This window comes from Plantactinospora sp. B24E8 (genome assembly GCF_039871735.1).
GTDB lineage: Bacteria > Actinomycetota > Actinomycetes > Mycobacteriales > Micromonosporaceae > Plantactinospora.
In genome coordinates this window covers 1-103,574 of sequence record NZ_JBDPMH010000024.1, presented here as the reverse complement: position 1 = coordinate 103,574, position 103,574 = coordinate 1, and the positions used below count along the sequence as shown (strand labels likewise).

General features: G+C 71.2%; 60 protein-coding genes and 1 pseudogene. 17 read left to right on the top strand and 44 right to left on the bottom strand.

Features of this window, described 5'->3' with window-relative positions; all coding sequences use genetic code 11:
• The 10 genes from ABGB21_RS26795 to ABGB21_RS26750 form a co-directional block, all read right to left on the bottom strand.
• A partial coding sequence (locus tag ABGB21_RS26795; RefSeq protein ID WP_347680112.1) for an inositol monophosphatase family protein occupies nt 1-727 on the bottom strand: 727 nt, incomplete at its 3' end.
• Between the two features lie 42 nt (nt 728-769).
• Nucleotides 770-1,612 (bottom strand): ABC transporter permease, encoded by an 843-nt coding sequence (locus ABGB21_RS26790; protein ID WP_347680110.1) that lies wholly within the window; start codon nt 1,610-1,612, stop codon nt 770-772.
• Entirely contained in the window at nt 1,609-2,703 is a 1,095-nt protein-coding gene (locus ABGB21_RS26785; RefSeq protein ID WP_347680108.1) for an ABC transporter ATP-binding protein, read from the bottom strand. The genes ABGB21_RS26790 and ABGB21_RS26785 overlap by 4 nt, the downstream gene beginning before the upstream one ends.
• 118 nt (nt 2,704-2,821) lie before the next feature.
• Entirely contained in the window at nt 2,822-3,841 is a 1,020-nt protein-coding gene (locus tag ABGB21_RS26780; protein ID WP_347657269.1) for a PHB depolymerase family esterase, read from the bottom strand.
• Nucleotides 3,842-3,954: 113 nt separating this feature from the next.
• On the bottom strand, nt 3,955-5,757 hold the full coding sequence (locus tag ABGB21_RS26775) for a hypothetical protein (RefSeq protein WP_347657268.1): 1,803 nt from the start codon (nt 5,755-5,757) through the stop codon (nt 3,955-3,957).
• A 37-nt stretch (nt 5,758-5,794) separates the two neighbouring features.
• Complete coding sequence (locus tag ABGB21_RS26770) at nt 5,795-6,778, bottom strand: sulfotransferase domain-containing protein (RefSeq protein ID WP_347657267.1); 984 nt, start codon at nt 6,776-6,778, stop codon at nt 5,795-5,797.
• Nucleotides 6,703-7,743, bottom strand: coding sequence for an alpha/beta hydrolase (locus ABGB21_RS26765; protein WP_347680106.1), 1,041 nt, complete (start codon nt 7,741-7,743; stop codon nt 6,703-6,705). Before ABGB21_RS26765 ends, ABGB21_RS26770 begins: the two co-directional genes overlap by 76 nt.
• Nucleotides 7,743-8,042: an acyl carrier protein gene (locus ABGB21_RS26760; protein ID WP_347657265.1), complete on the bottom strand. Its 300-nt coding sequence runs from the start codon at nt 8,040-8,042 to the stop codon at nt 7,743-7,745. The genes ABGB21_RS26765 and ABGB21_RS26760 overlap by 1 nt, the downstream gene beginning before the upstream one ends.
• Before the next feature lie 79 nt (nt 8,043-8,121).
• Nucleotides 8,122-12,864 carry a beta-ketoacyl synthase N-terminal-like domain-containing protein gene (locus tag ABGB21_RS26755; RefSeq protein ID WP_347680104.1) on the bottom strand — a complete coding sequence of 1,581 codons (4,743 nt, stop codon included), beginning with the start codon at nt 12,862-12,864 and terminating at the stop codon, nt 8,122-8,124.
• Nucleotides 12,865-12,938: 74 nt separating this feature from the next.
• Nucleotides 12,939-20,405 carry an SDR family oxidoreductase gene (locus ABGB21_RS26750; RefSeq protein WP_347680102.1) on the bottom strand — a complete coding sequence of 2,489 codons (7,467 nt, stop codon included), beginning with the start codon at nt 20,403-20,405 and terminating at the stop codon, nt 12,939-12,941.
• A gap of 539 nt (nt 20,406-20,944) precedes the next feature.
• On the opposite strand from ABGB21_RS26750, the gene ABGB21_RS26745 reads away from it, so the two are divergent.
• Entirely contained in the window at nt 20,945-21,862 is a 918-nt protein-coding gene (locus ABGB21_RS26745; protein WP_347680100.1) for a sulfite exporter TauE/SafE family protein, read from the top strand.
• 107 nt (nt 21,863-21,969) lie between these two features.
• On the opposite strand, the gene ABGB21_RS26740 is transcribed toward ABGB21_RS26745, so the two are convergent.
• The 3 genes from ABGB21_RS26740 to ABGB21_RS26730 form a co-directional block, all read right to left on the bottom strand.
• The gene (locus tag ABGB21_RS26740; protein WP_347657261.1) at nt 21,970-22,404 is read right to left on the bottom strand and encodes a hypothetical protein; all 435 of its coding nucleotides are present in this window, start codon (nt 22,402-22,404) and stop codon (nt 21,970-21,972) included.
• Nucleotides 22,405-22,508: 104 nt separating this feature from the next.
• Complete coding sequence (locus tag ABGB21_RS26735; RefSeq protein ID WP_347657260.1) at nt 22,509-24,797, bottom strand: hypothetical protein; 2,289 nt, start codon at nt 24,795-24,797, stop codon at nt 22,509-22,511.
• A gap of 70 nt (nt 24,798-24,867) precedes the next feature.
• Complete coding sequence (locus ABGB21_RS26730) at nt 24,868-34,707, bottom strand: LamG-like jellyroll fold domain-containing protein (RefSeq protein ID WP_347680098.1); 9,840 nt, start codon at nt 34,705-34,707, stop codon at nt 24,868-24,870.
• A gap of 169 nt (nt 34,708-34,876) precedes the next feature.
• Here ABGB21_RS26730 and ABGB21_RS26725 point away from each other — a divergent pair, with 169 nt between their 5' ends.
• Nucleotides 34,877-37,720 (top strand): BTAD domain-containing putative transcriptional regulator, encoded by a 2,844-nt coding sequence (locus ABGB21_RS26725; RefSeq protein WP_347680096.1) that lies wholly within the window; start codon nt 34,877-34,879, stop codon nt 37,718-37,720.
• A gap of 132 nt (nt 37,721-37,852) precedes the next feature.
• Here the strand turns inward: ABGB21_RS26725 and ABGB21_RS26720 are convergent, their stop codons facing one another.
• On the bottom strand, nt 37,853-39,880 hold the full coding sequence (locus ABGB21_RS26720; RefSeq protein WP_347680094.1) for a beta-galactosidase: 2,028 nt from the start codon (nt 39,878-39,880) through the stop codon (nt 37,853-37,855).
• Nucleotides 39,881-40,079: 199 nt separating this feature from the next.
• Between ABGB21_RS26720 and ABGB21_RS26715 the strand changes: the two genes are divergently transcribed.
• Nucleotides 40,080-40,796, top strand: a complete 717-nt coding sequence (locus ABGB21_RS26715) for a FadR/GntR family transcriptional regulator (protein WP_347657256.1) — start codon at nt 40,080-40,082, stop codon at nt 40,794-40,796.
• A gap of 115 nt (nt 40,797-40,911) precedes the next feature.
• Here ABGB21_RS26715 and ABGB21_RS26710 read toward each other — a convergent pair whose 3' ends face one another.
• Nucleotides 40,912-42,903: a sialidase family protein gene (locus ABGB21_RS26710; protein WP_347680092.1), complete on the bottom strand. Its 1,992-nt coding sequence runs from the start codon at nt 42,901-42,903 to the stop codon at nt 40,912-40,914.
• Between the two features lie 166 nt (nt 42,904-43,069).
• On the opposite strand from ABGB21_RS26710, the gene ABGB21_RS26705 reads away from it, so the two are divergent.
• Complete coding sequence (locus tag ABGB21_RS26705) at nt 43,070-44,269, top strand: sialidase family protein (RefSeq protein ID WP_347657254.1); 1,200 nt, start codon at nt 43,070-43,072, stop codon at nt 44,267-44,269.
• Nucleotides 44,270-44,328: 59 nt separating this feature from the next.
• Here ABGB21_RS26705 and ABGB21_RS26700 read toward each other — a convergent pair whose 3' ends face one another.
• Nucleotides 44,329-45,117 carry a FadR/GntR family transcriptional regulator gene (locus ABGB21_RS26700; RefSeq protein ID WP_347657253.1) on the bottom strand — a complete coding sequence of 263 codons (789 nt, stop codon included), beginning with the start codon at nt 45,115-45,117 and terminating at the stop codon, nt 44,329-44,331.
• A 132-nt stretch (nt 45,118-45,249) separates the two neighbouring features.
• On the opposite strand from ABGB21_RS26700, the gene ABGB21_RS26695 reads away from it, so the two are divergent.
• The 5 genes from ABGB21_RS26695 (at nt 45,250) to ABGB21_RS26675 (ending at nt 51,924) form a co-directional block, all read left to right on the top strand.
• Complete coding sequence (locus ABGB21_RS26695) at nt 45,250-46,869, top strand: ABC transporter substrate-binding protein (protein WP_347680090.1); 1,620 nt, start codon at nt 45,250-45,252, stop codon at nt 46,867-46,869.
• Between the two features lie 69 nt (nt 46,870-46,938).
• Nucleotides 46,939-47,898, top strand: coding sequence for an ABC transporter permease (locus ABGB21_RS26690; RefSeq protein ID WP_347680088.1), 960 nt, complete (start codon nt 46,939-46,941; stop codon nt 47,896-47,898).
• Complete coding sequence (locus tag ABGB21_RS26685) at nt 47,895-49,976, top strand: dipeptide/oligopeptide/nickel ABC transporter permease/ATP-binding protein (protein WP_347680086.1); 2,082 nt, start codon at nt 47,895-47,897, stop codon at nt 49,974-49,976. Before ABGB21_RS26690 ends, ABGB21_RS26685 begins: the two co-directional genes overlap by 4 nt.
• Nucleotides 49,973-51,001, top strand: coding sequence for an ABC transporter ATP-binding protein (locus ABGB21_RS26680; RefSeq protein ID WP_347680084.1), 1,029 nt, complete (start codon nt 49,973-49,975; stop codon nt 50,999-51,001). The genes ABGB21_RS26685 and ABGB21_RS26680 overlap by 4 nt, the downstream gene beginning before the upstream one ends.
• A complete protein-coding gene (locus tag ABGB21_RS26675) occupies nt 50,998-51,924 on the top strand; it encodes a dihydrodipicolinate synthase family protein (protein WP_347657248.1) in 927 nt (308 codons plus the stop codon). The genes ABGB21_RS26680 and ABGB21_RS26675 overlap by 4 nt, the downstream gene beginning before the upstream one ends.
• Nucleotides 51,925-51,984: 60 nt before the next feature.
• On the opposite strand, the gene ABGB21_RS26670 is transcribed toward ABGB21_RS26675, so the two are convergent.
• From ABGB21_RS26670 to ABGB21_RS26660, 3 genes are all read right to left on the bottom strand, one after another.
• Complete coding sequence (locus ABGB21_RS26670; RefSeq protein ID WP_347680082.1) at nt 51,985-52,770, bottom strand: fused MFS/spermidine synthase; 786 nt, start codon at nt 52,768-52,770, stop codon at nt 51,985-51,987.
• Between the two features lie 120 nt (nt 52,771-52,890).
• Complete coding sequence (locus ABGB21_RS26665; RefSeq protein ID WP_347680080.1) at nt 52,891-53,790, bottom strand: hypothetical protein; 900 nt, start codon at nt 53,788-53,790, stop codon at nt 52,891-52,893.
• A 134-nt stretch (nt 53,791-53,924) separates the two neighbouring features.
• The gene (locus tag ABGB21_RS26660; protein ID WP_347680078.1) at nt 53,925-55,421 is read right to left on the bottom strand and encodes an endo-1,4-beta-xylanase; all 1,497 of its coding nucleotides are present in this window, start codon (nt 55,419-55,421) and stop codon (nt 53,925-53,927) included.
• 476 nt (nt 55,422-55,897) lie between these two features.
• Here ABGB21_RS26660 and ABGB21_RS26655 point away from each other — a divergent pair, with 476 nt between their 5' ends.
• A complete protein-coding gene (locus ABGB21_RS26655; RefSeq protein WP_347657243.1) occupies nt 55,898-57,028 on the top strand; it encodes a HupE/UreJ family protein in 1,131 nt (376 codons plus the stop codon).
• Nucleotides 57,029-57,061: 33 nt separating this feature from the next.
• Nucleotides 57,062-61,780: a PQQ-binding-like beta-propeller repeat protein gene (locus ABGB21_RS26650; RefSeq protein ID WP_347680076.1), complete on the top strand. Its 4,719-nt coding sequence runs from the start codon at nt 57,062-57,064 to the stop codon at nt 61,778-61,780.
• 168 nt (nt 61,781-61,948) lie between these two features.
• Here the strand turns inward: ABGB21_RS26650 and ABGB21_RS26645 are convergent, their stop codons facing one another.
• The 12 genes from ABGB21_RS26645 to ABGB21_RS26590 form a co-directional block, all read right to left on the bottom strand.
• Nucleotides 61,949-62,830 (bottom strand): carbohydrate ABC transporter permease, encoded by an 882-nt coding sequence (locus tag ABGB21_RS26645; protein WP_347680074.1) that lies wholly within the window; start codon nt 62,828-62,830, stop codon nt 61,949-61,951.
• Nucleotides 62,830-63,771, bottom strand: coding sequence for a sugar ABC transporter permease (locus ABGB21_RS26640; protein ID WP_347657240.1), 942 nt, complete (start codon nt 63,769-63,771; stop codon nt 62,830-62,832). Before ABGB21_RS26640 ends, ABGB21_RS26645 begins: the two co-directional genes overlap by 1 nt.
• A 68-nt stretch (nt 63,772-63,839) precedes the next feature.
• The gene (locus tag ABGB21_RS26635; protein WP_347680072.1) at nt 63,840-65,180 is read right to left on the bottom strand and encodes an extracellular solute-binding protein; all 1,341 of its coding nucleotides are present in this window, start codon (nt 65,178-65,180) and stop codon (nt 63,840-63,842) included.
• A gap of 122 nt (nt 65,181-65,302) precedes the next feature.
• On the bottom strand, nt 65,303-67,468 hold the full coding sequence (locus ABGB21_RS26630; protein WP_347680070.1) for an alpha/beta hydrolase-fold protein: 2,166 nt from the start codon (nt 67,466-67,468) through the stop codon (nt 65,303-65,305).
• A 175-nt stretch (nt 67,469-67,643) separates the two neighbouring features.
• Nucleotides 67,644-68,639: a LacI family DNA-binding transcriptional regulator gene (locus ABGB21_RS26625; RefSeq protein ID WP_347655660.1), complete on the bottom strand. Its 996-nt coding sequence runs from the start codon at nt 68,637-68,639 to the stop codon at nt 67,644-67,646.
• A 478-nt stretch (nt 68,640-69,117) separates the two neighbouring features.
• Entirely contained in the window at nt 69,118-70,503 is a 1,386-nt protein-coding gene (locus ABGB21_RS26620; RefSeq protein WP_347680068.1) for a glycoside hydrolase family 43 protein, read from the bottom strand.
• Between the two features lie 479 nt (nt 70,504-70,982).
• On the bottom strand, nt 70,983-73,373 hold the full coding sequence (locus ABGB21_RS26615) for an RICIN domain-containing protein (RefSeq protein WP_347680066.1): 2,391 nt from the start codon (nt 73,371-73,373) through the stop codon (nt 70,983-70,985).
• Nucleotides 73,374-73,439: 66 nt separating this feature from the next.
• On the bottom strand, nt 73,440-74,291 hold the full coding sequence (locus ABGB21_RS26610) for a sugar phosphate isomerase/epimerase family protein (protein ID WP_347680064.1): 852 nt from the start codon (nt 74,289-74,291) through the stop codon (nt 73,440-73,442).
• Nucleotides 74,292-74,299: 8 nt separating this feature from the next.
• Nucleotides 74,300-75,484, bottom strand: a complete 1,185-nt coding sequence (locus ABGB21_RS26605; RefSeq protein WP_347655656.1) for a substrate-binding domain-containing protein — start codon at nt 75,482-75,484, stop codon at nt 74,300-74,302.
• Between the two features lie 11 nt (nt 75,485-75,495).
• A complete protein-coding gene (locus ABGB21_RS26600; protein WP_347655655.1) occupies nt 75,496-76,479 on the bottom strand; it encodes an ABC transporter permease in 984 nt (327 codons plus the stop codon).
• A 2-nt stretch (nt 76,480-76,481) separates the two neighbouring features.
• Nucleotides 76,482-77,456, bottom strand: a complete 975-nt coding sequence (locus ABGB21_RS26595; protein WP_347655654.1) for an ABC transporter permease — start codon at nt 77,454-77,456, stop codon at nt 76,482-76,484.
• Nucleotides 77,457-77,570: 114 nt separating this feature from the next.
• Complete coding sequence (locus ABGB21_RS26590) at nt 77,571-79,082, bottom strand: sugar ABC transporter ATP-binding protein (RefSeq protein ID WP_347655653.1); 1,512 nt, start codon at nt 79,080-79,082, stop codon at nt 77,571-77,573.
• Nucleotides 79,083-79,602: 520 nt separating this feature from the next.
• Here ABGB21_RS26590 and ABGB21_RS26585 point away from each other — a divergent pair.
• Nucleotides 79,603-83,151, top strand: coding sequence for a ThuA domain-containing protein (locus ABGB21_RS26585; protein WP_347655652.1), 3,549 nt, complete (start codon nt 79,603-79,605; stop codon nt 83,149-83,151).
• Between the two features lie 83 nt (nt 83,152-83,234).
• Here ABGB21_RS26585 and ABGB21_RS26580 read toward each other — a convergent pair whose 3' ends face one another.
• From ABGB21_RS26580 to ABGB21_RS26545, 8 genes are all read right to left on the bottom strand, one after another.
• Nucleotides 83,235-84,224 (bottom strand): aldo/keto reductase, encoded by a 990-nt coding sequence (locus ABGB21_RS26580; protein ID WP_347655651.1) that lies wholly within the window; start codon nt 84,222-84,224, stop codon nt 83,235-83,237.
• Nucleotides 84,218-85,096 carry an amidohydrolase family protein gene (locus ABGB21_RS26575; RefSeq protein WP_347680062.1) on the bottom strand — a complete coding sequence of 293 codons (879 nt, stop codon included), beginning with the start codon at nt 85,094-85,096 and terminating at the stop codon, nt 84,218-84,220. The genes ABGB21_RS26580 and ABGB21_RS26575 overlap by 7 nt, the downstream gene beginning before the upstream one ends.
• The gene (locus ABGB21_RS26570) at nt 85,093-85,800 is read right to left on the bottom strand and encodes an SDR family oxidoreductase (protein ID WP_347680060.1); all 708 of its coding nucleotides are present in this window, start codon (nt 85,798-85,800) and stop codon (nt 85,093-85,095) included. The genes ABGB21_RS26575 and ABGB21_RS26570 overlap by 4 nt, the downstream gene beginning before the upstream one ends.
• Before the next feature lie 51 nt (nt 85,801-85,851).
• Complete coding sequence (locus ABGB21_RS26565) at nt 85,852-86,877, bottom strand: alcohol dehydrogenase catalytic domain-containing protein (protein WP_347680058.1); 1,026 nt, start codon at nt 86,875-86,877, stop codon at nt 85,852-85,854.
• Between the two features lie 115 nt (nt 86,878-86,992).
• On the bottom strand, nt 86,993-88,216 hold the full coding sequence (locus ABGB21_RS26560) for a mandelate racemase/muconate lactonizing enzyme family protein (protein WP_347680057.1): 1,224 nt from the start codon (nt 88,214-88,216) through the stop codon (nt 86,993-86,995).
• A 1-nt stretch (nt 88,217) separates the two neighbouring features.
• The gene (locus ABGB21_RS26555; RefSeq protein WP_347655646.1) at nt 88,218-89,045 is read right to left on the bottom strand and encodes a carbohydrate ABC transporter permease; all 828 of its coding nucleotides are present in this window, start codon (nt 89,043-89,045) and stop codon (nt 88,218-88,220) included.
• A complete protein-coding gene (locus tag ABGB21_RS26550; RefSeq protein WP_347680056.1) occupies nt 89,045-90,019 on the bottom strand; it encodes a sugar ABC transporter permease in 975 nt (324 codons plus the stop codon). Before ABGB21_RS26550 ends, ABGB21_RS26555 begins: the two co-directional genes overlap by 1 nt.
• A 4-nt stretch (nt 90,020-90,023) precedes the next feature.
• Nucleotides 90,024-91,289 carry an extracellular solute-binding protein gene (locus tag ABGB21_RS26545; protein WP_347655644.1) on the bottom strand — a complete coding sequence of 422 codons (1,266 nt, stop codon included), beginning with the start codon at nt 91,287-91,289 and terminating at the stop codon, nt 90,024-90,026.
• Between the two features lie 157 nt (nt 91,290-91,446).
• Here ABGB21_RS26545 and ABGB21_RS26540 point away from each other — a divergent pair, with 157 nt between their 5' ends.
• Nucleotides 91,447-92,217 (top strand): FadR/GntR family transcriptional regulator, encoded by a 771-nt coding sequence (locus ABGB21_RS26540; protein ID WP_347655643.1) that lies wholly within the window; start codon nt 91,447-91,449, stop codon nt 92,215-92,217.
• Between the two features lie 81 nt (nt 92,218-92,298).
• Here the strand turns inward: ABGB21_RS26540 and ABGB21_RS26535 are convergent, their stop codons facing one another.
• The 5 genes and pseudogenes from ABGB21_RS26535 to ABGB21_RS26515 all read right to left on the bottom strand — a co-directional run.
• Nucleotides 92,299-93,687 carry an RICIN domain-containing protein gene (locus ABGB21_RS26535; protein ID WP_347655642.1) on the bottom strand — a complete coding sequence of 463 codons (1,389 nt, stop codon included), beginning with the start codon at nt 93,685-93,687 and terminating at the stop codon, nt 92,299-92,301.
• A 436-nt stretch (nt 93,688-94,123) separates the two neighbouring features.
• A complete protein-coding gene (locus ABGB21_RS26530) occupies nt 94,124-95,110 on the bottom strand; it encodes a nitroreductase (protein WP_347655641.1) in 987 nt (328 codons plus the stop codon).
• 139 nt (nt 95,111-95,249) lie between these two features.
• Nucleotides 95,250-96,227 (bottom strand): nitroreductase family protein, encoded by a 978-nt coding sequence (locus ABGB21_RS26525; protein WP_347655640.1) that lies wholly within the window; start codon nt 96,225-96,227, stop codon nt 95,250-95,252.
• A 206-nt stretch (nt 96,228-96,433) separates the two neighbouring features.
• The gene (locus tag ABGB21_RS26520) at nt 96,434-97,003 is read right to left on the bottom strand and encodes a hypothetical protein (protein ID WP_347655664.1); all 570 of its coding nucleotides are present in this window, start codon (nt 97,001-97,003) and stop codon (nt 96,434-96,436) included.
• 267 nt (nt 97,004-97,270) lie between these two features.
• A pseudogene (locus ABGB21_RS26515) lies at nt 97,271-97,738 on the bottom strand (GNAT family N-acetyltransferase); the annotation flags it as partial.
• A gap of 181 nt (nt 97,739-97,919) precedes the next feature.
• On the opposite strand from ABGB21_RS26515, the gene ABGB21_RS26510 reads away from it, so the two are divergent.
• From ABGB21_RS26510 to ABGB21_RS26495, 4 genes are all read left to right on the top strand, one after another.
• Nucleotides 97,920-98,624, top strand: a complete 705-nt coding sequence (locus ABGB21_RS26510; RefSeq protein ID WP_347655639.1) for a CBS domain-containing protein — start codon at nt 97,920-97,922, stop codon at nt 98,622-98,624.
• 201 nt (nt 98,625-98,825) lie between these two features.
• Entirely contained in the window at nt 98,826-101,210 is a 2,385-nt protein-coding gene (locus ABGB21_RS26505; RefSeq protein WP_347680114.1) for a phosphoketolase family protein, read from the top strand.
• Between the two features lie 432 nt (nt 101,211-101,642).
• Complete coding sequence (locus ABGB21_RS26500) at nt 101,643-103,031, top strand: AbfB domain-containing protein (RefSeq protein ID WP_347655638.1); 1,389 nt, start codon at nt 101,643-101,645, stop codon at nt 103,029-103,031.
• Between the two features lie 44 nt (nt 103,032-103,075).
• On the top strand, nt 103,076-103,456 hold the full coding sequence (locus ABGB21_RS26495; protein WP_347680055.1) for a hypothetical protein: 381 nt from the start codon (nt 103,076-103,078) through the stop codon (nt 103,454-103,456).
• The last annotated feature ends 118 nt before the right edge of the window (nt 103,457-103,574 follow it).

Sequence of the window (103,574 nt, the reverse complement as noted above, 5' to 3'; positions counted from 1 at the left end):
CGGATCCGTCGATACGGGAAGCGAACAGTCCGGTGGCCGTCGCCACCGCGACCGGTGCCGCCGAATCCCACTCGTACTGGCCGCCGGCGTGCACGTACGCGTCGACCTCACCGCCGATCACCGCGGCCACCTTCACCCCGGCCGAACCCATCGGCACCAGCTCGGCACCAAGCTCCTCGGCCAGGTCGGCAAGGAACGCCGGCGGCCGGCTCCGGCTCGCCGCCAGCCGCAGCGGCCGGTTGACGGGAACCGTCGGGGTGGGCGGTGGCCGGTGCGTACCGATGGTGCGGCCCCGGGCCGGCAGGGCGACCGCCCCGGCGACCAGCCGGTGCGCGGTGCCGGCGTGGCGCGCCCAGAGGGCCACGTGCACCGCCCAGTCCGACCGGCCCTGCTCGGCGAACTCCCGGGTGCCGTCCAGCGGATCGACGATCCAGACCCGCTCGGCGGTCAACCGGGGTGGCGCGGTACGTCCGTTCGCCGGCCAGGCGTGCCGGGCCTGCTCGTCCTCCTCGGACAGCACCACGTCCGCCGGCCGCCACCGGGCCAACTCGACGTGGAGCAGGTCGTGCGAGGCGCGGTCACCGGCCGCCTTCAACGCGGTCGGGTCGGCGTGTCGCGACTCGGTCCGGAGCCGGGTGAGCAGCCGGCCGGCGCGGTCGGCCAGCCAGACGGCGAAGGCGCCGTCCGGGGTGGGCGGTGGTGGGGAGGCGGATTCGGGTCGACCCATGAGCGACACCTCCGGGAAGCGGGTCGGGGGGGGGAGTACGGGTCAGCCGATCGCGCGCCGACAGAGACTCCGCACGCTGCCGACGGTGGTGGCGCCGGCCACCCCGGTCAGCACAAGCAGACAGACCCAGCCGGGCAGGTGCGGAACCGTCGGCAGCATCGCGCCCCGAACCCCCTCCGCGACGTAGGTCATCGGGTTGACCGCGGTGACCGCCTGGAACCACGGCATCGGGGAGAGCAGCCGCCACGGATAGTGGACGCAGCCGGTCCAGATGATCGGGGTGACGAAGAGCGAGAAGGTGATGTTGATGCGCTGTACCGGCAGCAGCGTCGCCAGGGTCATCCCGATCCCGCCACCGATCCATCCGCCGAGCAGCACCGTGACGAGGACCATCGGCAGCCGGTCCGGCTGCCAGGGCGCCGACCCGACCACCAGGGCCCCGAGCGGATAGAGCAGCACCGCGGCGATCAGACCGCGCAGTGTCGCGGTGACCAGCTTGCCCACCGCGACCAGTTCGGTCGGCAGTGGCGCGAGCAGGCGGTCCTCGATCTCCCGGGTGAACCCGAGTTCCTTGACCAGGGGCAGCGCCACGCTCTGCAACGCCGTGGTGAGGGCGGCCAACGCGACGATGCCGGGCAGGAAGAAGTTCGCGAAGTTCGCCGCCACCATCCCCTGTCCGCCGAGTACCCGGACAAAAACGAAGAGCAGGAACAGCGGGGTGAGCCCGACCTGGACGAGGATCACCCAGAGCTCCTTGCCGGTGACCATGAGATCGCGCCGAAGGATGGCCAGAAAGACCCGGTGGGCCTGCGGGCGCGGCCGCGACACGGACGGGGTGTCGGGCTCGGTCAGCGGCGGCGGCGCATCGGCGTCGAGGGTGGTCACCGGGGATCCCTTCCGGTCAGTTCGATGAAGACGTCCTCGAGGCTGGGCGCCACGATGCGTACGTCGTTGAGCGTGGCCGACCGAGTGGTGAGCAGGGTCAGCACCGGGGCGAGCAACGCAGCGGGGTCGCCGGCGACGTACAGCCGGAACCGGGTCCGGCCGTTCGGCGATGGCACACCCTGCTGGCGGCGTGCCGACGCGGTAGCCGCCCCGACCGCCCCCGACGCGCCGAGGCGGGCGGCGAGCGCCGCACCGGCTCCGGGTCGGGCAGCGGGCGGCGCGGCCGGGGCGAGACTCTCCGCCTTCCGTACGCCGGTGATCTGCCGCAGCGCGTCGAGCAGGCGGGAGGTGACTTCCGCCGCCGACGGGGTGACGGTGAGGTCGAGGATCGCCGCCCCGGCCAGTCCCCGGACCAGGTTGCCGGGCGTGTCCAGGGCGATGAGCCGACCGTGGTCGACGATGCCGACCCGGTCGACGATCGTGGCCGCGGCGTTCATCTGGTGTGTGGTCAGCACGATCGTCACCCCACGCTCGCGCAGCTGCCGGATCCGGGCCCAGATCAGCATCCGGGTCTGCGGATCGAGCGCGTTGGTGGGTTCGTCGAGGAAGAGGACGGCCGGTTCGTGGATCAGCGCCCGGGCGATCATCAGGCGCTGCGCCATGCCACCCGAGTACGCCTCGATCCGCTGATCCGCCCGTTCGGCGAGGCCGAACCGGTCCAGCAGTTCGTCGGCGCGAGCCCGCCGGGTCGCCCGGTCCACCCCGTGGTAGGCGGCGTGGTAGAGCAGGTTCTGTCGTGGGGTGAGGGAGCGGTCGAGGTTGTTGTGCTGCGGTACGACGGCGAGTTGCGCCCGGGCGGCGACCGGGTCGCGCCGCACGTCCACGCCGCCGACCAGCGCCCGCCCCGACGTCGCCCGCAGCCGGGTCGTCAGGATGCCGACCGTGGTGGACTTGCCGGCCCCGTTCGGGCCGAGCAGGCCGAAGATCTCGCCCCGGGGCACCGCGAACGACACCCCGTCGACGGCGGGGCTCTCGGCCCGCGGATAGCGCTTCACCAGGTCGACGACGTCGATCGCGGTGGCGGCGCTCACCTGCCACCTCCCCGGCGGACGGTGCTCCCGGGCGGCGTCCGCGCGACTCGTGCCTCGGCCGCGCGGCGGGATCCGTCGGCCCCGGCCGGCCGGGTCACCCCCGGACGGGGTGGGAGGGTCATCCCCGGGCGGGGTGGGCGGCGAAGAAGCGCCAGATCGTCGCGGTGGCGTCCGGGGCGGCGGCGGGCGGGTCCAGGTCGAACAGCCGTTGCGCACCCGGCCCCGGCCCCGGCGCGCCCGGCCACTGGTGACCTGCTCCGGCCACCGTGACCAGTTCGACGCCGCGTCCCTGTGGGCAGGTCGCGCTCGACGTGGTGACCGCACCGGTGGTGGAGTCGGTCGGCGCGGCGCAGCTGTCGAGGGTCCGCCACCGGGCGATCAGCTCGGGGGTCGGCGGGCCGTCCAGCTTGACCGGGTTGCGCCCGGTGCCGCCGTTGTCCCGCCGGCCCGGGCCGCCGCCGTACGGCACCGTCCGGTCGGCCGTGCCGTGGATGTGGATCACCGAGATCGGTGCCGGATCCGGGCACGGGCCGAGCTGGGTGGCCGCCACCGGTCCGATCGCGGCGAAGAGCGTCGTGTCGCAGGCGAGCCGGTAGGCCAGCATGCCGCCATTGGAGACCCCGGTGGCGTACACCCGGCTCCGGTCCAGCGGGACCAGGCCGGCGACCGAGCCGACCAGCTGCCGGATGAATCCGACGTCGTCCACACCGTCCCGGGCCGGCGGCCCGCAACAGTCCGGACTCACCGTCCAGGAACGGTGCAACCCGTCCGGGTACGCGACAACAAACCCGGACCGGTCCGCCTCGGCGTTCCAGCCGTACGACGACTCGGCCTGCTCGCCGGTGCCGAGCGCGCCGTGCAGCATGACAACCAACGGAACCGGGCCGGTCGGGGCGAGGCTCGCCGGCCGGTACAGCCGGTACGTCCGCTGCCGGCCGTCCACCGTCAGGGTGTGGGTGGAGGTTCCGGGGCTCACGCTGACCACCGGGGTCGGCGGGTCCCGCCGATCCCGGTCGCCGACGAGCCCGCAGCCGCCGGTCGACAGGACCAGCACGCCGGTCACCAGGGCCGGAGCGAACCGCCCCGGCCGGGCACGACTCCGCAGCCGCTTCATCCATGATCCATCCTGCTTCGTCATCCTCGTACCATGGCAGGTCGAGGTTCGGGTTGTGTCGGCAACGCCGCAGACACCGGTACGTCCGCACGCCGGCACCGGTCAGACCGGGGCGGGCCCCGCCCCGTCGAGCGGGGCTAGCAGCGCCGGTCACGCAGCCGGATCAGCTCCCAGCCCCCCTGCGGCACCGCGTCGTCCAGGTCGGTCCGCAGGTTCATCGGGTTCGCCATGCCCAGATACAGGGTGCTGCCGTCGGTGACCATGTTGCGGATCCCGTAGTTCAGATAGTTGCCGAGCCCGCTGTCGTCGACCACGCTGGCCGGTCGCCCGGTCGAGTCGAAGACGAACAGGTCACCGCCGTACACCGGGGTCGGCGGCGGTGGGTCGTCGGCGAGCAGCGGGACCGAGGCGAGTTCGGGCGCCAGGCTGTCGACGCCGAGCGACCGCGCGGTGCTCTGGCCCAGATCCTTGGAGATGTAGCTCCAGTCCATCGTCCCGACGTAGAGCCTCCCGCCGGCCACCACCATCTTCCAGGTGTAGTTGTTGTACGGGTTGCCCATGCCGGAGCTGCCGTAGCGCGGGATGTATCCGGTCGGGATCGGCGCCCAGGCGCCGGCGCCGTTGTCGGCCTGCGGGTCGTAGGCGGGCAACTGCTCGGCGCCGTAGAGCAGTTCCACCCGCTGACGGTGGCCGAAGCTCTTACCCCGGAAGATGCTGATCGCCCGCTGGGTGCCCCGGACCGAGGCCCGCAGCGCGGTGTCGTCCGCCGGCGGATACGCCACCAGGTGCACCGTGGTCGCCTTCAGCGGCACGTGCATGGTGCCCCAGTAGAGGTAGCCGCCGTACGAGGCCAGCCCGCCGAGGCCGTAGGTGCGGGCCACCACCGGGTCCGGCTCGTAGTCACTGACGCTCCAGACCCGGGTCCAGGAATCCGCGTCCGCCGGGGTCAGTCCGCGCTCCCCGGCGGAGAGTCCCGGACTCATCCACACGCCCGCGACGCCGTCGGAGGTGTCGTCGGTGCCGGTCGCCGGAACGGCCATCGTGTCGTCGCCCGACCCGGTCCAGCTGGTCACGAAGATCCGACCGTCGTGGACGGTCAGGTCCGCCGCCTGGGCGGGCAGGTTCGCCACCACCTGGAAGCTGAACGGGTCGCTCCGGCTCCCGGTCCAGCGCAGCACGTGCCCCCGGTTTCCGCCGTTCGCGCCAACCCCGACGCCGGCGTACAGCACGCCGTCGGCGACGACGAAGTGCCGGATGTTGCCGTACGCGGGCAGGTTGACCGAGCCGAGGTAGCCGCCGGTGTTGGTGTCGAACGCGAACAGGTTGACGCTCTCTCCCAGGGCGGGACCGCCGAGCAGGGCAACGCCCTGGTGGGCGCCGGCCGCCCGGATGCCGGCGGTGGTGGTGAGCCGGTTCGCGTCCGCCTCCGACGCGTTCCGCACCAGGTCCGTCTTCTCGGTCAGGGTGCCGCGACGCGTGTCGTAGACGTAGAGCCGGGGCGGCCGGTGGTCGCCGAGAGTCGGCGGCAGGGTCGGGTTGCGTTTGGCGATCTGGCTCTCGCCGTACTCGCAGACCCAGTCCTCGTTGAGGTTCGGGCGGCTGTTGTTCAGGTTCCGCCCGCTGGTCATGCAGTTGATGTTCGCCCCGGTCCCGAACCAGAGACTCTGCCCGGCGCGGGTGATCCCCCACAGGTACGACTGGTTCACCTTCGCCTGCCCGCTGGCGCAGGGGGGACCGGGCGGGTAGGCGAGGCCCACACCGGCGAAGCACTCGTCGGGCGTGGCCTTGGCGAGCAGCGTCCGCTCGTACGCCGGGGGATGCCCGGCCGGGCCCGCCCCGGCCGGTGCGGCGGCGGCCGGCATGGCGATCACCAGTGTGTGGATTAGTCCCAGCGTGACGGTGGCGGCCAGCAGCCGTCGCGCTCCTCGGCGTCGGATCACCAGTTGTTCCTCCCGCTTCCGATGGAACCCGCGTTTGTCATGGTTGCGTTGCCTTCCCGCCCGACCCGGCGGCGACCGGCTGACCGGCCGGGGCCACCACCCGCGGGGCGACCCGGGACGCCCACTCCGCCCAGTCCTCGAACTCGAGGAACCGGCCGAGTCGGCCGAGCTGCTCCACCGGATCGGCGACCAGGTCCTCGTAACGGATCCGGTGCAGGTGCCGGGGCGGGTCGTCGGCCAGCGCCTGTTCCGCCTGGCTGCTCATGAACGCACAGAGTCCCAGGTAGCGGCGCAGCTCGCGGCCGCGTTCGTGCAGCAGTTCGGCGGTGAGCCGGTCCGGCAGGTACCGGACCAGTTCCTCGGGCACCGGCTGCCCCGGCTCGACCCGGAACGGATCGAGCCCGCACCGGCCGAGGAACTCGACCCGGAGCTGGATGAGCTGGAACGACGGGTGTCGGCTCATCGAGCGCGCGACGTCCTCCGGGTTCCGGGTCAGATAGACGATCCGGGCCGTCGGATAGGCGCGCAGCAGGTACGGCGCCACGTGACTGGAGCCGCCGGAGCGTTCCACCCAGCGCCGTTTGCCGATCATCACAGCGAGCAGGTCAAGAAACATCTGGTGGTGCGCGCCGACCGGCTGGGTGGGAAACTCCGGCACCCGTTCGGCGAGTTGGTCGAAAAGCCGGTCCGGGTCGGCGGAGATCTTGGAAAGGGTGATGGCGAGGATCCGTGGCAGCTCGGTCATCCGCCCTGCCCACCGTCCGGTCCGTGGATAGCGGACCTCCTTCGGCGGCAGCCCGATCCGGAAGAGGGTGGCGAGTTCGGCCTTGGGGCTGCTCAGCAGCGTCCAGTACGCCGCTCCGGTGAGCACCTCGGCGCTGCGGGCCCACGGCGCCACGGACATGAAGAACTCCTGGGCCGAGAGGGTGTCCGGCTGCTCCGCGATCAGGTCGGAAAGGAGGGTGGAGCCGCACCGGCCGTTGCTGATGATGATCGACCGGCCGGAGACGGGGGTGTCCATCCGGGTACCTCCTGCGGGATGTGGTCTCGATGGGGGTGGGCGGGTCCGGTCGGCGCGACGCCGCACTCCTCGCGGAGCCAGCTCAGGACGAGCCGGCGCAGCTTCTCCGGCTGGTCGACCAGGATGGTGTGCCTACCGCCGGGGAGGACGACGGTGCGGACCCGCGGCAGCAGCCGGGTCACCTCGCCGGCCAGCTCGACGACGGCCGAGTCCGCGCCGTACACGCAGAGCACCGGTACGCCGATCGTGTTGAGCTGCGCGGCGCTCGGCAGCGGGCTCGACGGCAGTTCCCGGGCCAGGGTGGTGGCGGCCAGCATCTCCCCGGTGGCCCGGGCGCGACGGACGAACGCGGCTCCCCGGCCGGCCGCGAGCGCGGCGACCGCGGCCGGCCGGGGCAGCAGGTCCGCCGCCCGCTCCAGCCGGCGGGCCACCCGGCCCATCCAGGCCGGCGTCGGCGGCGCGGACTCGACCGCCACGATGCCGGCGACCCGGTCCGGGTGGCGGGCCGCGTACGCGTACGCGATCGTGCCGCCGAACGAGTTGCCGAACAGGTGGACCGGCCCGGCGATGTCGAGCGCCGCCAACAGTGCCGCCAGGTCGTCGACCAGGTCGCCGAGGGTGTACCCGGTGGGCGGGCGCTCGCTGTGGCCGTGGCCCCGCAGGTCGTACATGACCACCCGGCGTCCGCTGTCCGCCAATGGCTTGGCCAGGGTGAAGTACCAGCTGGCCAGGCTGTCCGAGGCCAGACCGTGGATCAGGACCACGGTCGGCGCTGCCGTCGCACCGGCTCCGCGGCCCGGGTCCGCTCCGGTCCCGACCGTCGGAAGGTGCTCCGGCACCGCGACGGCCGCCGGCAGGACATCGGGGTTCGGCTCCGCCGCCGATCCCGGCAGCGGACCGGGGTTCGGCTCCGCCGGCGGGTCGAGCAGTTCGACGTGCAGGTCGACGCCGTTGGCCTGGACCATCACGGCCGGATCGCCCCGACCCCGTCGAGTGAGCCGGCGATGTGGTCGACGAGTTGCCCCACCCGCAGGTCCCGCACGGTCTGCAGGTCCAGCGTGGCGACGAAGTGGGCGAAGTTCACCCGGTCGCCGTACCGGGTCTGCAGCCGGCCGGCGAGCGAGACGACGTCGAGGCTCTCCATCCCGAGGTCCTCCCGGAACGTGGTCTCCATGGTGATCTCGTCGTCCGGGGCGAAGTCCGCCAGCACGGCGCGGATCATCTCCGAGAGTTCGGCGAGGATGTCCTCCTGTGAAGCGGTCACCACGTGTGCTCCTTCTCTGCGTCGAGCTGCTCGTCCGGCCGGTCGGTCGGGGTCGGGAGGGATCGGGCGGAGTGGTCGGTCAGGGTTCGGGCGTGGGGGACGTCGGTGCCGGGCCCCAGGTCCAGGCGACGACGTACTCCCGGGGCGGCAGGTCGTCCGGGTTGCGCACCTCCCGGTACCGGACCTGGTAGAGCCGGCCGTCGACCGCGACGTCCAGCCGGGACTCCGTCGCCGCCAGTACGGTGAACCGGCGTGGACGACCGTCGAGTCCGGTCCCCTCGGCCTTGCCGACCGCCTCCTTGGCCGCCCAGAACCGGGCGAACCAGCGGTCCCGTTCGGCCGGGCCGAAGGCGGCCAGCAGGGCGAGTTCCGACGCGGAGAGGGCGAGGTCCAGGGTGCTCTCCGGACGCTCGGCGATCTCCACGACGTCGATCCCGAGGCCCGGCTCGTCCGGCGCGGCGCCGGGCGGGCGGGGACGGGCGACGGCGACGCCGATCTCGGCGGTGTGCGCCAGCGAGACGTCGCAGTCGCGCATCCCCCGACCGGGTCGGCAGTGGACCCGGGGTCGGCCGTTCGGGTCGTTGGTGACGGTGAGTTCAATCGGGTAGACGTCGGTGTGCCCGTCCTCCCAGAGCCGGAGCCGGACCGCGTCCTTGGCCGCGATCCGCCCCAGCATCCACTGCTTGCGCGACGCCGCCGGCTGCCGCTCGTACTCGGCGTACGCCGCGCCGCCGAGGATTCCCCGGGCGGCCATGCTCCGGGTCACCAGATCCGTCCAGCAGTCGAAGACCATCGTCCAGCCCTCCGGCTGGATCAGCGACATCGGGTTGCGCTCCGGGAACCGTTCCGCCGGCCGGGCCTGTGGGTGGCTGTCGAACCGCCGGTCCACCGCGCCCTCGATCACCGCCCAGACCCGGCCACCGTCGACCAGCTGGGTGTCGGCGACCAACTGCCTGTCGTCGATGGACCGGACCCGGGCGACGCACTCGAGTGCCGTACCCGGAGCGGGCGGAGGGCCGAAGAACCGGACCCGTCCCAGCCCGACCGGCAGTGCCACGGTCCGAAACGGCTGGGTGGTGATCAGCCAGTTGCCGATCAGCTGCAGCGCGTTGTCGAGCAGTGCCCCGGGCGGTGTCGGGGCGGTGACCACGCCGCGTACGTGCCGGTCACCGAGGGCATGCACCGCCGTGACGCCCTGGAAGAGCGGTCCGTGGAACATCAGCCGCTCGGCGTACATCTCCTCGGCGCTGATCCGGGGTGGACGTTCGGTGGCCGGGTCGTGCTGCCAGACCGGGGGCGGTTCGCTCGGATAGTCGGCGGCGAGTTCCACCGTCGCCCGGGCGTACGGGCCGAAGGTGACCGACACTCGCCCGTCGCCCGCCGGCCGGACGCTGACCTCCACGTCCTGGGCCGGTTCCGCGATCAGCCAGCGGTTGAACCGGGCGTCGTGCACCGCGACCGCCCGTTGTCCGGGTGCCGCCCGCTCAGCAAACTCGATCATGTGCTGGACGAGGGTGGTGGCGGGTACCACCGGCCAGCGGTCGCTCGGATCCGGCCAGTCCGCCGGCTGTACGAAGAAGCAGTGGTCGATCAGGTACGGCATGGTCTGCAACGAGACCCTGATCGTCCCGCCCATCGGCGGCCGGCCGGTGCCGCCACGGCCGGCGATACCGTTGCCGTTCACCGGGGCTCGGGGCGGCCCCGGGGACGCGGCCGGGGCCGGGGGCACAGCCGGAACCGCAGTGGCTGATCCGGTCGGGACGGCGGCACCGAGCACGGTCACCGCTCCCCGGGCGGTCTCGGCCAGCAGGGTGGCGAGCTCGGCCGCCGCGCTGGACCGCCCGGCGAGCCGGTGCAGCGCCGCCAGTGTGGCGGCCGGATCAGCGGCGCCGACCGGACCGGGATGAGCAGCCGCACCGTTGCCCGCCCTGGCGGCGCCCGGGCCACCACCGGCGCCAACCGGCCCGGCCGGGGCCACCGGACCGGGCGTTGCGACCACCGCCGGACCGGTGGCCAACGCGGTGGCGCCGGGCCGGTCACTGCGGACCTCGACACCGAGCAGTCCCGCGGCGCCCTCGCCGAGCCGGACCAGCGGCCCGCCCAGATCCAGCTTCATCGTCGGCCCGGGTCGGCGGGCGGGCGCAACCGCCGCCGGCGGGGTGGCGGCCGGACGCGGCGGGTCGAGCACGGTCAGGTCCGGATTGCCACCCTCCACCCACAACGCCGTGGCGACCCGGCGCAACTGGTCCAGCCCGCCCCGGTGGGCGACGTTCACCGGCATCGCCAGATGGTCCCGGTCGCGCAGGTTGTCGCCGATCAGCGAGGCGAGTTGTCCGGCGCCCACCTGGAGGAAGACCCGGAACCCGGCGTCATACATCGCGGCCATCGTCTGCCGGAACCAGACCGGTTCCACCATGTGCCGGACGAAGACCCGGTTCACCTCCGCCTCGTCCGTCGGGAACGGTGCCGACAGAGTCGCCGACCAGACCGGCACCTCGGTCGGATGCACCTCCCACCGACGCAGCGCCGCACCGATCGAGGTCAGTCCCTCGGCGAACCGCGGCGTGTGGAAGGTGGACCGGAACGGCAGCTTTTGGCACATGACGGTGGCGGTACGCAACGTCTCGACGAGCCGGTCCACCTCGGGCTCGGGTCCGTTCACCACACACTGGGCCGGCGCGTTGTCGTGGGAGAGCAGCACCCCGGGGAAGTCGACCAGGATCGGCGCGACCCTCTGGGCCCCGGCACCGATCGCGGCGAAGACGTACCCGTCCACCTCCACGGAGTCGACGTTGAACAGTCCGAGGAACTCGTCCATCCCGGCGGTGCTGACCTGGCCGCTGGTCGCCGCCGCGGTCCACTCGCCGATACTGTGCCCGGCGACCGCGTCCGGCCGTACCCCGATCCGGCGCAGCGCCTCGTACAGCAGCTTGCCCACCTCGATCAGGCCGGCGCCGTGCCGCCCGAGATCGGTCGCGGACCACTCCTGGTCGGAGAGCCCGAAGTGGGCGGCGAGGTCGGCGGTACGGGGTGCGAACTCCGCCTCCAGGCCCGGATAGACGAAAGCCAGCCTCCCGGTGCCACTCGCGAGCAACGGGTGGGGACTGAACCAGATGTCCCGGCCGCCACGCCACGCCCGCCCCCGGGCCACCGTCTTGCGGGCCACCGCGAGCAACCTGTCACTGGGATTGACGATTCCGAGGCGGCAGCGTTCGTCGGGGTCGGCCGGGCCGGTACGCCGGGCGCGCGCGGCACCGGCGGCACGGATCTCCGCGTCCGTGCCGTCCAGCGTGGCGGCGAGCGCGGCCCGGTCCGGGGCGGCCAGCCAGAGCACCTGTTCCGGTTCGACCACAACAGCGGACACGGCGGTGCCGGCGGTCGGGGCGCGGCCGCCCACACCGCGCCGGTGTCCCGCCGGCTCGGGCGCCTGCTCGACGATGACGTGCGCGTTGATCCCGCCGAACCCGAACGCGTTCACCCCGGCCCGGCGCGGGCCCTCGCTCTCCCACGGCACGGCGGCGGCGATCGGCGCGAACCGGGTCCGTTCCATCTCCGGCCGCGGACTGTCGCAGTGCAGCGTGGGCAGCAGAACCCCCCGGTACACCGCGAGCGTCGCCTTGATCAGTCCGGCGATGCCGGCAGCCGGCATGGTGTGCCCGATCATCGACTTGACCGAGCCGATCACCGGCCTTCGCCCGTTCCCGCGGTGCGGGCCGAACACCTCGGCCACCGAGACGAGTTCGGCCGCGTCGCCGGTCGGAGTGCCGGTGCCGTGCGCTTCCATGAGCCCGACCGCGTCCGGCGCGGTCGGGTCGAGCCCGGCGGCCGCCCAGGCCCGCCGGATGGCGAGGACCTGGCCGGAGGAGGCGGGGTTGAACATGCTTGCCGAACGGCCGTCGCTGGAGACTCCGCTGCCACGGATGACCGCGTACACGCGGTCGCCGTCACGGAGTGCGTCGGACCAGCGCTTCAGCACCACGATCCCGGTGCCCTCACCGATCAGCAACCCGTCGGCGTCACGGTGGAACGGACGGATCCGGCCCTGCCGGGAGAGCGCCCGGAGCTGGCTGAACACCGACCAGAAGCTGACGTCGTGCACGTGGTGGACCCCGCCGGCCAGGACCGCGTCCAGCCGTCCGCTGGTCAGCTCGGTGATCGCCTGGTCGACCGCGAGCAGCGAGGACGCGCACGCGGCGTCCAGGGTGTACGCCGGACCCCGCAGGTTGAGCCGGTTCGCCACCCGGGAGGCGGCCAGGTTCGGCACCAGGCCGATCGTCCCCTCCGGCTGGTACGGCCCGAGCCGCTCGTCGATCCTGGCCCGGACCAGGTCGATCCGGGACTCGTCCAGCTCGGGGATCAGTTCCCGCAGCACCTGGCTGACCTGGCTGGCCATCCGGACCCGGTTGGCGTACCGGGCCTGGGCGGGGCTGAGGATGCCGCCCCGGCCCAGAATCACCCCGACCCGGTCACCGGCCGGCAACCGGTCCGTGCCGCCGGCGTCCTCGATCGCCTCGGCGGCCACGTTCAGCGCGATCAACTGGTCCGGTTCGATGTCGCCGACGGACGCCGGCATGATGCCGAACCGAAGCGGCTCGAAGGTGGCGTGCTCGTCGACGAACCCGCCCCGCCGACAGTAGAGCCGGTCCGGCCGGTCGGCGCGTGCCGGGTCGTAGAACTCCTCGTCCCAGCGGTGCGCGGGCACGTCGGTGATGGCGTCCACACCGTCGACCAGGTTGCGCCAGTACTCCGCCAGATTTCCGGCCGACGGCATCAGAGCCGCCATGCCCACGATCGCGACCGGCCCGGGTCGGCCGTTGCTCATGCGTCGTCACCTCCTCGCTGCGGTGATGGTTCGGCGACCGGGGTGGACCGTCGGGGTGGCCGGGGCCGCACCGGTCACCATCCGGACGCGGTGTAGACAACCGAGGTGAGCCTCGGGTCTCCCCAGGCCAGTTCGGCCAGCAGGCTGAGCGCACCCTCCTCGGGATCGATCAGTTCGATGCCCCGGCGGGCGTACTCCCGGCTCAGTTCCTCGCTGACCATGCCGCCGTGGCCGCTGCCCGGGGCCCACGGACCCCAGTGCACGGTGAGACAGCGGTTGCCGGTGTGGGCGGCCCAGCGCGCGCCGAGCGAGTCGAGCGCGTCGTTCGCGGCGGCGTAGTCGCCCTGGCCCCGGTTGCCGTACGCCGCCGCGATGCTGCCGAAGAGCACGACGAACCGGGGTGCCGGGGTCAGTTCGTCGAGCGCGGCGAGCACGGCCCGCGCACCGTCCACCTTGGTGCCGTACACCCGGGTGAAGGACGCCGGATCCTTCTCCGCGATCAGCTTGTCCTCGATCACCCCGGCGGCGTACACCACGCCGTCGATCCGGCCGTACCGTCGGTGTACGTCGTGCAGCAGCTCCCGGGTCGCCGCCGCGTCCCGTACGTCGAGCGTGTGGTAGCCCACCTCGGCACCGCGCTCGCGCAGCTCGGCGAGGGTCGCCTCGACCTCACGCGCGCCCAGTACCGCCTGGGCGGTGCGTTCGATCTCCGCCGGTGACCGCAGTCCCTGCCGGACCAGCGCGGCGCGCAGTGCCGCCCGGTCCGGTGCGGCGGCCAGTTCCGGGTGCACCGGACCGGGCGGCAGCACGGTCCGCCCGACCAGCTCGATACGGCAGCGGGCCGCCGCGGCGACGGTCTGGGCGAACCACGGGGTGATCCCGCGGGCGCCGCCGATCAGGACGAGCACGGAGTCCCGGTCGAGTCCGATGGCCCCGACCTCGGCGCTGCCGTCTCCGGCCGGGCCGGCACCGTTGCTGGCAAGCGGGCCGAGCTCCCGTGCAGTGAGGTCGACGCTGCGCCGTCCGGCCTCGCCGTACGCCACGATCAGCGGGTCGCCGCCGGCCAGCAACTCCGCGAGCACCTGCCGGGCGATCCGTTCCGGCTCGAGCGTCTCGTCGACCTCGATGAACCGGACCGTGGTCTGCGGATACTCGCGGGCGATGGTGCGGAACAACCCGCGCATGCCGTCGCTGGCACCGGCGCCACCGGCCGGGCCGACACCGACCAGCCAGCGGGGTCCGGCCGCCAGCGCCTGCTTGATGAACGGGAACGCTCCGGGCAGCATCGGCGCGCCGGTGGTGTTCAGACCGTCGAGCAGGACGATGCCGTCGAATTCGGCGAGCTGCTCCGCCGGGGTCGCGTCGAGTTTGCCGGTCTGTCCGCTCACCCCGTGATCCCGCAGCAGTTCGGCCAGGTACGCGAGGCTCGCATTCGCCCCGGTGAGCAGGAAACTGGTGCCGGAAAGCAGCGCGGCCGAGGCTCCGACGTCCGGGGCGGCGAGGGTACGCGCCTGGGGCAGCAGCCGTTTCGGCGTCCTTCCCCGCCGTTGCAGCAGAGCGATCGCGCCGGTGCCGGCAGGGGCGGTCGACCCGGCCGGCGCGTTCAACCCGCCGGGAACCGGCAACCCCGCGGAAACCGGCAACCCGGCGGGGACCGGCAACCCCGCGGCGACCGTCGGCGGGACTGAGACGGTCGGCGCGGCCAGCGCCGGACGGCTCGGCGCGACGGTCAGTGCTGTGCCGCCGCCGTGGCCCCCCGCTGACGGGCTTCCCGGCCCGATCTCCGCCAGGTACGGACCGGAGTCCACTGTCGGCCGCACGGCCGGCGCACTCATCCTGTTGTTGAGCCAGTCCACCATCGCCCGGACGGTCCGGGCCTTCACCAACTCCTCCAACTCGGACTCGTCACCCTGCACCGCCAGACGCAACCGCGCCGCCACCTCCCCGGCCACCTCAGCCCGCTTGATCGAGTCGATACTCAGATCCGCCTCCAGATCCAGATCAACCTCGATCAACTCCACCGGATAGCCGGTCCGCTCCCCCAGCACCTCCAGAATCGCCGTCTGGAAATCCGGCAACGCCACCGCCGTCGACACCTCGACGACAGCCGACGCGGGTTCGGCGGCGGCGGGACCGGCGACGCCCACCGCGACCGCCATCCTCTGGTTGAGCCAGTCCACCATCGCCCGGACGGTCCGGGCCTTCACCAACTCCTCCAACTCCGACTCGTCACCCTGCACCGCCAGACGCAACCGCGCCGCCACCTCCCCGGCCACCTCAGCCCGCTTGATCGAGTCGATACTCAGATCCGCCTCCAGATCCAGATCAACCTCGATCAACTCCACCGGATAGCCGGTCCGCTCCCCCAGCACCTCCAGAATCGCCGTCTGGAAATCCGGCAACGCCACCGCCGTCGACACCTCGACGACGGTCGGTGCCGGCCCGACCGCCGTCATCGGAACAGGCGGGCCGGGAACCGCCGGGGACACCGGGACGACAGGGCCGGGCGGCATCGCCGCAGGCGCCGGAACGGCAACCGCCGACGTGGCGGACAGGGCGGAGACCGTCACCTGCGGATCGCCCTCGCCGGTCTGCCAGACCAGCCGACCAGGGGCCCCGGCGGTGTCACCGAAGTAGGCGAGCATCACGTCCCGTTGCGAGGCGATCATGTCTCGACTGGTCCGCAGGAACTCACTGAGCAGTTCGTCCCGGCTGTCCCGGCCACCGATGGCGGCCCCGTTCGGTACGGTCATCGACAACTCCTTGATCCGTCGCGGGGGTGTCATCCCGCCGGGCAGGGTGTTTCCGAACTGGTCGCGGACGAGTTGGCCGTCGACCGTCCACATCGGTCGGCGGGTCGTTCCGTCGGATTGGAGCGGGCCGCCGGGAGCCGCCGTCGTCCGGCCCTGGTACAGCCAGCCGGGCTGTACCTCGACTCCGGCGCAGGCGAGCCGGGCGAGACTGCCGAGGAATCCGTACAGCCCGTCCTCGGGACGGGGTTCGGTGGCGACCGCCAGGTGTGGCCGCTCTCCGAGTACCGCCCCGACGAGCTTGGTGAGGACCTGGCCGGGACCGGTCTCGACAAAGATCCGGGCGCCGGCGGCGTACATCGACTCGACCTGCTCGACGAACCGCACCGGTGCGCCGATCTGTTCGGCGAGTTGCCGGCGTACCTGGTCGGGATCGCCGTCATAGGGAGCGGCGGTCCGGTTCGACCAGACCGGGATGGCGGGACGGCGCACCGGTGTGGCGGCGAGCGCCCGGGCGAACCGCTCGGTCGCGCCGGCCACCACCGGGCTGTGGAAGGCGCAGGCGACCGGGATGCGGCGGGCCGCGAGCCCGGCCGTCCGCAACGCGGTCACCGCAGTCTCGACCGCCGGCGTCGGTCCGGAGATCACCACCTGGCTCGGCGCGTTCTGGTTGGCGAGCACGACCTCGTCGGCCAGCCCGGCCTCGGTCAGCAACCGGCCGACGTCCGCGGCGGCGGCCGAGACGGCGGCCATCGTCCCCGGGTCGTCGCCGGCGGCGGCGAGGATCGCCTCGGCCCGCTCCGTACTGAGCGGAAGCAGATCCGCCGGGTCCAGGGCACCGGCGACGCAGAGCGCGACGAGTTCGCCGTAGCTGTGCCCGCCGGCCAGATCGGGGCGGACGCCGACCCGGCGCAGCAGGTGGGCGACCGCGAGCCCGCCGATGCCGAGGACCGGCTGGGCGATCCGGGTGTCGCGGACCCGCTCCTCCTGCTGCCGCCGGATGTCCGGGTCGAAGGCCGTCGGCGGGAAGAGCGGCTCCGCCCACCGCGCGCCGAGCCGCAGATAGTGGCGCAGTTCCGGAAAGGCCACGAACAGTTCGGCGAGGGCGTCCGGGCGTTGGCTGCCCTGCCCGGGGAAGAGAAAGGCCACACTGCCCGGCCCCGGCCCGGCGTCCTCGGCCGGCTGGACCAGCCCCCGCCCCGGGTCGTGCTCGCCGGCCAGCGCGCGACGCAACAGGGTGGCGAGTTCGTCGTGGTCCCGGGCGACGATCGCGACGAGTACCGGTCCGGCCCGGCGGTCCGACGCGTCGGGCACCGCCGCCGCCAGGTCACACAGCGGCCACGGCCGGCCGCGGTCGTCCAGGGCCGACAGTGCCTCCACCAGCCGCCGTACCCGGGCGTGCGCGCCGGACCGGTCGAGGCCGCGGAAGCAGAACAGCTCGGCCGGCCAGACCCGCCGGGCGTGGCGGGGCTCCGGACCGGGGTACGCGCTCAGCACGGCGTGGAAGTTGGTGCCGCCGAAGCCGAACGCGCTGACCCCGGCGTGCCGTTCGGCAGCGGGCGCCAGCCACGGTCGGGCGCTGGTGTGGAACACGAACGGGCTGCGCTCGGGGCTCCACGCGGGGTTGGGTCGGGTCAGGTGGATCGTCGGGGGTGTGATCCCGGTGTGCAGGGCCAGACCCGCCTTGATCACCCCGGCGAGTCCGGCCGCGCACTTGGTGTGCCCGATCTGCGACTTGACCGAGCCCAGTACGCAGCTGCCCGGTTCGGCCCCGGAGGAGTCGAAGAGCCGGGTCAGGGTCTCCAGCTCGGTCCGGTCGCCGACAACCGTGCCGGTGCCGTGCGCCTCGAGAAGCCCGACCTGCCGGGGCGAGATGCCGCTGCGGTGGTACGCCCGGTCGAGGGCCCGGCGCTGCCCGTCCGCCCGGGGCGCGGTCAGCCCGAGGGCCCGCCCGTCGCTGGAGGCACCGATGCCCCTGATCACCGCGTAGATCCGGTCGCCGTCGCGTTCCGCGTCGGTGAGCCGCTTCAGCACCAGAGCGGCGACCCCCTCACCGAGGGCGATGCCGTCACCGGTGCTGTCGAAGGTACGGCAGCGTCCGGTCGGGCTCAACGCGTGCGCGGAGGTGAACATCAGGTAGTCGTTGATGCCGTTGTGCAGGTCGGCGCCGCCACAGATCATCAGGTCGCTGTCCCCGGCGACGAGTTCCTTGCAGGCCGCGTCCATCGCGGCCAGTGAGGAGGCGCAGGCGGCGTCGATGGTGTAGTTGGGGCCGCCCAGGTCGAGCCGGTTCGCGACCCGTCCGGCGATCACGTTGGCCAGCACCCCCGGGAAGCTGTCCTCGTTCACGGTGGGCAACTGCTCCTCCAGTTCCGCCGGCACCTCCCCGAGGTACGCCGGAAGCATGGTCCGCAGGGTCTGTGCGTGGCCCATGTCGCTGCCCGCCTCGGCGCCGAAGACCACGCCGGTACGCCGGTGGTCGACGCCGGGGACGTCGTGGGCGTAGCCGGCGTCGACCAGGGCGCGACGCGCCGCCTCCAGGGCGAGCAGTTGGGTCGGGTCGATGCTGCCCAGCGCGGTCGGCGGGATGCCGTACCCGATCGCGTCCAGGGGCACCGGGTCGAGGAAGCCGCCCCACCTGGAGACACTGATCCGGCCGGTCTGCCCGGGTCCGACCTCGGGGGCGTAGTAGGTGTCCACGTCCCACCGGTCGGCCGGCACCTCGGTGACCGCGTCGAGGCCGTCGAGCACCGTACGCCAGTAGCTGTCGAGGTCCGGTGAGCCGGGCAGGATGCAGGACATGCCGATGATGGCGATGTCCAGCGGGGCCGGTGGCGGTGCCGTCGGAGACGCCGCCGGGCCGAGTCTGTCGCGTAGGACGGCGAGCCGGTGCGCCTGGTATTCCAGCGCCCCGGTGGTCACCTCGGCGTGCAGCCGCGCGACCGTGGTCGGTGCCTGCCGGAGCACGGCGACCTGACCGGCCATGAACAGCCCCTCGGTGGCCTGGGTCGCCTCGTCGACCTCGGCGAGTCCGTCGGCCTGTCGGCGGATGCCCTTGCTGGCGATCCTCAGCCGCCCGACGTTGAGGATCTCGAGCTGTTCCCAGATCTGCCGGTTCTCCAGTCCGGCTTCCTCGAGTTCGCGGCGCAGCGCCCGGAAGTCGTCGACGAAGGGACTCTGCAGGCACCGGGTGGCGTGCCCGGGTGCGGTCTCCAGCAGTGCGGTCGTGGCGGCGGCGACGACCTCGCGGTGGAACAGCGGGGTGATCGCCCCGCTCGCGACCGCCTCCTCGGTGAAGAGGTAGGCGGTGCCCATCAGCACCCCGATCCGGGCGCCGCGTGCGGTCAGCGGGGCCGCCATCGCCTCGACCATCGCGGCGGAGCGGGCGTCGTGGATCCCGCCGGCGAAGAAGACCCGCAGGTCGGCGGCGTCGGCGGGGTGGTCGGCCAGATGCTCGTCGAGCACCTGGAGTTGGGCCTCCCAGAGCGGGAAACTGGCCCGGGGACCGACGTGCCCGCCACACTCGGCGCCCTCGAACACGAACCTGCGGGCACCGGCACGGAGGAACTGGCCCAGCAGCCCGGGTGAGGGCACGTGCAGGAAGGTGTCTATCCCCTCCTGGTCCAGCATCCGGGCCTGAGGTGGCCGGCCCCCGGCGATGATCGCGCAGGCCGGTCTGATCGCGCGGATCACCTCGAGCTGCGCGGCGCGTAGGTCCTCCGGCGCGAAGCCCAGGACGCCGACCCCCCACGGTCGGTCGCCGAGCCGGGCGGCGGTCTCGGTGAGGATCCGCCGGGACTGGTCGGCGTCGGCGAGGGCGAGCGCGACGAAGGGCAGGCCGCCGTCGGCGGCGACCGCCTCGGCGAACGCCGCCTCGTCGCTGACCCGGGTCATCGGGCCCTGCGCGACCGGGATCCGTACGTTCAGGGTTTCGGCGAGGGCGGCGCCCGGGGCCAGTGCGCTGTCCGCGCCGCTGCGCCCGATCGCGTCGAGCAAAGTGGTCCGGATGGCGCGGACGGCAGCAGCCGTGTCCGGCCAGCGGTCGGCGAAGACGGCGGCGAGCCAGCCGTCCTGGCCGATCGGCAGCAGCGGCGAGTCGGTGTCGTGCCGGCCGCCCCGGCGTAGCCCCCGGTGGCCGTCGACCACGACGGTCTCGGAGCCGTCCATCCGCCTTACGGTGTGCCGGACGTCCTGCGGTGTCTCGGCCTCCGGCATCAGGGTGAGCTGGCTGTCCAACACCACGCCCGCCGCGCCGCCGACCAGGCAGGCCACGGCGGTACGCGGTCCGATGCCGCCGGCCACCCAGATCGGCAGGTCGATCCCGTCGGCGGCGGCGAGTTGCTGGAGCAGGACGAAGCTGCTCAGTTCCCCGACCCGACCACCGGACTCCATGCCCCGGGCGATGAGCCCGTGCGCCCCGGTCACGGCGGCCTCGCGGGCCTCGTCCAGGCTGGTCACCTCGACCAGCAGCCGGTACCGCGCGGCGATCTGGCGCAGTGGCCAGGGGGTGTCCGGTGGCGCGACGACGAGGTCGACCCTCCCCTGCCCGGCCCGTTCGACGTCGTCGGGACCGGCGGCGCAGCCGGCTGGTACCCGTACGCCGACCGGCCGGGTCGCTTCCGTCGTGGCCTGGGCGAGCGCGGTGAGTGCCCAGGCGTCGCCGCGGCCGAGGTCGAGGACGCCGATTCCGCCGCCCCGTTGTGCCGACATGACGACACGGGGGCTGGGTTCCAGGAAGCCACCTGCGCCGATGGCGATAACCAGGTCGCACGGGTCGAATGCAGAGTTCATCGGACTCCCACTTCGTGAGCGGTGGTCTCGGATCGCCAAAGTGATCAAGAACAGCGGAGGGTACGACTCACACATTGTTGTGAGTCGATCTCGCATTCCGACTCAATCTAGGGGAGGCGGGTTACACGGCAGTTAAATCCTCCCTAAGGTCATTCGAGTGACCCGCTCCTCCCGCACCACACACCCCCTCACCAGGGCGATCACCGGAGGATCGTCGCCGCGGGCCCGACCGGCGCGGCCGTCCGCAGTGGCAGCCGACAAGCGGAGGCATCCGCCACCGTTAATTCGCGAGGCGCCCCGATTGCCGACATGTTAAGAACCACAGATCCAGTGACAGTTGTCACTTTCCTCTCCCGCACCCACCAATCGAGACGCATTCTGGTGAAGCCCAAATCCCGACGGAACCGTCCCTGCCTATTAAGTAGGAAATGATTGACGTAGGTGGATCACACCGCCGACCGGCCAACCCACCGGCGCTCCTCGGAAACCGTCCCGCGCACCACACACGACCGCTTTCCAGACCGAATCGGCGGTGAACCATGCGCACCCTCGTCCTGCTCGCCCTCGTCGGCCTCGGCGCCCAACTGGTCGACGGCAGTCTCGGCATGGCCTACGGCGTCACCTCGACAACCCTGCTGCTGGCGATCGGCACCCAACCCGCGGCCGCGTCGGCCGCCGTACACCTGGCCGAGATCGGCACCACGCTCGCCTCCGGGGCCGCACACTGGCGGTTCGGAAACATCGACCCGAAGGTGGTCGTCCGCATCGGCGTCCCCGGGGCCATCGGCGCCTTCGCCGGAGCCACCCTCCTCTCCGCCATCTCCACCGAGTTCGCCGCACCGGTCATGTCGCTCGTCCTGCTCAGCCTGGGCTGCTACATCCTCGTCCGGTTCACGGGCTTCGCCGTACCGGTCGGCAACCTCGGCAAGCCGCTCCGCGGCCGGTTCCTCGCACCACTGGGCCTGGTCGCCGGATTCATCGACGCCACCGGCGGGGGCGGCTGGGGACCGGTCGGAACCCCGGCCATCCTGGCCAGCGGGCGGCTGGAGCCACGCAAGGTCATCGGTTCGGTCGACACCAGCGAGTTCCTCGTCGCCACCGCCGCCAGCGCCGGCTTCCTGGTCGGCCTCGGCGCGGCGGACATCAACCTCGGCGTGGTCGCCGCTCTGCTGCTCGGCGGGATGATCGCGGCTCCGGTCGCGGCCTACCTGGTTCGCCTGGTGCCACCCCGGATACTGGGCTCCGCCGTCGGCGGCACCATCATCGCGACCAACAGTCGGACGCTGCTCAACAGCGACTGGCTCGGCGCACCACGCCCGGTGCGGTACGCCTGCTACGCCATGATCGGCCTGCTCTGGGCAGCGGCCCTGACCTGGTCGATCCGCCAACACCGGGCCGAGCGGCGTACGGCCAGGGTGCCGGACGCCGACATGGCCACCCAACCGGCCGGCAGCTAGGCCGGGTCCGGCCAGGCGTCACCGCCGCGGTCATCCCGGACGAGGAGGGCCGCACGGCTCGCGGCGTCGGCGCAACCGGGTGCTCCCGCTCGCCGGACGAGGTGACGTCACCGGGCGAAGGGGCCGCCGCCGGTGAAGGCGTACTCGGCGAACCGGGTGCCGATCCGCTGGTGGGCCTCCGGGCTCGGGTGCAGGCCGTCGGGTAACGGCACCGCTACGGCGTCGGACGAACCGTACAGGGAGGTGCCGTCAAGGTAGTGCAGGTTCTGGTCGGCCGTACGGCGCTCGGCCAGGGAGCGCAGCTCGCGACGGATCACCTGGAGCGTCAGGCGTCCCAGTGTGACATCCCCAGGTGTTCCGGTCGCGACGAAACGCACCTGGTCGGTGCCGATCGACCCGGGGTCGAGCGCGCCCGGGCCGGGCGTCTCCTCGTGGACACCGCAGAACAGGGGCGAGATCAGCAGCAGTGGGACGTCCGGGTGGCCGTCGCGGATCGTGTCGAGGAAGCCGTGGACGGCGGGGACGAAGGCACGGAGCCGCATCGCGTCACACCGGTACCCGCCGGGCCGGCCGGAACATCGGCCCCGGCCCGGCGGGTGCTGCCACGTCATCGACGGGATGTACGCGTGGTGTCGGTGATCACCTGTTACTGGAGTTGGTAGAACCGGGGCGCGCCGTTGAGGTCGCGGAACACGATCACCCAGGAGGACCCGTTCACGTTCTGGTACGGCAGGACTGTCGGATCGGTGGACGCCGGGTCGTCGGCGGTCACCGTCTTGGTCCAGTTGCCCCAGGCGTTGGAGCCGGTGGCGGTCTCCGTGACGTGGTAGATCTGGCTGTCCGTACCCCGGACGACCACGGTCGCCCGACTGGTGTTCGGGTCGATGACCACGGTCGGCGACCCGGCCACCGGCGGGACCGGCAGGTCGGGGTTCGTCGACCCGATCACCTGCCAGGTCGTCGGCCAGCCACCGTTGATGTCCTGGAGTTTCGACACCACGGTCCCGCCGGCACTACGGGCGAACACCTGCAACTGGAAGCCGGGCCGGGCCACCACCGCCGGCGTACCGGTCAGGCCGGTGCCACCGAGGTCGGTCCAGGCCGACACCGCGCCGTCGTTGTAGTAAATGATCGTCTTGACCGCGCCCTGGTCGTTCACCGCGAAGACCCGCAGGCCGTCCTGCACCTTCACCACGCTGACGGTCGCGGTCAGGTTCTGGTCGCCCAGGTTCTGCCAGTACGCCGAACCGCTCTGCGCGTACGCCCACAGCTTCCCGTCGACGTCGACCGCGAACTGCACCACCGTGCCGGTGGCCAGCCTCGCCGCCACCGGCGAGGAGGCCATCGAGCCACCGAGGTTGGTCCAGGCATTCCAGCCCGGTCCGCCCGCCGTGGTCTGGCTGTCAGCCCAGATGTTGCCGTCCCGGAACTGCGCCGACACCTGCAGCCGGCCGTCCGACAGCTGCGCCAGCGCCGGCGGACCGGAGAACCGTTCGCCTCCGGAGATGACCGTCCACTGCACCGAGGCGAAGCTGTCCAGGTCGGACTGGTGCCCCCAACGGAGGTTGCCGCCGTTGTCGACGTACGCGTACTCGATGGTGCCGGCCGCGGCACCGGTCAACGGGGCGGCCTGCAGGGCCGTGACCCGGGTGTCCTGCGCCACCGGGACGGCCGGCGCCGGGTCGGCGTACCAGCCCTGGAGGTCGACGATGACGTGTGCGGGCTTGGCACTGCCGTTGCGGATCCGGATCTTGCCGTCGGTGCCCGGCCTGAGCACCAGCGCGTTGTCCCGCCAGACGCCGGCCTTGAAGTCCAGCACCGTCAGCGACGCCTCGGTCTCGCCCACCGGCCACGCCTTCAGGTAGCCCGCGGCCTCCGGGGTCACCACGATGTTCAACGCCGCTCCGGCGATCCCCCGGGTCGGCAGCCCGTTGGTACCGCCCACCCGCACGTCGACGGTGCCGTTCGCCGGCACCGGCAGGCCGGCGCCCACGCTGCGGGTGTTGATCAACCGGCTCGCGGCCAGCCGAAGTCCGGCGCCCTGGCTGGGGCTGGCGGCGTAGTAGCCTTCCACGTTCACCACCACGTCGACCGCGGTGCTGCCCTTGTTGGCGATGGTCACCTGGCCCTTGGTGGAGAGCTTGACCACGGCGGCGGACTGGGTGGAGCCGGTCTCGTGGTTCATCAGCGGACGGGCGGTGCCGCCGGTCGGGGCGACCGTCAGCCACCCTGTCGCGCTGGCCCCGGGCACGATCACGTTGACGAACGCCGCGGCCGCGCCGGCCGGGACCACGCCGCCGGTGAGCGTCACCGTACGGCTGGCACCGGCGGCGATCTTCCCGGTGGCGGTACCGAGGCCGCTGCGGGTGTCGATCAGGCGGGCGTGGGCCACCGGGACGAACCCGCCACCGGTGCTGCCCGGCACCGAGGTGAAGTAGCCCTGCACGTCGACGACGATGTCGGTCTGGCCACCGTTGTTGTAGACCGAGACCTTCCCGTTGGACCCGACCTTGACCACGGCGGTGTTGGAAAGCTGCTCGCCGACCCCGGCGGAGATCATCGTCCCCGTCGGGCGGCTGGTCCCGGCCGGCCAGAGGTGCAGCCAGGTCGCCGCGGTGGGCTTCAGTACGGCCAGGCGGACCAGCACCGCGCTCACTCCGGTGGTGGGGACACCACCGACGCCGAGGACCTGGAAGGTGGTGGTGCTGGCCGGGCCCCGCAGGCCCTTCGCCGCACCGACACCGTTACGGGTGTCCAACACCGCCGCCGTCCCGGCCAGTGGCACGTAGTCCCCGCCGACCCCGGCCGCGTCCGCGTACGCCGGGGGTGCGTGCGGTACGGCCACCGCCGGCGCCGCGAGCGCGAGCGCCAGCAGCACGACCGGTACGCGGAACAGCCCGCGTCCCGATCGGCCGACCTGTTCTGTTCTGGGCAACCTGATCTCCTTGGATTCGAATGAGGTGAGGTGGTTCAGGGAGGGCACGGTCCCGGCCGCGCCGCAGGCGTCACCGGTTGACCGGCCACGCGTCGTGCACCAGGTTGCCGACGCAGTAGCTGGCGGTTCCGGCCACCAGGACGGCGCCTCCGATGATCAGTTGCTGCCTGGTCGGCCTGTTCGTGAGCGCCCATCCGGTGGCGAGGCCGGTGACCGCGTTCGCCGGATTCATCGCCAGGCAGCGGAAGGCGGCGCGCCCCGGGTTCTTCCTGACGTACTGGTAGGTGTTCGTCCGGGCGATCGCCCGGCCGGCGCGGCCGGCGGTCCCGTCCCAGGCCGCCGCGATGCCACGGCCGGTGCCGAACCAGGCCGCACTGATGCCGCGGCCGGTGCCGAACCAGGCCGCACTGATGCCGTGGCCGGCCGGTGTGAGCACCTTCTCGTACGCCCACCTGAACGGCGTCGCCACGACCCGGCCGCACCGACCCCAGTCGATGTTGTGGACGAGCAGGTCGCGGTCCCCGGCCACCACGTGGAAGGTGTGCAGGGTGTCGACGGTCAGGTTGTAGACCGTCTCGTCCCGGGTCGTCGGGCGGACACCCAGCACGTCGCCGGAACGCTCGGCGGCGGCGGAGATCCGGGCACCGGGGGTCAGGTTCCGGGCCTCGACCCAGCGCCCTTCCCCGGTCACCCAGAACGGGTGGCCGTCGGTGGCGGTGACCGTGGCGGTCGCGTCGCCCGCCGCACCGTCGGTGTCCACGGTGATCTCGGTCAGCGCCTTCTGCCCGGTACCGACAATCACGTCGGTGACCACCTGTGCTCCGGTCCGGCCGGTCGTCGGGTCGGTGGCCAGGACCCGGTCGCCGACCCGTACCTCGCTGATCCGCCGGGTGCTGCCGTCGGCCATCCGGACCCGGGTGTCGCCGGTGAAGCTGTTCCCGGCGGCCGCGCAGGCACCGCCGATCGCCTCCTCGGCGGCCCGGGCTCCGGAGGCGGCCTCGTCGAGGCCGCCGACCGCCAGCCTGCCGGTACGCGCCCCGCGGACGGCGCCCACTCCCTCGGGGCCGGCGAAGGCGCTGACGACGGTCAGCGCGGTCCAGCCACACGCCGCCCAGTCGATGTCCCGGACGCTCTCCGGGGTGAAACAGTCGACGGCGTCCTGGGCGCCGAGGAATTTCGCGAACTCGATCTGGAGTCCGATGTTGACCTGCTGGCCGAACTTCCACAGGTTGCCGAGGTCGGCGAGGGTCACGTCCCCGCTGGTGAACTTGTCCCAGGCCTGGCCGGCCGCCCGCTTGACGTCGCTGAACGAGGCGCTCCGGCTCGACGAGCCGGCCCCGGTCGAGGCCGCGGAGACGTTGCCGACCACCGAGCCCGCCGCCCCCACCGCCGCCCGGTAGATCTTGTCGGTGCCGCTGCGGGCGTCGGCGACCACGTCGCGGTACGCCGAGGTCGACCGGGCCGGCAGGCGCGGCGTCGAGGAGACGATTTTGCCGCCGGAGAGGTTCGGCGTCCGGGTCGCGCTGTCCACCGCCCGCGGGTCGTGCTTGGCGGAGTAGACGTTGGCGCTCCGCGCCGCGTCGCTTGTCACCTTGGCCCGCTGGTACGCCCGCCGGCGCGCCGCCTCCGGGTCGTAGCAGGCCCCACAGGAAACGCCGCTCCTACCGTTGCCGCCAGCCGGGCCCGGCGCGTACGACGGGTACGTCGTGCGGGGCTTCTCGGCGGGCTTGCACTTCCTGACCTTGCACGTCTGCGCGTGCGCCTGGGCGGCGATGGCACTGGCCGTGTCGCGGATCGAGTCCCCGGGGCCGCACAGCATGAACGAGCACGGGACGACGGTGTACGAAGGCGTCGGCGGGGGCGGGGGCTTCGCACAGAAGATGAAGAGGAAACAACGCCGCTGGGCGCGGTGGCCGTCCGGGTCGACGTGGTCCAGCGGTGCCGCGGCGCCGTACGTGTACCGGTTCGCGAACACCGCGTCGCCGCTGTCGTAGTCGAGGTCGTCCCGGGAGGTGAACACGCCGGTGGCCGGGTTGTACCAGCGGGCGCCCATGTTGACCTGGCCGGTCGTCTTGTCGGTCCAGTCGCCCTGGAAGCCGATCGAGCCGGTGTCCCCGCTGGCCGCGGTGACCTTGCCGAACGGGTCGTACGCGGTGGAGTCGGGCAACTGGTCGAATACGCTGTCGGCCGGGTCGAAGGCGCCGACCACGTCCCCGTGGTTGTCGGAGAGGTTGAGCCGCCTGGTGCCGCCCCGGCCGGTGGCGAGCAGTTCGTCGCCGGGACCCCGGGCGTACGTCTCGGTGCCGTCGGAGACGACCTCGTCGCTCTGGCCGGCGTAACTGAACGCGGTGCCGTTGCGGGACGCGACCCGGTCGAGACCGTCGTACGTGTACGTCTGGGTGCCCGCGTTGACCAACCGGTCGAAGGCGTCGTACCCGAACTGTTCGGTGAGGCCGGAACTGGTCCTGGTCCGCAGGCCACCCCGTGGGGTGTACGTGTAGGTGTAGTCGCCGTCGGCGAGCAGCCGGTTGCGCTCGTCGTAGCTGGCGGTCTTCGCGCCGGCCCTGACCCGGTTGCCCGCGTCGTCCCACTCGTAGCCGGTGGTCACGCCACCGACGGTCTCGCCGGTGAGCCGACCCGCCTGGTCGTAGGTGTAGCCGCGCTGCCCGGCCCCGGCCAGCCCGGTGGTGGTCTCGCTGACGACCTGGTCGGTGAGCTGGTAGCCGTAGGTGGTCGACGCGACGGTCTTCGCGGCCGCGTTCGTCAGCGTGTCGGAGCTGGTCCGGCCGAGGTCGTCGTAGCCGAAGGTCCGGACCCGCCCGGCACCGTAGTTGATCGTCTTGACCGCACCCGCGGCGTCGTAGCCGATCTGCTGGATGGCACCGGTGAGCCCGTCCCGCATCGAGACCAGCCGGCCGGCGGTCCAGCCGTACGCGGCGGTGCCGGCGGCGTCGGTACGGCTGGTCGGGTTGCCGTCCTTGTCGTAACCGAACTGGGCGGCGCCACCCGGTCCCGAGGTGCCGATCAGGTTCCCCCGGTCGTCGTAGCTGTACGTGTTGGTCCCGGAGGCCCCGTTGACCTGGATGATCTGGCCGACCAGGTCGTAACCGACGGTCCGGGCGGCCGTACCGGCCTCCGCCCCGGTACCGGTCTCGCTGGTCAGCCGCACCGGGTTGCCGGCCGCGTCGTAGCCGGTCGTGAAGGTCCGGTCGGCGGCGTTCGGCTGGGCCGGGGTGGCCGGCTCGACCTGCGCCTCCGGCAGGCCGAGGGTGTTGAACGTGGTGATCGTGGTGTGTCCCCGGCCGTCGGTGTACCGGGTCCGGTTGCCCGCCGCGTCGTAGCCGAAGGAGGTCGTGACGGACCGGGTCGGGCTGACCGGCTCGACCTGCCGGACCAGCCGGTCCGCCGCGTCGTAGTGGTAGCTCCGGGTCACCTGGGACGGGTCCGTGACGCTGACCTGGTTGCCGGCCAGGTCGTAGCCGTAGCGCGCGGTACGCAGCACCGTACCGTCCGGCTTCCGGTCCGACTCGGCGGTCACCTGCCCGAACAGGTCGTACGTGGTCTGCGTGGTACGTCCCAGACCGTCGCTGGCCCGGACCTGCCGGCCCGCGTGGTCGTAGCCGAACTGGGTCACCACCCCGGCGGGATCGGTGGAGCTGATCAGCTGACCGAGGGTGTCGTAGGTGTTCGTCACCGTCGCGCCGCTCGGTGCCACCACCCGGGTCACGTTGCCGCCGTCGTCGTAGGTCGTCCGGGTGACGAAGGCCCCGGCCACCGGCCGCCGTTCGATCTCGGTGGCGGTCACCGCCCGACCGAGGTCGTCGTAGGTGGTCTCGGTCCGCGCCCCGGTCGGGTCGGTGCTGGTCAGCTGCTGGCCGGTCCGGGTGTAGGTGAAGGTCGACACGGCGCGCTGCTCGTTGGTCGAGCCGGGCTCGTCCAGGGTCACCAGCCGGTCGAGCTGGTCGTACCCGGACCGGGTGACGTTGCCCCGCGCGTCGGTGACCTCGACGACGTTGCCGTTGCCGTCGTATCTGGTCGACATGCTGGGGGTGAGCGGCGGCAGCGGCCCCGGCGGCACGTAGCTGGCACCCGTCGTACCGACCAGCCGCCCGGCCCGGTCGTACGTCGACCGGGTGACGTTGCCGAGCGGGTCGCGCACCTCGGTCTGCCCGCCGAACGTGTCGTACCCGACGGTGGTGGTGGGGGTGACCGTGGCGGCCGGTTGTCCGCCGCTCTCGGCCGCCACCGGTACGCCGGCGACGCTCACCGACCGGCCGAGTTCGTCGTACCTGGAGACGGAGGTGTGGGCGGCCTTGTCCGCACCGGCGACGTTGCCCCGCGGGTCCGTCACCGAGATCTGGTACCCGCGCCGGTCGTAGCCGTACGTGGTGACCCGGGTGGTGGTGCCGTCGCTGACCCGCTCCTCGACAAGGTTTCCGCTGTCGTCGTAGTCGCGGTCCACCACCTCGGTGACGGTGGGGGCGGCCCAGGGCACGTTGGATGCCTTACCGGAGCGGGTGACCCGGGTGATGTTGCCGCTGCCGTCGTAGGTGTTGGCTTCGGTGCGGGCGAGTCCGCCGGGATCGGCCGTCAACGACACCACCCGGCCGCGCCGGTCGACGGTCTGCTGGACCACCGTCCGGCCGTTGTCGGTCACCTTCCTGGTCAGGTAGCCGGCGCCGTCGTAGGTGTTCTGCTCGACGACGAAGTCGCGGGTGGAGCCGTCCGGGTTGTGGACGTTCTTCACCACCGTCCGGCTCGGCAGGCCGTCCCTGTAGTACTCGTACTCGGTCCGGCGGCCCATCGCGTCGGTCTCGCTGGCCAGCCGGCCGGCGAAGTCGTAGGCGTACGAGTTCAGCACGAGGTGGTCGTCCGTGCCTGGGCCGGGGACGCCGGCGGGATCGCTGTGCCAGTTCCGCAGCCGTACCTCGGCAACCTCGTTGCGGGCGGTGAACGCGTAGTCGTACCGGTTACCGTTGGGGTCGGTCTCCGAGGTCCGGTTGCCGAAGACGTCGTAGTCGTAGGTGGTCTCGTTGCCCTCCGGGTCGGTCACCCGGATCGGCCGGTTGTGCTCGTCGTACTCGGTGCTTGTGGTCCGGGACGGGTCGTTGCCGAGCGCGTCGGCGACCTCGGTCGCGGTCACGTTGCCGTCGACGTCGTACGTCATCGTGGTCCGCCGTTGGTGCCGCACCCCGGTCACCGCGTTTGTGGTCGCCGGTCCGGTCTGCGCCAGCGGCCGGGACATCGGGTCGTAGGTCTGGGTACTGGCCACACCGTTCGGGTAGCTGTCGGAGATCTCCCTTGTCGAGATCTGCCGGCCGATGGCGTCGTAGGCGTATTCGACAACCAGTCCGGACGGAGTGGTGGTCCGGGCCAGGTCGCCGTTGGCGAAGTACGCGTACCGGGTCACCGTGCCCCGGGCGTCGGTCGTGCTGGCCAACAGTCCGGCCGGCGGTGCTCCTCCGCCGACCGCCTCCTCCGCCCCCGTGGTGTACGTGTTGCGGACCACGCTGCCGTCCGGCTCGGTCTGGGTCAGCAGCTGACCTGTGACGTGGTAGCTGTAACTGGTCCGGTAGGTGTTGTCGGTGGCGCTGGCGGACCGGCCGTCCCGGGTCTCGGTGGGCAGGTCGTTACGCGGGTCGTACGGGTTGGTGATCGTGGTCGGGTAGCTGGTGTGGCTGGTGTGACACTCGGTCGCGCTGCGGCAGGTCCGCCGGGAGGTGACGTTGCCCCGCCCGTCGTAGGTCAGCGAGACGACGTCACCGTTCTCGTCCGTGACCGTCACCAGGTTGCCGTTGTCGTCGTAGGCGTAGGAACGGATGCTCGTCCCCTCCGCGCCGTACCGGACGAAGACCGGGCCACCCGAGTCGTTCGGGATGATGGTGCAGAAGGTCGGGTCGTCAGGGTCGGGTCTGGTGCAGCTCTCCACAGGTGACGGTGGTGGCATCGCCGGCTCGCCCGGCGAGTCCTCGGGCCGGGCCTCGATGCCCAGCGGCAGGCCGGTCCGCAGCAGCCAGCCGCCGATCGCGTCGTACTCGTAGAGGCTGGGCCGGTTGGCCGGATCGAGGACCTCCACGCTGCGCCGCAGGTCCGTGTCGTCACCGTAGACCGCCGGCCTGCCGACCCGCCAGGTCCCGCCGTTGCCGTCGGTGTGCTCCCGCACCCGGTCGACGCCGACGTCGTAGCTGACCGACGAGGCGACCTTGCCGCTGGGCAGCACCACCCTGCCGAGCTGGTCCGCCTGGGCGACACCGGCCCGGTGGTGCGCGGTCACCGACGGCGGACCGAGCGGACCGCCGTACAACGCCACCTCGTCGATCGCACCGGCGAAGTGCCGCTGGGCGGTGCTCCCCCACGCCGGCCACGAGGTCGGCGTACTCGCGTACGCCGCACCGATCTGGTTGAACGTCAACAGCGAGTGCTCGACCGTCTTGCCGGTCAGCTCACCCACCCTGGCCCCGTCCAGGTACAACGTCTGGGTGGTGCCCAGCGCGGAGAGCACCACGTGGTGCCAGCGGCCGTCGTTCACCGCGACCGTCGAGGTGATCGGACTGATCGTGCCGGTCGCGAACTGCCCCCGCAGCCGGCCGTCCGTGCCGACGTACAACACCGGCACCCCGGCGCCGGAGGCCGTTCCGAGCGCCTTGTCCTGGTACCCCAGCAACGGCCCACCCGTGCCGGTCGCCGACGCCTTGAACCACAGCTCGACCGCGCCGTCACGGCTCTTCTTCACCGTCCCCTTCGGCAGCTCGACCCGGCTGGAGGTGCCGTTGAAACTCGCGGCGGTGTCGGTGGTTCCGGCGAGCGCGCCGGCGGTCCCGAGCGTGACGCTCGTGTAGGTGCCGGCGTCCTTACCCAGGTTGACCGCCACCTCGCTACCAGAGGCCGTGCCCTCCGGCTCACCCAGCCGCCAGTACGACTCGGCCCGCGAGTCCAACACCAGACTCCGGTAGTGCGACCCGGCACCGTACTCGTAGTTGGTGCAGGCCGCGGTAGGGGCACACACCTTGGTCAGCAGGTCACCGGTGTAGGTGTAGTTCCAGGTCAACGCGGTTCCGTTGACCGGGTCGGTCCGTACGCTGGCGACGTGGTCACCCGACCAGGTGAACCACAGCGCCCGTCCCGCCGTGTTGGTCTGACTGTTCGAGACCTGGGCCCTGGCAAGCTTCCCGGTCGTGGCGTCGTAGCTGAGCACGACCGACCGGCCGGCCACGTCGGTGATCCTGTTGAGCCGACCGTTGAGCGAGAAGTGGTAGGTGGTGCCGGCGGTGTCGAGCAGCTTCCACGCGGAGGTGTCGACGGTGAGTGACGCGGTCCGACCCCAGGGGGCGGCGTATCCGCCGTCGGGGTTGCGACCGAACCTGACCGCCTGACCGTCCGGGTACGTCACCACCACGTTGCCGGACCCGTCGTCGTCGGGCACCAGCCGCATGTCGTAGCGGGTCGTCCATCCCGCACCGAACAACCCGTCACGGCGGGGGTCGAGGCTGTTGTACGTCCGCAACAGGCGCAGCTCGGGGCCGACCGTGGCGACCGTGGCGTCGACCGCGGCCGTCGTGTAGTTGCCGGACTGCGGATCGAACTCCTGGTCCGACTCGGTGTACGGCGCGCCGGCCAGCCGTGAGGTGACCTCCGGCTGCGGTACCGCGGCCAGCACCGTCGAGTACGGCGAGACCACCTCGGTGGAGCTGTCCTTGACGTACGCCCGCCAGAGGTACGCCCTGCTCCAGCGCATCGTCCCGGCCGGCACGGTCCAGGCGCGCCGGCTCTGGTATCCGGAGTTGACGCAGTTCGTCGGGTTACCACTCGCGTTGCGCTCGCAGAGCTCGAACCTGAACTGGAGCGACGCGCGGGGTGGCGCGTCGATGTCCACCGCCTGGGCCCACAGTTGCGGGGTCAGCGTCGGCGCCCGGTAGCCGTTGGGCGGGGAGAGTTCCTGTACCACCGGTGGGATGTCGAAGACCTGCAGCACCAGCCGCGCCGGAGGCACCTGGTGGTCGGTGAAGACCGGCCCGCCCGTCTTCACCATCGTGAAGTCCAGGAAGTACTTCCCCGGAGGCATCGCCTTGATCGTCGCGTCCAGCGTCACCCGACCGTTGCGGGCCACCGTCGAGGTCAGGCTCGCCGAGCGCTGTTGCGACACCGCCACCCCGGTCACCGCGTTGTACGCCCGGTAAGCCAGGTAGAAGTCGCCCGGCGCCCAGGCCGCCGCGCTCCGGTTCGTGACCGTGACCTTGATCCTGCCGTCCTGGTTCTGCAGCACCGCCGGCTCGGGTACCGGGTCCGGGATGCCGTAGACCGCGTTGTACGGGCTGTGCGTCACGTACAACCGGGGCGGGTTCGCCGTGCCCGTACCGGTGAACCGCTTACCCGACAACGCATCCGACGCCGAGGCCCGCAACGACAGCCCGTTGTTCGGCTGCTCCCCGTTCACCCACCGCTGCACCAGGTCACGACCGCCGCTGCCCAGGTTGAACAGTTCGCCGTCGAGCGGGCAGGACGACGACGCCTGCCCGAACCCGATGTACCCGTGCGCGAACGAGCGACTCGACAGTGCCGCACCGACCGCCGGACCCGGGTACGAGTAACCCGAACCGCCACTCCACGAGCCCGTCACCGGGTGCACCGACACCGGCCGCGCCGTGCAGGAGTCCGAGTCGTAGTTCACCACCCACAACTGCGCGCCGAAAATGGTGTGGTACCGCAACCGGTCCACCAACCCGGTGAACTTCACGTACGACGCCGAACTCGCCCCGTCCACCGTGCCCACCAGCAGCTGGGAACTGCCCGAGGCCGAGCCACCACCCTGCACGTACATGCTGCTGTCCGCCGCGTCACCGGTCACCGGCACCTGCACCGTCGGATCCACCGACACCGGAAACACCCGGGCCGGATCCCGCAGCCAGTCGGAGTCCACGGTGACCTCGAGAGCGGTCCCACCGCCGGAGGCCACCAGGCGGTACCCGACGGCCGTGGAGCGGGCCGGCCCCGCCGTACCGCTCCTGGAGTCCACCATGTCTCCCGGCGGGATGACGGCCCGCGTCGCCCCGGTCGCGTCGGCGAGCAGCACCTGCCCGTCGACCAGCTTCGCGGCGAGCCCGGTCAACCGCAGCGGGAACAGGTACGACGTCGGGGCCGCCGGTGACGTCAGGACCAGGGTCTCCTTGATCCCGGTCGGCCGGGACTCCAGCCGCAGGTCGACATGGGGACGCACCCCCGGGTACGTGATCGTGCTGCCGTCCACCCGGGGCGCGGCGCCGGTGACTCCGGCGAGGGTGAAGGAGAGCGCGTGGGCGTCGTCGATGTCCAGCCGGGCCAGCTCGGCGGCATCGGACCGCGACCCGAACCGTACGTCCACCCCGGCGGCGGTGTTACGCCAGCCGTCGGCCGGGTTCTCCGCCGGGGTCAACCGGGTGTCGATCGGCGCCCAGGTGCCGTCGTCGGTCCGGAAGTTGATCGGCGAGTCGGAGAACTCGGTGGTCTGGGTGCCGTCCGGGTTGGCGTACCTCCGCTCGTGGGCGCCCCTGTGTTCGGGCAGTTCCCGGCTGGTCGCCCGGTCGTACCCGCGTACCTCCGGGGCGGGCGGCGGCGCCGCGACGACCGCGCTGTTCGCCGCCGGGTCCCAGGTGACCCGGGGGTAACGCGCGCGCACGGAGGTGGGCAGCGTGCGGTTCGCCGGGGCGCCGGCACGCTGCCCGCGGCCCGTCGCCGCGGATCCCCAGCGCTGCTCCGGCCCGGCCACCGCCGACCGTCCGGGGCCGCCCCGGTCCGGCGCCGACGGGCCGCTGACGCCCTCGCCGGCGACGGTGGCCAGCACCAGCAGGGTCACCCCGACCGCGACCAGCTTGGTCTGCTTTGCCAACGGCAGCAGGCCGAGGGTGGCCGACAACCGCTTTCCCGCTCGCGACATGTTCCCCGACCCGCTTCCTGGAGGGCGACGCGTACCGCGCCGCCGGACCACGCTCCGGGACGCACACGCCGGGCGGCAGCCTCACCCGTCACGGCTGACACTTCCCTGCCGTCCGCTTGACACTTCCCGTTTGATCAACACGTCCGTTGTCGCCGGTAGCCTGTCGCGCGTGGAGTTCCGACTGCTGGGTGCGGTGGAAATGTGCTCCGTCGACGGCGAGGTCGTCCGGTTGGGACGGCGCCAGGAACGCCTCGCCCTCGCGATACTGCTGCTGGAACCCCGCCGGGTGGTCGCCACCGAGCGGCTCGTCGCCCTGCTGTGGGACCAGGCTCCACCACCGATGGCCAGGACAACGCTGCAGAGCCTGATGTCCCGGATCCGGGCCGCGCTGCTGTCGGCGGCCCGGGGCGAACCCGGCAACCCGGCCCAGCTGCTGGCCCGCGGTGGCGGCTACCTGTTGCAGGTGGACCCGGAGTCGGTGGACCTGCACCGGTTCCGCCGCCTGGTCGACGAGGCGCGGATCATCAGGAAACCGGACCTGCGGGCGGCTCGGCTGGCCGCCGCGCTCGACCTGTGGCGCGGACCGGCACTCGCCGACGCGGCCAGCGGGGCCACCCGGGAACGGCTCTGCGGCAGTCTGGAGGAGCTGCGGTTCGCCGCGATCTCCGACCGCATCGACGCGGAACTCGCCGCCGGTCGACACGCGGACCTGATCGCCGAACTGTCCCGGCTCACCGACGAGCATCCGCTCCGTGAACGGTTGCACGCCCAGCTGATCACCGCGCTCCACAGGTGTGGCCGACGCGCCGACGCCCTGACCGCGTACCAGCGGGCGCGACGGCTACTCGTCGCCGAACTGGGCCTGGAGCCCGGACCCCAGCTCCGGGCACTGGAGGCGCGCGTCATCGCGGACGACCCGACGGGCGGCGCCGACGACGACCAGGAGCCGTCGTTCCCGGCACCGGTCGTGCCGGCCCAGCTCCCGCCGGACCTCGTCGGGTTTGTCGGCCGGGCCGGGTACCTGCGCCAACTCGACGCGCTGGGTGCCGGCGAGTTGATCGGGGCGGCGACCGGCATCTGCGTGATCACCGGTACCGCCGGCGTCGGCAAGACCAGTCTCGCCGTCCGCTGGGCGCGCCGGATCCGGGGACTGTTCCCGGACGGACAGCTGTACCTGAACCTGCGCGGGGCGGATCCCGAGGGACACGTGGTGAGCCCCGGCGACGCGATAACCGCGTTCCTGGCGGCGTTGGCGGTGCCACCCGAGCGGATCCCCGACGCGCTGGACGCCCGGGCCGCCCTGTACCGGAGCCTCATCGCCGACCGGCGGATCCTCGTGCTGCTGGACAACGCGCACGACGCCGCCCAGGTACGCCCGCTGCTGCCCAGCGCGCCCGGCTGTCTGGCGGTGGTGACCAGCCGCAACCGGATGTCCACCCTGGTGGCGATGGAGGGTGCCCGGCCGGTCTCGGTCGCCCTGCTGACCGCCGACGAGGCGCACGAACTGCTGGTCAGCCGGCTCGGTGCCGAGGCGGTCGCGGCCGAGCCGGAGGCGGTCCGGGAGATCGTCCGACTCTGCGCCGGGCTCCCGCTGGCGCTCGTCGTCGTGGCTGCCCGAGCCGCCACCAATCCCCATTTCACCCTGGCCGCGATCGCCCGGGAGCTGCGAACGGCCCGGGGCGGGCTGGACGCGTTCGAGGGGGACGCTCCGGCCTCCGGGGTTCGGGCGGTGTTCTCCTGGTCGTACCAGACCCTGCACCCGGGCGCGGCCCGACTGTTCCGGTTGCTCGGCCTACACCCGGGTCCGGACATCGCCCTCGCCGGCGCGGCCAGCCTCGGCGGCCTACCGGTCGGGCAGACCCGGTCGCTGCTGGCCACGCTCGCCGCCGTGCACCTGGTCACCGAGCTGTCCCCGGGCCGGTACACCCTGCACGACCTGCTCCGGGCCTACGCCTCCGAACTGTCCCCCGCACACGACACCGAGTCCGACCGCCGGGCAGCCGTACGTCGGCTGCTCGACCACTACCTGCACACCGCATACGGCGCGTCCCAGTTGCTGTACCGCGGGCTGGACGCAATGGACCTGGCGCCACCCGACCCCGGGGTCACGGTCGAGGACCTCCCCGACCAGGTCGCCGTGCTGGACTGGCTGACCGAGGAGCATCCCGCTCTCTTCGCGGCCCTGAACCACGCGGCCGGGCACGGGTTCGACCGGCACACCTGGCAGCTCGCCGCGACCCTGACCCCGATCTTCCTCCGCAACGGCCGCTGGCGGCACATGGTGCACCGGGCCGTGCTGGACGCGGCGGACCGGGTGACCGATCCGGCGGGGAGTGGACACGTCCACCGCATCCTCGCCATCGGACTGGCCGGGCTCGGGCGCACCGACGAGGCGTACCGCCACCTCCAACAGGCCCTCGACCTGTACCGGCAGGCCGGTGACCTCGCCCTCCAGGCGAACGCCTACCAGGGCATGACCTGGGTACGCGAACGGCAGGGCCGCTACGAGGAAGCGCTCGCGCACGCCGAGCAGGCGTACGCCCTGCACGAGGCAGCCGGCGCGGGCGTCCGGCTGTTCCACGCGATCAACAACCTCGGGTGGTGCCACGCCCGGCTCGGCAACTACGAACAGGCACTCGCCTACTGCCAGACCGCGCTGGAACGGGCCATCGAATTCGGCGACACGCACGGTCAGGGCACCATGTACGACAGCCTCGGTTACATCCACGGCTGCCTCGGCGACCGGGGGCGCGCCGTCACGTACTACCATCGGGCTCTCGACCGGTACCGCGCCGAGGGCAGCCGCTACCTGGAGACGCGGACCCTCGACCACCTCGGCGACCTGCACGCCGCCACCGGCGACCTGCCCGCCGCCCGGGAGGCCTGGCGCCAGGCGGAGACCATTCTCGACGGAATCGGTCACCTGGACGCCGACAACATCCGGGCCAAGCTGAACCCGGTGTCGCCGGTCAGCGCCGCCGGGGCGTTCCGGACCCGTCCGACCGACGACTGATCCGGGCCGTCGCGGGTCCGGTCGCCCGCGACGGCCGTGGAGGTGGATCGCCTCGCCCACCTCGCGGGCGGTCCGCGGCCGGGGCGGCCGGGAGAGGGCCCGCCCCGGCCGGGTCCGACGGGCGGCCGGCGATCAGCCCGCGGGCGCCGCGAGCCGGAGCACCGCGACGGCCCGGGGTGCCAGCTCGACCCGGTCCACCGGCTCGGTCCGATCGGCCAACAGGTCGACCGAGGGCCCCGGCAACGGCACCGAGACAGGTCCGGCACCGTGGTTGAGCAGGAACAGGTACGACCGGTCGACGCCGTGTCGCTCGATCGCCTGCACCCCCTCCGGCAGGTCGGGCAGGACCGGGGTCACCCCCGCGTCCGCCCGGGCGAGGTCCAACAGGCGCCGCATGGCGTCCGGCTCCGGCCGGGTACCGAGATACCACGCCACACCCCGCCCGTACTCGTGCCGGGTGACCGCCGGGCGGCCGGTGAGCTCACCGTCGGCGAACGTCGCCACCACCCGCGCCCCCTCCGGCTCGATCCACTCCGACCAGACCGAGCCGGTACGCCGCTCGCCGTCGAGATCCAGTCCCACCGCGCCGTCGACCGGCAACGGCCAGAACTCCTCCACCCGCAGCCCGAGCACCTCGCGCAGCGGTGCCGGGTAGCCGCCGAGATGGACCCGGTCGCACTCGTCCACGATGCCGCTGAAGAACGACACCACGAGGGTCCCGCCCGCCTCGACGTACGCCCGGAGCCGGGCACCGACCGACGCCGGCATCAGGTAGAGGTTCGGGACCACCACCATCCGGTACGCCGAGAGGTCGGCCGTCGGCGGCACCACGTCGCAGGTCACGTGCGCGTCGAAGAGCGGCTCGTAGTGCGCCTGCGCGGTGCCGAGCAGGTCGAGTACGCCGGGGTGGGCGGCGCCCTCGACCGCCCGCCAGTTGTCCCAGTCGTGCAGGAGTGCCACCTGTGCGCGTACCCGGGTGCCGACCAGTTCCCCTAGATCGGCGAGTTCCCGGCCGAGCGCCCGGACCTCCCGGTGCGTCCGGGTCTGCGGGCCGCCGTGCGGGACCATCGCCGAGTGGAACCTCTCGGCGCCGCCGGCGGACTGGCGCCACTGGAAGAACAGCACCGCGTCCGCCCCCTGCGCCACCGCCTGCCAGCTCCAGAGCCGCATCAGCCCGGGCGGCTTGGGCGCGTTGCGCTCCCGCCAGTTGACCGCGCCGGGCGCCTGCTCCATCAGCAGCCACGGCTGGCCGCCCCGGGCCGACCGGACCAGGTCGTAGCCGAACGCGGCGGCGACATGGGCCCGCGGGTCGAACGGCTCGGGATAGCTGTCGAGGCTCACCACGTCCTGTTCCGCCGCCCAGCGGTAGGAGTCGATCGGCTTGTGTACCAGGCCGATAAAGTTCGTGGTCACCGGCACGTCCGGGCTGTGCCGGCGGACGATGTCGCGTTCGGCGAGATAGCAGTGCAGGATGGCGTCGTCGCTGAACCGTTCGAAGTCCAATCGTTGGGTCGGGTTGCCGAAGGTGGGGCTGGTACGCGGCGGGAGGATCTCCGCCCAGTCGCCGTAGCGCTGGGACCAGAACGTCGTCGACCACGCCACGTTGAGGGCGTCCAGGCTGCCGTACCGGTCCCGCAGCCAGCGGCGGAAGTCCGCGGCAGAGACGTCGCAGTAGCACTGGCGTACGTGGCAGCCGTACTCGTTGCCGATGTGCCAGATCCGCAACGCGGGGTGGGTGGCGTACCGGGCGGCGATCCGCTCGACGAGTCGCCCGGCGTAACGGCGGTAGACCGGGCTGGAGGGACAGTAGTGTTGACGGGAGCCGGGCCAGAGCCGGGTTCCGTCGGCCCGGGTCGGCAGGATCTCCGGGTGCAGGCGGGACAGCCACGGCGGGGGCGAGGCGGTCATGGTGGCGAGGCTGGCCCCGATGCCCGCCTCGGCAAGGTTGTCCAGCACTCGGTCGAACCAGTCGAAGTCGTACCGGCCCGGCCTGGGTTCGACAGCGGACCAGGAGAAGATGCCGACCGAGACCAGGTTGACCCCGGCCTCGACCATCAGCTTCGTGTCCTCGGCCCACACCTCGGGGGACCACTGCTCCGGGTTGTAGTCGCCGCCGAACCAGATTCCGGACAGCTTCGGGTCGGGCTCGCGTTCGATCATGGGAAGGACTCTCCTCTGAGCACCAGAGCGGCATTCACCCGGAAATCGGACGTAGGACGTCCATCGTTCGAGTCGAAACTAGGACCGGCGGTGCGCGGCGTCAAGACAGGGCAGGTGTAAATTGGCCACGGACAGACGGCGCACGACTACGGCGATGTGGGATGTCGCGCCAGCCGGGACCTAATCCTGGAGGGCAGCCATGGCCAGGCGCAGCGGCGAGACACTCCAGGAGCGCATCGTCGCCCTGATCCACGACCGCCAGCTTCCCGCCGGCGCGCCGATGCCGACCGAGACCCAGCTGATGGAGCTGCTCGAGGCGAGCCGCAACAGCGTGCGCGAGGCGGTTCGGGCACTTCAGGCGTTGGGCATCGTCGAGATCCGGCACGGGTTCGGCACCTTCGTCGGACGTGCCTCGCTCGACGTCCTGAGTCCGTCACTGGAGTTCCGGATCAGGTCCGGCCCACAGGGCGGCGTACGCGCGCTGCACGACCTCATCGAGGTGCGGGAGATCCTCGAGACGGCGCTCGTCGCCCAGGTCGCCCAGAACACCAGCCCGACCCGGCTCGACGCGCTGCGCGCCCTGGTCACCGCGATGCGCACGGACCTGGAGGCGGACCGCGCCTTCCACACGCTGCTCTACGAGTCCTGCGGCAACGACCTGGTACTCCAGCTGATCAACCTGTTCTGGCAGGTGTACCACCAGGTCGAACCGCTGCTCGGTACGCCGCGGGAGGACAAGGAGCTGATCGTGGCCAACCACCGCCGGATCGTCGACGCGCTGGCCGCCCACGACCCGGTCGCCGCTCAGGACGCGATGCGGCGACACTTCCACGACGTGAAGCAGCGGATCGCCCGCGCCGAGGCGGCGACCGGCACCGGCACCGGCACCGGCGACCCGACGGACGGCACAGCCTGACCCGGTCGGTCCCGCGACCGCGACGCCCTGCGGCCCGACGCCCGCACGAGCGGCGGGGAAGGGCCGGCGCCGGCACGCCTCCGAAGGAGGAGACGCGCCGGCGCCGACCCGCCGGTCAGCCGACCCGCTCCATCGGGAGCCAGAGCCCGAGCCGGCCCTGGATCGGCAGGCCACGGAGGCGGATCAGGTCGAGTTCGGTCGGGGTCAGCGCCCGCCGGTAGACCCGGACGTCGTCGAGCGTGCCGCGGAACCGGTCGACCCCGTCCACCCGCTGTCCGACGTGCAGGCCCTGCACCCCGAACTCCTTGCCATCGGTGACCGAGCCCGGCGGGCAGGTGGCCGAGGCGACGACCGCGCCGTCCACCCGCAGCACGAACTGTCCGGCGGAACGTTGCAGCACGACGTGGTGCCACTGCCCGTCGTTGTAGGCACCGGCCGACTGCACACTGACGTTGAACCGGTCGACCATGATGAGCGCCCGGATCCGGTTCGACGCCGGCTCCGCGCGCAGCCAGACCTGGGGGGTGGTGCCGCTGCCCGTCCGGTACGCCCAGAGCAGCGCGTGCGACCCGGTCGTCGCGGTGTACCGGAACCAGGTCATCATCGTGAAGTCGTCGCCGGCCACGTCGATCGAACGGTCGAACGGCACCTCGACCCGGTCGTCGACACCGTCGAGTTCGAGCCCGTTGCCGTAGCGTCCGGGTACCGTGCCCGCACCGCCCCGGACGTACGCGTCGTTGCGGTGGTGGGTCAGGTCCGGGGTCCGCGGGCCCGGTGCGGGCGGCCCGGGTATGCCCGGCGGGGTGCCGTTCGGGGTGGCCAGGTACGCCTCGTTGAACCGCGCCCAGCGGATCGACTCGTACGGCGTCGCGACGCCGGCCTCGTAGTAGAGCCCGATCTCGTCCGGGCCGAGCCGGACCAGGTCGGAGTAGGCGGCCGGCCCCCACCAGAAGACCTTGCCCTGCTGCCACGGCTGCCAGCTGCGACCCTCGTCGAAGGAGGAGCGGACCGCCATCGCCTCCCGGGCCACCGGGTGTGCGGGCGCGGAGAGCAGGATCCGGTTGGTCCGGTCGCCGGTGTCGGTGGCCCGCAGCCGCAGCGTCGCCGCCTGCACGTCCGGCAGGGCGAGGTCGATGGTGCGGAACGGCCGGTCGAACGTCTCACCCCCGTCGCTGCTGGTCGCGTACGCCCGGTGCCCCGGATCCGTACCGCGTTCCCGGGCCAGCGCGTAGACCCGGCCGTCGGTCAACTCGACGACCGTCACCTCCTGGGCGATGACCGTGCCGTCGGAGTACGAGCCCTCGGCACCGATCTGCCAGGTCTCGCCGCCGTCGTCGCTGTACAGCAGGTGGGTGCCGTAGCGGTGCGGCCCGACGCCGTCGTACGTCTCGTGGCTCGCGCCGACGACGAGGCGGCCGGCGTGCGGGCCCCGGGTGAGCTGGATGCCGTGCATCGGGCCGGTGGCGTACCAGAAGTTCCACTCCGGACGCTTGCCCTCGGTCATCTCCCGGGGCGCCGACCAGGTGACCCCGTCGTCGTCGCTGACCTGCACGTACGGGTCCCGGTCGCAGCCGTTGGGGCAGGGCTGCGGACCGTTGTGCGTGCTGACCAGGACGATCCGGCCGGTCCGCCGGTCGACGATCGGCACCGGGTTGCCGTGCGTGGAGCCGTTGCCCTCGGAGACCACCTGCAGCGGCCCCCAGGTCCGGCCGCCGTCGAAGGAGCGCCGCAGCACCAGGTCGATGTCGCCGTCGTCGCCGCAGTCGGCGACCCGTGCCTCGGCGAAGGCGAGCACCAGCCCGTTGCCGGCCTCGACGACGGCGGGGATCCGGAAGCAGGCGTAGCCGAGGCTGCGCTGGGCGAACAGCACCTGTTCGTCGAGGTACGGCGCCGGGCCGGCAGCCGGCCCGGCGGCCGAGGTGCTCGCCGGCCGGGTGGTCGGCGACTCCGGCGCGGCGGCGGCCGGCCCGCCCAGCGGTACCACGAACAGCCCGGCACTGAGCGCGGCGAGCACGCGTCGGCCGGCTTCGCGGCGAGAGCGGGGAACGGTACGGAACGCACGGCCCGGGCGGCGGCCCGGCGGCTTCTTCTCAGGCGCGTGGATCATGTCGTGCCCTTCGGAGAGGAAACAGGTGTCGGTCATCCTATGTCGGACGTGGGATGTCCACTACCCAGAGCGGCGTCGGAGGACGACCCGCTTGACGATCAGGAGACGTCTGCTTAACGTCTCGGTGACATAGGACATCCTATGTCTAGAGAAGGGACTACCGAGCATGACCGCACATCCGCGGCGCTGGGCCCTGGCCGCGACCGGCGTCGCCCTGGTCCTCGCCGCCACCGTCACCGCGAGCGTCCCCGCGGTGGGAGCCCGCCCCTCCTGCGCGACCTCGGTGCCGTACACCTCCGGTGCCGAGGGGTACAACGCGTTCCGGATCCCGGCCGTCATCGCCACCCGCTCCGGTGCGCTGCTCGCCTTCGCCGAGGGGCGGCTGGCCGGGCTCGCCGACGCCGGCAACATCGACACGGTGGTGAAGCGCTCCACCGACGGAGGCTGCACCTGGGGTCCGCTGCGGGTGGTCCACGACAGTGGTCCCGACACCGCCGGAAACCCCGCCCCGGTGCGCACCACCGACGGCCGGATCGTGTTGCTCACCACCTACAACGCCGGTACGGCGACCGAGGCGATGATCCTGCGTGGCGAGGTCACCGCCGAGCAGAGTCGACGGGTCTTCGTCCAGTACAGCGACGACGAGGGCGTCACCTGGACCGCGCCCCGGGAGATCACCGCCGACGCCAAGCTGCCGAACTGGCGCTGGTACGCCACCGGGCCCGGGCACGCCATCCGACTCACCCGGGGTACGCACGCCGGGCGTCTGGTGGTCCCGGCCAACCACTCGATCGCGCCGCCCGCCGGCTCACCCGACCTCGGCTCCGAGGCGAAGTACTACGGCGGGCACTCGCTCTACAGCGACGACAACGGCGGGACCTGGCGGATCGGGTACGTCGACGACAACACCGACGGCTACGTCAACGTCAACGAGACGACGGCTACCGAACTGCCGGACGGGCGAATCTACCTCAACACCCGGGAGCACAACGGCACCGCGCCAGGAAACCGCGCGGACGCGTACAGCGCCGACGGCGGCGCGAGCCTGACCGTCCCGTTCCGTCCGCAGGCCACCCTGGCCGGGCCGGTGGTGCAGGGCAGTGTCCTGCAACTGACCGGCCGGAACGCTCCGCTGGTCTACTCCGGACCGGCGGACCCGACCAGCCGGGCCGCGTTGACGTTGCGGGTCAGCCACGACCGGGGCGTCACGTTCGAACCGGCCCTGGCCCTGTCGGGTCTGCCGGCCGCGTACTCCGATCTTGTCCAGCTCGACAGCGCCACCCTCGGCGTGCTGTACGAGACCGGGGACTTCGGCGCCAACGAGACGATCACGTTCCGCCGGGTCCCGGTACGCGACCTGACCTGACCGAGGTTCGTCGTCCCGGATGGCGGAACACGGTCGTGTCCGCCATCCGGGACGCCCCGTCAGCCTCGGCCCAGCCGGGCGAGGCGCTCGCGTACCCCGGCGAAATGCGCCCGCATCGCCGCCTCGGCCGCCGGCCGGTCCCCCGTGATCACCGCGGTGTAGATGTCCCGATGCTTGCGGGCGACGTCTGCCGGCGCCTCGTCCGGCGGCCCCAGGTCGTCGCCGAGCTGGTGGTAGACCTCCCAGAACGCGCCGAGGAGCTGGCCCACCAGCGGGTTGCCCAACGGGCGGTAGAGCACGTCGTGGAAGAGCCGGTCGGTTTCCGGGGTAACGGCGCCGACACGCGCCTCCGCCTCCATCCGCTCGATCAGTTCGCGAGCTGGTGTGAGCCGTCCGACCAGGTCGTCGCCGCCGTGCCCGTCGATCAGGCGCTGGGCCAGCCCGCTCTCCAGGATCTCCCTGATCTCGATCAGGTGACCGAGGTGGTTGCGCTCCTCCTGCAGCGTGATCCGGCTGTGGAAGGCCAGCTCGTCAACGAGGCCGCTGAGCGACATCCGGCCGACGAACATGCCGAAGCCGTGCCGGATCTCGACGATGCCGAGGGCCTGGAGGACCTTGAGCGCCTCCCGGACCGAGTTGCGGCCGATGCCCAACTCCTCCATCAACTCGGACTCGGTGGGCAACGGGTCGCCGGCGGTCAGGCCACGTTCCAGGATCAGGACCTTGACCGCCTCCTGGACCTCGACCGCCCGGCTGAGCCGACGGCGCCGAACGACAGGACCGGCGTGCGCCGGTTCGGGGGGAGGCCCGGCGGCACCGCGACGCTGGCGCCCATCCTGAAACACCACGGACATCTCCTGGACGTTGGCCCTTGACCGACGGCGACGCCGGCCCCTAGCCTCCCACTATACCGGACATGGGATGTAGGACGTCCAATGTCAGCACCGCCACCCCACTTCGATGGCAATCCAGGAGGCATAGTGAGCGACCCGGTTTCCCGGCGCGTCCTCAGCCGCCGTGACTTCTTGCGCTACAGCGGGACGTTGGGCACCGCCGCGGCCATCTCCGCGACGGTCTCCGCGTGCAGCGGCCCCGCCTCGACCGGCTCGGCCGGTGCCGGCGCCGACAAGGACCTCGTCACCGCCGTCATCGGCTACGGCAACAACCAGAGCTGGGACCCGACGATGACGGCGTCCGCCTTCTCCATGGCCGCCAACAACCACATCTACGAGGGTCTGGTCGACACCGACCCGATCACCCGGGAACCCTACCCGGCGCTCGGCACCGCGCTGCCGTCCGACCTCGCCGCCACCACCTGGCGTTTCACCCTCCGGGCCGGCGCCAAGTGGCACGACGGCCAGCCGGTCACCGTCGACGACGTACTCTTCAGCTTCGAGCGGGTCCTCGACCCGGCCGCGAACGTGCTGGTCCGCTCCTTCTTCGGCGCCTGGCTGCAGGAGGTACGCAAGGTCGACGAGAGCACCGTCGAGCTGGTCTTCAAGTTCCCGTTCCCGGACGCGCTGCGACGCCTGACGATCGCCAAGATCATGCCGAAGCACGTCTTCGGCGCGCCCGGCGGCTGGGACGCCGCGAAGTCCGGCACGGCGATCGGCTCCGGCCCGTACCGGATGGTCGCGCACAACCCGACCTCCAACACCACCTTCGAGGCGTTCGCCGACTACAACGGACCGCGTAGGCCGACCGTCAAGCGGATGAACTGGCTGTCTATCGTGGACGCCTCCGCCCGGGTGGCCAAGATCTCCGGCGGCCGCGCCGAGGCGCAGATCGCCGACAACATCCCGTACGCCAACATCGACCAACTACGCGACGGTGGCCTGACGGTCGAGGGCGGCAAGGGCATGAACCACATGTTCCTGATGTTCAACACCGCCCAGCAGCCGTTCGACGACGTGCGGGTGCGCCAGGCGCTGCTGTACGCCATCGACACCCAGAAGATGATCGACGTCGCGCTCAAGGGGCACGGTGCGCCGGCCACCAGCTTCCTCAACGCCGAGAACCCGTCGTACGCCCGGGCGAAGACCGTCTACAGCCACGACCCGGACAAGGCGAAGGCGCTGCTCGCGGCGGCCGGGGTGAACGACCTGAAGGTCACCCTGATGGCGGTGAACGTCAGCTGGATCGCCGACTGCCTGCCCACCATCGCCAACTCCTGGTCGGCCATCGGGGTACAGACCACCCTGGAACCGCAGGACACCGCCGCGCTGTTCACCAAGATGGACCAGTCGCAGTCGTACCAGGTGGTGGCCGCGGCGTCCAACCCGAACCAGTTCGGCCTGGACGCCGACCTGATCCTGCGCTACAACTACACGTCCGGCGGCACCTGGATGAAATACACCAAGTGGGACGCCAGCCCGGCGGCGAAGAACCTCTTCGACCTCATGGACCGGGCGGCCCAGCAGCCCGACCCGGCCCGCAAGCTCCAACTCGTGCACCAGTACCTGGACCTCGTCGCGGAGCAGGCGGTGCTCTACCCGGTCGTGCACACCGAACTGATGACCGCCTGGGACCCGAAAAAGCTCACCGGCGTACGCCCGCAGGCGTACCCCGGAATCACCCTGCTGCAGTCACAGCGCGTCTGACCCGGCGCGGCGCCGGCCCCGGCCGTCGCCGCCGCCCACCCCCGAACCGGCCGACCCAGGAGTCACCCCGTGGCAGTCATCGCCAGAATGCTGGTGCGCCGCACACTCATCCTGATCCCGCTGCTGCTGGGCGTCATCCTCTTCGTCTTCCTCGTGATGCGGTTCTCGGACAACAAACCCGAGTACGCCTACTTCCAGGGCGCCAACCCGACCCCGGAACAGCTGCACCAGTTCCGGGCCGAGAACGGCCTGCTCGACCCGCTGCCCGTACGCTACCTGCGGTTCGTCGGCGACCTGCTGCACGGCGACCTGGGCACCAGCGTGCTGACCAAGGCCCCGGTACTCGACTCGGTGCTCACCGCCCTGCCGCTCACCCTGCAACTGACCTTCCTCGGGCTGGCCGTCGCGATCGTCCTCTCGCTGGTCCTCGGGGTCACCGCGGCGATCTTCCGGGACCGCTGGCCGGACCAGCTCATCCGGCTCGTGTCGCTGGTCGGCGTCGCCGCACCGGCGTTCTGGCTGGCCCTGCTGATGATCCAGTGGCTGGCCGTCGACCGGGGTTGGTTCCCCACCAGCGGCTACATCAACCCCGCCGACTCGTTCACCGGCTGGCTCCGCTCGCTCACCCTGCCGGCGCTCTCCCTGTCGCTGCCGGTCGCCGCACAGCTCACCCGGATCATCCGTACCTCGATGGTCGAGGAACTCGACAGGGACTACGTCCGCACCGCAATCGGCAGCGGGCTGCCGCCGATCGTGGTGATCGGCCGCAACGTCCTGCGCAACGCGCTGATCAACCCGTTGACCGTACTCGGCCTGCGGGTCGGCTACCTGCTCGGCGGCGCGGTGGTCATCGAGACCATCTACTCGCTGCCCGGCATGGGACAACTCATGATCAACGCCGTCCGGGACGGCGACCCGGCCGTCGTACAGGGCGTGGTGCTGACCATCGCCACCGGCTTCGTGGTGGTGAACCTGGTCGTCGACCTCCTCTACCTGCTGGTCAACCCCCGAATCAGGAGCGCCGCGTGACACCCGACGACACGACCGAGACGGCGGCCGGCGGCGGGCCGGCCGGCACCGGACGCGACACCCGCCCGCGCGGGATGCGCCCCGGGCTGGCAGGACGGCTGTCCCGGCCCGGCATCCGGTTCCGCCGACTCGGCCCGCCCTCGTGGATCTCCATCGCCGTGCTGGCCGTGGTCGCCCTCGCCGCGCTCCTGGCACCGCTGATCGCGCCGCACTCGCCGTACGTGCAGGAGATCTCCGGCGGCGGTCCGAGCGCGACGCACTGGATGGGCCTGGACAGCGCCAACCGGGACATCCTCACCCGACTGCTCTACGGCGCACGCTGGTCACTGCTGATCGGCCTCGGCGCGACCGCCATCGCACTGGTCGTCGGGGCGGTGGTCGGCGCGGTCGCGGCCACCTCCCGCCGCGCCGTCGACGAGGCGCTGATGCGCGGGCTGGACGTGGTGATGGCGTTCCCCGGGATCGCGCTCGCCGCCGTCCTCGTCGCGGTCTTCGGCGGCGGCGTCGGCGTACTGGTGCTGGCCATCGCGTTCCTCTACATGCCGTCCGTGGCCCGGGTGGTACGCGCCAACGTCCTGGCCCAGTACGGCGAGGACTACGTCGCCGCCGAACGGGTCATCGGGGCCCGCACGCCACACATCCTGGTCAGACACGTCGCCATCAACTGCGCCGCGCCGATCCTGGTCTTCTGCACCGTGATGGTGGCCGACGCGATCGTCTTCGAGGCGTCCCTGTCCTTCATCGGCGCCGGCGTACGCCCACCCGCCCCTTCCTGGGGCAGCGTCATCGCCGACGGCCGCAACATGGTGCTGCTCGGCGGCTGGTGGGCCACCGTCTTCCCCGGGCTGCTGATCCTGCTCACGGTGCTGGCGTTGAACGTCCTCGCCGAAGCTGTCTCGGATGCCTGGGCCGCGCCGGCCGCCCGCCGCGCCGAGCCCGTCCGCCAGGGCGAGGACGTGGACGTGCTGGAGCAGGCCCGGCCCGGCTTTGCAGAGATCACCCCGCTGCCCGGGCTCGCCGAGGCGGCCCGCCGGATCGCCGAACGCGCCCGCCCGCTCCCACAGGGCGAGCCGATCCTGCGGGTGAACGGACTGGCTGTCGGCTTCGACGGCCGACACGACGACGTGGACATCGTGGCGGGCATCTCCTTCGACGTACGCCCGGGCGAGGTACTCGGCCTGGTCGGCGAGTCCGGCTGTGGCAAGTCGTTGACCGCGCTGACCGTCATGGGGCTCCAGCCGCGCGGCGCCCGGGTCCGGGGCGAGATTCGCTTCGACGGTCAGGACCTGCTCACCCTCTCCCCCGCCGCCCGGCGCCGGTTGCTCGGCCACCACATGGCGATGATCTACCAGGACGCGCTCTCCTCGCTGAACCCGGCGATGACCATCCGGGCGCAGTTGAAGCAGGTCGTCCGCCGGGGCGGTCGACGCAGCCCGACTGAGCTGCTGGAACTGGTCGGGCTCGACCCGGCCCGTACCCTCTCCGCCTACCCACACGAGCTCTCCGGTGGCCAGCGGCAACGGGTCCTGATCGCGATGGCACTCTCCCGCGACCCACGACTGATCATCGCCGACGAACCGACCACCGCGCTGGACGTGACCGTGCAGGCGCAGGTGATCCAACTCCTGCTCCGGCTCCGGACCGAACTCGGCTTCGCCCTGATCCTCGTCTCACACGACCTCGCCCTGGTCGCGGACGTCACCGACCGGGTGGTGGTGATGTACGGCGGCCAGATCGTCGAGAGTGGTGTCACCGCGACGCTGGTCGGCGCGCCCGCGCACCACTACGCCCGGGGACTGCTCGGCGCGGTGCTGTCGCTGGAAGCCGGCGCCGACCGGCTGACCCAGATCCGCGGCGTGGTCCCGTCCCCGGCGGACTTCCCCGCCGGGTGCCGGTTCGCCGACCGCTGTCCGATGGCCGCCGAGGTCTGTCGGGTCGAGTCGCCCCGGCTGGTCGGCTCCCTGGATCACGCGGTCGCCTGCCACCATCCGGCCCTGGCGGTCCCGACCCCAGACGTGGACCACGAACCCCCGGACACCGCCGCGTCCGTGCCGACCAGCCGGACGGAGGTCCGATGACCGCGCCACACCCCGCCGCCGCCCTGGTGGAACTCGCAGACGTACACGTCGTACACCGGGCCCGTTCCGGCGGTCTGTTCCGGCGTGACCGCGTCCACGCGCTCACCGGGACGGACCTCCGGATCGACCCCGGTGAGACCGTCGGAGTGGTCGGCGAGTCCGGCTGCGGCAAATCCACCCTGGCGAAGGTCGTGGTCGGGCTCCAGCCGCCGACCTCCGGCACGGTCCGCTTCGCCGGCCAGGACCTCTGGTCGATGTCGCCCTCGACCCGGCGGTCGACGGTCGGCGCCAGCACCGGAATGGTCTTCCAGGATCCGTCCACCGCGCTCAACCGGCGGCTGCCGATCCGGCAGGTGCTCCGCGACCCGCTCGACGTACACCGGTGGCGAACGCCGCAGGACCGGGAGGAGCGGGTCCGGGAGCTGCTCGACCTGGTGGGGCTGCCGGCAAGCGTGGCCAACCGGCTGCCCAGCCAGGTCTCCGGCGGGCAGCGGCAGCGGGTGGCGATCGCCCGGGCCCTGGCGCTACGCCCGCGGCTGCTGGTCGCCGACGAGCCGACCAGCGCGCTGGACGTCTCGGTACGGGCCCAGATCCTCAACCTGCTGCTCGACCTCAGGGAACAGCTCAACCTGGCGATGATCTTCGTCTCGCACGACATCCAGACGGTACGCCGGATGAGCGACCGGGTGGTGACGATGTACCTCGGCCGGATCGTCGAACAGCTGCCAGCCCGTTCGCTCCCGCACGGCGCCCGCCACCCGTACACCCGGGCACTCTTCTCCGCCACCCCGGGTCTGCTCTCCCCGATCGACCCGATCCCGCTGACCGGGCCGGTGCCGTCGGCGACCCGACCGCCGAGCGGCTGCCCCTTCCGTACCCGGTGCTGGCGGGCGGACGACCACTGCGCCGCCGAACTGCCGGCCGCCGAAGCCGGCCGCGACGGGCGCCTCCACCGGTGTCATCACCCCGTGCTCGACGGCACGACCGACCGCGAACTGATCAGCCAAGCCCAGGAGCGTCCATGACCACCGCCCCCCTGTCCGGCGTCGTCCCCCCGGTGTGCACCCCCCTCACCCCCGACCTCGAGGTGGACACCGGCTCACTGACCCGGTTGGTGGACCACCTGCTCGACGGCGGCGTCGACGGACTCTTCGTACTCGGCTCGACGTCGGAGGTCGCCTTCCTCCCGGACGCGGACCGCGGGATCGTGCTCGACACGGTGCTCGGACACGTCGCCGGCCAGGTGCCGGTACTGGCCGGTGTCATCGACATGACCACACCCCGGGTCCTCGACCACGCGCGGGTTGCGGTCGAGGCCGGCGCGTACGGGCTGGTGGTCACCGCCCCCTTCTACACACGTACCCACCCCAACGAGATCCTGCTGCACTTCCGGACGGTCGCCGACCGGACGGGGACTCCCGTTTACGCGTACGACCTGCCGGTGTCGGTGCACCAGAAACTCGGCCCGGAGCTGCTGCTGGAACTGGCGGCGGAGGGCACCCTCGCCGGGGTCAAGGACTCCAGTGGCGACGACGGTGGGCTGCGGGACGTGATCCTGCGCCGCCGGGACCAGGACCTCAACGCCTTCGCCGTGTTCACCGGCTCGGAGCTGACCGTCGACTCGGCACTCTGGATGGGGGCCGACGGGGTCGTACCGGGGCTGGGCAACGTCGACCCGCACGGCTACGTACGGCTCTACCAGGCCGCCGCCCGCGGTGACTGGGCGAGCGCGCGGAAAGAGCAGGAACGGCTGTTCCGCCTCTTCCGGCTGGTGAACGCCGGCGGCCCGCGGATGGGACGCGGCTCCTCGGCGCTCGGCGCGTTCAAGGCCGCCCTGCACCTGCGCGGGATCATCGCCCACCCGACCACCGCGCTCCCGCAGCTTCCGCTGGACAGCATGGAGATCGCCCAGGTCGGCAAGCATCTGGCCGACGCCGCCCTGCTCTGACCGTGCGGGTGACGCCGGTCAGGGAGTCGGCTGGGCGATGACGGCGGGCGGAACCGGGACTCAACGCTCGGCGTTGTCGGTGCGCGGCCGGGCGCCGGCGATGAACCCGTCGAGCGCCGGCCCGTGCAGCACGCCGCCGGGCAGCGGATCGCGCAGCGCCCGTGCCGCCAGGCGGGTCACGGGTAGCCGGTGCGGGCGCGGCGCCGCGACGAGCACCACGTTGCCGTACCGCCGGCCGCGTAGCATCCGGCGGTCGGCGACGACACACACGTCCGCGAAGACCGCCCGCAGGGTGGCCGCCTGTATCCGGGTGAGGGCCAGGGGTGGCAGGTCCGTGACGTTGACCAGGTAGATGCCGTCCGGTCGCAGTACCCGGGCGACCTCGGCGGCGAACGCCACGGTGGCCACGTGCGGCGGCATCCGGGCCGCCCGGTAGATGTCGGCGAGCACCAGGTCGTACGCGCCGGCGGGGGCGGCGGTGACCGCCTCCCGGGCGTCGGCGACGTGTACGTCGACACCGGCTGGTCGGGGTGGCAGGTCGCGTCCCACCAGTTCGACCACGGCCGGGTCCCGCTCGACGACCACCTGCGCCGAACCAGGCCGGGTCGCGGCGACATATCGGGGCAGCGTCAGTGCGCCGCCGCCGAGGTGCAGCACGTCCAACGGATCACCGGTCGGCGCGGCGAGCTCGGTCACGGTGGCCATTCGGCGGACGTACTCGAAGTGCAGGTACGTGGGATCGGCGAGATCCACGTACGACTGCTCGACGCCACCGGCCAGGAGCGTGCGGCCGGTGGGCCGGGCCGGGTCGACGACCAGCTCGAGCCGGTCGTCGGATGCCTCCATGACCAGGCAGGCTAGTCCACCCGCCCGTGCCGCATCCCACCCGCCTGGTGGCGGAGGACGTGTCCCTCGCGCCTGGCGCCCGACGCGGCGAGCCGGAACTCTTCGGTCCGGGGGCCGCGCTCAGAGGCGGCCCCGGGCGGTCCTGGTGCGGTGGGCCGTTCCCGTCGGGTCGGCGTCGAAGAGGGATCGCCATTCGATGGCCTGCCGGTGCGTCGGGTTGCCGGCGAGGGTCGCCGCGTGCAGTCCGGTGGCGTCCAGCAGCCGTCGGAGTTGCCGCCACTGGTCGAACGACAGCTCCAGGTACACCAGTGACGGCAGGTCGGCCAGGTCGGCCAGTACGGCCAGGTCGGCCAGTACGGCCAGGTCGGCCAGTACGGCCAGGTCGGCCACGTCGGCGCTGGCGAGGGACAGACCGTGCAGGTTCGGGACGGTCCGCAGCGGCGTCAGGTCGCTCGGCGCGGCATTCTGGGTCAGACCCAGCGAGCGCAGCGTCGGGTGGCCGGCCAGTGGGGCCAGGTCCGACCCGGGGTGCACCAGGAGGTGCTCCACCGGAAGCTCCCGCAGCGGTACGAGGTCCGCCGGGGCGGTCATCGACAGCGAACGCAGCCGGCGCAACCCGGCGAGCTCGGCGGTGTTCACCCGGCCGTAGTACAGACGAAGTTCCTGTACGTCCGGCAGCTGCCGTAGCGGTTCGAGGTCGATCTCACCGCCGCGTCCTTCCAGCCGCAGGTCGGATCGCCGGACGACCGGACCCGGCCGGCCAGCCAGCACGGCGGTGACCGGCTCGGCCACGTACCCGGGCCGGGTGCTCCAGTCGACGCCTGCCGTGATGACCTGGCCCGGCCGGCCGTGACGGGCCGGTGCGAGGTCGACCACGAGGAAGTTGCCGCCGGCGTCGTCGGCGATCGGGATCCACCCGGGGTGACCGCTCGCCCGGGGGACCGTGTCGGCCGGGTCGGCCTCGAGGACGACCCGGTCCCACCCGCCCGGCCAGGAGTTCTCCGCCGGGACCGAGGTCATCCGGTACCCGACGAGTGGCTGGAGCGGTTCGTCGAACTGATCGACCCTTGGTCACCTCGACGAACCCGGCTCGTCACCACCGGTCTCACCTGTCCTGGACGGGCACCAAGCCGCCCGTCCAGGACAGGCGGTGCTCAGGAGGCGGTGCACACCGGGGTCAGGCCGGTGGCCGTCCCGGTGCCCTGGAAGCCGAACTCGGTGGTCTGGCCGGCGTTGACCGAGCCGTTGTAGCTGACGTTGCTGAACTGCACGGTGCCGCTGGTGCCGGAGCGGTTGGCGTTCCAGGTGTTGGTCACGGTGGCCCCGGACGGCAGGGTGAGCCGGACGTTCCACCCGGTGATCGGTGCGGAGCCGGCGGTGACCCGCACGGTGGCGACGAAGCCGCCGGTCCAGGAGTTCAGCGACACCGTGGCCGAGCAGCCGGTGGTCGGAGTCGGCGGGGTGGTCGGCGACACCGGCGGTGTCGTCGGGGTGGCCGGCGGGGTCGTCGGGGTGCCCGGCGGTGTCGTCGGGTCGGTCGAGACGTCGCGGCCCTTGTTCAGCTCGTCGAGGACCGCGTGGTAGGCGGCCTTCTTCTGGTAGTTCCCGCTGCCGCCGGTGAACAGCAGGCCCCGTTCCGAGGATCGCCACGACTCGCTGTCGGCGATGCCCCAGACGGTGATGCCGGTGCACCTCGCGACGTTCAGGCAGGCCCGGACGACCTTGCGGTAGTTCTCCGCCTGGCCGGCGCCGATGTCGTTGTTGCTCAGGTCGTCGTCGATGTCGAGCTCGGTGATGTGCACCTCGACGCCGAGGTCGGCGAAGCGCTGGATGTTGGCCTGCAGGTCGGTGGTGATGATGCTGTTCGGGTTGTCGTTGAAGTGCGCCTGGAACCCGACGCAGTCGATGTACTGCCGGTAGGTGCGGACGATGTCGTACAGCGCGTTGGCCTTGCGGTTCTGGGTGCCGCCCTGGACCGTCAGGCCCTCGACGTCGTAGTCGTTGATGCAGAGCTTCGTGGTCAGCCCGCCGGCCTGCACGACCTGCTTGGCCCGGATGAACGAGTCCCGGATGACGTCGGTGTCGCCGGCGTCGAAGAAGTCACCGTCGCCGTTCGCGTCCCGGTTCATGGTGTGTGGCCACTGGTTCCGGCGCCGGCCGGTGTTGTTGTCCTCCAACGCCTCGTTGACGACGTCCCAGTACGCGATCCTGCTGCCCCAGCGGTTGATGGCGTTGCCGATGAAGGTGTTCAGCGTCGCCTGGCTGGCACCCTGCAACGCGCCGGCCTGCGAGTGCCACACCAGGGTGTGACCACGGACCAGCATGTTGTTGCTCTGAGCATGGTTGACCAGGGTGTCCGCGCCGCCGGTGTTCTGCAGCCCTCCGCTCGAGGTGGCGATCCTGTCCGGCTTCATGTCGTTCTCGGGAGTCAGCTGGCTGAACTCCTGACCGACGATGGAGGTGAGTCGGTTGGGTGAGGCGGCGACGCCGAAGAACAGCCCGGCGTTGGCGGCCGCGGCCCGCAGCGTGGTCTCGGCCGCGGCCGCCGTGCCGACGGACTGGATCGTCACGGTGCCGCCGACGAGCAACAGCACCGCCGTCGGCAAGGCGATTCTGGTGGTTCTCCTACGCTGTCTCAGGCTGCTGTCCACCGGACCTCCTCGATACCCACCGCTTGATAGATGGCCATGCATGTCATCAGAAAGGGCCAGTATCGGAACGGGCCAGCCACGCTGTCAACAACTTCCGGAAATGCTCCGGTAACCACCACGGGGCCGAGCAGTCGCCGCAAACATGTTTGTCCAGGTGGGACACCAGCTCGGCCAGGCCGTCCGACGTGGGCATGAGGACGAGGCGCGATCGCGTCCGTCGTCGCCGCCACAGGTACCGGAAATTCGACCGGGCGACGCTGTCGCGCACCCCGATCCTGACCGACCGTACGCGGCCCTCGGACGGCGGCCCGAACCCCGGCATTCGGCGCCCCAACACCCGACGTTCGGGTGGGTGAGCGTCAGCGGAAACTTCGGTGAACTGGGGCGTCTCGAGTTGTCGGGTGTGGAGCGGCTGCTGCAGGGTTGGCGGCCGACCGCTGTTCCCTCCCCCGACGGAAGTGCTTGCCGTGCGCGTGATGGCGTTTCTCGCCGCCCTGGTGGCCATGCTTGTCGTCCCCGCCCCGGCGCAGGCACACGTCCAGGTGACCACGGTCGCGGTCGACCTGCGCGGCCAGGGCGACGACCTCGTGGCTGTCGTCGACCTGGAGTACGACGTCCTCGCCCGGTTGCTGGGCCTCGACGGAGTCCTGGGGCCGGACGCGGTCGGCGTCGACGGCGTGGACGGCGCGGCCGCCGAGGTGCCGACCGAGCTACGACGCAGATCGCTGGACGCGCACGCGGGCGACGTGGCGGCGTACGTCGGCGAGCGGTTGCTCCTTCGCCGCAGCTCGATCGGGTGTACCGCCGAGGACAACGCCCGCGTCGAACTCGCCGATTCCGGCGCGGTGCGGGTCGGGCTCGCCTACGGCTGCCCGGCGTCCGGTGCGCTCACCGTCCGCAGCGACATCTTCCGCGCCTCGGACGGCGTCGTCGACGACACGACCACGTTGGTGGCCTACGACATCGACGGCCACCGTGGGTCCAGGTTGCTCGACCCCGCCCGGACCAGCTTCACGGTGGGTCGCGGCGGTCTGCTCGGCGAGATCCCCCGGTTCGTCCGGCTCGGGGCGGAGCACCTGCTGTTCGGACTCGACCACCTGCTGTTCCTGCTGGCACTGCTGCTGGGCGCGAAGCGGCTGCGCGACGTCGTCGAGGTGGCCACGGCCTTCACGCTCGCCCACTCGGTGACCCTGGTGCTGGCCGCGGTCGGCTGGGTCAGCGTGCCCGGGTGGATCGTCGAGCCGCTCATCGCGCTGTCGATCGCGTTCGTCGCGGTCGACAACCTGCTCTCGCCGAGGACGACCCATCGGCTGCCCGTGGTCTTCGGTTTCGGGTTGCTGCACGGGCTCGGTTTCGCGGGCGCGCTCCGCGTCGACGGGCCGCTGTCGGTCTCGACGCTGACCGGCCTGGTCTCGTTCAACGTCGGCATCGAACTCGTCCAGTTGGCGGTCATCGGGCTCGTCTTCCCGGGGCTGCTGTTCCTACGCAGGGCGGCGACCACGCCGGCCGCCACTCGCGTCCTCACGCTCGGCACCGTCGCGGCGACCGTCGCCGTCGCCGGGGCCGGTCTGGTCTGGTTCGTCGAACGTACGCCGATCCTGACCTGACACCTGTCCAAACCCCCACTGCGAAGGATCCCGATGTCCTCGTTACCGTGGACACGCGCGCGCCTGCGCGTCGTCCTGTACACCACCACGCTGGGGCTCGCCGCCAGCGTGGTGGCGGGCCCACTCACCTCGTACGTGGCGTACGCGATCGACCCGCCGGAGGCCACCGTCGGCGGCGTCGTGTACGTCGACGCCAATCACGACGGCGTCCGCAGCGACGGCGAGGCCGGTCTGGCCGGCGTCCGGGTCTCCGACGGCACGGTCACCACCACGACCGCGGCCGACGGCAGCTACTCGCTGACGATCTCGACCGACCGCCGCACCACCGACATCGTGTGGGCCACCCAGCCCCGCGGCTACCGGTTCGGCCTCGACGAGTTCAAGGAGCCCAGGTTCTGGGCCAACCTCGGCCAGCTCGCCGACGGCGCGACGCCCACGGCGGACTTCGCCCTGGAACGCGACCGGATCTCCGACGGGGACCGGTTCTCCTGGGCGAACATCGCCGACCCGCACGTCAACGCGCAGCTGCCCGACCAGATCCGGGAGATCAACTCCACGGGCACCGACCTGCGGTTCATCGCGGTCAGCGGCGACCTCACCAACGACGCCAGCCAGGGGCAGTTCGACACGTACCGTCGGGGCGCCCAGCAGTCGGATGTCGGGGTGTGGCCGGCCGTCGGCAACCACGAGTACGCGGGCGGGTCGGCGTACGCCGACAAGATCGACAACTACCGCCGGAACGTCGGGCCGGAGTGGTACTCGTTCAACTACGGCAACCGGCACTTCGTGGTGCTGGAGAACAACGGCTCGGCGCCGTTCGACGAGGAGTTGGCGTGGCTCAGGGACGACCTCGCCGCCAACGTTCCGCTCGACCGCAACCCGCACGACACCATCGAGGTCGTCGTCCTCACCCACCAGCCGATGAACGTGCCGTTCGGCTCGCCGTCGACGTACGACGCCTTCGGTGACGTGCTCGAGCAGTACCGGGCGCAGCTGATCCTGGTCGGCCACGAGCACTCCAACCACGTCGAGAACAACTCGGCGTTCGCCTCGACCGCCAAGCACATCCAGACCGTGTCGAGCTCGTACACGATCGACAACGCACCCCGCGGCTTCCGCTACATCCACATGGCGGGCCCGGACTTCGACAACCCGTTCCGGATGTACGGCGAGAACGAGCACCTCACCATCGTCAGCCCCGCGCCGGGGTCGACCGTGCCGGCGGCGAGGTTCCCGGGCATCCAGGTCAACGCCTACGACACCGGCGACGAGGTCGTCTCGGCGAGCTACCGGATCGACGGCGGCACGAAGTGGCTGCCGTTGGGCCACAGCGGCGAGTTCACCTGGCGGAGCGACCTGCCGAAGAACCTGCGGAAGGTCGGCAGGCACCGCCTCGACGTGCAGGTGGTCGACGCGGCGGGCAAGACCTGGACCCGGTCGGCGGACTTCACCCTCACCCACGAGCCGGCGCTCAAGCCGGTCGCCGGCGGCGACTGGGACCAGCACCACGGCAACGAGGCCCACTCCGGTGTCGCGCCGGCGCAGGAGGCCGGCCGCCGCCTGGCCTGGAGCTTCCGTACCGAGGGCACCTTCCTCACCGGGTCGCCGGTCATCCACGACGGCGTCGTCTACGCCGGCACCCGTGACGAGAACGGCGACGGCAACAGCCGGATCCACGCCGTCCGGCTCACCGACGGCAAGGAGCTGTGGAGCTTCACGGTGCCGCAGTCGATCCACGGCAGCCTCGCCTACGGTGACGGCCTGATCTTCGCGCCGACGCTCGGCTCGGAGCTCTACGCCGTCGACGGGAAGACCGGCAAGCTCCGCTGGAAGGCCGTGCCCGAGCAGGCGCCGGCCCCGAACAACCAGCGCACCTACGGCTACTACTCGCCGGCTGTCTCCGGTCACACCGTGCTCTGGCCGTACCAGACCCGGTTCGGCATCGGCAGTCAGGGCGTTCTCAAGGCGCTCGACACCCGGACCGGACGGCAGCTCTGGGCCTCCCCGATGTCCGGCGCGACCATGAGCGACGGCACCCCCGCCGTCATGGACGGCACGGTGTACGTCGGCAACGAGACCGCCGACCGGGTGCTCGCCTACGACCTGGCCACCGGCGCCCGCAAGTGGACCGGCACCGAGTCGCTCGGCAGCTGGCAGGACGGCGTACCGACCGCGGCCGAGGGCAGGGTCTTCATCGGCGCCAACAACGGCATCGTCGCCCGGGACGCCAGGACCGGCGCGACGCTCTGGACCTACCGGAGCCCGCGCTCCTCGCTGGTCTCGAGCGGCTCGACGCCGAGCGCCGCGGCCGTCCGCCACGGCGTCGTCTACATGGGCTTCCCGAGCGGTGCCGTCGTCGCCCTCGACGCCGCGACCGGCAACGTCGTCTGGGAGCGGGCGCTGCCCGGCGACATCTACCACGGTGGCGTCATGTCCAGCCCGGTGGTGGCCGGCAACACGCTCTTCGTCGGCGCCAACAACGGCAGGTTCTACGCCCTGGCCACCGACACCGGCCAGGTCCTGTGGAGCCACGAGATCGGCACCTGGGTGGGCGCCGGCCCCGCCGTCAGCGGCAACACCGTCGTGACGGGCGCCTGGGACGGCAACCTCTACGCCTACGTACCGGGCGGCGAGTCCGCGAAGCGCTGGGCGACCGTGACCGGCACCGTCAGCGACCCGGAGACGGGTGCGCCGGTCGCCGGCGCGAAGGTCACCGCCGTCGCCGCCGGTCAGGAGACCGCGGTGACCAGCACCGACGCCGGGGGCCACTACCGGATCGGTCTGCCAGCGTCGACCTGGACCGTCGCCGTGGCCAAGCGTGGCCTGGTCGCCGACGACCGCTCGGCGGCCACCGTCACGGTCGGCACGTCCGGCACCACGACGGCCAACCTGAAGCTGATCGAGGTGACCCACCCGGTCGCCGGAAAGTCGACGTACGCGCCGGACTACGGCAACGGCAGCACCCGCACCGACACCGTCTCCGGCACCGAGTACTACTACCTGGCCAACGACAAGATCCGGGCGTCCGTGACGCCGTACGCCGCTGGCGACAACGGTGTCGGCGGCAACAACGGTGTCGGCGGTCTGGGTCAGGGTGCGCTGTCGGACCTCATGCTCAACGACGCCAACGGCGCCGAGACCCTCGACTGGGGCGAGATGCTGCTGCGTCCGAGCCTCACGCCGCCCGACTCGTGGGAACGGCCGAACGACCAGCTCGACCTGCCCGACCTCACGGTCGACGGCGCCGCCGTGGTCGGCACCGGCCAGTACCGGGCGGACCCGACGATCAAGGCGCGGGTCCGCTACGAGACCCTGCCCGACGCCCCGATCGTGAAGATGACGGTCACGCTGACCAACACCGGCACGACGGGCTACCAGGGCTACTTCAACTACATGATCGACCCCGACAGTTCGGTCGACAACGGCCGGATCCCCGGGTTCGGCGGCACCAACCCGGGACTGAAGACCTCGGGCTGGACCGGGAACTACGTCTACGTCGGCGCCGACACGGCCACCACGAACGGCCAGGCCGCGCACGGTCTCGCCTGGGCGCTGGACACACCGGCGGCGGTCGGCGCGTACGGCTACGTCGACGGTCTCTACTACGACGTCACGATGGCGCCCGGTGCCACCAGGCAGTTCAGCTTCTACCACCTGACCGACTACCCGACCGCCGGTGGCGACCCGACCGGCGCCATCGCGAGGTGGGTCGACGAGATCGACCTGCACGACGCCGCCGTCCCCGACGCCGCTCGCGCGGCCGGCTCGGTCACCGCGGCCGGCGCCGCCGTCGCCGGTGCCCGGGTCGCGCTCGAACAGGCCGGCACGGTGGTCGCCACCACCGACACCGACGCCGGGGGCAGGTACCGCGTCAAGGCTCCGGCCGGCCGGTACGACCTCCGGGTGTCCAAGTCGGGTCACCAGACGGCCACCGCCACGGTCACCGTGCCGGCGGCCGGCAGCGGCGTCGCCGACGTCGCGCTGAAGCCGGTCACGGTCGAGGCGAGCTACGGCAAGCAGATCGGCTCGGGTCTGGTCGAGGCGGGTTACGGCGACGTCGTGCTCGAGAACGACAAGCTCTCGATGGCGATCGCCGACGCCTACAACGACTCGCAGCTCTCCGGTGGGACCCGCGGCAAGCCGGTCGACATCGCGGTCCGGGGCATGGCCGACCAGTTCGACTGGATCAACCTGCCCTACGTCTCGGCGACCCAGCCGACCGGCAGCAACGCGTGGGACAGCCGTTCCGTGGCGGCGACCGAGGTCCAGATCGTCCAGGCGACCGGTGACAAGGCTGTCGTCCGGGTGTCCGGGCCGGTCAAGGGCTTCCCGGGCCTGACGGCGACGACGACGTACACGTTGCGGCCGGGCGATGCCTTCGCCACCGTCTCGACGGAGCTGAGCAATTCCGGCTCGGCGCCGCTGGACGTGTGGACCGGTGACGCGATGGACCACGACGCGGCCGGGCAGGCCAGTGTCATCCCGGGCGTCGGTGTCGTGGCGCCGGGTACGACGGCGGCGTACGCCCCGACCAAGCCGTACCTCGGCATGACCGGGAGCGACCCGCAGGTTTTCGGTCTCGTCTACGGCACGCCGGCCAGCGCCTTCGACATCTACGCCGCGGGCAACTGGGTGATGAGTCGGTTCCACGTCGACGTGCCGGCGGGTGGCTCCTACACCCTCACCCGCAAGCTTGTCGTCGCCCCGGGCACCGACGCGGTGGGCGTCCTCGACGGCGTCTCCGCGCCGTAACGCACCACCACGCCGGACACGGGGCCGGCCCGGACACCAACCGGGCCGGCCCCGTACGCCGAACCGCCGACGGGCCCGCGCCTGACCGGCCGCGACGACGGGCACTGGACTCGCTGACCCCGGGGGCCCGGCGGACCGCGACGACCGCCGCCGACGGCAGGTCGGTGTTTACCTGAGCCCTCCGACGGACAGTCCGCCGCGCCAGTACCGCTGGAGACTGAAGAACGCGATGATGAGCGGGATCACCGACACGAGCGCGCCCAGGATGATGAGGCTCCAGAGGGAGGTGGTGCCCGCGTTGTTTCCGGAGGCGACCCCCTGCCAGAGGCCGAGCCCGACCGTGACGGGGAAGAGCCGGTTGTCGGAGAGCATGGCGAGCGGCAGGAAGTAGTTGTTCCACGACGCCACCGCGGACAGGAGCAGCACGGTCACCACCGCCGGCCGCATCAGCGGCAGTGCGATCTGCAGGAACGTGCGCACCTCCCCGGCGCCGTCGACCCGGGCGGCGTCCAGGATCTCGTCGGGGACCGCGTCGCGCGCGTACACGTGCATCAGGTAGACCCCGAACGGGTTGAGCAGCGAGGGCAGGATGACCGCCCAGACCGTGTTCGTCAGGCCGAGCTCGGAGAACATGATGAAGGTCGGGATGACCAGGGCGGTGGTCGGCACCATCAGCGCGCCGAGCACGACCGCGAAGCTGAAGCGTCTCGCGGCGAACCGGTACTTCGCGAATCCGTAGCCGGCCATCACGGCCAGGATCGTGGCGCCGACCCCGCCGGCGAGCGCGTACAGCGTCGAGTTGAGGATCCACCTGCCGTAGATGCCACCGTCGTACGTGAACAGCTGTCTGAGGTTGCCGAGGTAGTCGATCTGGTCGGCGAACCACAGGGTGTTGCCGCCGCTGAACAGGCCCGGGGCGTCCTTCGAGCTGTTGACGATGATCCACCAGAACGGTACGAGGAAGTAGACCACCAGGAACCCGAGGAGGAGCTGGAGCGGAAGGTGGCGTTGCGGCCTGCGGGATGCCCTGGCGCCGGTGCGGTCGGTCATCAGAGGAAGCTCCTCCGCTTGCGGGTGAAGAACAGGAAGGCGTACACGCCGATGAAGACGACCCCGCCGAGGGCGAAGGAGATCGCCGACCCGTAGTTGAAGTTCGCGAGTGAGAACGCCTGCTGGTACGCGTACATGTTGGGGGTGAAGTCCGCGCCGATCGTCCCGGCGGCGAGGTACCGCAGGATCTGCGGCTCGTTGAAGAACTGCAGGGTGCCGATGAGCGAGAAGACCAGGATCAGGATCAGCGCCGGGGCGATCAGCGGGATCTTGATCCGCACCGCGACCTGCCATCTCCCGGCGCCGTCCATCCGGGCGGCCTCGTAGAGCGTCGGATCGATGCCCTGCAGGGCCGCGTACAGAATGATCATGTAGTAGCCGGCCCACTGCCACGTGACGATGTTGAGCAGGCCGTAGAAGATCAGGTTTCTGCTCAGGAAGTCGGGCGCGGTCGCACCGAACAGACCGAAGACGTCGGTCAGCGGCCCGAAGCTCCTGCTGTACAGGAAGCCCCACATCACCGCCCCGATCACCGTCGGGATCGCGTACGGAAGGAAGACCATGAGACGGGAGAAGCGGGTGAACAGGGACGTCACCGCGTCCAGGATCAGCGCCATCGCGAGTGCCACGACGATCTGCAGCGGGATGGCGACGAGCGAGAAACGGATGACGAACCACGCGCCGGACAGGAAGCTCGGGTCGGTGAACGCCTTCACGTAGTTGTCGAAGAGGACGAAGCTGGTGCCGCCGATCAGCTTCTTCTGGAAGAGACTGAGGTAGAACGCGTACCCCAGCGGCGCGATGAGGAACGCGAGGAAGACGATCCCGAACGGCCCGACGAAAAACCACCCCGTCAGGTGCTCACGGAGGCGTACCTTGCCGCGGATCTTGTGCGTCTTCTCGTGGACGCGCGGTGCGCGCTCTTCGGTCAGGAGGGTCATTGTGGGCTCCGGGACGTGGACGCTTGGGGGTCGGGGGGGGGCCCGGCCGCCGGGCCCCCCCCCCCCCATCACTGGACGGTGAAACCTTGCTCCTTGGCGTACTTCGCCACGTCCTCCTGGAGCAGGTCGGCGGCCTGCGAGCCGGTGATCTTGCCCGCGTTCATCTCACTCACCTGCTTCTCCATCGCGTCGAAGTAGTACTGGCCGAAGGGGCTGTAGACCATGCCCTGATAGGCGTTCGCCGCCGGCACGTAGACCTCCTTGTTCGCCTGCTGGCCGTTGAAGAACGCGACCTTCAGGTCCGCGAACGCGGGGTCGTTGAGCGCGGTGAGGTTCAGCGGGAAGATGATCTGGTTGGTCCAGCCGTCGGTGAGCGACTCCTTGTCGGCGTAGAGGCCGTACGCGGCCTTCGCCGCCAGCTCCTGCTTCTTCGACTGGCTGGTCACCGAGAAGGCGGAACCGCCCCAGTTCACCTGCACGGGGTTGTTCGGATCCCACTGCGGCAGCGGGGCCACCGCGAACTTGCCGGTGTCCTGACCCTTGCCGACGCCGGCGCCGGTCAGGTAACCGGGTGCCCAGGCCGCCGAGACATACGTCGCGTACTGCCCGTTGATGACGCCGGAGATGTACTCCGGGGTGAACTGGTTCTGCGTACCGACCAGGCCCTTCTTGACAAGGCCGCCCCAGTAGTCGAGCACGTCCTTGGAGGCCTGGTCGTTCAGCCGCACCCCGATCGACGTCGGCTGGGCCGGGTCGTAGGTGAAGGGGGACGCGCCCTTCTGGATCTGGAGTGCCATGGTGAGCGCCGAGACGTTCGCGCCGAAGTCACCGAAGAGCGGGCCGCCGGCGTCCTTCACCTTCTGCGCCGCCTGCTCGTACTCGGCCCAGGTCCTCGGTGGCGTGATGCCGTACTTGTCGAAGATGTCCTTCCGGTAGATCAGCGCCACCGGACCCCCGTCGACCGGGACGCCGTAGACCGCGTCACCGACCGAGACGTCCTTCCACGCGCCCTCGCTGTAGTTCGGCTTGGCCGCGTCGAAGCCGTACTTCTTGATGTCGACGATCGCCTTCTGGATCTGGAACGTCGGAATCCGGTCCATCTCGACCATGACCACGTCGGGTGCGCCGGTGCCGGCCGCGATGGCCGTCTGGAACTTGTCGTAGTGGTCGCTGCCCTGGCCGACGTTGGTCCAGCAGACCTGCACCTCGTTGTTCTGCCGGTTGAAGTTGTCCACGACGAGTTGCATGTTGGGATACCAGCCCCACATCGTGACGGCCGGCAGTTCCTTCTTCGGGATCGTGTTCGTACAGTTGCTCGCGTCGGTCCCGCCCTCGTCGGAGGAGCAGGCGACAAGACCACTCGCGGCCGCGATCATGGCCGCGGTGGCAATCACTCGTTTCGTCTTCATTGACGTTGGTTTTCCCTTCGCGATCACAGCGCCGGGGATCCGGACGCCGTCACTGAGGGCGGAGAGCGGACCGGGGATGGGAACCTCCCCACCCCCGGTCAGGCCGCCCTCTGTGGGCCTCCCTAGCGCCTGAACAGACGTGGCGCCAGGTCGATGAGGTTCTTCTGCCAGACGTCCCAACCGTGTGGACCGGGGGTGACCCCGTCGAACTCGTAGCGGACACCGAGGTTGTCCAGGGTGGTCAGTGAGGCCATGAAGGACGGGTAGACGAAGTCGGTCCGGTCGCCGACGTACAGCCGCAACATCCTGGTTCCGGCGTTGATCGCCGCGGCGTCGACGCCGGTGCCGCTGCCGAAGCCGGCCGAGAACGCCGCGACGTAGCCGAACTCACCCGGGTACGCCTTGAGCACTCCGAACGCGTGCCCACCCCCCATGGAGAGCCCGGCGATGGCCTGCTGGGCGGGGTCGGTGGAGATGTGGTAGCGGGCGCGGGCCGCGGGCATGATGTTCCCCAGCAGCTCCTGGTTGAAGTTGGGGACGTTGCCGTTGCCCATCACGACCACCATGGGGACCAGGTCGCCGTCGAGGAACTGGTGGTCGAGGATCTGCTTGGCCCGCCCCATTTCCAGCCAGTCCGTGTAACTCTGGCCACCACCGTGCTGGAGGTAGAGAACGGGGTACGGGTCCGCCCGGTCCGGCTCGTAGCCAGGCGGGGTCCACACCAGGGCGGTCCGGTCCTGGTTGGCCACGGTGCTCCGGTAGGTCAGGCTGGTGACCTCCCCGCCCTGGCCGGCCGGCACATCGGTGAGCAGTCGGGCCTGCTCCCCCGGGACGAGGAAGGTGCTCCACATCGGCTCGGTGGTGACCTTCGTCGGGTTCGACACGTCCTTGACCGCAACCCGGTCGACGATGAACCGGTAGTAGTAGAACCACGGGTCCAGCGGGCCCACGGTCGCCCGCCACCGGTCGCCGTGCCGGGAGAGTGGTACCCGTAGCCAACTTCCGCCGGGCGCCACGTTCGCCCAGACCGTGACGTGCTGGGCGTCCGCGAATTCTGCCGTGGTCTCGAAGGTGACGAACCCGTCCTCGGCCAGGAAGGGCGTCGGGGTGGTGCCGGCCGGCGGCGGGACGAACTCCCCCCGCAACGGACCGTGACCGGCGCTCGGACCGTGGTCCGACACCGTGCGGAACAGTCGCGGCACGAAGTCGACGAGGTTTTCCTGCCAGGTGGTCCAGTTCCCGCCGCCGTCCGGGTTGACGCCGTCGAACTCGAACCTGACCCCGGCCCGGTCCAGCACCCCTGTCAGGCGGTGCGCGGCGTTGTACCCGGGGTCGGTCACGTTTCCGGTGTACAGACGCAGCAACCTGAGGTTGCGGTTGACCGCCCTGGCCTCCGTCCGGCTGCCCTCTCCGGTCAGCAGACCCGAGAACGAGCCGACGTAGCCGAACTGGCCCGGGTTGCTGAGGCCGATCCGCAGCGCCTGCGTCCCGCCCTCGGCAACGCCGGCGATCGCCTGGTGCGCCCGGTCACGGTGGACGCGGTAGTTGTCGGTGACCGCCTTCCGGAGGTCCTTCAGATCCCTGTCGTCGTCCGACCCGTCGCCGTCGCTGAGCACGACCACCATCGGCGCCATGGCACGTTCGGCCGACAGGTTGTCGAAGATCTGCGTGGCCCGACCGAGGTCGAGCCAGTCGGAGGCGGCCCCGCCGTCACCCGAGCGCAGGTACAGCACCGGATACCGTCCGGCGCCGTTGGCCCGGTACTCCGGCGGCGTCCACACCAGGGACGTCTTCTCGCCCTGCTTCGTCCGGTAGGTCAGGGTCGTGACCTCACCGCCCGTGCCCTGCGGTGGGTCCGCCAGCCGTCGCGCCGACGCGCCCGGGACGAAGAACGTGCTCCAGAGCGGCTGGGACGCCACACCGGCACCGTTGGTCGGGTCCTTGAAACTCCTGGTGTCGTCGCCGGTGAGCTGGTACTGGTACAGCCCCGGCCTGAGTGGGCCGAGCACCCCCGACCACACGTCACCACGACGGGTCAGACCGAACTCCGCCCAGCTGGCGGAGGGACCGAAGTTCCCCTCGACGACGACCTGCGAAACCTCGCCGACGTGTTCCTGCACGTACGCGGCGGGCAGGCTGAAGGAGGCGTAACGGTCCCCGGAGACATCCAGCCACGGCGCGTTCGCCGCGGCCGGTTGTGGTGCGGGCAGAACCGCGGCGGCGATGACTCCGACTGCCAGAGCCGCCGGCAGCCGACGTAAACGCCCGTGATACGACCTAGGTGTCACACTCCGCTCCTCTCGCGCGCCGACAGCGGACGCGACCCGACCTGTCGGCTCAACTCATCGGTGGTCCCCGTCATCGGTGGTTCCCGCCGCACGTCGTACGGCTGTTCTCCGCTGACTCACCGCTCAGGCGGATGACGGTGCACCCGGCGCGGCGCCGTCCGTGACCGGGTCCAGGTCAGGGTCCCGGTGTGTTTCTCGGTGGTGCGGTGGAGTCACGGATCACGAGGCGGGTCGGCAGGACCATCGTGCGGGACCCCTCCCAGTCACCGGTGACCAGCGACGTCAACATGCGAGCGGCCTCGTATCCGAGCTGGTACATCGACTGGTCCACAGTGGTGAGAGCCGGCGTGGCCAGGGCCGACTCCGGAATGTTGTCGAATCCGACGACCGACAGATCGCCTGGCACGGCCAGCCCCAGGCTCTCCGCGACCTCCAGGACCTTCAGTGCCATCCCGTCGCTCGCCGCGAAGATCGCCGTCGGCGGGTCGGCCCGATCCAGCATGTTCCGGGCCAGCGGAGCCGCGGAGTCGGGGTTGAAGTCGCCTCCGGCGACCAACGTCGGGTCGACAGCCAGGCCGGCTCCGACCAACGCCTGCCGGTAGCCCTCGCCCCGCACCCATGCCGCCGCCATGCTGGCCCGGCCTCCGATGAACCCGATGCGTCGGTGGCCCAGGCCGAGCAGGTGCTCGACGGCGGCGGTCGCACCCGCGAGGTTGTCGGCCGTCACCGACGGCGTCGTCGAGTTCCGCGCCGGATCGATGGCCACGACCGGCGTCCGGCTCTGCACGTCGTCCCAGGGTGTGACGACTATGCAGCCGTCGGTGAGCGTGCCCGACAGCCGGGTCAGATGCCGCTGTTCCCAACCCTCCGAGTACGTCCCGTAGAGGTCGCTGTTGGCATAGATGATCAGATCGAAACCGGAGCGGCGGAGAGCCTCCATCACGCCCCTGAGCACCTCGGCGGTGTACGACTGGAAGCTGTGGGTCACCAGACCCAGCACGTTGGTACGGCTCCGGCGCAGGCTGGTGGCGACCAGGCTGGACTCGTACCCGAGCCGCTCGATGGTCGCCCGAACCTTGGCCGTGGTGCTGGCGCTGACGCCGTAATGCCCGTTGACCACCCTGGAGACGGTCGCGGTGGAGACGTCCGCCGCGCGAGCGACATCACTCATGGTGATCGGCGATCTCACCTCGACCACGCCACCCCCCGAGGCCGCAAACGTTATCGGTTACGTTTCCAATGTGTTGACAACGTAATCGACGGCCGTCACGAGAACAAGGGTGCATCGCCTACTTTTCGATCATGGCTCCCGGGCCGGAGGGGCTGTCGCCGCAGGTCGCGTCCATCGACGCGGACCTCCTCCACAAGAGACCTTGCAGCTCGGGCCGCAGTTGCGAGACGGACGGGCACAGCTCCGGGCGGCGCCGAGGACGTCGCGGATCGGCGCCGCCCGAGCATGACCGGCACCGCCGGCGTTCTACTGTGGTCGTCGCTGAGCGTGACAGGCTTCAATATCTTTCCTGCGCCGGGCCACCGCGGTCGGCCTGTCGCGGCGATGGCGGTGGCCCGGCCCGGTCGGCGCCACCGGACCGGAGTTCGGCCTGGTGACGCCGCCAGCGGAGGTCGTACACCTGTGACGGCGCCGAGGTCTACCGTTGCTGGAACTGCCACCAGTCGACGTTGAGCAGGTAACCGCCGCCGCCGGCGAATCGCAGGTATAGATCCTGGGTGCCGGTCGCACCGTTGACCGGACAGCTGACGGTCGTCCAGGTCTGCCAACCTCCGGTCCCCGACACGGTGCAGGTGCCCACCAGAGTGCCGTTCGGGCCGCCCAACCGCAGCTCGGCGCGGCCGCCGCTGGTCGCCGAGGCCACCCTGGCGCTGAACGAGGCCGCGCCGGCGCCGAAGGCCACTCCCTTCACCTTGATCGAGTCACCGTTCTCGATCCAGCCGACGTTCATGCCCCCTCCGCTGGCCGGCTCGGTCTCCACCCCGGTTGCCCAGGCGATCGTCTCGGCCTCCTGCCGGACGTAGGGGTTCAGGGTGCCGACCTGCGGGGCTCCCGCCGTGGTCATGTTGATCGTCGGGATCGTGCCGTCCGCGTTGTAGGTGAACTTCTCCACCGCCACGGAGCGGGTGAAACCGCCGCCGCCCGGCAGGGCACCGTTGTGGTAGAAGAAGTACGAACCGCCGTTGAAGTCGATCACGCCGGCGTGGTTGGTGAAGCTACTGCCCTGCCGGGGCATGACCGTCCCCCGGTAGGTCCACGGGCCGGTCGGCCCGGGGGCCGTCGAGTAGCCGATGAACTCCGAGCAGCACTCGGCCGCGAAGACGTTGTAGTACAGCCCGTTCCGCTTGTAGACCCAGGGTCCCTCCTCGTAGAGGGTCGGGCGACCCGAGTTGCCGCCGCGGGCGCCGAACCCGGCTGCGGTCAACGGGATCTGGGTCGGCCCGCCGGAGAACGAGATCATGTCGCTGTTCAACCGGACGTACCACAGGTTCGGGTTTCCCCAGTACAGGTACGCCTGCCCGGTGTCGTCGACGAAGGCGTGCGGGTCGATCTCCCCGTTCTCCACGAGGGGGCGCCCGAGCGCGTCCCGGAACGGCCCGGTCGGGCTCTCCGACACACCGACCCCGATCGCCATCCGGCCGGTGGACCGGTTCGTGACCGGCACGTACCAGTAGAACTTGCCGTTGCGGTAGATGGTGTGGCCGGCCCAGGCGTCGGCACTGGCCCAACTGAAGGTGGCCAGACTCATCGGTGAACCGTGGTCGGTCCAGTTCACCATGTCCGCCGAGGACCACACCCGCCACTCGCGCATCGTGAACCACGTCGAGCCGTCCTCGTCGTGGCCGGTGTAGAGGTACACCCGGCCGTTGTGCACCAGCGGCGCCGGGTCGGCCGTGTAGATGGTCTGCACGATGGGGTTGTCCGCCCGGGCCACCCCGGGCACCACCATCGTGAGACAGAGCAGCACCGACATCAGGGCCACGCCGCGTCTGCCCGCGGCACGGCCGAACTTCGGAAACCTCATGGGTATCTCCTCCGGGCGCCCGCTCCGCTGTGCCGCGGTCGCTTCGTACGGGTGGGGGTTCGCAGGCCGGGAGCCGGCACGGGAAAATACGCCGTACGTCGCGACCTGGCGGCATCGCTGTTAGCGCTAACACGCATATCTCCCCAAGCCTCAGAGCAGAAGGACAAGAGAGAGAAGAGCGCTAACATCGATGCACATAACGGTGCCAGACGGCGTCGAAGTATTCAAGAGGAACGTGCCGCGCCGACCCGAATCCCACCGCCGGAACAGATCCCACCTGGCCTGACTCCCGCCACGGTCGCAACCGATAACACTTCTCCGCTGGTCGTAGAAACAGCGCGACAGCAGAATAACGGGGGATTTCTGTTATGAAGGCCGACGACAACTGGTCCCACCCACCGTCGCCGGCGGCGGCATCCGCTCCACCGCCGGGGTGGGCGGGGGCCGGGCAGTGGACCCGGTCCCCGCCCACCCGTGGGTCAGTTACGCAGACTCCACTGCTGGTTCGTGCCGCCGTGGCAGGCCCACAGATGTATCTTGGTGCCGTTCGCGGTGCCCTGGCCGCTCGCGTCGAGGCACAGCCCGGACTGCACGCCGGTGATCGTGCCGTTCGGGTTGACATTCCACTGTTGGTTGACCTGGCCGTTGCAGTCCCAGATGATCGCCAGGGTGCCGTTGGCGGTGCCCTGACCCGAGGCGTCCAGGCACTTGTTGCCGTACACCATCAGTTGCCGGCCCGCGGTGTAGGTCCACCGCTGGTTCGCCCCGCCGTGGCAGTCCCAGAGCTGCGCCTGGGTGCCGTTGGTCGTGCTCGACCCGCCGATCTCCAGGCAGCGGCCGGACTGACCGCCGACAACCTGCACGTTCTGTTGGCCGCCGCCGCTCTGCGGCCCGGCCGCCGCCATCACGGCCTGGGCGCCCGCCGGCCAGTTGCCACCCGTCACCGTGACGTTGCCGGAGACGACGTTGCCCCGGTCGCCGTTGGTGACGTTCGTGCTGCCGTTGGTCGACCAGTTGTTGGTGACGGTGAAGTTGCCCATGTTCTCGGCGAACCAGTAGTTGGCGGTGGCCCAGGTGCCGGTGTTCGAGAAGACGTTGTTCCGGGCGGTCCAGTACCGCGATCCCTCGTCGAAGTAGATCCCGAAGTAGCCGTTGGTCCGCAGGCAGTAGTTGTCGCTGATCAACCCGCCCTGGTTCGCCGACAGCGTGTAGATGCACCCGCCGTCGTTCATCTGCTGCATCACGTCGTGCACGTAGTTGCCGATCAGCCGGTTGTTCGACGCCGTCGTCGGTGTCGAGTACCGCGGCTGGTAGTTGTACAGCCCACGGTCGGCGTAGTGGTTGCTGCCGCCGGCGTCGTTGGCCCCCCACCCGTACCCCATCGACATCCCGGTGTACGGCATGTTGTACACCTCGTTGTACGCGACGGTGGCGTTGGTGACGTAGGTGGTCAGCACCGACACGATGCCCCGGTGCTCCACGCCGAGATCGTGCAGACGGTTGTTGCTGATGGTGATGTCCCGGTTGACCATCCGCTGGTCGGCGGGGTGGTGCGCGTCGGCCCGCACGCCGCCGACGACGATGCCGCCGGCCGAGTTGCGGGCGATCTCGGACCTGGTGACGGTGATGTTGCTGGCGCCGAGACCGACCCCGCTCCCGTGCGCGCTGACGTCGTTGCCGATGCCGATCGCGGTCTGCCCGAGGTTGACGAACTGGGAGTCGGTGAAGGTGATGTTGTTCGCCGCGGAGACCTGGACCGCGGCGGGCGACTGGAGCCAGTTCGGCCGGGTCGCCTCGAACTGTGGGCACCCGTTGTGGCAGGAGCTGAAGGCCGGCCAGCTCCAGTTGCCGGCGACGTAGGCACCGGTCTGCTGGTCGGCGTAGCCCTGGTTGCTGCTGGGCCCGAGCCAACTCGTGCCGGTGAAGGTGATCCCGCTGAAGGTCAGGTGGTGGGCGGGCGCGTCGTAGCTGCCCCCGACCTGCACCAGCGACTGGAGCGTCGGCAGTTCCACACTGACCGTGTTCATGCTCTGGCCGCTGAGCGGGATGTAGGAGAGGGCACCGCTCGCCGGGTCGAGATACCACTCCCCCGGCGCGTCCAGGAACTCGTACGCGTTGGTCAGGTAGAGCGGGCCCGCCCGGTGCGGGCTGGTGAAGGTGTCGTACCCGAAGTTGTTGTTGCTCCAGCCGGGCTGCTGCATCGTGATCAGGTTTCCGCTGATGCTCTGCACCGAGACGTACCGGTCGGTGAACGAGTTGACGCTCTCCAGCTGGATCCGGTTCTCGTTGGCCAGGTTGTTCAGGTAGCCCAGCGCACTGCTGGTGAACCTCATCCCGGTGCTGTCCGCGGTGAAGTCGGCGCGGTTGACCTGGGTACGGGCCCGGGTGGCGATGGCACCGTCGACGTAGAGCTGCCGACTGTCGACACCGGCGCCGACGTTCGCCCGCCAGATGTTCCTTCCGGCGTCGACGAGGGACCAACCGGTGACCGCCCGGGCGCCGCTGATCACCGGGCGGGCCGACGGAGCCGCCTGCCAGATCACCCGGTAGCCGTTCGTGCCGGAGTCGGCGGCCGTCAGCCGCAGCGGGGAGGTGAGACGGTACACGCCGTCCGCCAGCTCGACGACGATGTCACCGGACATCGACCCGGTGCGGGACCGGACCGCGGTCTGCGCGCCGGTCAGTGAGCAGGGCGCGGCGACGGTGCACGCGGTGCCGCTGCCCGAAGGGGCGGCGTAGAGGGTGGTGGTGGCCGCGAACGCCGGCGTGGAGGTGGCCACCACGGCCGCGGCGGCCACGGTGGTCAGGGTCGCCACCGCGGCGGCGACCCGGGTGCGCCGCCGGGCAGCAGGATGTCGGGGTACGGACACGGGAGGTCTCCTTACCTGGAACGGGGGTGGGGTGGTGTGGTGTGACCGATGTCCGGCTGTGGCGGGTCAACCGAGGATCCGCCGGAGATGGTGCAGTCCGTCCTGGGCGAGCCGATCCTGTGACGGTGCCAGCGGACGCCAGATCGACGCGGCGGTGGCGATGGTCTCGTTCTCGGCGGTGAACGACTCGATGCAGACCGCACCCCGGTAACCGGTGGCGTCCAACGCGGCGAAGAAGCGGGGCCAGTCGAGATGGTCCGCGCCGGGAGCACCCCGGTCGGTGCCACTGACCTGGACATGCTTGATGTACGGGCCAGCCCGGACGAGCGCGCCGTACGGATCGGACTCCTCGATGTTCATGTGGTACGTGTCGATCATGATGCCGACGTTCGGTGGTAGTCCGTCGAGCAGTTCCACCGTCTGGTCGACGGTGTTGACCACACTCGTCTCGTAGCGGTTGAGCGGCTCCACCCCGATGGACACCCCCCGCTCCCCCGCCTGGTCGGCGACCGGCGCCAACGCCCGGCGGAAGTCCGTGTAACAGGCGGCGCGGGCCGCCGGGGTCATCCGCCAGGTCCGGCCCACCGAGGCGTAGACCGGACCACCGACGCAGGGCGCACCCACCGCCGCCGCGCTCTCCACACAGCCCTTCAGGTACGCCACCGTCGCCTCGACGACGGCCGGGGCGGCGTCCACGAGGTCACGCCCGGGCGGGGTGACCGCGCAGACGCCGGCCGCGGCCAGGCCGTACGTCGCCAGCAGATCGCGGGTGCGGACCGGATCCCAGTCGCCGGGCTGCTCGATCGGCAACTCGACCGCGTCGAAGCCGAACCCGGCGATCCGGGGAACCAGCTCGGCCAGGGCCGCGTCGTCGACCGGCGAGGCCCACACCCAGGGATTGACACCGATGGCGTACACGGCATGACCTACTTCCAACGCTGCGGGTATCCGGGCAGGTCGGTGCAGCCGCACATGGCGTAGTGCAGCGGCGGCATGTCCGGGTCGAGGAAGCCGTCCAGGTTCTCCTGGGTGATCGTCGGCTGGGGCAGCTTCCACGGGTTGGAGACCTGCTGACCGTCGAGAATCCGCAGAGCGGCGATGATCGGGGTACGCCACTGGTAGGTCGGATAGGTCGGCGCGATCGCCGTGAGGTTCTCCGCCTTCCAGATCCGCAGGAAGTCGAGCTGGTCCTCGCCGTTGATCGGCGGCACCGGCTTGCCCGCGTCCTGGAACGCCTCGACCGCCGCCACCGCGACCGCACCCGCGTCCATCCAGACGCCGTCGATCGTGCCGTACCGCTGGAGGTAGTCGTCGACGATCTTCTTGGTCTTGGCCGGGTCGCCGTCGGTGAACTCGACCCCGACGACGTCGACCTTCGCCTTGTCGAACGCGAGCTTCGCGGCGGACCAGCGGGTCTCCAGCACGTCGACGCCGGGCAGGATCCGCAGCGCGAGCACCTTGCCGCCGGGCTTCATCCGCTGGCTGACGAACTCCGCTCCGACGTGCCCGAAGCCGTAGCCGCCGATGGGGTTGATGAACGTCACCGGGCACTTCGTGTCCACGCCACGGTCGAAGACGACAACCGGCAGACCGGCGGCGCAGGCCGCCTCGACCGCCGGGGTCAGGGTGGCGGTGGTGTTCGGTGAGACGATCAGCGCGTCGCATCCCTTGCCGAGCAGGTCGTTGATGTCCGCGATCTGCTTCTGGTCCTTGCCCTCGGCGTCGACGTGGACGAACTCGCGGATTCGACTCCGCTGCGCCTCGACCTCGGCCTGCATGGTCTTGAATCCGACCTGCCGCCACGGGTTGTTCAGCGCCGCGTTGGAAAAGCAGATCTTGTACGGTCCGGCCTTCTTGAACTTCGCGGTGTCCACCATCGTCGGGTTGAGCGCCTGCTCCCACGGCTTGTCCGCCGGCCCGGTCGGGGCGGCGGCAAGCAGGGAGAGTTCCCTGTCGTAGTCGGCCTGCACGAAGAACTTCGACTGCTCCCCGGTGCCCGCTCCGACGGCACCGGTGGGGGTCCCCGACGGGGTCGCGCCCGGATCGTCGGTGGCACAGCCGACGAGCGACAGCAGAGTGACCGCGGCCAGGGCCGCCAAACGACGTGTCACGGAAAATCCTCTCATCTGGAAGAAGAACGCAGGGCCGAGACCGCCACGGCGCACAGGATGATCGCGCCCTGGACGGTCGATCTGAGGGCGCCGGAGACGCCGTAGAAGTTCATGAGGGCAAAGAGCAGTTCAAGGGTGAGTGCGCCGAGCATCGCGCCGACCACCGAACCGCGACCGCCGCCCAACGCGACACCGCCGAGAACCACCGCGGTGATCGCCCCGAACTCCAGGCCGGCACCGGCCTGGAACGAGACGCCGCTGTAGCCGCCGAGCAGGATCGCCGCGACCGCCGCGGCGAGCCCACTGAGCACGAAGGCGAGGGTCCGGGTACGCCAGACGCGTACCCCGCTCAACTCGGCCGTCCGGGGGTTGTCGCCGACGGCGACCAGTGTGTGGCCGAAGTCGGAACGCATCAGCAGCACGGCCAGTGCGGCAAGGACCAGCAGCACGATCAGGGCGTACGGCAGCCGACCGAGCACCGGCACGTCCTCGAACGCGCGTCGGCCGAATCGGCGGAACTCCTCGGAGAGCCCGCCCTTCGGCGCTCCGTCGGACCAGAGGTACACCGCGCCGACGAGGATCAGGAACATGCCGAGGGTGGTGATGAACGAGGGCACCCGCAGCCGCGTGGTGACCAGACCGTTGACCAGCCCGACGAGCGCGCCGCCGACGAGCAGCACCAGCACCACCGGCCAGGTTCGGGACGGGTCGCTGTCGATGAGCCGGGCGGCGACGACGACCTGGGCGGTGACCAGTGAACCGACCGAGAGGTCGAACTCGCCGGAGACGATCACGAAGTACTGGCCGGCGGCGAGCAGGATGATCGGTGCCGAGCGGCCGAGGAACGACATCAGCGACGGCGGGGTGAGGAAGTCGGGCTGCCGCACGGCGACAAGGACGAGCAGTACCACGAGGATGGTGAGGATCGGCAGGATGCCGCCGGCGCGGGACCACGGGATACGCCGGGGCAGTGGAGGGTGTCGCAGGGTCCGCATGGCTAACCGTCCGCCTTCCGCAGGGCCCGACGGGCGTAGACGGCGACCGCGGCGATGATGATGGCGCCGCGGATCACCTGCTTGAAGAAGGCGTCGACCTCGAGCTGGTTGAAGATGGCGTCGATGCTGGCGAGCAGCAGCACCCCGCCGACGGTGCCGACGACACCGCCGCGTCCGCCGGCGAGGGCGGTGCCGCCGATCACCACCGCGGCGATCGACTCGAGGTCGTAGAGCCCCTCGGTGCCGACCCGGGGCGCGCCGGAGCCGAGCCGGCTGGCGAGGTAGATCCCGGCGAGCCCGGCGCAGAGCGCGCAGAGCACGTGGGCGGTGACGAGGACCCGGTGGTTGCGTACGCCGGACAGCCGGGCGACTTCCGGGTCACCGCCGACGGCGACCAGGTGGTGGCCGAACCGGGTCCGGGAGAGCACGAACCAGGCCGCTGCGGTGACGGCGACCAGCAGGAGGAAGGACAGCGGTACCGGGCCGACCCGCTGATAGCCGAGGGTCTGCACGAGGGAGCGGGCGGTACTGCCGGCGGGTCCGTCGTACCCGTTGTCGAGGTAGCCCTTGATCAGCAGCCCGACGCCGAGGGTCGCGATGAACGCGTTGATCCGCAGCGTGGTGACGAGCAGTCCGTTGAGCAGCCCGATACCGGCGCTCACGGCGAGTGCCAGGCCGACCGCCGGCAGCAGTGCGGTGTCGCGGCCGTCCATCGTCTCGGCCGCGACGAGGGTGCTGAGGCTGACCACGTACGCCACGGAGAGGTCGAGTGAGCCGCCGAGGATGACCAGGGTCTGGCCCACCGCGACGAGCCCGAGACCGGCGGCGACGTGCAGCAGGCTCACTGTCGTCGACTGGTTGAACAGTTGGCCGCCGTCGATCGCCACGACAAGCCAGCCGATGGCGAGGACGAGCGCCAGGGCCACGAACACGCCCGGTACGGGCCGCCGGGCCGGCCGGAGCGGAAGACCGCTCACCGGACAGCCTCCGTTCGCGACTGCGGGGCTCGCAAACCCGGCTCACTCCTCGCGCTCACCGGACAGCCTCCGTTCGCGACTGCGGGGCTCGCAAACCCGGCTCACTCCTCGCGCTCACGCGGCCACCTCGGGAATGGCCCCGACCGCGAGCGCGACGACGTCCTCCTCGGAGGCACCGGCCGGCAACTCGCCAGCGATCCGGCCGTCCCGCATCACGACGATCCGGTCGCTCATTCCGAGCAGCTCAGGCAGGTCGGACGAGATCATCAGGACCGCGGCCCCGTCGCGGGCGAGCCGCCGGACGAGGTCGTGGATGGCCGACTTCGCGCCGACGTCGATGCCCCGGGTCGGCTCGTCGAAAAGCAGGATCCGGGGGTTGAGCGCGAGCCACCGGGCCAGCACGACCTTCTGCTGGTTGCCGCCGGACAGGAAGCGGATCTCCTGGTCGTCGTCGACGGCGCGGACATCCACCGCGGCGAGCAACTCCCGCACGCGTACCGTCCGGGCGGTGCGGCCGGACCGGGCCGCGAAGACGGCCCGGCTGGCGAGCAGCGCGTTGTCGAGTACGGACTGCCGGCCGACGATGCCCTCGGCCTTGCGGTCCTCGGTGACGTACGCGACGCCGGCCCGCATCGCCTCGCGTGCCGAGCGCAGCCGGACCGGTGTGCCGTCGACCGTGACCTCGCCGGTCGTGAACGGGGCCACCCCGAAGATCGCACGGGCCAGCGCCGACCGCCCGGCCCCCTGGAGGCCGCCGACGCCGAGCACCTCGCCCGCCCGCAACTCCAGGTCGACATCGCGCAGTTTCCGGTTTCCGCCGCCACGGACGGTGAGCCGGACCGGACCTCGCTCGTCGGTACCGGCCCGGTCCGGGTAGTAGCTGGACAGCTCCCGGCCGACCATGTGCCGGACCAGTTCGTCAGCGGTGGTTTCCGCGGTGTGCACGGTGGTCACCCGACGACCGTCCTTCAGGACGGTGATCCGGTCCGACAGGTCGAAGACCTCGGCGAGCCGGTGCGAGACGTACAGCAGGCCGATGCCCCGTTCCTGGAGCCGGCGTACCAGCCCGTACAACAACTCGACCTCGTGGTCGGCCAGCGAGGCGGTGGGCTCGTCCATGATGAGCAGTCGTGCGTCGAGGGCGAGGGCCTTGGCGATCTCGACGACCTGTTGCTGCGCGACGCCGAGACGGCCCACCCGGCTGTCGGCCGACAGCGTCGTTTCTCCGACCGAGGCGAGCAGTTCCGCGGTACGGCGGAGCATCTCCCGACGGTCGACCAGACCGCGACGCACCGGCTCGTGGCCCAGGAACACGTTCTCCGCGACGGTGCGCTCCGGCAGCAGGTTGAACTCCTGGTGGATGATGCCGATGCCGGCCCGCTGCGCGTCGCGCGGTCCGCGGAACGTCCACGGTTCACCGGCGAACTCGATACTGCCCTCGTCCGGGGCGTGCCCCCCCGAGACGATCTTCATGAGGGTGGACTTCCCGGCGCCGTTCTCACCGACGACGGCATGCACCTCGCCTGGCCGGACCTCGAGGTCGACACCGGCGAGGACACGTACCCCGAGGAACGACTTGCCGATCCCCCGCAGGACGAGCAGCGGCGACGGCCGTGGATCTGACATCACAAAGGCCCTTACGGATAGTAGTGAACAGGGTGGTACGCCCGCCGCCCGCCGAGGCATTTCGTTCGCTGGACGAGGAACTTTCGGTGGCGGCGGGGAGGCTTTTGTTCTTACGGTGCAAACACTCGCTTGACACGAGCGAAACATCACACGTATGAAGATAGATGTTTGGATGCGGCTCCGCAATCCTCGACCTGAGGCGGCCGCCGGGCCCACCCCTCGAGCGGCAGCGGCGCCGACCCGACGGGCCAGACACGGCCGCCCCCACCTCGGGACAACGTGGCACGCGACACACGGACATCGACGGTCGTTGACGTGGAACGCATCCGGACAGCTTGCAGACACGGGACGGGCACCCAGCGCCCGTCACGCTGTGTGACTTCATGCGGGGCTGACTGCCGTTGCGGCGAACGGCACGACGACCGGCCGGCACACTCGTGCCCCCACGCGTGCCAGGCACCACCTGACGCGCCGCCGGGCCCGTGGCCGCTATCCCGTTGCCCCCGAACTAGGAGACGGCATGCGTCGCAAAACCCTGATCATCGGCGTGCTCGCCGGCCTGTTACTGTCCCTCGCGCTCGCGCCCCCGGCGTCGGCCGCCCCCGTCTTCCGCGCCCTGCTCTTCACCAAGACCACCGGTTACCGGCACGACTCGATTCCCGCCGGGGTCTCGATGTTCCAGCAGCAGGCCGCGGCGAACAACTTCGAACTGGTACACACCGAGGACTCGAACGTCTTCACCCCGGCCAACCTCGCGACCTTCGACGTCCTCATCATGTTCCAGACCTCGGGCATGGTCTGGACTTCGGCCGCCCAACGCCAGGCGGTGGAGGGATTCCTCGCCAGCGGCAAGGGCATCGTGGCGGTCCACAACGCCACGGACATGGGCATCGAGGGCGAGTACCCGTGGTGGGACCAGACCGTGAACGCCGGTGCCCACATGCCGGAGCACTCCCCCGGCGTGCTGCCCGGCACCGCCATCGTCGCCGACAAGAAGCATCCCTCGACGGCCAGCCTCCCGGACCGCTGGAACCGCAGCGAGGAGTGGTACAACTTCGACCGCAACCCGCGCGGTGACGTCCACGTCCTGGTCACCGCCGACGAACGCACCTACAACCCCGGCTCCCGGGCGATGGGACCGGACCACCCGATCTCCTGGTGCCGCAACGTCAGCGGCGGCCGGGTGTGGGCCACCGCGATGGGGCACGCCATCGAGTCCTACAGCGAGACGAACTTCCGCAACCACGTCCTCGGCGGCGTCAAGTGGGCCGCCGGCAACGAACCGGGCGACTGTGGCGGCACCGTCTGGGGCAACTTCGAGAAGCGTGCCCTCGACGACAACACCGTCGACCCGATGGCGCTGGCGGTGGCACCCGACGGGCGGGTGCTCTACGTCCAGCGGGCCGGGCAGCTGAAGATCTTCAAGCCGTCGACCAACACCACCGTCACCGCCGGCACGCTGAGCGTCTACACCGGCGGCGAGGACGGCCTCACCGGGTTGGCGCTCGACCCGAACTTCGCCAGCAACGGATACGTGTACCTCTACCACTCCCCGGCGAGCAGCGCCACCGACGTGAACCGGGTCTCCCGCTTCACGCTGACCGGCGACACGCTGAACATGTCCAGCCAGGTCACGATCATCGACATTCCCGGGTACCGCGACCGTACGTTCCCCGAGCCCGGACACACCGGTGGCTACATCGAGTTCGGCCCGGACGGAAACCTCTACATCGGCACCGGCGACGACACGCCGCCGAACCTCGACCCCAACTGGCAGGGCTACGCCCCGCTCGACTGGCGGCCGGGAAAGGCCAACCTGGACGCCGCCCGCACCGCCGGCAACACCAACGACCTGCGGGGAAAGCTGCTGCGCATCCGGCCCTCGGCCAGCGGCGGCTACACCGTTCCGACGGGTAACCTCTACCCGCAGGGCACGGCCCAGACCCGGCCGGAGATCTACGCGATGGGCTTCCGCAACCCGTTCCGGTTCTCCATCGACCCGGCGAACGGCTGGGTCTACCTGGCCGACTACGGGCCCGACCGGAACCCCCCGACCACCAACCGGGGCCCGGAAGGGCTCGTCGAACTCAACGTCATCAAGTCGGCCGGCAACTACGGCTGGCCGTTCTGCCACGGCGACAACCAGCCCTACGCCCCGTACAATCCGGACACCGGTGTGGTCGGCACGAAGTTCAACTGCGCCGCACCGGTCAACAACTCGCCCAACAACACCGGTCTGACCAGCCTGCGGCCGGTCGTCGCACCCCAGATCTGGTACGGCTACGGCACCTCGCCGAACTTCCCGGAACTCGGCTCCGGCGGCTCGGCCCCGATGGGTGGACCGGTCTACCGGTACGACCCGGCGAACCCGTCGGCCACGAAGTTTCCGCCGTACTACGACGGTGTGCACTTCTTCTACGAGTGGGCCCGCAACTACGTCAAGGAGGTCCACTTCGACCCGGCGACGACGGTGACCCGTACCAACCCGTTCCTGCCGGCCGGCAACTTCAACAAGCCGATGGACATGGAGTTCGGCAGGGACGGCTCGCTCTACCTGCTGGAGTGGGGCACCAACTTCGGTGGCGGGAACAGCGACTCCGGGCTCTACCGGATCGACTACATCCAGGGTGGGCGGTCGCCGATCGCCAAGGCGACCGGTACGCCCACGAACGGCAACGCCCCGCTCACCGTCCAGTTCAGCAGTGCCGGCACCGCCGACCCCGATCCCGGTGACACGCTCAGCTACCAGTGGACCTTCGGCGACGGCACCACCTCGACGGCGGCCAACCCGTCGAAGGTGTACACCACCAACGGCAACTACACGGCCCAGCTGAAGGTCACCGACAGCAGCGGAAAGACCGGCTTCTCCAACGTCCAGATCACCGTCGGCAACACCGCTCCGGTGGTCACCATCACCACCCCGGCCAACGGCGGCATGCTGACCTTCGGTGACCGGGTGTCGTACCAGATCAGTGTCACGGATCCGGACGGCGGTACGATCGACTGCAGCAGGGTGGTGCTCAACCCGGCGCTCGGCCACGACGACCACGCACACGAGACCACCGACTACCCCGGCTGCTCCGGCACGATCTCCACCGACCTGCTCGGCGGACACCCCGACGGCGCCAACCTGTTCTACGTGCTGAACGCGCACTACACCGACAACGGCGGCGCCGGCGGAGCGGCCCCGCTCACCGGCCGCGCACAGGCGATCCTCCAGCCCAAGCACAAGCAGGCCGAGTACCACACCAGCCAGTCCGGCACGCGAATCGTCGACCAGGCCGGCGCGGAGAGCGGCAAACGCGTCGGAGACATCTCCAACAACGACTGGATCGCCTTCACCCCGATGAGCCTGTCGGGCATCACCACCGTCAGCTACCGGCTGTCGTCGCCGTCCGGTGGCGGCTCGATCGAACTCCGTGCCGGCTCGCCGACCGGGACGCTGCTGGCCACCACCCCGGTGCCGAGCACCGGCGGCTGGGACAACTACCAGTCGACGCCACCGGTGAACGTCTCCGCCCTGTCCGGAACCCAGACGCTCTACCTGGTGTTCAAGGGCAGCGCGAACAACTGGTTCGACCTCGACTCGCACACCTTCGGCGGTAACGGCGTCGGGGTACCGAGCAGCGGCGGCGGCGTGGCGGGCCGGACCTGGACGCTCACCGCGCAGCACAGTGGCAAGCTGATGGACGTCAGCGGCGTCTCCACCGCCGACGGCGCGCAGATCCACCAGTGGGCGGCCACCGGGGGCAACAACCAGAAGTGGCAGGCTGTCGACGCCGGTGGTGGTGCGGTCTATCTGAAGGCGGTGCACAGCGGCAAGTGCGTCGAGGTGATCGGCGCCTCCACCGCGCCGGGCGCCTTCCTCCAGCAGGCCACCTGCAACAACAGCAACCAGCAGAAGTTCACCGCCACCCCGACCGGAACCTCCGGGGTGTACACGGTGAAGAGTGTGGTGAGCGGACACTGCGTGGACGTCAACGGCGCCGCCACCACCGACGGAGCCCGACTGCTGCAGTGGAACTGCCACACCGGCACCAACCAGCAGTGGCGGTTCACCGCGGCCTGACCCGGCCCGACAGCCAGTGACGTCCCGGTCGGGACCGGCCTCCGGAGCGACCGGAGCGGTTCCGACCGGGACGTCGGCCGACCCTAGCCGGGCTGCGGGGCGGTGAGCAGACCGTCCGCCGTCAACGCGTCCCAGAGTTCGTCCGGCACGGGGGCGGCGAAGCGCCGTACCGCCTCGGCCGCCTGCCCTCCGTCGCGTACCCCGACGACCGTCGAGACCACGGCCGGGTGCCGGCGGACGAAGGCGAGCGCCGCCTGCGGCAGGGTGACGCCGTACGTCTCGCAGACCGCGGCGATCCGGCGGGCCCGCTCGACCAGCTCCGCCGGGGCCTGCCGGTAGTCGTAGCGTGCCCCGGTCGGTGGCCGGTCCCGGGACAGCAGCCCCGAGTTGTAGACGCCGGCGACCACCACGCCCACCCGGCGGTCCACCGCGGCGGGCAGCAGGTCACCGGCGGCGCCCTGCTCCAGCAGGGTGTAGCGCCCCGCGCACATCACCACGTCGACGTCGGTCTCGCGGACGAACCTGGCCAGCATCGCCGAGGAGTTCATGCCGGCCCCGACCGCCCGGACGACGCCCTGGTCCCGCAGGTCGACCAGGGCGGGTACGGCCTCGGTCGCGGCCTGTTCCCAGTGGTCGTCGGGGTCGTGCAGGTAGACGACGTCGATCCGGTCCAGGCCGGTGCGTTCCAGGCTCGCCTCGATCGAGCGCCGGACCCCGTCACGACTGAAGTCCCAGACCCGTCGGTGGCTCGCCGGGACGTCGAACCCCTCCGGGTCACGCCGGTGTGCGTCCTCCGGCGTGGGTACGAGCAGCCGACCGACCTTCGTCGACACCACGTACTCGTCGCGTGGCCGGCCCCGCAGCGCGGCGCCGAGCCGGCGCTCGGACAACCCGAGTCCGTAGTGCGGTGCGGTGTCGTAGTACCGGACGCCCGCCTCCCAGGCGGTGTCGACCGCGCTGGCGAACTCCTCGTCGGTGGTCACCCGGTACAGGTTGCCGCCCTGGGAGGCACCGAACCCCAGCTCGGTCAGGCGTACCGCCGGGCGGCGCGGCGGCGCGGCGGACCTCACCACGCCCCCGACCGGTAGACGCGCCGTGCCGTCTCCGCCCAGACCAGCTCCCGCTCGACCGCACCGAGGTCGCCCAGCGTCTCCGCCAGGGCGTCGACCCAGCGCTGGTACGAGCTGGCGAGCAGGCACACCGGCCAGTCGGAGCCGAACATCAGCCGGTCCGGCCCGAACGCGTCGAGCGCGGTGGCGACCGCCGGCCGCAGGTCCTCCGGCGTCCAGTGCGTCCGTCGTACCTCGGTCACCAGGCCGGAGAGTTTCGCGGTCGTGTTCGGCGAGGCCGCCAGGGCCCGCAGGTCCCGGGCCCAGTCCACCGGATCCGCCCCGCCCAGGGTCGGCTTGCCCAGGTGGTCGAGGACGAACCGTACCTCGGGCAGGTCGTGTGCCAGGCGGGTCGCCATGGCCAGTTGGTGCTCGCGGACCAGCAGGTCGAAGACCAGGCCGGCGGCGCCCACCGCGGCGATCCCCCGACGGACGTCCGAACGGTCCAGGTACGCCGGGTCGGTCTCGGCCTGGACGAGGTGGCGGATGCCGACCAGCCGGTCCCCGCCCCGGGCCGCCCGCAGCCGGTCGAGCTGGTCGGCGACGTCGGCGGCGGTCAGGTCCACCCAGCCGACGACCCCCCGGACGAGGGTGCTGTCCGCCGCGACGCCCAGCAGCTCCACCGTCTCCGCCACCGAGGCGATGGACTGCACGACGACGGTCCCGGAGACCCCGGCGGTACGGGCCAGCGGGGCGAGGTCGACGACCTCGAAGTCGCGGGAGATGGCCGCCATGGTCGACGGGTCGATCCAGGGCTGCGGATGGCGGGCCCGGACCCAGAGGTGGTGGTGCGCGTCGACGATGCCCGGGCCTGCCGGGTTCTGACCGCCGGTCATCGGCCCAGCCATCCGCCGTCGACGGGCAGCACGATCCCGTTGACATAGTCCGAGGCGGCCGAGGCCAGGAACACTGTGGCGCCGCCGAGGTCGTCGGCGTCGCCCCACCGGCCCGCCGGGATCCGGGCGAGGATGGCCCGGTCACGCTCGGGGTCGTCGCGCAGCGCCCGGGTGTTGTCGGTGGCGATGTAACCGGGCGCGATGGCGTTGACGTTCACCCCGAGGGGCGCCCATTCGTTCGCCAGCGCCCTGGTCAGCCCGGCCACGCCGGACTTCGACGCGGCATAGCCGGGTACGGTGATACCGCCCTGGAAACTCAGCAGCGACGCGGTAAAAATGATCTTTCCCCGGCCCCGCTCCACCATGCTCCGGCCGATCTCCCGGCTCAGCACGAACTGGCTGCTCAGATTCACCTCGATGACGTGGTCCCACATCTCGTCAGGATGCTCGGCAGCCGGCGTACGGGCGATCGTGCCGCCGTTGTTCACCAGGATGTCGATCGGCCCGAGCGCGACGAGGTCCCGGGCCAACCGGTGCACGGCCGCCCGGTCGGCGAGGTCGGCCCGCAGCGCGGTGAACCGGCGGCCGGCCGCCCGTACCCGGCGTTCCACCTCGCTCCCGTCCGGTTCCAGCTGGGCGGAGACGCCGACGACGTCGGCGCCGGCCAGGGCCAGTGCCTCGGCCATGGCCATGGCCGATGCCACGCCGGGCGCCGGTCACCACGGCGGTCCGTCCGGACAGGTCGAACAGGGCGGTCACCGGTTCTCCTCCCGCCAGTCGAGCAGCACCTTCAGCACGCCGCCGCCCTCCAGTGCCTCGAACGCGGCGGTCACCGCCTCGACCGGCTCGACCCGGGAGATGATCTGCGCCGCCGGGATCACGCCGGAGGCGACCAACCGGATCGCCTCGGCCATGTCGTCCCGTTGGTACAGTCGCGCGCCGAGCAGCTCCAGTTCGCGCCAGAAGAACCGGTGCAGGTTGACCTCCCTGGGCCGGGGGTGGATCGCCACCATCACCAGCCGGCCGCGGGTGGTCAGGACGTCGACCGCCGTGCCGACCCCGGCGGCGGAGCCGGAGACCTCGAAGGCGATGTCGGCGCCGGCGCCGGCGGTGCGGTCGTTCACCAGTGCCACGACGTCGGTCGCCCCCGGGTCGACCGCCTCGATCCCCATCCCGTCCGCGGCGGCGCGCCGGAACGGGTCCGGCTCGACGAGCAGCACCCGGGCACCACGGTTCCGCGCGACGATGGCGATCAGGACCCCGACCGGCCCACCACCGACCACGACGACCTGGTCGTCGGCGGTCACGTTTCCGCGCCGCACGTCATGCACCGCGACCGCGACCGGTTCGACGAGCGCCGCGTGGTCGAGCGGCAGCTGCTCGGGCAGTGGCAGCACCAGGTCCGCCGGGACGTTCCACGAGGACTGCATGGCGCCCGGCGAGTCGATGCCGAGGAAGTTCATGGCGTGGCAGATGTGGGAGTTCCCCCGTCGGCAGGCGGCACACCGTCCACACGGCCTGGTCGGCATCACGGTGACGGGCTGACCGACGGACCAGTCGCTCGTCTCCTCCCCCACGGCCGCGATCCGACCCGACATCTCGTGTCCGATGATCGCCGAGGCGCCGACCCGGGCGTCCATGTCCCCGTGGTAGATGTGCAGGTCGGTGCCGCAGATCCCGGTGTAGGCCACGGCGATCCGCACCTGACCGGGTCCCGGCTGTTCCGGGTCGCGTTCCTCGACGCCGAGGTGACGGGCACCCCGGTAGACCACTGCCTTCATCGATCCTCCGTCCGGACGGCCGGTACGGGCGACGTACCGGCCGGGCATGGTCGTGGGGACACCACCGTGGTGGTGCACCCACGGGTTCTTCTGTCGCACCCGCGCGGCGGCCGGGTCAGTGGCGCGCGGTGGGTGACACGTCGTTGTGGGCGTGCAACGGCGCGCCGCCGAGGCGCCGGACCGGGGTGAGCCCGTCGACACCGGCCAGCAGCCGCCGGCCGGCTCGCTCCGGTCGAACGTGGGGGCCCTCGGACGTCTGCGGCTCCGGGCCCCGGGCGGCAGCCCGGACCCGCTCCTCGTCGACCCGGACGCCCAGGCCGGGTGAGTCACCGAGGACGAAGGCACCGTCCTCGACGTGCAGGTCGATGGTGACGCCGACCGGTGGCGCCAGGTCCTGCAACTCGCTGGTCAGGTGGTTGGGCACCGACGTCGCGGCGTGCAGCAGCCCGATCGGGCTGTTGCCGATCGGGCTGACCGGCAGGTCGTGGGCGTGCGCCAGGGCGGACGCCCGCAGGAAGTGGGTGACTCCCCAGACGGCGGCCGTCTGCACGATGTCGACCGCCCCGGCGGCGATCAGCGGACGGTACTGCTCGAGCCCGGTGAGGTTCTCCCCGGTGGCGACCGACGCGCGGATCCCACGACCGACGGCGGCGAGCCCCTCGGCGTCCCAGCGCCGGACCGGCTCCTCGATCCAGATGAGGTCGAGGGTGCGTTCGAGTTCGCAAACGTGCCGGACGGCCTGCTTGCGGCTCCACGCCTCGTTGACGTCGAGCATCAGACCGGGCCGCAGGCCGTGCCCGGCCTCGGTCAGCACCTCCGCCACCAGGCCGAGGCGGTGCCGGTCGCGCTCGATGTCGAGGCCGCCCTTGAGCTTGGCCGCCCGCAGTCCGTACCCGGCGTAGACCTGGTATGCCGAAACGAGTTCGTCGTCGGTCAGCCCGATGTCCAGGCCGGACGCGTAGGCGGGAACCCGCCGGTCACGTCCGCCCAGCAGCCGCCACAGCGGCTCGCCGGCCACCTGTGCCTTGATGTCCCACAGGGCGGTGTCGAGCGCACCGATGGTGCCGAACACCGGGCCTGCGTGGCCCGCCTTGAAGGTGTGCCGCAGCATGCGGTCGTAGAGGGTCGTCACGGCGCGGGGATCCTCGCCCTCGATGGCCGCGAAGATCCGTTCGATCTCCACATCCGGTCCGAGACCGACCCCCGAGATGCCCTCGTCGGTTTCCACGATGACGATCGACACCGGGACCACCCCGTCGGGGATGACGCCGTTGGCGTCGCCCACGGGCCGTCCCCACTCCTGGATCGTGGTGAGTGTCCGATATCCGGTGATCCGCATGTCAGCCCTTCGTAGAACCGGCGGCGACGCCGTCGGCGATCTGCCGCTGGAGGAACAGGTACACCACCAGGACGGGAACCGCGGCGATCAGAACCCCGGAAGCGAAGGTGGGGATGTCGTCGGAGTACTGCCCGCGTAGCGAGGTGACGCCGACCATCAGGGTCCGGTGATCGGCCGAGGGCATCATCACCAGCGACATCAGGACGTCGTTCCAGCAGAACAGGGCGTTGAGGATGCCGACCGACAGCAGCGCCGGAGTACCCAGTGGCAGCATGATCCGGCGGTACACGCCGTACACGCTGTTGCCGTCGATCCGGGCCGCGTCGATGATCTCCGGCGGGATGCCCCGGTAGTAACTCGTCATCAGGAAGACGGTGAAGGGCAGGAACTGCGCCACGTAGACGAGGACCAGTCCGGGGTACGTGTCGATGAGGCCGCTGTCCGCCATGATCCGGGCGAGCGGCACCATGATCACCTGGAACGGCACGAACAGTCCCGCGAGGCAGCCCAGGAAGAGCGCCCTCGAACCACGGAACCGCAACTGGCTCAGGGCGAAGCCGGCCATCGAGCCGAACAGCAGCAGGAGGACCACCGACGACGTCACCACGAGCAGCGAGTTGACGAAGTACCGGCCCATGCCGACGCTGGTCCACGCCGTGCTGATGTTCTCCCAGCGCAGAGCGTCGGTCAGGGAGAACCGGTCGAGGATGTACCCACGCCGGGTCTTCATCGCGACGTTGACGGTAAACAGCAGGGGGTAGATCGTCGCCAGCGCGAGCAGCGCCATCGGGACGGCGACCATCCACCGGCCCAGACGGAGGCGGGACATCACGCCTCCCTTCCGGCCCGGCTGAGCAGCTTGATCTGCAGCAGCCCCACGACCAGCATGATCACGAAGAGGATCGTCGAGGCGGCCGAGGCGAGGGCCGGTCGGTTCATCTGTCCCTGCTGGATCCAGATGTAGTACTCCGGCAGGTACGTCGACCCCTCCGGGCCACCGCTGGTCATGACGTAGAGCAGGCCGAACATGGAGGTCAGCATTCCGATCATCGTGGTCACGAAGACGAACTGGATGGTGCGGGACAGGCCCGGAACGATCACGTGCCAGATGACCTGGGGTAACGACGCCCCGTCCATCCGTGCCGCGTCCAGGAGCGCGGCGTCCAGGGTCGCGAAGCCGGCGAGGAACACCACCAGCCCCATGCCGAACGTCGCCCAGACGTGCACGCCGACCACCATGAACATCGCGAGGTCCGGGTCTCCGAGCCAGTCGACGGGCGCGACACCGACCGCCCCGAGCAGGGAGTTGAGCGGACCGTCGAAGGCGAGCAGGAGGTTGAAGATCGCACCGACGATGACCGGGGAGAGCACGGCGGGGAAGAAGTAGACGCCGCGGTAGAGCCGGTGGCCGGGCACCCGGAGGTAGATGAACGTCGCGAGCAGCCCGGGAATCGCCACCGCCACCGGAAGCAGCAGTACCAGCAGTCCCACGTTGCCCAGCGCGGTCCGGAACAGCGGATCCCGGAACAGCTCCAGATAGTTGTCGAACCCGACCGCCACCCCGTTGCGGTCACCGTCGCCGGTGAAGGAGAAGTTGACTCCGAGCAGCAGTGGGTAGAGCCGCAGCAGCACGATGATCAGGACGGCTGGCGCCACCAGGACGTAGGGAGCGTAGCGCTCGGAGCGCAGGCCGCCGCCCCGCCGGGGGCGGGCACCGCCCCGGCGGGTGGTGGCCCCGGCCGCCCCGTCGGTCCGCCCGGTACGGGCCGGGCGGACCGACGGTTGTACGTTTCCGATCGGCACGTGTTCAGCCCGCCTGGTCGGAAGCGGCCAGCTGCTTCACCACCTCGTCGACGGTGATCGAGCCGCTGAGCAGTTGCTGGGAGAGCCGACCCATCAGGTCCAGGGTCTTGGACGAGAGCGCGACGTGCAGGGCGGGCTTGCCGCTCTTGATCTCGGAGACGATCGTGGCGACGGCCGGACCGCCCTGCGACACGTCGATCGTGGTGTCGGCGGCGATCGCGCCGGCGCCGGTGTAGAAGGCCTTCAGGGCCTCGGTCGAGGTCAGCGCCCGCACCAGGTCGGCGGCCACCGTCGGGTCCTTGGTCCACTTGGCGACCCCGTAGCCGATACCGCCGTCGTAGGCCAGGCTCGGCGTGGTTCCGGCGGTGACGACCGGGGCGTCCATGACGCCGAGCTTGTCGGCGGTCAGGAACTCGTTGAAGTCCTGCCAGTGCCCCACGTCCGACATCAGACCGATGACGTGGGCGGCCTTGGCGGACTGGAAGATCGCGAACCCGTCGTTGAACATCGCGGTCGAGTTGGCCCCGTCGTTGTTCAGACCCGCGTCGCCGGCCTCCTTCCAGAGCTGAAAGACCCGCTTGACGTTGGGCGAGCTCCAGTCGCGCTTCCCGGCGATCCAGTTGTCGTACTCCTGGGCGGTGAGGATGCCGGAACCCAGGCCGGAGAGCCAGAACTGGATCCCGGCGCCCTCCTTGTTGCCGAGGGCGAAGCACTTGGCCCCGGCCTTGGCGATGGCGGCGCAGTTGGCGACGAACTCGGTCCAGGTGGCCGCCGGGCGCGCCGGGTCGAGTCCGGCCTTCTCGTAGAGCGCCTTGTTGTAGTAGATGGGGTGGCCCTGCAGCGTCACCGGGCCGGCGTAGGTCTTGCCGTCCTTGGTGAACGCGTCCCAGCCGGCCAGCCGCTGCCTGTCCTCGGCCACGTACTCGTCCAGCGGCACCAGCGCGTCGACCCGGTCCCGGATCTGGCCGCCGCCGTTGAACAGGATGACGTCCGGACCCTTGCCGGACTGGATCGCCGCACCGAGCAGCGTGTAGTACTGGTCGAAGGGCTGCGCGACGAACTCGACCGGCACATTCGGATGTTTCTTGGCGAAGTCCGCCTTCGCCTTCTCGATGTAGGGTGCGGCGGAAGCCTCGCCGGACTTCCAGTCCCACACCACCAGCTTGTCCGCGGACCCGCCCGGTGACGGGTCCGACCCTGTCGCACTCCCACAACCGGTCAGCGCCAGTCCCACAACGAGGACGGCGGACCACATTGCTCGCTGTTTCATCGTTGTCACCCTTTGAACGTGGGGGTAGCCGGTGGTCCGGCCGTCAGGCGTGATGAATACACGGAAACGTAACTCGTATGATGTCTCGCGTCAACGGTCCGCCGTACACTGACCAACAACACCGGGTCGCCAGCGCGGTGAGCCATCCGGAGGGGACATGACGCCATCGCAGGAGACCACCGTGAACGCCCCGGCACCGCCGGCGTGGACACGACGACCGGCCAACCTCGCCCGGGCGGTCACCGCCGAACTGGTGGAGCGCATCGTCCGCGGGACACATCCGTCCGGGACGGCGCTGCCACCCGAGCCGGTACTCTGCGAGACCTTCTCGGTGAGCCGGACCGTCGTCCGGGAAGCGGTGAAGATCCTTCAGGAGAAGGGGCTGGTGCAGGTCCGACAGGGTGCCGGCACCATGGTCACCTCCCCCTCGGCGTGGGACATGCTCGACGAACTCGTGCTCGCGGCCACCATCGCCGAGGACGACAGCCTCGCCATCCTGGACGACCTCGTCGCGACCCGACGGGTCCTGGAGTCCGACATGGCGAACGTCGCCGCCCGGCAGGCCGACCAGGAGACCATCGAACGGTTACACGCGCAGGTGAAGCGGATGGACGAGCTCGTCGACGACCATGTCGCGTACCACGAGCAGGATCGCGGCTTCCACGACATCATCATGCAGGCGTCCGGGAACCGGATCGCCCGCGGTGTGGTACGCGCGCTGGAGAGCCAGGTCGTCAACACCGCCCGGTACATGGGCCGGACCGAACGCGCGTTGTGCGTGGCCTCCAACCGCGGACACCGACGCATCTACGAACGCATCGCCGCCCACGACCCGGAGGGCGCCGCCGAGGCGATGTTCACCCACATCACCGAGGCCTGGCTCGTCCGCCGCAGCGGAACGGGCAGTCCCGACCGTCTCCAGCGGTGACACACCGACGGGCGGACCCGGTACGCGGCGCCTGCCGGCGCCCCTCTCACCGGGAATCCGCCCGTCGGTCTGCCGAACGGCTCAGGAGAACTGCGCGAAGAACCGCCAGATCTCACCCTTGGTCCACGTGGTGATGCCGCTTTCGGCGTACGTGCCGTCCACCGGGCCCGGCATGTGCCCGTTGTCGAACGCGGCCCACTGCACAGGATAGCCGGACCGGCACCCCGAGTAGGCGGTGGTGATGTGCGTCCGGCTGCCGGCACCAGGCTCCGGTGGGTTCTGTGCGGCGCAGCCGTTGTTCCGGACGAAGGTGTCCCGCAGCGACCGCCCCTGCGAGATGCTGAGGACGTTGTCGGAGATGCCGTGCAGCCCGAAGTACGCGATCGGCTGGCTACCGCCGCTGCACCCGCTGATCTGGGCTCCGGCGATCACCGCGACGGCCCGGAACACGCCGGCCCGGGCGCAGGCGAGGGCGTAGCTCATGCCGCCACCCCAGCTGAAGCCGAGAGCGAAGCGCTGTCTCGGGTTGACGCAGAGCGCGCTCTCGATCCGCTGAACCATGTCGTCGACGAACGTCACGTCCTCGCCGCCGGCATTGCCCCAACCGTTGCCGAGCCCTTGCGGCGCGACCAGGATCGCGCTGTTGTTGGACTGTTCCTGCTGGCCGTAGTAGGACCAGGCCGTCCCGCTGGTGCCGCCCGAGGAGATCTCCTGCATGGTGCCGCCCCGCCAGTGGAACGCGAAGATCAGCCGGTACGGGTTGGTGTTGTTGTAGTTGGTCGGCACCCGCAGGATGAACTGGCGGCTCTTGCCGTTGCTCTGGATCGTGTGCGTGCCGCTCGACAGCGTCGGGGCCTTGCCGCACCCGCTGCCACCGGTGGGCGGCGGGTCGCCGCCGCCGTCGACGCGGGCGAGTTGCCACTGCTGGTTCGCCCCGTTCCAGTCGGCGTACTGCACGACGTTGCCGCCGTCCGCCGTGGACGCGCCCTGCACCTCGACGACCTTGCCGCTGTGCCGGCTGATCAACCGGACGTGGCCCCCGTCGGAGTCGGCCAGCCGGAACTGCTGGTTCGTTCCGTTGAGATCAGACCACTGCACGACGGCGCCGCCGTCGGCCGTCGACCAGTTGTGCACGTCGAGGACCTTGCCCGAGTGCCGGGACTTCAGCCGGTAGAAGCCACCGCCCGAGTCGACGAACTGCCACTGCTGGTTGGCACCGTTGTGCCGGGTCCACTGGCTGATCCGCGCACCGTCGTTCGTGGCCGAGCCGTACACGTCCAGGGCCTTGCCACTGTTCCGGTTCACCAGGACGTACCAGGCATTGGTGTCCACTGTGGCCGCGGACGCGGGCGCGGCGTGTACCGCGACGAGCGTGCCGGCCGCGACGACCGCTGCCGCGGCGGCGGCCAGCCCTGATCGCCAGCGACGTCTCTGCGGAGAGGCGGGACGAACCTCACCGATGGTCTTCATGGTCCACTCCTTCGGTCGGGAGGGCACACGCGAGCAGGACGGACGCATGCGCCCGAGGGTGCCGCCGTCCGGTGGTGGCGTCGGCACGGTGGATGGTCCGGGACAGCGACGCGGCACCGCCCGACATCCGGCTGGGTCAACGGCCGGCGATCACAGCGGGTCCGCGCGAATTGCTGCGCTGCGTCGTCAGGGCTCCCGGCAGCCGGCTGACGCCGTGCCTGAAAGTTAGCGCTAACATCGTCATACGTCAAACGACTCACGTCTATGGCTCGCGGTACTCACGCACCGGGCACGAAGGGCAGCCACCGCGGCGATTCGGCCTGCGGCGACCTAGCCGTCGACGCGGGTCGCCGGGTCCGGGGGGTGTGGTGGGCGGCGGCGTTGACGGGCGACTCGTTGAACTACCGCGATCCGGCCCGGTCACTGGCTGGGCCGGTCAGTTGCCGACCACCTCGATGGTCTGCGCCACCGGCAGCCGGGGGGTGTGCGGCGGGCCGGCGGTCTCCGGGGCGGCGGTGCCCAGGCGTACCACCAGGTACGGATAACCCAGGTTGCTGATCACGGACCGCAGCACCTGCCGGAGACTGGGCAGCTCGATGACGGAACTGAACGGCAGCACCGTGACACCGAGTTCGGTCGCGGTCAGCCAGCCGGCCGACAGCGCCCGGCCGGCCCGGAGCCAGTCCGCCGGCTCGTCGCCCGGGCCGTACAGGATCGCGTAGCGGGCGGCGCGGTCGTGCCCCGGGCCGACGGTGAGGGTCCCGGCCCGTACGAAGTCCCGGCCCGGAACGGTGGTCTGCGGCGCCTGGGCCGGGACCACCTCGTCCGGAAGGCCGGCGCCCGCCGGTCGGTCCCCGCCACGCCAGTACGCCAACTCGGTGCGCTGCTCCTCGTCCTCGGCCTCCACCTGGTCGGCGTGCGAGGCGGCGGCGGCCAGTTCGAGGACCTGGTCGTCGGTCAGGACATGCCACTGGACGTCCTCGGCCGTCACCGCCTGACCGACGGCGGCGACCGCCTCCGGACTGGCCGGGGTGTCGCTGACCGGCCGACGGTCGGTGTGCCGCAACCGCACGGCCTCGAACCGCCGCACCGCCTCCGGTTCCACCTCGGTGCGTCCGGCGAGCCCGACCCGGGCCAGGTGGTCCGGATCGGCCGGGTCGGGCAGCGGTGTCACCGTCACCGACCAGCCCCGCGCGGCCACCGCGACCACGGCATGGTGCAGGGCGGCGCCGCAGCTGACGGTCAGCAGCCGCCCCTCCGGGTCGGCGGCCCGGAGTTGCCGCTCCCGCACCGCGTACAGGTCCAGCGCGTCCCCGCTGACCCGCCAGCGCCAGGGCTGGGTGTTGTGCACCGACGGCGCGTACCCGGCCGCCTCCGCGGCCTCGGTGAGGATGGTCGTGGCGGAACGTTCGGCATCGCTCATTGATCTCTCCTTTCTGCCCTCATCCTCCCCCGCCACGGACGCCGGTGTGCGGAGGACCGTCCACTTCCCGGTGACCAGGTACGACCCCCGGCCGACGACGACGCCCGCTCGGGGCACCGGGACCCGGGCGCCGACCCGGTCAGGGTCGAGCGGGTTCGGCGTCGATGACCTCCGCGACGTCGCGGCGGGGGGTGGGCCAGCCGGGCTGGCCGTACCCGATGCGCATCACTATCTGCGGCGCGCCGGCGCGCCCGAGGGCCAGGCGGAGCTGTTCCCGGGCGGCGGGTACCTCGATGGGCTGCGAGAGCAGTGAGACGGCGAGGCCCGCGTCGGTGGCGGCGAGCAGGACCCGTTGCATGGCCTGGCCGGCGTTGACCTGGTCGGTGGCGGTGTCGCCCGGCGTGCCGAGGACGGCGACGAGGGGTTCGGGTTCGAAGTCGCGGCCGGGAGCCCGGGTACGCACCCCGAAGGGTCGCTGGGGCAGCAGGTCGTACGGTTCGGCGGGCGGTCCGCCGGCGGTGACCGGCACCCCGTCGGGCGCCTCGTGGTGCCGGATCCAGTCGACCAGCTCCGCCCGGTAGGCGGGGTTGCGGTCGAGGACCCGGTTGGCGGCGTTGGCGATGGCGGCGACGGCGGTGACCGCCGCGGACCCGATCACCAGTTCCAGCCAGGTGTCCTCGGCGCGGGCCGCCTCGCGCAACTGCCAGCGCGCCTCGGCGGGGACCGGGTTGGGCCAGAACGGCGCCCGGTTGCTGTGTCGGCGCGCGATCGCCTCGTGCAGGGCACGTTCGGCGGGGGTGGCGGGACGGGGTCGGGTCGGGGTCAGCCGGGCCACCACGTCCGGCTCCGCCGGACAGGGTTGCAGGCACGTCTCGGCGGGGGTGCCGGCGACGGCCAGGGCGAGCCGGAGGTTGAACACGGCGGCCCCACAGCTGATCCGGGCCGCCCATCCGCTGGGATCGTTGACGGGCAACCGCCGCCGCGGGTCGACGAGCACCTCGATGCCACCGTCCCGCAGCCGGAAACGCCACGGCTGGGTGTTGTGCACCGACGGCGCCCGAACCGCCGCGGGCACGGCGTCGCGCAGGTCGGCGTGGGTGTATCCGGGGTCGCTCATGACGGTTCTCCTCATCGATTCCCCGTCGGGTGGGACGGCGGTCAGGCAGCGTGCGTGATCGACCGGCCCCGGGGCCGTTGCCCGGCGGTGTCCGGTGCCCGACCGGGGGTGGGGACCGTACGGGGCGGCGTCGGATGCCCGGCCGACCCGGGGAACGTCCGGGGCGCCGTCCGCGACGGCACCCCGGTGTCGCTGGTCGGATGTGGTCACTTCAGCCAGGGCAGGCGCTTGACGAGCGGGAGCCTCGCCCAGTGGGCGCCGAGCCCGAGCGTCCGGCCGGCTCCGGTCAGGGCCAGTCCGACGAGGACCCCCGCGAGGACGAGGTGCTCGTCCATGAACGGGTTGGTCTGCGGGGGAAGCGCGACCGACCACATCATCACGTACAGGAGCGCGCCGGCGGCGGCGGCGATCCGCATACCGATCCCGAGGGTCAGCGCGAGGCCGATGCCGAGCAGGCCGAGCATGAAGGCCCAGTTCGCGAACGCCGTGCCGGCCAGGTCGTGGTAGAGGCCCGCGAAGGGGCCCTCGGCGCCGCTGAGGAAACCCCTGGTCGGGTTGCCACCGTCGGTCCACCCCTTGCCGTCCGGGGTGGCGAAGCCGAGCCCGATGACCTTGTCGACGAAGGCCCACAGGAACGTCCATCCCAGGGCCAGCCGAACGCCGGCCCAGACGTACCGGGTCGCCGTCCGCGCGGCTGTCCCGGTCGTTTCGTCGGTGACCGCCGGAGCGGTCGTCTGTACGGTGTTCCGCTCTGCCATCGCGGTCATGGCTGCCACGTCCTTTCCGATCAGCTCGGGGTTCCGTCCGGACCCACCTCTATTCCACGCCGGGCACGGGTTCGGTGGCAGAGGCCTCGGTCCGCTCTCCGACGGGTCGGCGGTCCGGGCCCGACGGGACCTTCGGCCCTTGGGATACGAGCCGACCGCTCGCGGCCGGCGGCGATCCCTGAGCCCGTCCGCGCTGGTGTGGGTGCCCAGTCGCACCTCGACGACGCCGTCCGCGCCTCGGAACCGGACGTCGGCGGTCAGCTCGTGCGCCACCTGGAGCATCCGGCGGTTGCCGGGCAGGACCTCGCCGACCAGTTCGTCCACGCCGTCCGCGCCGGCGATGGCGGCCAGTTGCCGCAACAGCCGGGTGCCGATGCCGTGACGGCGCCGCCGTCCGTCGACAAAAACGGCGAACTCGGCCCGCCGGTCGGTCGGGCCGCTCCGCTCGTACGACGCGACACCGACAATCACGCCCGCCTGCTCGGCGACAACCGCGTTGTGTCGCGGTGACCGGCTCCGGCAGAGGCGGTCGATCTCGGTGGCGAGCGTCGCCCGTCCCGGGGCGACAAAAAACCGCATCCGCAGGTCGTCGACAGCGGCCCGGTCGTAGAGCGCGGCCAGTCCCGGTCGGTCGCCCGGGCGGACGGGTCGGATCCGGACGCTGCCCCCCTCGGCGGTCGCTCCTCCGGCGAGCCCTTCGACAGCCGTACGGGGCGCCGGTGCCCGGATGGTGGTGGTGGCCATCGCCGACCTCCCCGAAGTTCGTCTCGTCCCGTCCAGTCAACGGCGGCCGCCGCCGGCCGGGCAGGGCCTTCCGGCCTGCCACGCACCGGCCACAGGTCCCCCTCCGCCCGTGCCGTTGCGCCCTGCCCGGGCGCCGTGTCGGGGTTCTACGGTCGAGTGGCGGACGACGAGGGAGGTCGTGATGAGGACGTGGCAGGTGTGCGACGTGATGAGTACGGACGTCGCCACGGTCCGGGAGAACACTCCGTACCGGGAGATCGTCGACGTGCTCACCAGTCGGAGGATCGCCGCCGTACCCGTGGTGGACGAGTTCGGGTACGTGCTCGGCGTGGTCTCCGAGGGTGACCTGCTGCACAAGGTGGAGCTCATCGGGCAGTCCCACGATCGGCCCGTCTTCGAGGGCCGGCGACGCCGGACGGCGCGGATCAAGGCCGACGCGGCCACCGCCACCCCGCTGATGACCACACCGGCGGTGACCGTCTATCCGCACACCCCGGTGGTGGTCGCGGCGAAGACGATGAACCGCCGACAGGTCAAGCGCCTGCCGGTGATCGACGACCTGGGGCGGCTCGTCGGGATCGTCACCCGTGGCGACCTGCTCAAGGTGCACCTGCGCCCGGACGGCGACATCCGCCACGACGTGGTGTGGGAGGTGCTGCGCCGGGTCCTGGCGATCGAGGAGGGCGTCGTCCAGGTGACCGTGCGCGACGGCGTGGTCCGGTTGACGGGGCAGATGGACCGCAGGAGTTCGGTGGAGATCGCCGGCCGCCTCGCCGCCCAGGTCAGCGGCGTCGTCGAGGTGACAGACGAACTCGGCTTCGATTTCGACGACACCCGGATGGTCGATCTCGGATCCGGGCGGGCCACCTTCACCGGCGTCGCCTGACAACGCGTCGCCGGGGACGGCACGCCACCGGTGCGGACGGCTCGTCCTGTCGCAGGTCGAGCGGTTCGGCCCGCGGTGTGGGCGCGTGGACTCCGGGGGCGGGACAGCGCGGTACGGAAGCGGACAACCTATCGGGAAGAGGAGGAAACACTGGTGACTGCCGTAGCGAACCAGGAGTCCCGGCACGTCGACCTGGACGAGGTGGTACGGACGCTCCGGGATCCCACCACCGCCGAGGTCGCGCAGTTGGACGCCTGGTGGCGGGCGAACAACTACCTGACGGTCGGCCAGATCTACCTGCGGGGCAATCCGCTGCTGCGTGAGCCGCTGGCCCCCGAACACATCAAACCCCGGCTGCTCGGCCACTGGGGCACCAGCCCCGGTCTGTCCCTGATCTACGCGCACGTCTCCCGGCTGATCCGGCAGACCGGTCAGCGGGCGATCTACCTGGCCGGCCCGGGGCACGGCGGACCGGCCCTGGTCGCCGCCGGCTACCTGGAGGGAACGTACAGCGAGATCTATCCGGCGGTCTCCCAGGACGAGGCCGGCATGCTCCGGCTGTTCCGCCAGTTCTCCAGCCCGGGAGGCATTCCCAGCCACGTCTCGGTGACCACCCCCGGCTCCATCCACGAGGGCGGCGAGCTCGGTTACGTGCTGGTGCACGCCTTCGGCGCGGTGCTGGACAACCCGGACCTGCTCGCGGTGGCCGTCGTCGGCGACGGCGAGGCCGAGACCGGCCCGCTCGAGGGGTCCTGGAAGGGGGTGTCGTTCCTCAACCCGGCACACGACGGCGCCGTCCTGCCCATCCTGCACCTCAACGGGGCGAAGATCGCCGGTCCGACGGTGTTGGCCCGGAAGGACCCGGCCGAGGTGCGGGCGTTGCTGACCGGGCACGGTTACGACGTACTGGAGGTGGAGGGGGCCGACCTGCCGGGCATGCACCACCGGTTCGCGGCGGTGCTGGCGCAGGCGTGGGGAAGGATCCGCGCCATCCAGCACGCGGCGCGGACCGGCGGCTGGGACGGTGAGCGGCCCCGCTGGCCGCTGATCGTGCTGCGCTCCCCGAAGGGCTGGACCGGTCCGGACCAGGTCGACGGCGTCCAGGTCACCGGCACCTGGCGGTCGCACCAGGTGCCGCTGTCCGGGGTACGGGACAACCCGGCGCACCTGGCCCTGCTGGAGTCCTGGCTGCGGTCGTACCGGCCGGAGGAGCTGTTCGACTCCACCGGCGCACCCCAGGCGGTGGTCCGGGACCTGGCTCCGGCGGGTGACCTGCGGATGAGTGCCAGCCCGCACGCGAACGGCGGGCTGCTGACCCGGGACCTCGACCTTCCGAACTTCCGGGACTACGCGGTCGACGTGGCGCGGCCGGCACAGCTGCGGGCCGAGTCGACCCGCCGGCTCGGTGAACTGATGCGGGACGTCTACCGGCGCAACCCCGACCGGTTCCGGCTGTTCTGCCCGGACGAGACGAACAGCAACCGGCTCGGTGCGGTCTTCGAGGCCTCCGACCGTGCCTTCATGGAGCGGGTCACCGAGACCGACGTCTCCGTCGGCCGGGACGGCCGGGTCATGGAGGTGCTCTCCGAACACAACTGTCACGGCTGGTTGGAGGGCTACACCCTGAGCGGACGGCACGGCGTGTTCGCCACGTACGAGGCGTTCGCGATGGTCAGCGCCTCGCAGACGGTGCAGCACGGAAAGTGGCTGCAGGAGGCCCACCGGCTGCCCTGGCGGGCCCGGGTGCCCAGCCTGAACGTGTTGCTGACCTCGACAGCCTGGCGCAACGACCACAACGGCTTCTCCCACCAGGGCCCCGGGCTGATCCAGGTGGTGCTGACCCAGCGCGGCGACGTCGCCCGGGTCTACCTGCCGCCGGACGCGAACTGCCTGCTGTCGGTGGCCGACCACTGCCTCCGGTCCCGGTCGTACATCAACCTGATCGTCATCGACAAGCAGCCGCAGCTGCAGTGGTTGACCATGGAGCAGGCGATCACGCACTGCGCCCGTGGCGCCGGCATCTGGGCGTGGGCGGGCACCGACGACGGCACCCGCGACCCCGACATCGTGCTGGCCTGTGCCGGCGACGTGGTCACCATGGAGACGGTCGCCGCCGCCCAGATCCTCCGGGAACGGCTGCCGGCCCTGCGGGTACGGGTGGTCAACGTCGTCGACCTGATGACCCTGATCCGCCTCAAGGACCACCCGCACGGGATGGATCCGACCCTGTTCACCGCGCTGTTCACCGACACCGTCGACGTGGTGTTCGCCTTCCACGGCTATCCGGGCGCCATCCACCAGCTCGTCCACGGTCGCCCCGACGCCGACCGGTTCCGGGTCCGCGGCTTCGTGGAGGAGGGGACGACCACCACCCCCTTCGACATGACCGTGCGCAACCGGGCATCCCGCTACCACCTGGTGCTGGACGCGATCAACAACGCCCGACGGATGCCCCGGGGCGCGAGCGAGCTGAAGGCCTGGTGCGAGCAGAAGCTCGCCGAGCACGCGGCGTACGTCGTGGAGCATCTCGAGGACATGCCCGAGGTGCGGGACTGGTCGCTCGGCGACTGGGCCGAGCAGGGCTGAACGGTCCGGCGTTGGCGGTGTCCGACTCGACTCCCGGGGCGGGGGCGGATCGTGCCCGTCCCGCCACTTGACAGCACACATGAGAACGCTAACATTCACAGATAACGCTATATTGACCGCACCGGTCGACCCCGGGCGTTCCGCTCATCCATCGCACTACCCGGCAGCTGGCGTGGCCCCCGACTCCGCCACCGGCCAGCCGTTCCGCGTACTTGTCCCCCTCTCCCTGTTACCGCTAACACCGACGGTCCGTCACCGAATCACCCGCGGTTGCCCGGAGCGCACCCGGGCCGGTCGGCCGGCTGCACGGTCCGACCAGGGCCGCCTCGCCGGTCTGCCGCACGCCGTTGATCGCGACCTGGACGGAGGTGCCCGACGAGGGCGACTCCTCCGACCGCTCGGCCGAACCGTCCCCACGAGGAGGTACCCGCTGTGCGCGTCCGCCCACTGACCAGTACGCCGAGGCGCCTGGCCGCCTACCTGCTCGCCGCCGGCGTGGCCGTGGTCGCGACGTCGTCCGTCTGCCCCGCCACACCCGCCCGGGCGGCCAACCCGATCGTCAGCCGGTTCTCCGGCGACCCGTCGATGCTCGTCTCCGGCGGCCGCGTCTACGTCTACGCCACCGACGACGCGACGAACGGAGGCACCTACTGGGACTCCACCGCCTGGCGGGTCTACTCGTCGAGCAATCTCGTCGACTGGACCGACCACGGTGCCCCGTTCACCCTCGGCGGCTTCCGGTGGGCGCGGGCGAACGCGTGGGCGCCGTCGGCGGTGCAACGCAACGGCTACCACTACCTGTACCTGCCGGTGGACCGGACCAGAATCGGCGTGGCCCGCAGCACGTCGCCCACCAGCGGGTTCACCGACCCACGCGGCAACCCCCTGATCGAGCGGGGGCGGGACGCCAACACCGGCGAGGAGCCGATCGACCCCGCCGTGTTCGTCGACGACGACGGGCAGGCGTACCTGTACTTCGGCGGAGCCCGGGCGCCGAAGGTGGTCCGGCTCAACGACGACATGATCTCCACCTCCGGTGCCGTGCAGAACGTGACGATCAACGGCGGCAGCGCGTTCGGCGAAGCCGGGTTCCTACACAAGCGGAACGGGACCTACTACTTCTCGTACTCCACCGGCTGGCCCGGGCAGATCGCGTACGCCACGGCCGGCAACCCGCTCGGACCGTTCACCTACCGAGGGGTCATCCTCGACGCCACGAACATCAACACCAACCACCACTCGATCGCCGAGTACAACAGCCGCTGGTACATCGCGTACCACCGCAACGCGCTGCCCGGCGGCGGCAGCTACCGGCGGGCGCTGTCGATGGAGTATCTGACCCACAACCCGGACGGCACGATCCAGCGGGCCACCCAGACCAGTGTCGGAGTCGGCACGCCCACGATCCCGGTCAACCGGATGCAGTCGTACAACTTCCCCGACCGGTACGTGCGACACGTCAACTTCGACGCCCGAATCGATCCGAACGTGAGCCCGGCCGCGGACGCCCAGTGGCGGATCGTGCCCGGCCTGGCGGACGCGGGCGGCGGTCACGTGTCGTTCGAGTCGGTGAGCCACCCCGGCCACTACCTGCGGCACGCCTACTACGACTTCGCGCTGGTGCGCAACGACGGCACCGCCGCGTTCGCCGCCGACGCGACGTTCCGCCGGGTGGCCGGGCTGGCCGACGGATCCGCCGCCTCGTTCCAGTCCTACAACTTCCCCGACCGGTACATCCGGCACTACGACTACCAGCTCAGGCTGGACCCGGTCGGCACCGCGACCGAACGCGCCGACGCCACCTTCCGGATCACCAGCTAGAAGCCTCCCCCAGCACCGTCACCCCGTCCCCAGGAGGAGAGCCGATGTCGAGGATCCTCACCCGGTTGGCCGCCGTCCTCGCCACCGCCGGTCTGCTGTTCAGCACCTGGTCGGCGGCGACGCCCAAGCAGGCGGCCGCGCTCGACCCGTTCACCGGCTACCTGATGGCCCACTTCACCGGAGAGTCCGCCACCGGACAGCAGATCCATCTCGCGCACAGCGAGGACGGCCTGCGCTGGACGGACCTGAACAACGGTGGGCTGGTGCTGCGTTCCACCGTGGGCACCCGTGGGGTACGGGACCCCGCCCTGGTCCGCTCCCCCGCCGGCGACCGCTACTGGATCATCGCCACCGACCTGTGCATCGGCTGCGGCCAGGACTGGAACGACGCCCAGAACAACGGCAGCCGCAACCTCGACGAGTAGTTCCGAAGTCAGGGGTCGATGTCCAGGCATGAGGAGAGGGCATCCAAGATCATGTTGTGACGCAAGACCTGGACACCCTCTTGACCGCACTGTACGTGAAGATCGACGACAGCATCCG

Bases quoted from the DNA above. Each gene is read 5' to 3' on its own strand.
- ABGB21_RS26780 (WP_347657269.1), bottom strand. From the start codon at position 3,841: ATGACGAAGCAGGATGGATCATGGATGAAGCGGCTGCGGAGTCGTGCC.
- ABGB21_RS26770 (WP_347657267.1), bottom strand. From the start codon at position 6,778: ATGGACACCCCCGTCTCCGGCCGGTCGATCATCATCAGCAACGGCCGG.
- ABGB21_RS26765 (WP_347680106.1), bottom strand. From the start codon at position 7,743: ATGGTCCAGGCCAACGGCGTCGACCTGCACGTCGAACTGCTCGACCCG.
- ABGB21_RS26755 (WP_347680104.1), bottom strand. From the start codon at position 12,864: ATGAGCAACGGCCGACCCGGGCCGGTCGCGATCGTGGGCATGGCGGCT.
- ABGB21_RS26750 (WP_347680102.1), bottom strand. From the start codon at position 20,405: ATGAACTCTGCATTCGACCCGTGCGACCTGGTTATCGCCATCGGCGCA.
- ABGB21_RS26745 (WP_347680100.1), top strand. From the start codon at position 20,945: ATGCGCACCCTCGTCCTGCTCGCCCTCGTCGGCCTCGGCGCCCAACTG.
- ABGB21_RS26740 (WP_347657261.1), bottom strand. From the start codon at position 22,404: ATGCGGCTCCGTGCCTTCGTCCCCGCCGTCCACGGCTTCCTCGACACG.
- ABGB21_RS26730 (WP_347680098.1), bottom strand. From the start codon at position 34,707: ATGTCGCGAGCGGGAAAGCGGTTGTCGGCCACCCTCGGCCTGCTGCCG.
- ABGB21_RS26720 (WP_347680094.1), bottom strand. From the start codon at position 39,880: ATGATCGAACGCGAGCCCGACCCGAAGCTGTCCGGAATCTGGTTCGGC.
- ABGB21_RS26715 (WP_347657256.1), top strand. From the start codon at position 40,080: ATGGCCAGGCGCAGCGGCGAGACACTCCAGGAGCGCATCGTCGCCCTG.
- ABGB21_RS26710 (WP_347680092.1), bottom strand. From the start codon at position 42,903: ATGATCCACGCGCCTGAGAAGAAGCCGCCGGGCCGCCGCCCGGGCCGT.
- ABGB21_RS26705 (WP_347657254.1), top strand. From the start codon at position 43,070: ATGACCGCACATCCGCGGCGCTGGGCCCTGGCCGCGACCGGCGTCGCC.
- ABGB21_RS26680 (WP_347680084.1), top strand. From the start codon at position 49,973: ATGACCGCGCCACACCCCGCCGCCGCCCTGGTGGAACTCGCAGACGTA.
- ABGB21_RS26675 (WP_347657248.1), top strand. From the start codon at position 50,998: ATGACCACCGCCCCCCTGTCCGGCGTCGTCCCCCCGGTGTGCACCCCC.
- ABGB21_RS26670 (WP_347680082.1), bottom strand. From the start codon at position 52,770: ATGGAGGCATCCGACGACCGGCTCGAGCTGGTCGTCGACCCGGCCCGG.
- ABGB21_RS26665 (WP_347680080.1), bottom strand. From the start codon at position 53,790: ATGACCTCGGTCCCGGCGGAGAACTCCTGGCCGGGCGGGTGGGACCGG.
- ABGB21_RS26655 (WP_347657243.1), top strand. From the start codon at position 55,898: ATGGCGTTTCTCGCCGCCCTGGTGGCCATGCTTGTCGTCCCCGCCCCG.
- ABGB21_RS26650 (WP_347680076.1), top strand. From the start codon at position 57,062: ATGTCCTCGTTACCGTGGACACGCGCGCGCCTGCGCGTCGTCCTGTAC.
- ABGB21_RS26645 (WP_347680074.1), bottom strand. From the start codon at position 62,830: ATGACCGACCGCACCGGCGCCAGGGCATCCCGCAGGCCGCAACGCCAC.
- ABGB21_RS26640 (WP_347657240.1), bottom strand. From the start codon at position 63,771: ATGACCCTCCTGACCGAAGAGCGCGCACCGCGCGTCCACGAGAAGACG.
- ABGB21_RS26635 (WP_347680072.1), bottom strand. From the start codon at position 65,180: ATGAAGACGAAACGAGTGATTGCCACCGCGGCCATGATCGCGGCCGCG.
- ABGB21_RS26625 (WP_347655660.1), bottom strand. From the start codon at position 68,639: ATGAGTGATGTCGCTCGCGCGGCGGACGTCTCCACCGCGACCGTCTCC.
- ABGB21_RS26620 (WP_347680068.1), bottom strand. From the start codon at position 70,503: ATGAGGTTTCCGAAGTTCGGCCGTGCCGCGGGCAGACGCGGCGTGGCC.
- ABGB21_RS26600 (WP_347655655.1), bottom strand. From the start codon at position 76,479: ATGCGGACCCTGCGACACCCTCCACTGCCCCGGCGTATCCCGTGGTCC.
- ABGB21_RS26590 (WP_347655653.1), bottom strand. From the start codon at position 79,082: ATGTCAGATCCACGGCCGTCGCCGCTGCTCGTCCTGCGGGGGATCGGC.
- ABGB21_RS26585 (WP_347655652.1), top strand. From the start codon at position 79,603: ATGCGTCGCAAAACCCTGATCATCGGCGTGCTCGCCGGCCTGTTACTG.
- ABGB21_RS26575 (WP_347680062.1), bottom strand. From the start codon at position 85,096: ATGACCGGCGGTCAGAACCCGGCAGGCCCGGGCATCGTCGACGCGCAC.
- ABGB21_RS26565 (WP_347680058.1), bottom strand. From the start codon at position 86,877: ATGAAGGCAGTGGTCTACCGGGGTGCCCGTCACCTCGGCGTCGAGGAA.
- ABGB21_RS26560 (WP_347680057.1), bottom strand. From the start codon at position 88,216: ATGCGGATCACCGGATATCGGACACTCACCACGATCCAGGAGTGGGGA.
- ABGB21_RS26555 (WP_347655646.1), bottom strand. From the start codon at position 89,045: ATGTCCCGCCTCCGTCTGGGCCGGTGGATGGTCGCCGTCCCGATGGCG.
- ABGB21_RS26545 (WP_347655644.1), bottom strand. From the start codon at position 91,289: ATGAAACAGCGAGCAATGTGGTCCGCCGTCCTCGTTGTGGGACTGGCG.
- ABGB21_RS26540 (WP_347655643.1), top strand. From the start codon at position 91,447: ATGACGCCATCGCAGGAGACCACCGTGAACGCCCCGGCACCGCCGGCG.
- ABGB21_RS26535 (WP_347655642.1), bottom strand. From the start codon at position 93,687: ATGAAGACCATCGGTGAGGTTCGTCCCGCCTCTCCGCAGAGACGTCGC.
- ABGB21_RS26530 (WP_347655641.1), bottom strand. From the start codon at position 95,110: ATGAGCGATGCCGAACGTTCCGCCACGACCATCCTCACCGAGGCCGCG.
- ABGB21_RS26525 (WP_347655640.1), bottom strand. From the start codon at position 96,227: ATGAGCGACCCCGGATACACCCACGCCGACCTGCGCGACGCCGTGCCC.
- ABGB21_RS26510 (WP_347655639.1), top strand. From the start codon at position 97,920: ATGAGGACGTGGCAGGTGTGCGACGTGATGAGTACGGACGTCGCCACG.
- ABGB21_RS26495 (WP_347680055.1), top strand. From the start codon at position 103,076: ATGTCGAGGATCCTCACCCGGTTGGCCGCCGTCCTCGCCACCGCCGGT.